101 protein-coding genes and 1 riboswitch (2 of these 102 cut by a window edge) are annotated in these 115,343 nt (G+C 45.2%); of the genes, 25 read left to right on the top strand and 76 right to left on the bottom strand.

What is annotated here, in order from left to right; translation table 11 throughout:
• From cysK (SGLY_RS13725) to SGLY_RS13740, 4 genes are all read right to left on the bottom strand, one after another.
• Window positions 1–521 carry the 5' portion of a cysteine synthase A gene (gene cysK / locus SGLY_RS13725; RefSeq protein WP_013625827.1) on the bottom strand. Its footprint begins 409 nt before the window's first position, so the window shows 521 of its 930 coding nt (coding positions 1–521); its start codon is at window positions 519–521; the stop codon falls past the left edge of the window.
• 203 nt (window positions 522–724) lie between these two features.
• Complete coding sequence (locus SGLY_RS13730; protein ID WP_013625828.1) at window positions 725–1,987, bottom strand: MFS transporter; 1,263 nt, start codon at window positions 1,985–1,987, stop codon at window positions 725–727.
• A gap of 13 nt (window positions 1,988–2,000) precedes the next feature.
• Complete coding sequence (locus SGLY_RS13735) at window positions 2,001–3,176, bottom strand: GNAT family N-acetyltransferase (RefSeq protein ID WP_013625829.1); 1,176 nt, start codon at window positions 3,174–3,176, stop codon at window positions 2,001–2,003.
• A 75-nt stretch (window positions 3,177–3,251) separates the two neighbouring features.
• Window positions 3,252–3,821, bottom strand: coding sequence for a nitroreductase family protein (locus tag SGLY_RS13740; protein ID WP_013625830.1), 570 nt, complete (start codon window positions 3,819–3,821; stop codon window positions 3,252–3,254).
• A gap of 412 nt (window positions 3,822–4,233) precedes the next feature.
• On the opposite strand from SGLY_RS13740, the gene SGLY_RS13745 reads away from it, so the two are divergent.
• Complete coding sequence (locus SGLY_RS13745; protein ID WP_013625831.1) at window positions 4,234–4,800, top strand: pyruvate kinase alpha/beta domain-containing protein; 567 nt, start codon at window positions 4,234–4,236, stop codon at window positions 4,798–4,800.
• A 30-nt stretch (window positions 4,801–4,830) separates the two neighbouring features.
• On the opposite strand, the gene SGLY_RS13750 is transcribed toward SGLY_RS13745, so the two are convergent.
• The 6 genes from SGLY_RS13750 to SGLY_RS13775 all read right to left on the bottom strand — a co-directional run bounded on the left by SGLY_RS13750 (window position 4,831) and on the right by SGLY_RS13775 (window position 11,358).
• Complete coding sequence (locus tag SGLY_RS13750) at window positions 4,831–5,403, bottom strand: GNAT family N-acetyltransferase (RefSeq protein ID WP_013625832.1); 573 nt, start codon at window positions 5,401–5,403, stop codon at window positions 4,831–4,833.
• Between the two features lie 93 nt (window positions 5,404–5,496).
• Window positions 5,497–6,768, bottom strand: coding sequence for an MFS transporter (locus SGLY_RS13755; RefSeq protein ID WP_013625833.1), 1,272 nt, complete (start codon window positions 6,766–6,768; stop codon window positions 5,497–5,499).
• Between the two features lie 99 nt (window positions 6,769–6,867).
• On the bottom strand, window positions 6,868–7,314 hold the full coding sequence (locus SGLY_RS13760; RefSeq protein ID WP_013625834.1) for a GNAT family N-acetyltransferase: 447 nt from the start codon (window positions 7,312–7,314) through the stop codon (window positions 6,868–6,870).
• Between the two features lie 137 nt (window positions 7,315–7,451).
• A complete protein-coding gene (gene cysK, locus SGLY_RS13765; protein WP_013625835.1) occupies window positions 7,452–8,414 on the bottom strand; it encodes a cysteine synthase A in 963 nt (320 codons plus the stop codon).
• 52 nt (window positions 8,415–8,466) lie between these two features.
• Window positions 8,467–9,996, bottom strand: a complete 1,530-nt coding sequence (locus SGLY_RS13770) for a nitrogenase component 1 (protein ID WP_013625836.1) — start codon at window positions 9,994–9,996, stop codon at window positions 8,467–8,469.
• 18 nt (window positions 9,997–10,014) lie between these two features.
• Complete coding sequence (locus SGLY_RS13775) at window positions 10,015–11,358, bottom strand: nitrogenase component 1 (protein WP_013625837.1); 1,344 nt, start codon at window positions 11,356–11,358, stop codon at window positions 10,015–10,017.
• Window positions 11,359–11,677: 319 nt separating this feature from the next.
• On the opposite strand from SGLY_RS13775, the gene SGLY_RS13780 reads away from it, so the two are divergent.
• The 7 genes from SGLY_RS13780 (at window position 11,678) to SGLY_RS13810 (ending at window position 17,071) form a co-directional block, all read left to right on the top strand.
• On the top strand, window positions 11,678–12,244 hold the full coding sequence (locus SGLY_RS13780) for an RNA polymerase sigma factor (RefSeq protein WP_013625838.1): 567 nt from the start codon (window positions 11,678–11,680) through the stop codon (window positions 12,242–12,244).
• Window positions 12,241–13,011, top strand: a complete 771-nt coding sequence (locus tag SGLY_RS13785; RefSeq protein WP_013625839.1) for a DUF4367 domain-containing protein — start codon at window positions 12,241–12,243, stop codon at window positions 13,009–13,011. The genes SGLY_RS13780 and SGLY_RS13785 overlap by 4 nt, the downstream gene beginning before the upstream one ends.
• 91 nt (window positions 13,012–13,102) lie before the next feature.
• On the top strand, window positions 13,103–13,537 hold the full coding sequence (locus SGLY_RS13790) for a hypothetical protein (RefSeq protein ID WP_013625840.1): 435 nt from the start codon (window positions 13,103–13,105) through the stop codon (window positions 13,535–13,537).
• 240 nt (window positions 13,538–13,777) lie between these two features.
• Entirely contained in the window at window positions 13,778–14,539 is a 762-nt protein-coding gene (locus SGLY_RS13795) for a C39 family peptidase (RefSeq protein WP_013625841.1), read from the top strand.
• Window positions 14,533–15,801, top strand: a complete 1,269-nt coding sequence (locus SGLY_RS13800) for a hypothetical protein (protein ID WP_013625842.1) — start codon at window positions 14,533–14,535, stop codon at window positions 15,799–15,801. Before SGLY_RS13795 ends, SGLY_RS13800 begins: the two co-directional genes overlap by 7 nt.
• Before the next feature lie 353 nt (window positions 15,802–16,154).
• On the top strand, window positions 16,155–16,421 hold the full coding sequence (locus SGLY_RS18675) for a VanZ family protein (protein WP_427916599.1): 267 nt from the start codon (window positions 16,155–16,157) through the stop codon (window positions 16,419–16,421).
• On the top strand, window positions 16,418–17,071 hold the full coding sequence (locus SGLY_RS13810) for a C39 family peptidase (protein WP_013625843.1): 654 nt from the start codon (window positions 16,418–16,420) through the stop codon (window positions 17,069–17,071). Before SGLY_RS18675 ends, SGLY_RS13810 begins: the two co-directional genes overlap by 4 nt.
• Before the next feature lie 115 nt (window positions 17,072–17,186).
• Here SGLY_RS13810 and SGLY_RS13815 read toward each other — a convergent pair whose 3' ends face one another.
• The 17 genes from SGLY_RS13815 to SGLY_RS17650 form a co-directional block, all read right to left on the bottom strand.
• A complete protein-coding gene (locus SGLY_RS13815; protein ID WP_013625844.1) occupies window positions 17,187–18,227 on the bottom strand; it encodes an LptM family lipoprotein in 1,041 nt (346 codons plus the stop codon).
• A gap of 137 nt (window positions 18,228–18,364) precedes the next feature.
• Complete coding sequence (locus SGLY_RS13820; RefSeq protein ID WP_013625845.1) at window positions 18,365–19,093, bottom strand: hypothetical protein; 729 nt, start codon at window positions 19,091–19,093, stop codon at window positions 18,365–18,367.
• On the bottom strand, window positions 19,047–19,406 hold the full coding sequence (locus tag SGLY_RS18460) for an LptM family lipoprotein (protein ID WP_242822956.1): 360 nt from the start codon (window positions 19,404–19,406) through the stop codon (window positions 19,047–19,049). The genes SGLY_RS13820 and SGLY_RS18460 overlap by 47 nt, the downstream gene beginning before the upstream one ends.
• Window positions 19,407–19,535: 129 nt before the next feature.
• Entirely contained in the window at window positions 19,536–20,285 is a 750-nt protein-coding gene (locus SGLY_RS13825; RefSeq protein ID WP_013625846.1) for a DUF4367 domain-containing protein, read from the bottom strand.
• Window positions 20,278–20,838, bottom strand: coding sequence for an RNA polymerase sigma factor (locus SGLY_RS13830; protein WP_013625847.1), 561 nt, complete (start codon window positions 20,836–20,838; stop codon window positions 20,278–20,280). Before SGLY_RS13830 ends, SGLY_RS13825 begins: the two co-directional genes overlap by 8 nt.
• 406 nt (window positions 20,839–21,244) lie before the next feature.
• A complete protein-coding gene (locus SGLY_RS13835) occupies window positions 21,245–22,051 on the bottom strand; it encodes a class I SAM-dependent methyltransferase (RefSeq protein WP_013625848.1) in 807 nt (268 codons plus the stop codon).
• Between the two features lie 31 nt (window positions 22,052–22,082).
• Entirely contained in the window at window positions 22,083–23,837 is a 1,755-nt protein-coding gene (locus SGLY_RS13840) for an ABC transporter ATP-binding protein (RefSeq protein WP_041445434.1), read from the bottom strand.
• A gap of 65 nt (window positions 23,838–23,902) precedes the next feature.
• A complete protein-coding gene (locus tag SGLY_RS13845) occupies window positions 23,903–25,645 on the bottom strand; it encodes an ABC transporter ATP-binding protein (RefSeq protein ID WP_013625850.1) in 1,743 nt (580 codons plus the stop codon).
• A gap of 153 nt (window positions 25,646–25,798) precedes the next feature.
• Window positions 25,799–26,407 carry a TetR/AcrR family transcriptional regulator gene (locus tag SGLY_RS13850; protein WP_013625851.1) on the bottom strand — a complete coding sequence of 203 codons (609 nt, stop codon included), beginning with the start codon at window positions 26,405–26,407 and terminating at the stop codon, window positions 25,799–25,801.
• 340 nt (window positions 26,408–26,747) lie between these two features.
• Window positions 26,748–27,767 (bottom strand): ABC transporter substrate-binding protein, encoded by a 1,020-nt coding sequence (locus SGLY_RS13860; RefSeq protein ID WP_013625852.1) that lies wholly within the window; start codon window positions 27,765–27,767, stop codon window positions 26,748–26,750.
• Between the two features lie 33 nt (window positions 27,768–27,800).
• Entirely contained in the window at window positions 27,801–28,580 is a 780-nt protein-coding gene (locus SGLY_RS13865; RefSeq protein WP_041445435.1) for an ABC transporter permease, read from the bottom strand.
• A 58-nt stretch (window positions 28,581–28,638) separates the two neighbouring features.
• Complete coding sequence (locus SGLY_RS13870) at window positions 28,639–29,601, bottom strand: ABC transporter permease (protein ID WP_013625854.1); 963 nt, start codon at window positions 29,599–29,601, stop codon at window positions 28,639–28,641.
• A gap of 103 nt (window positions 29,602–29,704) precedes the next feature.
• The gene (locus tag SGLY_RS13875; RefSeq protein WP_013625855.1) at window positions 29,705–30,793 is read right to left on the bottom strand and encodes an ABC transporter substrate-binding protein; all 1,089 of its coding nucleotides are present in this window, start codon (window positions 30,791–30,793) and stop codon (window positions 29,705–29,707) included.
• A 160-nt stretch (window positions 30,794–30,953) separates the two neighbouring features.
• Entirely contained in the window at window positions 30,954–31,742 is a 789-nt protein-coding gene (locus tag SGLY_RS13880; protein ID WP_013625856.1) for an ABC transporter permease, read from the bottom strand.
• Between the two features lie 50 nt (window positions 31,743–31,792).
• Window positions 31,793–32,575: an ABC transporter permease gene (locus tag SGLY_RS13885; RefSeq protein WP_013625857.1), complete on the bottom strand. Its 783-nt coding sequence runs from the start codon at window positions 32,573–32,575 to the stop codon at window positions 31,793–31,795.
• Between the two features lie 143 nt (window positions 32,576–32,718).
• A complete protein-coding gene (locus tag SGLY_RS13890) occupies window positions 32,719–33,618 on the bottom strand; it encodes an ABC transporter ATP-binding protein (protein ID WP_013625858.1) in 900 nt (299 codons plus the stop codon).
• Between the two features lie 235 nt (window positions 33,619–33,853).
• Entirely contained in the window at window positions 33,854–34,789 is a 936-nt protein-coding gene (locus SGLY_RS17650) for a nitroreductase family protein (protein ID WP_148228147.1), read from the bottom strand.
• A 530-nt stretch (window positions 34,790–35,319) separates the two neighbouring features.
• Here SGLY_RS17650 and SGLY_RS17655 point away from each other — a divergent pair.
• Window positions 35,320–35,721, top strand: coding sequence for a NifB/NifX family molybdenum-iron cluster-binding protein (locus SGLY_RS17655; protein ID WP_013625860.1), 402 nt, complete (start codon window positions 35,320–35,322; stop codon window positions 35,719–35,721).
• Here SGLY_RS17655 and SGLY_RS13910 read toward each other — a convergent pair.
• The 12 genes from SGLY_RS13910 to SGLY_RS13965 form a co-directional block, all read right to left on the bottom strand.
• Window positions 35,718–36,386: an HAD family hydrolase gene (locus SGLY_RS13910; RefSeq protein ID WP_013625861.1), complete on the bottom strand. Its 669-nt coding sequence runs from the start codon at window positions 36,384–36,386 to the stop codon at window positions 35,718–35,720. The genes SGLY_RS17655 and SGLY_RS13910 overlap by 4 nt on opposite strands.
• 65 nt (window positions 36,387–36,451) lie before the next feature.
• Window positions 36,452–36,907, bottom strand: coding sequence for a hypothetical protein (locus SGLY_RS13915; protein WP_013625862.1), 456 nt, complete (start codon window positions 36,905–36,907; stop codon window positions 36,452–36,454).
• 86 nt (window positions 36,908–36,993) lie between these two features.
• Window positions 36,994–38,487, bottom strand: a complete 1,494-nt coding sequence (locus tag SGLY_RS13920) for a nitrogenase component 1 (RefSeq protein WP_013625863.1) — start codon at window positions 38,485–38,487, stop codon at window positions 36,994–36,996.
• A 4-nt stretch (window positions 38,488–38,491) separates the two neighbouring features.
• Window positions 38,492–39,826: a nitrogenase component 1 gene (locus SGLY_RS13925; protein WP_013625864.1), complete on the bottom strand. Its 1,335-nt coding sequence runs from the start codon at window positions 39,824–39,826 to the stop codon at window positions 38,492–38,494.
• Window positions 39,827–40,028: 202 nt separating this feature from the next.
• Window positions 40,029–40,667 (bottom strand): response regulator, encoded by a 639-nt coding sequence (locus SGLY_RS13930; protein WP_013625865.1) that lies wholly within the window; start codon window positions 40,665–40,667, stop codon window positions 40,029–40,031.
• 218 nt (window positions 40,668–40,885) lie between these two features.
• Window positions 40,886–42,367 (bottom strand): nitrogenase component 1, encoded by a 1,482-nt coding sequence (locus tag SGLY_RS13935; RefSeq protein ID WP_013625866.1) that lies wholly within the window; start codon window positions 42,365–42,367, stop codon window positions 40,886–40,888.
• Window positions 42,368–42,393: 26 nt separating this feature from the next.
• Window positions 42,394–43,710, bottom strand: coding sequence for a nitrogenase component 1 (locus SGLY_RS13940; protein ID WP_013625867.1), 1,317 nt, complete (start codon window positions 43,708–43,710; stop codon window positions 42,394–42,396).
• Between the two features lie 69 nt (window positions 43,711–43,779).
• Entirely contained in the window at window positions 43,780–45,114 is a 1,335-nt protein-coding gene (locus SGLY_RS13945) for a nitrogenase component 1 (RefSeq protein ID WP_013625868.1), read from the bottom strand.
• A gap of 6 nt (window positions 45,115–45,120) precedes the next feature.
• Window positions 45,121–46,620, bottom strand: coding sequence for a nitrogenase component 1 (locus SGLY_RS13950; RefSeq protein WP_013625869.1), 1,500 nt, complete (start codon window positions 46,618–46,620; stop codon window positions 45,121–45,123).
• Window positions 46,621–46,821: 201 nt separating this feature from the next.
• Entirely contained in the window at window positions 46,822–48,780 is a 1,959-nt protein-coding gene (locus tag SGLY_RS17660) for an urease accessory protein UreH domain-containing protein (protein WP_013625870.1), read from the bottom strand.
• A 114-nt stretch (window positions 48,781–48,894) separates the two neighbouring features.
• Complete coding sequence (locus SGLY_RS17230; protein WP_013625871.1) at window positions 48,895–50,625, bottom strand: cell wall-binding repeat-containing protein; 1,731 nt, start codon at window positions 50,623–50,625, stop codon at window positions 48,895–48,897.
• Between the two features lie 134 nt (window positions 50,626–50,759).
• Window positions 50,760–51,596 (bottom strand): sensor histidine kinase, encoded by an 837-nt coding sequence (locus SGLY_RS13965; protein WP_013625872.1) that lies wholly within the window; start codon window positions 51,594–51,596, stop codon window positions 50,760–50,762.
• Between the two features lie 409 nt (window positions 51,597–52,005).
• Between SGLY_RS13965 and SGLY_RS13970 the strand changes: the two genes are divergently transcribed.
• The 4 genes from SGLY_RS13970 to SGLY_RS13985 all read left to right on the top strand — a co-directional run bounded on the left by SGLY_RS13970 (window position 52,006) and on the right by SGLY_RS13985 (window position 57,462).
• Window positions 52,006–54,324 (top strand): heavy metal translocating P-type ATPase, encoded by a 2,319-nt coding sequence (locus SGLY_RS13970; protein WP_013625873.1) that lies wholly within the window; start codon window positions 52,006–52,008, stop codon window positions 54,322–54,324.
• An 83-nt stretch (window positions 54,325–54,407) separates the two neighbouring features.
• The gene (locus SGLY_RS13975; RefSeq protein WP_013625874.1) at window positions 54,408–54,764 is read left to right on the top strand and encodes a hypothetical protein; all 357 of its coding nucleotides are present in this window, start codon (window positions 54,408–54,410) and stop codon (window positions 54,762–54,764) included.
• Between the two features lie 192 nt (window positions 54,765–54,956).
• Window positions 54,957–55,058: riboswitch (SAM riboswitch) on the top strand.
• Window positions 55,040–56,263 (top strand): trans-sulfuration enzyme family protein, encoded by a 1,224-nt coding sequence (locus SGLY_RS13980; protein ID WP_013625875.1) that lies wholly within the window; start codon window positions 55,040–55,042, stop codon window positions 56,261–56,263. (Overlaps the previous riboswitch by 19 nt.)
• 50 nt (window positions 56,264–56,313) lie before the next feature.
• Entirely contained in the window at window positions 56,314–57,462 is a 1,149-nt protein-coding gene (locus SGLY_RS13985) for a trans-sulfuration enzyme family protein (RefSeq protein WP_013625876.1), read from the top strand.
• 97 nt (window positions 57,463–57,559) lie between these two features.
• On the opposite strand, the gene SGLY_RS13990 is transcribed toward SGLY_RS13985, so the two are convergent.
• The 9 genes from SGLY_RS13990 to SGLY_RS14030 all read right to left on the bottom strand — a co-directional run bounded on the left by SGLY_RS13990 (window position 57,560) and on the right by SGLY_RS14030 (window position 67,904).
• Complete coding sequence (locus SGLY_RS13990; protein ID WP_013625877.1) at window positions 57,560–58,900, bottom strand: nitrogenase component 1; 1,341 nt, start codon at window positions 58,898–58,900, stop codon at window positions 57,560–57,562.
• Window positions 58,901–60,415 carry a nitrogenase component 1 gene (locus SGLY_RS13995; RefSeq protein ID WP_013625878.1) on the bottom strand — a complete coding sequence of 505 codons (1,515 nt, stop codon included), beginning with the start codon at window positions 60,413–60,415 and terminating at the stop codon, window positions 58,901–58,903.
• A 173-nt stretch (window positions 60,416–60,588) separates the two neighbouring features.
• Window positions 60,589–61,242 (bottom strand): corrinoid protein, encoded by a 654-nt coding sequence (locus SGLY_RS14000; RefSeq protein WP_013625879.1) that lies wholly within the window; start codon window positions 61,240–61,242, stop codon window positions 60,589–60,591.
• A 26-nt stretch (window positions 61,243–61,268) separates the two neighbouring features.
• Window positions 61,269–62,324: a uroporphyrinogen decarboxylase family protein gene (locus SGLY_RS14005; RefSeq protein ID WP_013625880.1), complete on the bottom strand. Its 1,056-nt coding sequence runs from the start codon at window positions 62,322–62,324 to the stop codon at window positions 61,269–61,271.
• A 168-nt stretch (window positions 62,325–62,492) separates the two neighbouring features.
• On the bottom strand, window positions 62,493–63,449 hold the full coding sequence (cysK, locus tag SGLY_RS14010; protein WP_013625881.1) for a cysteine synthase A: 957 nt from the start codon (window positions 63,447–63,449) through the stop codon (window positions 62,493–62,495).
• A 70-nt stretch (window positions 63,450–63,519) separates the two neighbouring features.
• Window positions 63,520–63,813: a DUF2325 domain-containing protein gene (locus SGLY_RS14015; protein ID WP_169312030.1), complete on the bottom strand. Its 294-nt coding sequence runs from the start codon at window positions 63,811–63,813 to the stop codon at window positions 63,520–63,522.
• A 127-nt stretch (window positions 63,814–63,940) separates the two neighbouring features.
• Window positions 63,941–65,239, bottom strand: coding sequence for a nitrogenase component 1 (locus SGLY_RS14020; protein WP_013625883.1), 1,299 nt, complete (start codon window positions 65,237–65,239; stop codon window positions 63,941–63,943).
• 7 nt (window positions 65,240–65,246) lie between these two features.
• The gene (locus tag SGLY_RS14025) at window positions 65,247–66,704 is read right to left on the bottom strand and encodes a nitrogenase component 1 (RefSeq protein WP_013625884.1); all 1,458 of its coding nucleotides are present in this window, start codon (window positions 66,702–66,704) and stop codon (window positions 65,247–65,249) included.
• 42 nt (window positions 66,705–66,746) lie between these two features.
• A complete protein-coding gene (locus SGLY_RS14030) occupies window positions 66,747–67,904 on the bottom strand; it encodes an iron-containing alcohol dehydrogenase family protein (protein WP_013625885.1) in 1,158 nt (385 codons plus the stop codon).
• A 321-nt stretch (window positions 67,905–68,225) separates the two neighbouring features.
• Between SGLY_RS14030 and hisC the strand changes: the two genes are divergently transcribed.
• The 3 genes from hisC to SGLY_RS14050 all read left to right on the top strand — a co-directional run bounded on the left by hisC (window position 68,226) and on the right by SGLY_RS14050 (window position 72,970).
• Window positions 68,226–69,320 carry a histidinol-phosphate transaminase gene (gene hisC / locus SGLY_RS14035; protein WP_013625886.1) on the top strand — a complete coding sequence of 365 codons (1,095 nt, stop codon included), beginning with the start codon at window positions 68,226–68,228 and terminating at the stop codon, window positions 69,318–69,320.
• A 285-nt stretch (window positions 69,321–69,605) separates the two neighbouring features.
• Entirely contained in the window at window positions 69,606–72,026 is a 2,421-nt protein-coding gene (locus tag SGLY_RS17235; protein ID WP_013625887.1) for a cell wall-binding repeat-containing protein, read from the top strand.
• Between the two features lie 317 nt (window positions 72,027–72,343).
• Window positions 72,344–72,970: a VanZ family protein gene (locus tag SGLY_RS14050; protein ID WP_013625888.1), complete on the top strand. Its 627-nt coding sequence runs from the start codon at window positions 72,344–72,346 to the stop codon at window positions 72,968–72,970.
• 37 nt (window positions 72,971–73,007) lie between these two features.
• On the opposite strand, the gene SGLY_RS14055 is transcribed toward SGLY_RS14050, so the two are convergent.
• The 5 genes from SGLY_RS14055 to SGLY_RS14070 all read right to left on the bottom strand — a co-directional run bounded on the left by SGLY_RS14055 (window position 73,008) and on the right by SGLY_RS14070 (window position 79,513).
• Window positions 73,008–74,753, bottom strand: coding sequence for an ABC transporter ATP-binding protein (locus SGLY_RS14055; RefSeq protein WP_013625889.1), 1,746 nt, complete (start codon window positions 74,751–74,753; stop codon window positions 73,008–73,010).
• Between the two features lies 1 nt (window position 74,754).
• On the bottom strand, window positions 74,755–76,500 hold the full coding sequence (locus tag SGLY_RS14060) for an ABC transporter ATP-binding protein (protein ID WP_013625890.1): 1,746 nt from the start codon (window positions 76,498–76,500) through the stop codon (window positions 74,755–74,757).
• 215 nt (window positions 76,501–76,715) lie between these two features.
• Window positions 76,716–77,738 (bottom strand): helix-turn-helix transcriptional regulator, encoded by a 1,023-nt coding sequence (locus SGLY_RS14065; protein WP_013625891.1) that lies wholly within the window; start codon window positions 77,736–77,738, stop codon window positions 76,716–76,718.
• 222 nt (window positions 77,739–77,960) lie between these two features.
• On the bottom strand, window positions 77,961–78,464 hold the full coding sequence (locus SGLY_RS17240) for a hypothetical protein (RefSeq protein WP_052298649.1): 504 nt from the start codon (window positions 78,462–78,464) through the stop codon (window positions 77,961–77,963).
• Window positions 78,461–79,513: a transcriptional regulator gene (locus SGLY_RS14070; RefSeq protein ID WP_052298650.1), complete on the bottom strand. Its 1,053-nt coding sequence runs from the start codon at window positions 79,511–79,513 to the stop codon at window positions 78,461–78,463. The genes SGLY_RS17240 and SGLY_RS14070 overlap by 4 nt, the downstream gene beginning before the upstream one ends.
• Before the next feature lie 288 nt (window positions 79,514–79,801).
• On the opposite strand from SGLY_RS14070, the gene SGLY_RS14075 reads away from it, so the two are divergent.
• Window positions 79,802–80,635, top strand: coding sequence for a methyl-accepting chemotaxis protein (locus SGLY_RS14075; protein ID WP_013625892.1), 834 nt, complete (start codon window positions 79,802–79,804; stop codon window positions 80,633–80,635).
• Window positions 80,636–80,753: 118 nt separating this feature from the next.
• Here SGLY_RS14075 and SGLY_RS14080 read toward each other — a convergent pair whose 3' ends face one another.
• From SGLY_RS14080 to SGLY_RS14155, 17 genes are all read right to left on the bottom strand, one after another.
• Window positions 80,754–81,095 (bottom strand): NifB/NifX family molybdenum-iron cluster-binding protein, encoded by a 342-nt coding sequence (locus SGLY_RS14080; protein ID WP_013625893.1) that lies wholly within the window; start codon window positions 81,093–81,095, stop codon window positions 80,754–80,756.
• A 120-nt stretch (window positions 81,096–81,215) separates the two neighbouring features.
• The gene (nifH, locus tag SGLY_RS14085; protein WP_013625894.1) at window positions 81,216–82,094 is read right to left on the bottom strand and encodes a nitrogenase iron protein; all 879 of its coding nucleotides are present in this window, start codon (window positions 82,092–82,094) and stop codon (window positions 81,216–81,218) included.
• A gap of 232 nt (window positions 82,095–82,326) precedes the next feature.
• The gene (locus SGLY_RS17665; protein ID WP_013625895.1) at window positions 82,327–82,497 is read right to left on the bottom strand and encodes a YezD family protein; all 171 of its coding nucleotides are present in this window, start codon (window positions 82,495–82,497) and stop codon (window positions 82,327–82,329) included.
• Between the two features lie 91 nt (window positions 82,498–82,588).
• Window positions 82,589–82,753: a YezD family protein gene (locus SGLY_RS18465; RefSeq protein ID WP_013625896.1), complete on the bottom strand. Its 165-nt coding sequence runs from the start codon at window positions 82,751–82,753 to the stop codon at window positions 82,589–82,591.
• Between the two features lie 134 nt (window positions 82,754–82,887).
• Window positions 82,888–83,718, bottom strand: a complete 831-nt coding sequence (locus SGLY_RS14095) for a MetQ/NlpA family ABC transporter substrate-binding protein (protein ID WP_013625897.1) — start codon at window positions 83,716–83,718, stop codon at window positions 82,888–82,890.
• Between the two features lie 58 nt (window positions 83,719–83,776).
• Window positions 83,777–84,451 (bottom strand): methionine ABC transporter permease, encoded by a 675-nt coding sequence (locus tag SGLY_RS14100; RefSeq protein WP_013625898.1) that lies wholly within the window; start codon window positions 84,449–84,451, stop codon window positions 83,777–83,779.
• The gene (locus SGLY_RS14105; protein WP_013625899.1) at window positions 84,448–85,227 is read right to left on the bottom strand and encodes a methionine ABC transporter ATP-binding protein; all 780 of its coding nucleotides are present in this window, start codon (window positions 85,225–85,227) and stop codon (window positions 84,448–84,450) included. Before SGLY_RS14105 ends, SGLY_RS14100 begins: the two co-directional genes overlap by 4 nt.
• Before the next feature lie 12 nt (window positions 85,228–85,239).
• Entirely contained in the window at window positions 85,240–86,130 is an 891-nt protein-coding gene (locus tag SGLY_RS14110) for a radical SAM protein (protein WP_013625900.1), read from the bottom strand.
• A 198-nt stretch (window positions 86,131–86,328) separates the two neighbouring features.
• Entirely contained in the window at window positions 86,329–87,462 is a 1,134-nt protein-coding gene (locus SGLY_RS14115) for a trans-sulfuration enzyme family protein (protein ID WP_013625901.1), read from the bottom strand.
• Window positions 87,463–87,618: 156 nt separating this feature from the next.
• Entirely contained in the window at window positions 87,619–89,346 is a 1,728-nt protein-coding gene (locus SGLY_RS18175) for a methyl-accepting chemotaxis protein (RefSeq protein ID WP_013625902.1), read from the bottom strand.
• Between the two features lie 139 nt (window positions 89,347–89,485).
• Window positions 89,486–92,971, bottom strand: coding sequence for a methionine synthase (gene metH / locus SGLY_RS14125; RefSeq protein ID WP_013625903.1), 3,486 nt, complete (start codon window positions 92,969–92,971; stop codon window positions 89,486–89,488).
• 191 nt (window positions 92,972–93,162) lie between these two features.
• Complete coding sequence (cooS, locus tag SGLY_RS14130; RefSeq protein ID WP_013625904.1) at window positions 93,163–95,076, bottom strand: anaerobic carbon-monoxide dehydrogenase catalytic subunit; 1,914 nt, start codon at window positions 95,074–95,076, stop codon at window positions 93,163–93,165.
• 130 nt (window positions 95,077–95,206) lie between these two features.
• On the bottom strand, window positions 95,207–95,509 hold the full coding sequence (locus SGLY_RS14135; protein ID WP_013625905.1) for an MTH1187 family thiamine-binding protein: 303 nt from the start codon (window positions 95,507–95,509) through the stop codon (window positions 95,207–95,209).
• 76 nt (window positions 95,510–95,585) lie between these two features.
• Window positions 95,586–97,460 (bottom strand): molecular chaperone HtpG, encoded by a 1,875-nt coding sequence (gene htpG / locus SGLY_RS14140; RefSeq protein WP_013625906.1) that lies wholly within the window; start codon window positions 97,458–97,460, stop codon window positions 95,586–95,588.
• 24 nt (window positions 97,461–97,484) lie between these two features.
• Window positions 97,485–98,540 carry an HD-GYP domain-containing protein gene (locus SGLY_RS14145; RefSeq protein WP_013625907.1) on the bottom strand — a complete coding sequence of 352 codons (1,056 nt, stop codon included), beginning with the start codon at window positions 98,538–98,540 and terminating at the stop codon, window positions 97,485–97,487.
• Window positions 98,541–98,719: 179 nt separating this feature from the next.
• Window positions 98,720–99,358: a DedA family protein gene (locus tag SGLY_RS14150; protein ID WP_013625908.1), complete on the bottom strand. Its 639-nt coding sequence runs from the start codon at window positions 99,356–99,358 to the stop codon at window positions 98,720–98,722.
• A gap of 150 nt (window positions 99,359–99,508) precedes the next feature.
• Window positions 99,509–99,760, bottom strand: coding sequence for a hypothetical protein (locus SGLY_RS14155; protein ID WP_013625909.1), 252 nt, complete (start codon window positions 99,758–99,760; stop codon window positions 99,509–99,511).
• Window positions 99,761–99,998: 238 nt separating this feature from the next.
• Here SGLY_RS14155 and SGLY_RS14160 point away from each other — a divergent pair, with 238 nt between their 5' ends.
• The 8 genes from SGLY_RS14160 (at window position 99,999) to typA (ending at window position 110,019) form a co-directional block, all read left to right on the top strand.
• Window positions 99,999–101,402 (top strand): M23 family metallopeptidase, encoded by a 1,404-nt coding sequence (locus SGLY_RS14160; protein ID WP_013625910.1) that lies wholly within the window; start codon window positions 99,999–100,001, stop codon window positions 101,400–101,402.
• 674 nt (window positions 101,403–102,076) lie between these two features.
• The gene (locus SGLY_RS14170) at window positions 102,077–102,847 is read left to right on the top strand and encodes an ABC transporter permease (RefSeq protein WP_013625913.1); all 771 of its coding nucleotides are present in this window, start codon (window positions 102,077–102,079) and stop codon (window positions 102,845–102,847) included.
• A gap of 70 nt (window positions 102,848–102,917) precedes the next feature.
• Window positions 102,918–103,694: an ABC transporter permease gene (locus SGLY_RS14175; RefSeq protein WP_013625914.1), complete on the top strand. Its 777-nt coding sequence runs from the start codon at window positions 102,918–102,920 to the stop codon at window positions 103,692–103,694.
• Between the two features lie 59 nt (window positions 103,695–103,753).
• Complete coding sequence (locus SGLY_RS14180; protein ID WP_013625915.1) at window positions 103,754–104,854, top strand: ABC transporter substrate-binding protein; 1,101 nt, start codon at window positions 103,754–103,756, stop codon at window positions 104,852–104,854.
• Window positions 104,855–104,883: 29 nt separating this feature from the next.
• On the top strand, window positions 104,884–105,990 hold the full coding sequence (locus SGLY_RS14185) for an ABC transporter substrate-binding protein (protein WP_013625916.1): 1,107 nt from the start codon (window positions 104,884–104,886) through the stop codon (window positions 105,988–105,990).
• A gap of 110 nt (window positions 105,991–106,100) precedes the next feature.
• Window positions 106,101–107,186, top strand: a complete 1,086-nt coding sequence (locus SGLY_RS14190; RefSeq protein WP_013625917.1) for an ABC transporter permease — start codon at window positions 106,101–106,103, stop codon at window positions 107,184–107,186.
• A gap of 26 nt (window positions 107,187–107,212) precedes the next feature.
• On the top strand, window positions 107,213–107,965 hold the full coding sequence (locus tag SGLY_RS14195; RefSeq protein WP_013625918.1) for an ABC transporter permease: 753 nt from the start codon (window positions 107,213–107,215) through the stop codon (window positions 107,963–107,965).
• Between the two features lie 224 nt (window positions 107,966–108,189).
• Window positions 108,190–110,019 carry a translational GTPase TypA gene (gene typA / locus SGLY_RS14200; RefSeq protein ID WP_013625919.1) on the top strand — a complete coding sequence of 610 codons (1,830 nt, stop codon included), beginning with the start codon at window positions 108,190–108,192 and terminating at the stop codon, window positions 110,017–110,019.
• Between the two features lie 107 nt (window positions 110,020–110,126).
• Here the strand turns inward: typA and queF are convergent, their stop codons facing one another.
• The 6 genes from queF to SGLY_RS14230 all read right to left on the bottom strand — a co-directional run.
• Window positions 110,127–110,597: a preQ(1) synthase gene (gene queF / locus SGLY_RS14205; RefSeq protein WP_013625920.1), complete on the bottom strand. Its 471-nt coding sequence runs from the start codon at window positions 110,595–110,597 to the stop codon at window positions 110,127–110,129.
• A gap of 82 nt (window positions 110,598–110,679) precedes the next feature.
• Complete coding sequence (locus SGLY_RS14210) at window positions 110,680–111,129, bottom strand: RrF2 family transcriptional regulator (RefSeq protein WP_013625921.1); 450 nt, start codon at window positions 111,127–111,129, stop codon at window positions 110,680–110,682.
• A 276-nt stretch (window positions 111,130–111,405) separates the two neighbouring features.
• Entirely contained in the window at window positions 111,406–112,560 is a 1,155-nt protein-coding gene (locus SGLY_RS14215; RefSeq protein WP_013625922.1) for a 2-isopropylmalate synthase, read from the bottom strand.
• Window positions 112,561–112,590: 30 nt separating this feature from the next.
• Window positions 112,591–113,265: a Fe-only nitrogenase accessory AnfO family protein gene (locus tag SGLY_RS14220; protein WP_041444838.1), complete on the bottom strand. Its 675-nt coding sequence runs from the start codon at window positions 113,263–113,265 to the stop codon at window positions 112,591–112,593.
• Between the two features lie 42 nt (window positions 113,266–113,307).
• Window positions 113,308–114,207: a nitrogenase cofactor biosynthesis protein NifB gene (nifB, locus tag SGLY_RS14225; RefSeq protein ID WP_013625924.1), complete on the bottom strand. Its 900-nt coding sequence runs from the start codon at window positions 114,205–114,207 to the stop codon at window positions 113,308–113,310.
• A 50-nt stretch (window positions 114,208–114,257) separates the two neighbouring features.
• Window positions 114,258–115,343, bottom strand: partial view of a nitrogenase component 1 gene (locus SGLY_RS14230; RefSeq protein WP_013625925.1) — the 3' portion only. 288 nt of this gene lie beyond the right edge of the window; 1,086 of the gene's 1,374 nt are visible here — the last part of the coding sequence; its start codon lies beyond the right edge, outside the window — the gene reads right to left on this strand; its stop codon occupies window positions 114,258–114,260.

Here is a 115,343-nt window from a genome sequence, read left to right on the forward strand (position 1 = left end):
AAAATATCCACCTTGCCGCCGGTATCTTCCCAGATTTCTTCACCGGTCGTCGCCCTGTGGATCTCCGGGTTTGCGGGATTTTTAAATTGCTGGGGAATAAATGAGTTGGGGATCTGAGCGGCAAGCTCCTCAGCCTTGCGAATAGCGCCCTTCATCCCTTCGCTCCCCGGAGTCAGCACAAGCTCAGCGCCATAGGCCTTCAACAGGTTGCGCCGTTCAATACTCATGGTTTCAGGCATCGTCAAAATTAAACGGTATTTTTTTGCTGCCGAAACAAAAGCCAGAGCAATACCGGTATTGCCGCTTGTCGGCTCAATAATCACTGTGTCCGATTTAATCAGGCCTCTCTCCTCGGCATCTTTAATCATACTAAAACTGATGCGGTCCTTGACACTTCCTCCAGGGTTAAAAGATTCGAGCTTGACCACTACCTCTGCCTCCAATCCTTCAGCTACGGAATTCAGTCTCAGCAGAGGTGTTTTTCCAATCAGATCAGTCAAGTTGTTGGCAATTCTCGTCATTTTATCAATCCTCCATAGTAGAATTATATCAAAACAAAAAGACCGATTTCCGCTCATAAAGAACCAGAAATCAGCCTCAAGTTTTCAAGTTAGCTAATCCACACTATATATATAGATTTTATGTAATTTATATTACATATTTTACTTTGAGGACAGGTTGTTTGTCAATACCATTTAAAAACTCTCTCTGCTTATTTCCGCGATCATTCTTTATTTTTTGTTTCCGTTAATTTAGATTTTATCATTTTTCTTTTAGAAGTAAACACGCGGACACTATATAAAATAAGAATCATCACGCCACATGCCGCAAAGCCGTTTTTAGGGCCATAATATTGGGTCACAATCCCCGCGAAAATATTCCCGATAGCCAATGACCCGCCATTGACTAATGAATATACGCTCATTGCCCTGCCGCGGTATTTATGGGCGGTATTAATCTGAATAACCGAATTTGCTAAGGAGGTGAAGGTGACAAAGAAAAAACCTATGGCCCCAAAGCAAAGTATTGTGAATATCTTGCTGTTTTGAAGGTCTATCATGATCAGTAACAGAGAAATCATCAAGGGCACAGCTCGAAGCAAAACCTTATTCGGCTCACTCCCGCTGATTGTCGCCACAAAGATCGCTCCGATAAATGAGCCTACCCCGATAAAAGACATCAAGATACCAAATCCGGTTTCTTGCTGATGCAAGACCTGTTGGGCATAAACAGGCAGCAGCACATTAAAATTAAAAGCGAAAGTCCCAATGATCGCTGCGGCCAGCAGGGTATCGGAAAGTATTTTTTGCTTAAAAATATATTGAAGTCCTTCCTTAATCTCCGAGAAAACAGTTCCCCTGATCTCCGTGTCAATCTGAATCACCTTTGGTTCAATAAAAAACAAGCTGACCAAGACAGCCGCAAAACTCAGGGAATTGGCAAAAAAACAGAAGGCTATACCGGCGTAGCCCATAACGATACCCGCCAGGGCAGGCGCAATAATTCTCGCTAAATTAAATATGGAAGAATTCAGAGCAATGGCATTGATCAGATCTTTTTTCTCTACAAGCTCAATGAGAAATGCCTGACGGGCCGGAATGTCCAGCGTATTCACCAGCCCTAAAGCTGCCGCCATAACAAGAATATGCCAATATTGTACCAAATCTGTCCAAACAAGAACGGCCAGAATACTTGTAATCAGGAGGGCTGCTGTCTGAGTCATTATGATCATTTTTTTTCTGGAAAACCGGTCAATTAAGGTTCCGGCAAATAAAGAAAACAGTAATACAGGAGCAAATTGGAGGGTACCAACCAGACTGAGCAAAAGAGGGGATTTTGTCAACATATACGCCAGCCAAGGCTGCGCTATATTTTGCATCCAGGTACCCATTTGAGAGATACACAAGCCAGTCCAATAAATCCTGAATTGTCTATTTTTTAAGGCTGTAAACGGATTGTTAAAATTTTCTCTGGTCGGTAAAATCATGTGCAGCTATCCTTCAGTATATTTCAGACATCCAGGGACGCGGCCCGGCAAAAATCATCGCCGCCAGGCCCATATCTTCTTCTGGCGCCTCAAATAATCCGGTCAGGCGCAGTTCATAAGGTGTCTGAAAACCTGTATAAAGAGCAGCCAATTCACGGATGCCTAAGTTGATGCGGCCCTCACCGCCCGGCTCAACCTGTAATTTGCCATTTTGAAGGCGCAGGATAAAACATCCATTATTCCAGGGTAATATCTCATCCGTTATGCATAAGTGAAGTTCCCCCTGGAGTCCCGAGGCGTAACCCCGGGTCTCCAACGCTGTTTTCACATGGATGATCCGCGTCATCCAGTCTGATTTCCCGGTAATTTTCACCTTTTGCTCCGGGAGAAGATACACAAGCGGATCAAATGGTCCCCCTGCCCACTCCACTCTGGGAATCATCGTCCGGTGATCCGCGAAAAAAGTAAGCAAACGGCGGCCCGCATTCCTCGTCAATACGCAATAGTCCAGGATAAGCATTGGCTCCTGCATTCTCTGGCCGCTCTGGGCAAATAGGACGTATCCTTCTATTCGATTGCCGCATTTGATTAAATATTTATGAATCAGCTGACCTTTTTGTTCCAACCTTCTTCGCCAGATCACCGGGTGCCTTTCCAATAAACCCGCGGACTGCCGGGCTTGTGCCGCAAAAGCATCAAAAATAGCCTGTTCATCCCCCTGTTCAGCCGGCACCATATCCAGAGAACGGTCGGCAACATCAATCACATCGGTATGCAGCTCGTATGAGATCCGGGAGCCTGAACGTCCGTAGCCTACACTGCGGTACAAGCGCAAGGTAGCCGGATATAATCCGGAAATCGGGTATTGCCGCTCATGCAATTCGCGGAGCAAGTTTACCAGAAGGGCTTTGGCTGCGCCCTTCCCCCGGTATTCCGGGGCAACGCCTACATGAGTGATGCCGGCCATTGGCACCTTTGTGCCGCCAAACCATTGCGCCATGGGGTAGATGCCTAAGCCGGCAACGATCCGCTTCCCGTCTTTCATGCAACGAAAGTTTTCCAAACCGATCCCTGAAAATGTCATTTGAATCCGTTCCTCTGGAATATGCAGTGATTGTGAAATGATCGACATCAGGGTATCTTTCTCCGTTTTCCGTACCGGTCCATAAGTAAATTTATCGTTGAACATCACTCAAATTGCTCCTTTCTGCCATTTTAAGCGCAAACATGCTCTTTTGTTTTCTTTCCGGACAAAGATCGTTTATCAATTTAATAGAATGTCTTGCAGTTTCCTCTTTGGTACGTGATGAACTGCTTTTTCATCCCGCCAATATTTTATGTTTTTAGAATCTGTTGCTTCCTCTAAGACCACAATTTCTTTCGGTTTTCCCAAGGCTATGGCTAAAATTATTTCATACCTGTCAGGAATCTTCAGAGCGTTTCTCAAGCCAACTCTATCGACGGAACCGAACATACAGCCTCCCAGGCCTTTTTCGCAGGCTCCTAAAAGAATACTTTGGCAGGCAATCCCGTGGTCCCAGAAATAGTTGCTGCTGATCTCTTTATCGGCTACCATGATCACGTATGCGGAAGGCCTTTCCCCTTCAACCGGCCCATCCCAGTCTGTGAAATACCCTGCCCATTTCAAATAGGGAAATATCAGATCATTTTTATCCTGATCACAGGAAAGGATATATTTCAGCGGTTGCAGATTGCCGCCCGAGGAAGAAAGACGGGCCAGCTCAATCAACTCCTCTAAGATTTCCCTGCTAATCTTTGCATCCTGATCAAATCTTCGAAACGTCCGATTTCTGGCGATAAGATCCTTAATCATCGGCCAAGTCCTCCTTTTTGTTCGTGTTTTTCATGACGCTTTGTTTAACATTATCTCTCAATAAACAGGCATAAAAAAAGACCAGACTATCTTTAAACACAAAAATAGCTAGTCTCCTGTTTATCCGGTCAACTGTCAAAAGAATGTCCTGATTAAGATGATGCGGTCTTAACCCACTATAATATAAATATTATACCACACCAGGCCTGGGCAGTATAGGGGACTTCTCTCCCTATGTCATGATGGAAATGGGTTGAAATCAACCCGGTCAGTAGATATAATGACAATAACAGAAGAAGAATCATTCTTCAACGGTTGACTGGGAAACCGGAGGCTGCGGGGTCTTTCATTTAGACCGCCCAGCCTTTTTTTATGAGATTTTAAGAAATTTATGATTATGGGGTGTTATTTTATGGAAAAAAAGGTTGTGTACTTTGAAACCATCAGTGCTGATAATACGGAGATTACTTTTTCTCTGGTCAAAGACGCATTAAAAGAGACCGGGATCAAAAAAATCGTCCTGGCCTCAACTACGGGCGCGACTGCCCTGAAAGCCGCGGAGTACTTTCGCGGTCAGGATGTTCAACTCATCGTCATTCCGCACCAGTACGATTTTAAAAGACCGCAGAATCCCTTTTCGCAGGAACGGGTTAAAACGCTTCAAGAAGCCGGCCATCAGGTGCATTTTGGCACCATGCTTTTCCACACCAATGAGTTGTACGGATCTACGGCTCCGACAATCATTGCCAACCTGCTGCGCTCTTTCAGCCAGGGGGTAAAGGTGGGCTTTGAAATCGTTCTTATGGCTGCGGATGCCGGTCTGGCCGTTCCAGGAGAGAAAGTTATTGCGATAGCAGGGACGGCACGCGGATCGGATACCGCTCTGATTATGCAGGCGGCTTCTTCCCAGAACCCCAGCAGGCTTCGCGTCAATGAGATCATCTGCAAACCGCTCAATCCATTAAACACAGAGAAATAAAGCCCTTGTTTTCCAAATTACCACTTTGTTTTACCGCTTCATTGCCTCTACTAATCTTGTTTCATCTATTTGATGAATGGAGCAGGGAAATAAAGGGTAAGCTTCATGGGTATTCAAGTGCATTTCCCACCATTGGACATCAATCCATTTTCCAAATTTGTACCCCACTTTAGAAGATATTCCGATTGGTTTAAACCCGAAATACTCATGCAGCGCCGTGCTGGCCTGGTTGGGCAGCGCAATGATTGCATAAGCATTACAAAACCCTTGTAATTTAAGCAGTTTAAAAAATGGTGAATATAAGGATTTGCCTATCCCTCTCCCCACCCGATCTGCTTTTACATAGATGGAGACATCGACTGCCCAGGAATAAGCGGACCGTTCATGGTGGGACGAGGCATAGGCATACCCTAAGATTTCTCCTTCTTGTTCATAGACAAGCCAGAGGTGTTTGTCCATAACCTGACGGATTCTCATTTCCATCTCCGCTGCAGAAGGTCCCGCCGTTTCAAATGAGATCACCGTGTTCTCGACGTATGGGGAATAGATCTGCCGGATTTGTTCCGCATCTTTTGTTGAAGCCAACCGTATGCGCGAGGTCATTCTTTCTCCCTCCAACCAGTTATTTTTACCGGTAAAGATTTGACACCGTTCTCTTTTCTTCCGCTGCACCTTTTGATGATGGCTGCAAGCACTTTATCTGCGAATTAAAATTACGATACCTGAGGCCATCAGACAAAGCAGGCCTGCCGAAATAAATGCCCAATGATAGCTTCCGGCAATCGTATGCAACGCTCCCGCATAAAAAGCTGCCGCAGCTGAACCAACCTGATGAATCGCCATCATCCAGCCAAAAATGACTATGCCTTGTCTGCCAAAAATATTTGCAGCGAGGCGTACTGTCGACGGCAGGGTGGCACTCCAGTCCAAACCATAAAAAACAATAAAAAACACAATGCTCAGGTGATTGGCTTCTAATGTGAAAGGCAGTAAGACCAGAGACACTCCCCGGAGAATATAATACCAGAATAATAACCAGCGGTTATCCAATCTATCGGATAGCCATCCGGCAAACGTTACCCCGAAGATGTTAAAGACTCCCGCGACCGACAGCATACCGGCTGCGTAAATCTCCGTTATCCCATGATCTATACAAGCAGCAATGAAATGTGTTCCAATCAGTCCGCTCGTCGTGGCACCGCAGACAAAAAAACTGGCTGACAACAACCAGAACTCTTTGGAATATACGGCTGTCTTTAAGCCTTTCAATACAACCAGAAAAGGATTTCCTTTGGTCATTGAGTTTGCAAGATCCGCCGTCTCGGAAGCGCCATAAGGCAAAAGCCCGATATCTCCGGGATTATTGCGCATAACGATGATGACCAGAACCATAACGGCCAAAGCCGCCCCGGATAATAACCAAACGACAACTTGCCAGCTGAAGGATTGCAGCAGCTTGGAAAATAAGGGAAGGAAGATCAGTTGGCCGGTCGCCCCGGCAGCACTAAAAATTCCCAGAATCAGGCCGCGGTGTTTGTCAAACCACTTCTGAGCGATCACTGTCCCCAATACTGTCGCTAAAAACCCTGTCCCTATCCCGACGACGATTCCCCAGAGCAACACCATTTGCCAGGGAGCTTTGACCCAGGCGGTCAAACTTGTTCCTGCCGATAAAAGAAGCAGCGCCAACGCAACGACACGTCTTGTCCCGTACAATTCCATCAATGCCGCGGCAAAAGGCCCGCAAAAACCGTACAGCAGAAGGTTAATCGCTACAGCGAGACTGATTTCAGCCCGGCTCCAACCAAAGTAAACCTGAAACGGAACCATAAGCACACTGGGCGTTGAACGAATTCCCGCAGCCAGCACTAATGTGAAAAAGGTTGTTAGTACGATCAGCCAGTGATAGGGGAAAAAAGAAATCTGCTTGTTAAAAAAGCCGGTTTTTTTCTGATTCAAGTGAAACATGTATCCTCCAATTTTTCATTGTCCAAGCCTGTTCAAAGACCTGTTGGGCATAAAAAAAAGACCAAACCGCATTTACATAGATAGTACATGGAATTTACATTATGCACGAAAGAATACCAATTTCAGGGCATGAGCCTCATATCCATTATATTGACCTGTGAACTCTTCAACAACTTTAAACCCTTCACTATAATATAATCTTTTAGCCGGCTCATTATATTTGGCAACATTTAGATATGCCGTCTCTCCTACATCAGTCAATATCCAATTCAGTAATCTTCTACCGATTCCTTGCCTATAGTATTGGGGGGCAACAAATAGCCAAGAGATCAAGGTATTATGATATCCTGCAAATCCAACAACCCTGCCGTCTTCTTCCGCAACAAATATTTTACTTTCATGAAAGGATCTGATCAGTTCTTTATCCGCCTTCAACGGCCTAATTGCTTTTAAATCACATGAGCCACGCATTTCATCGGGTTTTGCTCTGTCGAAGACATGGCATACTTCTTCCCAGTCTTTCTCTGTGTAAGCCCTTATCACCATTGGCTGCTCTCCCACGTTAAGAATCCCAAAATAAAAATGGAAAAAATCATGTCAGATTAGTTTCTCACAACAAATGAGCCGAAGAACATATTCGGAAATTGGTCATTGGCTATCAGAAGCCGAAAGATTTTCTAGATTCAGCGCCAGTATCTGCTTTTTTCGTCCGGCAGGTTTTGAAAAAGAACGGTTGACAGGTATCTTTCCCCGGTATCGGGGAGTAAGGCGACAATCGTTTTACCGGCATTCTCCGGCCGTTTGGCAAGCTGAGCCGCCGCAAAGGCAGCGGCGCCCGAAGAGATGCCCACGAGCAGTCCCTCTGTTCTGGCCAGCACCCGTGAAGTATCAACCGCTTCTTCATTTTTCACTTTAAAAATCTCATCGACAACCTCATACTTAAATACCTTAGGCACAAAGCCCGCTCCGATGCCCTGGATCTGGTGCGGCCCCGGACTGCCCCCTGACAAAACAGGCGAGTCATTGGGCTCGACCGCCACAACCTTGACCTCCGGTTTCCTCGCTTTCAGGACTTCTCCCACTCCTGTAATGGTTCCTCCCGTACCGACACCGGCCACGAAGATGTCTACCTTGCCTCCGGTGTCCCTCCAGATTTCCTCAGCAGTCGTCTCTCGGTGCACCGCCGGATTGGCGGGATTGTTAAACTGCTGCAAAATCACAGAGTCAGCAATCTGAGCGGAGAGTTCTTCCGCCTTGCGGATCGCTCCCTTCATCCCTTCCGCACCGGGTGTCAGGACCAGCTCCGCCCCCAGAGCTTTCAGCAGGGTCCGCCGTTCCAGGCTCATGGTTTCCGGCATGGTCAGGATGATCCGGTAGCCTTTCGCGGCTGCCACAAAAGCCAGACCGACACCGGTATTGCCGCTGGTCGGTTCAATGATCACCGATTCTTTTTTCAGGAGGCCTTTCTTTTCGGCATCCACGACCATGGAATTGGCAATCCTGTCTTTGACACTGCCCAGAGGATTATAATATTCCAGCTTCAACAGCAGTTCCCCGCTTAATTTTGCCAGTTTGGCAAAGGAATTCGGTCGAAACAGCGGAGTGTCACCGATCAGTTCCGTCAAATTATTTACAATTTCCGACATAGAGATTACTCCTTCTATAACTTGATTTACCCTGTGCTATCATTATCCTGATTTAAGCCTGAACCTCCTTGATGTTGTCAAAGGGATTGGTTTCATACCATTCCGGCCGGAACGGCAAGGCGACATTGGCAGCTATTTTTCTGGCAAAGGTTGTATTCTGGAATTTTCGCGCCGCCTTCCGGGCCAGTTCGTAGGCTCCCGAATAGCCCATATAATTAAAGGTCTGGCCGAAAAGAGGGATATTGGGTATGCCCAGCTTGGTCACCCAGCCATTGGCCCCTGTATGCCCGACATAGAGGTCCGGTTTAAGCCTGTTCAGGATCACCATTTCCTCCGCCGGCTGCCCCGGGGCAACATCAATGACGGCCTGCTGATCCGAAATCTCATCAATCAGGGGTACGGCAAAACGGTCAAAGTTATGCGGTTTCAAACCCAGGACATTCATCCCAAGAGACTGGTAAAACTCGGCGGTTGTAAAAATACGCATTTCTCCTCCGCCCACAAATACCCTCTTGCCTTTCAGCACTTTTTTGAACGGCTCCAGGGCCTCTTCCAGTTGGGCCGTCTCTATGGCGATCAGTCTCTCCACCTCATCTTCCAGTTTGAAGAATTTCCCGATTTCCCGCAGCCATTGATTTGTGCTCTTGATCCCTATCGGTAAGGTATCGATGACATACCCGGTACCAAAGCGCTCTTTCAGATGACCGACAAGGTAATCATCATGGGTGGCGCAGATGCTGACATTCAGGGCGGCCTCACCAAAGCGCGAAATTTCCTCCACACTGGAAAACAAAGGCATTACCCGCACATTTAAATCAAGCGCCTTAAGCAGCCTGGACAGTTCCACCTCGTCGCCATAGCTCGTGGAACCGACATTTAACAAATTTACTGTCCTGCTGTTCAAATACTTTTCAGCCGCGTCGCCAACATCATCCGGAATCGTCCTGTCGTATCTCGGGACTGGATCAACCAGTTTTTTTAAGACACCGTGATAGGCAGAGTCATAACCGGTGGCGACAAACTTGCTTTTAAAGCCTTCACAGTGCACAGGCACCACCCGGGCTGAGAGCTGCCTGTCAAGCTCATCCAGCAAAGAGTCGATATCGTCGCCGATAATGCCGGGCACACAGCTGTTGGCAATGATAATGGCATCGGGGCGGTATTCCTGTTCCGCATAGAGAACCGCCTTGCGCAGCTTCTCAATACCTCCGGAAATCACATCATTTTCATCCAGGTTGGTATGCAGCCAAATATTGTCTGTTTTGGGTTTCTGCTTCTGACCGCGCATGGTTTTTCTGGTGCCGGCAAAGCTGAGACTGGTTGAGCCGCAGCCAAGCGGAGCGTGAATGATGATCACAACATTCTGAAAGGTTGCGACGATCCCTAAAGCCAGGGTGAGCTGACAGCCGCCCCCCTGGGCGAATTTCCTGCTGTTGAACTTAGTACAGCTGTTTCCCATCCCTTTTTTAAGACTCCGGCAGGAACCGCCGAAGGCGTTACATGCTTCGATCCGTTCTTCCCTGGTCGGCGCAGCCTCTGCTCCTAAATAATGATAGGTGAGGTTCTCCGTTAATTTAGACATGCTTATACCCTCCTTCGATTAACGATCACTGACGAGCGCTGAAAAGATATCTTCAGCGAGTGTTAAACCGCCTTGGTAGCCGGTATACCCTCTGTCCAGAACCAGCCTGTTGGTAACCGGAAATGCGACCGACAGAAAATTGGCTCCGATTTTTTCCGCCGCGGTGGCTTCAAGGCTGCTGCCGACAACAAAGACCGGGCTGAGCGCATTCTCATATTTGTCATTATGATTGTATTGCCAGCTGTGCCGGATATGGTTGAGAAGCTGCCCCGTCTGCGGTTCAAAGACGACCTTGGGTTTGGTTTCAGAGGTCAGCTGATTGAATTTCGATTCATATTTCTTTTTGCTGAGATCATCATGATCCTGGTCGTTGATCACAACCAGATGCGGAATCCAGCCCAGATCATCGGCCAGGAAGCTTGTCAGCGGAAAGGCATAGCTGCTGTCGGCCGCGACTATGGCATATCTCTGGAAATCGAGATCACTGTAGCTGTCCAGAATTCTTTCCAGGTAGCTGTAATAATACTTTTTTTCCTCCGCGATCAGGGCCTTGACAGCAGACTGCTCAAGTCCCAGCAGGGAGGTGATCTTGTGCAGAAAAGCATCCGTCCTCGTTTCCCCGATAGGGAGATCAGCCGTAATGTAGGGGATATGATGTTTTTCTTCAAAAACCTTAGCGGTCTCAATCCCGTAATTTTCTGAAAAAACAATCGTCAGACCGGCATTTCCGTAATTTTTGATTTTCTCAATGGTTTCCCCGTCGCCGAAAAAGGTGTTGACCTGAACCCCCAGCAGGTTCAGCAGCCTTTTGATTCCCTTGATATTGCCTCGAAAAAAAACATCCTGCCCCGGGACAATGCCCAAAATATTGACTGTTTTTTGGTCTTTCTCCTCTTTCTTTTCAACCAATTCCGCCGCGAGCGTACTCAGGACCGCATCATATCCTTTAAAACTGTTGCCCAAGAAGCCCGGCGTGCTTGCCGCCAGCACAATATCCCTGCCCTCCCGGAACCGGCGCGTCACCCCAAGGACATCATCGCCGATGATTTCAACTTGGCATCCGGTCACCACAAAATAAAGGTCGCCGTCTATGACTTTGATGGTGCTGGAAATTTGTTCCTCCAGGCGTTTTTCACCGCCGAAAACAATATCATTTTCCACGACATTGGAGGTAGGTGTCATTGTTCCCCCGCAATACCCCGCTCCCTTGTAGCCTCCGGCCATGTTATACGTATTGGACAGCATACCTGCGCATCCTCCGGACGCATGTACAATCGGCACGGTCCTATGCAATGCCGATAAGGTCACAATGGCCCCGCCGAGAGCACAGGTGAATTTTGCACGGTCAATAAAATTTGCCACTTAATCGCCTCCCAACATTATAATATCTGACTAAATAAAGGAAGAGGCCAGGCAAACATCCTCGAAAGGTTTGTTTACTTAGCCTCCAGTTCTCCGGTCAAGCATTAAATCCACTATTTCCATGTACTTAATATACTTTCAATTCTATGTTCTTGTCAAGAATTATTTAAATGTTTAAATCTATCATCTTCTAAGGTTTTATCATAACCAACTCTCAGTCTCCTTTGTCAGAGAATCTTTATCCCGCCCCAGAGAGGGTTCAATGTGCGCGGCGGAGAATCTTGCACTCTAAGAAATATTTAACGAAGGAGAAATCGTCATGTTCCCTTTAGTAATATTGGCCATAGAAAATGATGATGACAGAGAATACATCACAGAGCTATATGTACAGTATTATTCCATCATGAAAAAGACAGCTTATCAGATTTTACGGAATTACGACATTGTCGATGACCTGATAAACGAGGCCTTTTTAAAACTGATCGAAAAAATTTCAACTTTAAGGGCATTGGAGTGTTGCAAAAGGACCTCTTACATCGTCTATACGATCAGAAACATTTCAATCGACTACATTAAGCACCGTACTGTTGAGACAAAAATGGTATTTATGGGTATGGAGGATGACCTGATGGATTCAATTCCTGACACGGCCAATACACCGGAAGAAATTTCCGCGGCCAAAGAAACCTATGAAGAATTGGGAGCGGCAATCGAAACATTATCAGAAAGGGACAGGGACTTACTGTACTGTAAATACAATCTTGAGCTGAAAGAAAAAGAAATAGCGGAGGTCATGAATATACCGGTAAATAACATACGCCAATACTTGGTGCGGGCCAGACGCAGAGCATTAAAAACGCTTAATGAAAGGGGGCTGCAAAAATGACTGTCAGCCATAATCCTATGGACAAAAATCAACTTCTCGAAGAGCTTGCAGAAATACAGATAAAGCTCGCAATGACAAGCTATGCTGAACGCGACGGACAACGGCTTCTTCAGGAAAACGAAGAACTGAGGAAAGATCCGTTCTATCAGCCTACAGTTGAAGCAAAACGTAAATTTAAGAGGATGATCAATCAGCACTATTACAAGCAAAAAGCAAAAAATATACTGCAGATATTCTCTAGAAACTTAAATAAGACAGCAGTGGTTTTTTCACTTTTGATCGTCTTGCTCTTGACCTCTGCCTTTACCGTCCAGGCTGTGAGGATAAAAGTATTGAACTTATTTATCAGTATGGAAGACAAGTATACGGAAATACGGCTTGAAGACAAAGGGACTATTGTCGGAAATGATCTGCTCATCAACTGGGAGAATGCTTATGCACCCGCCGTTATTCCAGAGGGTTACTCAATCAGCAACCTGACAAATCACCAAAACCTCAAATCAATTGAGTATACAAGCAAAAACGGAGGAATTATTCTGTTTCAGCAAATCGATAAGAATGGAAGCACAAATGTGGATACGGAGAATGCAGAAAAAGTGGAAAAGGTGACTGTCCAAGGAAGAGAAGGGCTTTTAGTGAATAAAGAAGGCCTGATTACTGTGATCTGGTCTAATGATTCCTATGGATTCATTTTACATGCACAGACTGCTGATTTGGGGAATAAGGATGTTTTTCAAATAGCCGAAAGCGTTACTTGGGTAAAATAAATTTTTATTAGGGTGTTGCAAAATCCATTTTCAATCGTTTGTATAAATGAGAAGAAAATTTTTCCAAATAAAATTGGGGAGGGTTTTATTGATGAAGGGAAAAAAGATTGCCGTAGCAACACTGTTAGTCATGTTAACGACAGGCACACCAGTTTATGCCGAAACCAATGCTTCTATTAGTGCCAGAACTGGACAAATTACTCCATACTATGCATATCTCTCTAGAATTGGAGCAGGTCTTTCGATAGAAGGGAACGGATATGCTATTTGTTCAGGGGATATCGTTCTATTTAAAAATTATGATTCAGAAATAACACTTACTCTGCAGCGTTCTAAAAATGGCGTTAGTTGGTCCAATGTCACGTCATGGTCAAAATCTTTTTCGGGCATTGGTTCCCACAGTTTGGAAAAGGGCTATTATGTCAGTCCAGGTTATACTTATCGCATCTTGAATACATCTAAAATTAAAAGCGGCTCCACAATTTTAGAAACCGCTACCTGCTATTCGTCCATAAAAAAATATTAATCGTTTGTAAGCAGAAACAGATATTTGAATACAACATTCAAATATAAGCACCTTCAGATCAAGCAGTACCCGCTAAGTAACATTTGATCTGAAGGCCGTGCCCCTACACAAAATGGTAGGTAATTTTATATTACCACTTGGGGGATATTTGTGAAGGGAGAAAATTAAAGGAGAGGGAATTATTTTTTCTTATCCCATTATCTAAGAAAGACATGAAACAAAAATTGAGGAGGTTTACTGATGAATTACAAAAATAAAATTAAAGCGTTTGCTTCCATAGTCACCATTTGCACTTTAGTTTTGGGAGGTAATGTCTATGCGGCAAATGTATGGGATGGTCTCAATGAAGCGTATACGAAACCCACCATTGGGCAGCAGAAAGCAGCCGAAGAAAAATCAAAATTAGCCGATGAATATTTAAAACAAAAGATCGAAAAGGCCAAAAAAAATTCTGCTGATGTCGGAATAACTGCCACGGGAGGATCAAAAACCAACAGAGTCGGAACTTACAGGCAATCCAAAGGGTATACCTGCGGGCCGGCTTCAGCACGTAACCTTATCAGAGGGTATAATCTAGCCAATGGTGGATCTACCCCATCGGAAGACACTTTGATAGCAGCCTTGGGGACAAAATCCGACGGAACGGGATTCGATGCCACAAAGTGGCAGAACACTTTAAACCAATATGCCTCGGGCAATAATTACACCTTGCAGCAGGGAACCTCGAGCGGCTGGAATAACAGTGTCAGGGCCAAAGTCATTTATACCATTGATAAAACAAACAATTACAATGTAATCGCCGATTTATACCATGGTTCAACTTCTACACCCGTTAATCCTGTTTATGCCAGCGGAGCAAAACACTATATCTGCGTTTATGGTTATAATGACTCAACTCAAAAATATAACATTGTAGATTCCTATTCCCAAGCCCCTCTGCAGTATCAAACAAGCTATACAAATTTGGCTAACTCTACACAACAAAGAGGTATTGTATGGTAAAGAACTCTGCTGAACAAGCAGGAAGGAGATCGACGTTTACGTTGATCTTCTTCCTGACCTTTCTTATCCTGAATTTAACTGGCTGTAACAGCGTGCCGGCAGCCAGGAATGCAACGCCAGCTGAAAAAGAATCTTGGACAGTCGTGGAAGGGGAACAGGGTGCCGTACAAAAAGCCACTAGACAGGATAGTGATATCTTCGCCGTTCCCGCTCAGACTTTTATCAAGTCCAAATTATCCGACCATCTCTTGCTGGCCGTTAAATCCGATCTCAAGGACATTTACACCTATGATGTTGAAAAGCAATCCCTGACCAAGTTCTTAGCCGTTAAAAACAGTGACAAATTTATCAAAAAGATCGTCAGCAATACGGAATGGATCGTCTGGCTGGAAACGGAAGACTTGGTCCTGGATACAGGCAATAAGTCCTTCCAGTGGCAGATGGTAGGCCACAATGTCCGCAACGGCGAAGAGATCATTCTCGACCAAAGCTCCTTCCGGTCTAATGACTACGATATTCCTTTACCTGTGAACTATACTCCAGATGACATGGCGATTTCCAAAGAAAACAAAGTGGTTTACTGCCGGACAGACATCGAAGACTCCAAAATAATCAGCGAAGTCATCCTCTATGATTTAAATGCCAAGAGTAAAAGCGTTATTGTCAAAGCCGGCGATGTTCATGACGAACTGATTGCTACCTGCGGGATCTACGGTGATTCGATCGTCTGGAACAAGTTTTATGGGCCGGACGGCACGGAACAAAGACTTACCTGGACTCTATACAGCGATCTCTACCTGTACAATCTTAGAACGCAAAAAACAGAGCGTTTGACAGTCAATGATTATTACTATGACCCCTGCCTGTATGAAAACAGAATGGCCGCTATCCATATTCCGCTGAAAGAAGAGGGTATGGATGCCTGTAATACGGAGATCGTCATGGCGAATCTGGAGGATAAGACAATCAAGACCGTTGTAGATGAGAACTCTCCCTGTTATGACGTAGTAGAAAATCAAATGGTCAGGCATCAACCGAGAATAAACAACCGGTATATCAGTTGGTATAATAATGCAGGCAGCGGCAGGTTTATTTTCGATTACCAAAAGAATCAATTTCTCGAAGTCTATGACGGCGCTACCGATACCCCAGACAATACCATGACCATCTGGGAAATGTTTGACAATTACGTAATGATGTATATTAACAATGATGACAAGGAGAAAAGCAAAACGTTAATGATTGATATGCGTGAGATCTGATCTGAAAAGTGTGTTCCTGAACAAAATGGCAGGTACAATAAAACAAAACCCTGTGGGATAGATAAAAATACATCCGGCCAGACTGAAGATTTCTGCGAGAGAGAAAAAAGTTTATGAAAAGAAACATTGTAAAATATTTATTTTTAGCGTATGTTATTCTGGTCGTCGTCATTACGCTATTTCTTATTGTTCCTGTTTTTGTTATCAACTCAGGATCTATCTCCTATAATCTTACACCTTTTTCTTTTTTCATTAACGACGGATTTAACTCGGTCAAATCTATTTTTTTATCGGTATTAGACATCAACGATTAATTTTTGTTATAACTTTTAAAGGCTTTTTTTATAATATCCTTGTTTTGTCCATTGGGTTTCTTATTGCCGGCGTTAGACCGGAAATATAGCTCGCTAAAAAGAACGATAGCCATTAGTTTTCTATTCTCCTTATGTATTGAAACCTTACAGTTGCTCATCATGGTGGTGACACCGACATCATGGAGAGTTTTTGATGTTGACGATATTATAGCAAATACACTCGGGGGAATAACCGGGCTTTTCTTCTACAACAGACTTCTCTCTTTATTCTTGATTAATTGCGTTGGAAAAGGACGGCACAAATGAACTATCCAAAGAAAATAAATGTATTGACCAAAATAATGCTGATTTTGTTTCTGCTCATGATCGGGTTCAATACCGCACTTCAATTCTTCTTAACAATAAAGGGAACGGGCATATCCATTTTAGACATATACGCCCAATCCCTGCCCCAAAAAGATACCAAAGAAATAGAATACACTGATACCTATTTCGTGGAAACGAAGAGCTATTTTGAAAAACAGGAAAGAGGACAATGCGCCGGTTTCTCGTCTGCTTATGTTCTGAGAACCTTTGGGGAAGAAATAAGCGGACGGGAAAATTACCGGCAGCTTAATCATAAGTTTTCCAATGGTTATGTAATGCCGCAAGCACTTATAGAGATTTTTAATCAATACGGCCATCATGCAGAAATGCTGCACGGCGATTTGAAACACCTGAAAACAAGACTAAACGAAGGAAATCCGATTATTGTTCTGATTGGGCATTTTACCAGCTGGCAGCACTATGTAACAGTTGTCGGATATGATGAAGAAAATATTTTTCTCTATGATTCCAACATGGATACAGATCATACCAATGGATATAACAGAACAATGACGAATACGGAGTTTTTATCTCAGTGGGAAAATGAAATCCCGTTGTTTGAACAAATTTATTTTGTTGTTTCAGAGTAAGTTAAGAAACCAAAACTGCTTCGTTGATCGGTTGACTCTCTCCCATCAATCAAGGCACTGTCTTTTCTTGCGGTTAATGTTAGACAAATGATTGTAAATCATATTTGACGGTCGGTTAATTTAAATTGAAGGTATATAACTGGTGCTGGCTTTCACCGCCTTTAAGGAGTGTTGCCAGAAAAACGCTGTTTTGATCGGGTGAAAACCCAGCCGAAACAATAAGCTCGGTTGAGTTATGGATAACATGTCGCTGATCGGTTAAGTAATCATAGCAGATCAGCTTTTCCTCTTTCGATTCATTCTCCTTTACAGCATAGACAATTTGCTGATCCGAGATATCCATCAAGGTAACGTTTCCATTCTCTGAAATAAATTTAGGTTCTTTTTCCCCCGTACTGCTGATGAGTGCAAACGTATCTTTACGCTCGCCGAGGATATGGATAAGAATATCCGTATTATTCGGGAGAAAACGGCAATACAGCAAATCAACCCATCCATCCGGGTACTGGAAGTCTTTCCCTCCGGTCAATGTTTGTTTTTTCATGGAATCTCTGTCTATCATACAAATATCGCTGCGGCCATTGGCAATATACAGTAACTTAGCATTGTCTTTGGACCAGGATAGGCTGGCGTATTGAGAAGACGTATCAATTTTTTTGCTCTCTTTCAATTGATTATTCGCGATATAAAGGCCATCTTTCCGTACTCCCGCTAAATATCCCATATCCGATGAATAACGTATGAAGTTATCTTCCGCTTTTTTTCTATACTCATCAACCAGAGACAAACCGGCTCTGTCATAGAAAAAAGCCCTTTCCCAATTCTGATAGCCAATGATTTTATCATTAATTAAAATTTGATCTTCATAACCTGTAGAAAATTGACCTTCATACAAAACTTTGCTGTTTTTTGTGTCTAAGTTGTAAGAAATGATTTTCGAATGCTCATTTTCTTTATTATCGCCAAAAACAAGTAAAACATTGGTGTCATCATACCATAAGCTTTTAGCCATGGTGAACGATTGTCCAGGGTCAAAAGATATTTTTTTCTCTTTGAAATTCGCCTTATTTTTCCCTTCCATTTCTGCTTGATTTCCGCAAGCAGTTAAACCAAAAATCAGAAAAATTGCCATAAAGCAAACGTATATTTTTTTCATTACATCCCTCTCGAATCATGTTTTTTACGCTTATGTCTTACTTCCCCTCATTGTATACTCAAATAATAGAAAAAAGGAGGGATGATTCCTTAAATTTTTATTAATTTTTTCTAAATTCCAGACCGAAATACGGGAGGTTAATTTAAATTGAAGGTATATAACTGCTCGCTTTCACCGCCTTTAAGGAGTGTTGCCAGAAAAACGCTGTTTTCATCGGGTGAAAACCCAGCCGAAACAATAAGCTCGGTTGAGTTATGGATAACATGTCGTTGATCGGCTAAATAATCATAGCAGATCAGCTTTTCCTCTTTCGATTCATTTTCATTTACAGCATAGACAATTAGATGGTCGGAGATACCCCCCCATGTCGTTATACTGCCATTTTCCGGAAATAATTTAGGCTTTTTGGCTCCTGTGCTGTCAATTATCGCAATCGAATCATTATTCTCACCCAGAATATGCACAAAAATATCGGTATTGTTCGGCAGGAAGTAGCACCACATTAACTCGACCCATCCATCAGGGCACTGGAAGTCCTTCCCTCCGGTCAATGTTTGTTTTTGCAGGGAATCTCTGTCTATAATATTAATATTGCTGCCACTATTTGAAATATACACTAACTTAGCATTGTCTTTGGACCAGGATAGGCTGCTGTATTGAGAGGAAGTATCAATCTTTTTACTCTCTTTTAATTGATTATTCGAGATATAAAGGTCATCTTTCCGTACTTCGGCCAAATATTCCATGTCCGATGAGTAGCGTATGAAGTCAACTTCGGATTTTTTTGTATAGTTATCGGTCAGAGACAAACTGGCTCTGTCATAGAAAAAAGCTTTTTTCCAATTTTGATAGCCAATTGTTTTCATTAACTAAAAGGTGATCTTCAGATCCTGTAAGCAACTGACCTTCAAACAAAACCTTGCTGTTTTTTGTCTCTAAATTGTAAGAAATGATTTTTGAATGCTCATTTTCTTTATTATCGCCAAAAACAAGTAAAACATTGGTGTCATCATACCATAAGCTTTTAGCCATGGTGAACGATTGTCCAGGGTCAAAAGATATCTTTAGGTCCGTATTCCCGTTTTCTTTTGTGTTGCTATTAACTACCTTTTCATTTCCACAGGCAGTTAAACCAAAAGCCAAAAGGATTATAATAAAACAACGATATATTTTTTTCATTTCATACTTCCTTTGCTGAATTGATTTAATAATTATCAAACCCCAAATCTCACCTCCCTTCGTTTATCCCTTCACTCAAATAAACGAAAAAAGGCGACTATTGTTACACTTAGCATGGGAAATTTTTCATTATTTTTTCTTAATACTTTCAGCCATCTTAATCATTTCCGCCTTATCCGCTTCTCCTATCAGGGAAAGCAGATAGTCTTCCTTCCAGACAATACTCACAATCCCTTGTTTTTCGGATAAAAGTGCATTACTACTATGAATCATGATAGTTTGGACAGTTGCACCTTCTGTATCTATTCTCAGGTCTGTATTGCCGCTAAAATATTGATTGAATTCAATAGTATGTCCTTTCTCATTTTTATAGTTAATCGTGCTCACCAGATCGCTTTCTTCAATTTCATCAATTGTAAAACCGGAGGGAACATCATTGGGAACATATCCGTTCCAATCCTGCGGTATGTGCGTGTCAGTTTGTTTTAATCGGTCGTTATTCTCATCCTCCGTCTGAATGCTGGTATATTGATTTTGGATATCGAGAATGATATTTAACGCTTTCACTCTGAAGGCCTGAACACTGGCCACCACGATTGTGAAGCTTCCTAATAAGACCAAAAGAAAAATCGCTGCTTTGGGTACAGACCGGACAATTGTTTTTCTTATTTTGTCCCATCTTTCTTTTCTCTCACAGCAGGCAATGATCTTTTTCATTTTCCGGTTAAATTCGGGCGGAAGGGTAAATTCGGAATCTGCATCATCTTCAGCCGGATATTCGGCCAATATGTTAGCAGCATGACAGGCTGCGGCATATTCGTAAAGCGCTTCCAGCATTTTTTCTTCGGCTTCAGCTTTCGCCGTTTCCTTTTCATCCACGGTTTGTTCCCCCCTCTTCCTGGGCTAATAATTTATTCAAGCTTTTTCTGGCCCGGTGAAGGCGGGTCCTGGTATTCTCCGGGGTAAGATTTAAAAGCCGGGAGATTTCCTCGTTGGTATACTGATAGGAGTATTTCAGAGAAAGAATGTCGGCATAGGGCGGGTACAGTTTCTTCATTTTCTCTGCTACTCCGGTCAAAATTTCATTCCTGATTAAAATCTCTTCCACACTTGGTCCGGGGTCCGATAAATCTTCTTCAGGTGTTTCCGTCAAAATACCGGACTGTTTTTTTCGTTGACGGTAAATATCGATCGCAGTGTTTCTAACAATGATAACGAATAAGACCCTTATTTTGTTACAGTCAATGTTGAAGATCTTATCAACATGATTCAAAATATTGATAAAGGCTTCCTGAACAGCGTCCTGAGCCAGATGTTCATCATTTAAAATTCTCTTTGCCACCTTATACATCAAGGAAACATGTTCTTGATACAAAGCTTCCAGCCTGCTGCGGTCTTCTTTATTTTGGATGGCAGCAAAAATAATCAACATACACTTTTTCACTCTTTCATATTAAAATATGACATTTTATTTATTTCTTCCTGAATTCTTTTTTGGGCAAGTTATTAACCTATTGCCCGGTAAAAAAGAAAAATTTTAGGATTTTTAGATAATTATAGCATATCCTGCTTTTTACAGCTTCCAGCTTGAAAAAGAATTGTTGCTGTAATATGTGTTGCAAAAAGTAATCAATGTTGTCTATATAGTATTGATTTAGCCGAAAAAAGGGAGCGTAACGAAACTTCGTTTCGCCACGCTCCCTGGGCTGATTTTAGTTACCGTCCTGTCTGTCTCGAGTAATCTAGAAGGGAAAAATAGATCTTTGCGGTTAGGTAAGATTATATTTATTTTCTATTGATGAGTAATAGTCGTAACTGTCGCTTTCCATATTGGTTGTTTACCTGGCGGTCTGGATGGTATTGCCTAAAGTGAAAACGGCCAGCCGGTTGTTAAAATTCCGGATGACGGGAACGGAAGCGAACAACCTGCCCCTGAAAGAGTGTTTTTTCATTTCGCAGTTGAAACTCTTTTCTTCAACAAGCTTCAGGCCGGTGCAGAGTTTTTCGACTTCCTTTCCCGACTTCACGCCCCATTGAAAGGTTGCCTGCGTGCTTTTGACCGTATCGTGCATCCTGCTGCTTTTTGCTGAAAAGGGTGGCATCAGCTCCGCCAGCAGAATGACGTCGGCAAAATTGTCCCGGATAATCTGTAAAAGCTGACTGACTGCTTCTTCAGTAAAATACATGAGTACACCTTCAATCACGATGATGGTTTTCCCGTCTTTGTTGATCTCCCGGGGCCAGGAGGGATCCAACGCCGATTTGGCAATCAGATGCACTCTCTCCTGTTTGGGGAAAAATTTCCTGCGGGCGGAGATCACTTCGGGAAAGTCCAAATCATACCAGGTCAGCCTCCCGTTATCTACCCTGGAGAACCGGGCATCAAAACCGCAGCCGATGGAAATGCAAACGGCCTGGGGGTATTTTTTTAAATAGTGCTTGATGGCTTCGTCAAACAGAATGGTCCTGGCCACAACGCCCTCGTGACTCATAAATTTATCATATTTGGCAGTGTCCATGTTCAGTTTCTCCATGATCTCTACAGCCTTGAAATCACGGATCCTGGGTTGGGGCCGTTTGGTTTCGCTGGCCTTGATGGTCAAAGGAATGAGCAGGGTCTCCTGCACTCCGTCCAAAGAAATCATTTACACCTTCCTCCTCTCTTATCATCCGTCGTCACCCGGCGGCCCGGGCGTTCCCATCCAGCTTCCAGCCGATGGATTTTTCCCGCATCCCGATGAAGTCGGCGTACATCCCGCCTTCCGCCATCAGCTGCTCATGTGTTCCCCTCTGAATGATTTTCCCGCCGTCCAGCACCAGGATCTGATCGGCATGCCGCACGGTTTTCAGCCTATGAGCGATCATAATCACGGTCTTGCTGCGGGTCAGCTCGGCAATGGCCGCCTGCAATTGATTTTCATTTTCCGGGTCCACATTGGCGGTCGCTTCATCCAGGATAATAATCGGAGCGTCCTTCAGGATAGCCCGGGCGATAGCGATACGCTGCTTTTCACCGCCAGAGATGGTGGCCCCGCCTTCGCCGATTACAGTGTCATAGCCGTCCGGCAAAAGCATGATAAAGTCGTCGCAGCAGGCTTTTTGAGCCGCAGCACGGATTTCTGCCAGACCGGCGCCAGGTTTGCCGAATTTGATGTTGTTGGCGATGGTGTCGTTAAAAAGATAGACGTTCTGGAACACCATGCTGAAGTTTTGCAGCAGACTGTCCAGCGTATAATCCCGCACATCCCTGCCGCCCAGAGTGATGCTGCCGCGGTCCACATCCCAGAAGCGGGCCATCAGGTTGCACAAGGTTGTTTTGCCCCCGCCGGAGGGGCCGATGACGGCTGTCGTGGTGCCGGCCGGGATGACAAAGCTCACATCGTCGATGATTTTGCGCTCGCCGTAGGAGAAGCTGACCCCGCTGCCCTCAATGCCCCAGCCGGTTGGAACGATGTGCTTCCCCCTTTCATCCATGAGCGGGGTCCGGCGGATTTCCTCCACCCTGTCCATGGACAGGTCAATGACCCGGAGCAAAGCGGACATGCTGCCCGCTGTTTCCAGCTGGCTGTAAATGATGAAGGAAGAAACCACAACCAGCAGGCAGACCGAGAGTTCCATCGCCCCTGCCAGATAAAGCCAGACAGCGGCGGCGACCAGTACCACACTCATCCCTTTGAGGATCAGGCTCTGTAAAAACATAAACGGAATAAAAGCGATCTCCAGACCCACGTTTTGTTTCTCGCACTCGTCAATGGCCCGGTCCATGGTCTTATGGGCATTATCCGCCAGGTTAAACGCGCGCACCACGCTCATCCCCTGGGCATATTCCAGTACGGCCCCCACCAGTGAGGCCTGAGCCGCCACCCGGGCGGGAGATACCCGGCGCGATTTCTTCTGCATCAGGGCATTGACACCGATAAAGAGCAGGATGCCTGCCACCACGATGAACCCGATCCGCCAGTCAAAGAAAATCAGCATCAGGGTAACCACCGCGGCGTAGATATAGCCGTGCACGGTTTTATCCATAACGCGAGGGGCGATGTCCTGCAGATCTTCCATGGTAGAAGTGACGGCTGCCGTGATGGTCCCCAGGCTGTTGTCATTGAAATAACCCATGGGCATGTATTTCATCCGGTCGCCGATTTCCGTCCGCTTGTCGGCACACAGGTAAAAACTGCCCTCCGCTTCCGCCATGGTGGATCTGTGCCGGGTCCAAATACAACCCAGCATGCTCACCAGCATGATGCCGAAAGAGCTCCAGGCTGTAGCGGAGCTCACCTGTCCCTCGACCAGGGCCTTAAGGACGACAAAAATGGCCAAAATCTGCATGGCATGAAAGATGGAATGAATAAAGGCAAAGACGATCCCCAGCTGCATCCTGCCCCGGCGCGGGCCGGCAAATTGAAAAAACTTGCGAATGACTCCCAACATGATATTCCCTCCTTTTGCCGCTCCTTGCCATCCATGGCAGCGCGGCATTTGTCCCTCCTTGAACTTTAGGCCACGTCTTTGGCACTGATATGCGCCTGCCACATCTCCTGATAAAGCGGGCAGTCTGCCAGCAGTTCTTCATGCCGGGCGCAGGCGGCCACCCTGCCCCGGTCAATGACCGCGATCTGGTCGGAATTGGTGATGGTGGAGAGGCGGTGGGCAATGACGATCAGGGTCTTTCCCGCCACCAGCCTGGCGACGGCAGCCTGAATCACCGCCTCATTTTCCGGGTCGGTATAGGCCGTAGCTTCATCCAGAATAACAACGGGAGCATTCTTCAGCATGGCCCGGGCAATGGCAATCCGCTGGCGCTCCCCACCGGAAAGATGCCCGCCGGTGCCGCCCGCAACCGTATCATACCCATGCTCCAGCCCCATGATAAAATCGTGGCAGCCGGAGGACCTGGCGGCGGCCCTGACTTCCTCGTCCGTGGCGGAAGGGCGGCCCAGGCGCAGGTTTTCCAGTACGGACAGGTCGAAGAGGTAGTTGTCCTGGGCCACATAAGCAATCAAGTCCATCAGCTGTCCGGCAGGGATATTTTTGACGTCTGTCCCGCCTATGGCAACAGAGCCTCCACTCACGTCCCAGAAGGAGGCGATCAGCTTGGCAATGGTACTTTTACCGCCGCCGGAGGGACCGACCAGGGCGGTTACCGAACCGGCAGGGATATTCAGGTTCACCCCATGCAGGACTTCCGTGCCGTCATAGCCGAAGAAAACTTCTTTCAGGGCAATATCCGTCCCCTGCAGGGAAGCCCGGGTGGCGGGACGGATTTGCTCCGGCTCATCCAGGACTGCGCCGATATCGTCCATGACGGTACCGATTTTGGCAATATCGTCAGTGTAATACATGGCGGACAAAAGCGGCGCCATAATCCCCAGCGCCAGGATCACGATGGTAATAAAGGTCGGGGCGGGCAGGCTGCCGTTCAGATAGAAAATACAACCGATGGGCAGGACGCCGATAAGGACCGCGGGCCAAATGCCCAAGCCCATGGCAAAATAGGCCTGGCACTGGCGCATCCAGTCCAGACCGTAATTGGCGTTGGCCCTGACCGCATCGGCAAACTTTTGATAAGAAGTCGCGGATTGTCCGAAGGCCTTGATCACTTCGATGCCGCCCACATATTCCACCGCGGTGGCGTTCATGTGCTTGCCCACCGCCATATATTCCCCGAATTTTTTCTCATAGTCCTTCATCATGCCCATATAGCACAGGGCACCGATAGGCAGAGTGATTAAAGAAATCAGCGCCATGCGCCAGTCCAGCACAAACAGATAAAGAATAATGGCGAAAGGAACCAGCAGGTTGGAAGTCATTTCCGGAAGCACATGGGCCAGAGTGGGCTCGATGCTGTCCACTTTTTCCACCATAGTGTTTTTGATTTTGCCTGATGGCGTATTCAGCACATAACCCATGGGCACCCGGGTCAGCTTGGCGGCAATCCGCCGTCTGACCTCGGAAATCACGGCAAAGGTCGCCTTGTGGGAGAGGGCAGTCGAGAGGTTGTGCAGCAGCACCCTGCCCAGAAACCCCAGGGCCGCCACAGCGCACCACAGCAGGAAATAGGAAAAATCCCGTTCTCCCGCGATGAGCCGGATAACAATGCGGGATACCGCAAAATAGGGAATCAGGCCGCAGGCTACGCCCAGCACGGCGAGGACGACCGCGGCGATATAATTTCCCTTGTGCGGTTCGGCAAATTCCGCCAAACGTGCCAGCCCTTTTTTCTTTTTCGGTTTCTCCATGGATAACACTCCTTTCATTTGCGTAAATAAATGACTGATCCCTGAATAAGTGATTGAATTGTTGTGATCTTGGTTTTTGATTTTTGAAGAAACTGAATCTGAACGGCCCCTGTTAGAAATGTCTAACTTTAGGAGGAAAAATTTTTACCGCTGTTAAAGCCCCAAAATTTGAAACCAGCCGGCCGTGTAGAATTCCTTCAGACCGTTGAGATACCCCGCAGCCTTTTCTTTAGGCATATCGTGGACCACAATTTCAAACAACCCGGAAAAAAACGAATTCACCAGAATATGAATCAGCGGCTCCTCTACCTCGCGCACCTGCTTCCCTTCCCGGCGCATAACCTCGACAAAGCGGAAGGTAGACTGCATTTCAATCTCGACCATCTGATCCAGGAAGGCGTTATAATCCGGGCCGGCTGAACGGCAAATCAAAAGCTTGAACGCATCGTAATGACGGTAGATATGCTCCATCATCCAGTCCATCCCTTCATGGGAGGTTTGAATCATTTCCGCCTCCTGCCTTTGGGGCGGAAGGGCGGCGAATCCCTCCTGGATGGCGGCAAACTGATCCAGTATTTCCCGGGCAGGCCCAGATACCAGGGCGTCAAACAGAGCTTTTTTATCGGGAAAATAACCGTAAATCGCGCCGGTCGTCACCCCAGCGGCTTTGGCGATCGCCCGCAGGGAAGCCCCTTCAAACCCTTTTTCCAAAAATTCGTCCCGTCCGCACTCCAGGATATTTTGCCGAGTATCTTCAGCCATTTTATTCTGTCCTCCAAAAATATAACAGCGTTATATAACAATGTTATCTTAGCGCTGTGCTTTTATTTTGTCAAGAACTATTATTGGAAGGCCGATGTAACGTTTATGCTTTCAATTTTTCCCTGCACTTCTTCTCCCCTGATAAATCAAGTTGAGCAAAGTAAACATTACAATCGCAAGAATCATAAAATATTGATGGTCTGTATCCATAGAAAAAGCAAATACAGGGAATGTTTCCACGACCAGGAGTGAGCGAAAAGCCTTATCCCTCAAATTTTCAAGAAAAGTCTTTTGAATAAAATGAACTAACACCAATGGGGACATGATCATCTTTGAGCAACTAACTCCGGCTGAAATCGGGCAAAATTTGAGAACAGATTTGATTTAACCATTCCTTTTCATTCAGATCATTGCTGAGCAGACCCATAGCTTTCTGCTGTTTCAAGTAAGTGGAGATATTCTCCTTGGCATTCCTGACCCCGGGCATCCACATATAATCTTCGGCAGTCTGCACAATCTGATTGGCATCGCCCTCAACATATTTTTTCTCCCTTACCAGCTCTAATGCCTCGCTCTGATTTTCAGACATCCATTGGGCCCCTTTAAGCCAGGCCCGAATCAAAGCAAAGGCCTGCTCAGGCCGTTCATTCAGGAAACCGCCTTCCAGCCCGACAAAGCTGGCATAGAAATGCCGGTAGGCGCCTAAGCTTTGATCATTAGTTTCGCTTGAACTGCCGAACAATACCCGCAGGTCCTTATTTTCTTCTGCTGTTTCCGGATCTGCCTGCTCAGGGATACTGATTGCATCCACTTCTCCTTTGAATAAAGCGTCTTCCAACTGATCACTGCTGTAAATTTTCCACTGAATATCTTTTTTCAGGTCCAAGCCCGCACTTTCTAATACAGAGGATCCAATCACCATCCCTGCGTTGCCCTCGGCATCTGTTCCGATCGTCTTTCCCTTTAAATCTTTTACTGAAGTCAAGCCTGATTTGGCGGCTGAAACAATCTGGACGCATTCGCTGTGCAAGCCCGCCGCGAGCTTAAGATCAAGCCCTTGCTCCAAAGCCTTGAATATTCTGTAATCACAGGTTAGACCGTGAATTTCCCGCCGGGACAACTGCTGTATTGAAGAGGGGAAATCCGCTTTGACCAATTCCACCTCAAGCCCGCTCTCCTTAAAATACCCGTTTTCAGCCGCAACGAACAGAGGAGCCTCATAGACCTCTCCCTGGTAAGCGATCCTGATTTTTTGCCCCGACTCACCGGCTTTCGGAACATTGCACCCGCTCACGAGAAGCATTCCTGCAATCAGGAGAAAGCCGATCAGGAATAACCTGGAATTTTCCAAAAACTTCAAAGCGCTCCACCTCTCATAAGGTCGTTCATTGTCTTAGTATTCACTGTTCAAAAATTCTTCAAATCCAACCCTGATGATCTTTTTTTCCGCCAAGCCCATCAGAAGGTCTACCCCCAGGCCTAACAGGGCAATCACAGTTGCTGAAGCAAATATCCTCAAGATGTCGTAATTCTCCTGGCTGTTGAGGATCAGCCAGCCCAGACCCGAACTGCTGCCCATCATTTCCGCGGCAATCAGCATGAAAAAGGAATAACCCGCACTGAGCCTCAGACCCACGAATATGGCCGGTCCGGCGCTGGGCAGCACGATTTTATAAAAAAGACTCAGTCTGTTTAACCCAAATCCCCTTGCTGCTTTTAACAGGTAAGGGTTAGTATTCTGGATGCCTGAGATCGTACTGAAAATGATCGGCCAGATACATACCCAGGCAATAATGCTTACTTTGGTGGCTTCTCCTATACCCAGAAATAACATGATGAGATGAAAAAGAATAAAAGGATTGGTCTGGGAAAAAAACTCCAGTAAGGGACCCAAAGCAAGCTGCAGCCTTTTAAACCATCCCCCCAGCAGGAAGCCGAGCGGAATCCCAATCACCATAGCAATAAGAAAACCAAGGAAAGCCCGGAAGATACTGATCTCCATATGCTTGAGCAAGACCCCGTCCATCAGCATCTCCCAGGTTTTTCCCAGAACCTTTGTCACCGGCGGGATAAAAAGGGGATTAACCAGTTTTAATCTGCTGACCGTTTCCCAGACCAACAAGAATACCGCGATGGAAATGTATTTAGAAAAAGGCGCCGTTATACGCTTCATCTCTTTTCTCTCCCTTGCACCCGGTTGGTTATCCCTAAATCTGTCCGGAGCATTCATTTTAAAAGCTGCTCCCGCCCCGGTACATTTGCAAATGATCATGATTCTCCACGGAGTTCAGCTCGTCATTAGCTTTTTTAACCTGTTGGGCACCAACCGCCAAAACAGCCAGAACAGCCAGGACCAGTACGGTCGTTTGCATTCTGTTCAAGTGCTTGGGCTTTTTTGTTCCTATATTCAGGTGGAAAACATCATAGGCTTCTTTCCAAAAAAACACCCTGTTCTGCAGAAAATATAAACATCTGTTTAAGATTACCCCCAGAATTACAATACATAAAGATGCCGCATAAATCCTGGGAATATGGTAGTTCATGGCCGAATTGTGCATCAGCCAGCCCAGCCCCGCACTCGCCCCGATCATTTCCGCGGCGATCAGCATAAAAAAGGACATTTCCACACCGACCCTGATCCCGCTAAAAACCGAAGGGGCCGCCGCAGGAAGGAGGACTTTGATCAACAGCTCCTTCCTGGAGGCATTCATGGCCGCAGCAGTCTTGATCAGAACCGGATCGACGGTTTTGACCCCATTAAGAGTATGGAACAGGACAGGCCATACACAAACCCAGGCAATTACGGCAATCTTGGCACTTTCACCGATCCCGAAGAAAAGGATAAAAACAGGCATCAGAGAAAAAGGATTAACCTGGCCCAGCAGCCTGAATAACGGATTCAGAGCTTCCCTCAGGGATGGGAACCATCTTCCCAGTATAAATCCCAAAGGGAGGGCAATCAAAGTCCCCGCGATTAATCCGTTAAGGGTCCTCCAAAGGCTGACCATGATATGGGTAAACAATCCTCCCTTAACCCAAAGTTCCCCCACACTTTGCAATACAACCGAAAGGGACGGGACAAATTGTTGATCAAGCCAGCCGAGAGAAGGGGCAATCTGCCAAAGGAGCAGAAAAATTGCCATCCCAATATATTTATTGAACAGAAAACCTATTTTCTTTTTTGTCAGCTCCATGAAATAACCGCCTTTGCCCGCCAAAAGAGAGGATCGGAGGCTCCCGAAAAATCGGGTTTATCACACTCCCTTTTGCCCATTGCCGTGATGCCATTTAAACTCATTACTTTTTCGTTTCGTTGCCATACTGTTCAAAAACATGAACCACCAGGTCACTGGCTTTTACCTTGCCTACAGGAATGACTTTATTGTCTTCCAACTGTTTAATCCAAGGAATGAGATCATTTTCATCGATCGTTGTATCGTCCGCATACCAGTGATTACCGGTTACAGGAATTCCAATGGCATCCGAGACCCACTGGGCCACCTGATCGGGATGTTCATCGGCATATTTCTGGCCCTTGCTGATGGCCCTGACAAAGCGTTTTACCGTATCAGGATTTTGATTAATAAAATCTTCGGTGAAATAATAGGCGGTCAGTCCGGCCAGCGATCCCAGCCCTGTTTCAAAAGAATCGGCAATCCTTATCGCCCCGGCATCCTCCATGCCCTTATAGAATGGGGGATGGACAGGCGAGACATCGACCAGTCCCTGTTTCAGGGCTTGAATAGCCTGGATATCCGGCATCGTCACCCACTCGATTTTATCTTTTGGAATGCCGTATTTATCAAACAGAGTGTTGGTCAGGAAGTCCGTGCAAGTATTTGTGGTGATGATGGAAAACTTAATCTTGCCCGGGAAATTTTTCAGGTCGGCGATACTTTTGATTTCCGGGTGTTTGGTCGGATTCACAAAAAACCACATGTGGCGGAATTTCGGGTCAACACTCTCATCAGGTTCAATAATTCCCCTGCTGACCCCTTTCAGCTTGGCTCCCCCTGCCACCGCAACGGCCAGCTGATTCGGATGGACCGAAGCGACATCATTGTTGCCGTTGATGATAGACGGAATCTGCTGGTTTGGCTGCAATTCACCGGTAAATACCAGTTTAATCCCTTCTTCTTTAAAATAGCCCAGCTTATCAGTCACCAGCCAGGGAGCAAGCGAACAATCCTTCCTGGTCCAGGTCTTGAGGACCGTTAACCCTTCATCATTTCCCGCTGCCGCCTGACCGCCGCCGACAGTAGCCGTGACTTCAGACGGAGTCTGTTCGATCGTCCTCCCTCTGTAGGCCCCTATGGCGATACCTGCAATAACTACCAAAGAAACCGCTATAATTGCAATCGTTTTCCCTTTTTTTTCGAGCGACATCAATGTTACCCCCTTTAATGGTTTTATCTTTATCTTTTTCTTTCTCTGCAAATCGGTGCCCTGTTTACTCTATTCCCGATAGTTGATCTTAGTTTTCATCCCGTAATCCCCCTTCCCATTGATCATCATCAAAATCTTCAATCGGTTATTTTCGTTTCTTTTAAAAAGAAACAGAATCTTTCCACTTGACGATTTTTCTCTCCAGAAGTCTGAACAATCCGTTAATAACTAAGCCAAGCAAGGATATAACCACCGTAGCCGCATAAAGTACGGGGATCTGGTAATTGGTCTGGGCATTCCAGACCAGCCAGCCTAAGCCTCTGCTGGCCCCGATCATTTCAGCGGCGATCAGCATGAAGAAAGCTATTCCGGAGCTCATCTTAATTCCTGTGAAAATATAGGGAAGGGAAGATGGGAAAACTACTTTACGAAATATGGTCAGCCTCTTGGCACCCATTGACTTGGAAGACTTGATCAGGAGCGGGTCAACCTCTCTAACCCCAGTAATGGTATTGAAAAGAATAGGCCAGAGGGATACCCAGAAAATCATCGTCACCTTAGAAACCTCACCTATTCCCAGAATAAGAATAAATATGGGGAAGAGTGAGAAAGGATTAAACTGCCCCAAAAAGAACAGGACCGGCTTGACAATTCTTTCAAAGGTTTTGAACCCGCCTCCCAGCAAAACACCTAAAGGTATGCCGATGATAATGGCAAACAGGAAACCTAAAACCGTTCTTTCCAGACTGACCAGAATATGCCCGAAAATCAATCCGTCTTCCGCCAAGCCGATAAGGGTGGTGATGATGGTCGAAGGCGCGGCCACAAAATTCTGATTGATCACATTTGTCCGGCACCCTATTTCCCATAAAATCAGAAATGAGATCACTGAATAGCTTTTGGTCAATTGCGCCGGGATTCTGCCTAAGGATATTTTTTTATCTGCCATTTTATCTCCTTTCATTCCAAACAATCATACAAAGCGTAATTTTGCCTAATCTAAATATCCACATCTTCTTTCCAGGTGATGACGGATGATTCGATCAAGGCAATCAAATAATTGATCGCATAGCCAAGCAAGGCAATGACCAGGACCCCTACAAAAAGGCGGGGAATCACATTATTATTGGAGGAGTTATAGATCAGCCACCCCAAGCCGGCGCTCGAACCAAGCATTTCTGCCGCAATAATCATCAGAAAAGAAGTCCTCGCCCCCATCTGCAGCCCCGTGAAAATGGAACGGGCCGCCCCGGGCAAGATTACCTTGGCAAATATGATGAGCTTCCCGGCGCCCATGGATCTTATACTTTTGATTAGGAGAGGATCGACATTTTTTACTCCGGATATGGTATTGAAAAAGACTGGCCAGATCGCGGACCAGAAAATGATGGCCAACTTGGCCGTCTCTCCGATTCCAAAGGCAAGAATAAAGATCGGGAAAAGAGAGAACGCATTAATCTGGCCGAAAATATTCAATAAAGGATGAAGAAAAACCGTTACTTTGGGGAACCACCCACCAAGGATAAAGCCGAGCGGTACCGCTACCCCGATTGCCATTAATAGGCCGACTAAGACTCTGAACAGGCTAGTCGTGGTATGAATGAACAGATCGCCGGTTATGGAAATCTTATAGGCCTCAACCAGGATATCAGAAGGGGGCGGGATAAACTGGGGATCGATCCAGCCCAGGCTGGGTCCTGCCTGCCAGACAGCAAAGAACAGGATAAAACCATAATAATCGATGAACTTTTCATGGATTGCCCGTATCGTATTCTTAATCATAATTTTCCCCTTTTTAAGTGGAATGCCTGAAAATATGGAAAGCCTGAAAATAAAAGAGGTTAAATGCCCTTTTCAATAAAAAACATTTAACCTCCGGTTGATCCAGTCAGTTAAATTTAAGTTTATTTAATTGGTTCTGTTGATTAAAGTACCGTACTTGAAGAAATTTCTTCAGCAAGATCAATGCTGTCTTGTTTTTCATTCTTATTAATCTCAGACTGACCATTGTTTAATGATTCCCAGACCTTATGCCTGATCCAGCTGAATTCCGTAGAAGCTTTTAGATCGCCCACCCGTCTGGGTCTTGGCAGTTTAATCTCGATGATCTCTTTGATTGTGCCCGGATTTACACTCATTACGGCGACTCTGTCGGCAAGGGCTACCGCCTCATCAATGCTATGGGTTACAAAGATAATGGTTTTGCTTGTCTCCTCCCAAATTCTGAGAAGCTCATCCTGTAACGCCTCCCTGGTCTGAGCGTCAACAGCGGCAAATGGTTCATCCATCAGCAACACTTCAGGATCATAAGCTAGGGCCCTGGCAATCGCCACCCTTTGTTTCATCCCCCCCGACAATTCATAAGGGAATCTGTCTTCAAAGCCGCTGAGACCGACAAGATCGATAAACTTGGTGCTAATCTCTTTCCGCTGATTTTTCGGTACCTTCTTGATCTCAAGCCCCATCTCCACATTCTGCCTTACCGTTCTCCACGGCAGGAGAGCATAGCCCTGCAGGACAATGCCGCGATCCAAATCGGGTCCGGTAATCTTTTTATTGTCAATAAAGATGTCCCCTGAGTTTTGCTTGGATAACCCCGCAATAATATCCAGAAGAGTTGATTTCCCGCAGCCGCTGGGACCTACTATCGTAATAAATTCTCCTTTGTTGACTACAAGATTGACATCTTCTATTGCTAAAAACTGATTTTTCCCATCTTCCCTGGTGCTATTAATTTCGTAAACCTTGCTTAAGCTTTGTATGACAATCTTATTCTCCGGATTCCAGCCCTCTGAAACTCCGTTTTCCTGTAATTTGGTGCTCATCAAAATCCAACCTCCTTTTTATCATAAAATAAGGCCGAGAATTTAACATTCCATCTGTTAAAAACTCAGCCTCCAGATCTCCTGGTCAACTATCTTTCAATTTACACTAATCCTATATACTTTATATATATTAGTTTACATTTTAATTCCTTAGAAGATCAAAGTCAATAGTACTTTTTTAATAAGTGCATACTTTGTTTTATTGATATGAATATAGCTAAAAGATGATTCACCGTTACTTTACATAATTTACAACATTCAAGTTTCTGCTGACCGGTTCCTGGTCTGGGTCGGCATCATAACCGACGATCAGACAGGCAATGCTGCGGTATCCTTCCGGAATTCCTATTTCTTGTTTTATCTTTTTTCCGCTATCGGTCTCCAGAAACCTGGTTGGTGAAACAAGATACCGTGAGCCAAGTCCCAAAGAGGTAGCGGCCAATGTCATGTTTTCCACTGCTATGGCAGAGTCCTGTTCAGCAAATTGATAATCTGCGGGGGTAGATACAACAATTAAAGTCGGGGCATTGTACAGGGGAAAACGATTAACCGGTGAAGTTTGAAGGCTGAGCACGCTATCATTAATTTGCCGGAGAATTTCTTCATTCTGAACAACCGTAAAATGCCGGTTCTGAGTATTTCTTGCGGTAGGCCCGGCGATACCGGCGAAAATAATACTCTCCAGATCTTGCCCCTTTACCTGCTCAGTGGTATAGCTTTTTGTGCCCTTTCTTTTGTGAATTGTTTCAATGGTTTGATTCATCTCGTTCTTCTCCTTGTTTATTAATTTATTTATTTTGGGGGTTTCGAGATCCAACTCTGTCTCCATAGCTTCCTGTGCATAGCGTTTGGCCTCATCAAGATCTTGCTTCGACAGCATTGAGTCCCGCAGCTCACTGAATTCTTTACCAATCAGGTCGTTTAAAAGGCGAAAAGTCAGTGACTTTTCCTCCAGCTCGGCTTTCATAAAACGAATGCAGCCATAGCATTCAGGATTACGTACCACATGCTTTCGTACGTCAATACCATGCCACCGGGCCAGAAGACGCATCCCCAAAAGCAAAGGCTCCCGAACCAGCCGGAACCACCAGTGTAATTCATAGCATTTCAGGGCAAGCTGAAGTGCACAATTTTTGCAAATAATACGCGGAGTTTGCTGGTTACTATTCAACAATATTCGGAGACTCTCCTTTCCCGGGCTCAAATAGAAATCTTAACATACTTGAATCCTTTACTTCGCATTCCTTTTATCCTCTACCCTCTCTCACTCTGAAAGAGCAGTCCGAAACAGAAAAAAGAAAACAATCTAATAAAGTAATTTAACAATATGGAAAGGAAAAAGCAAACTAAAATAAAAAGAGACTGAATATCAGTCTCTAGATCTACTAGTCAACTTGCCAAACCCAAGTATTCCTATGTATTTTATGTGTTTGCTTTTTTACATTATCATATCTTTTTTAAGTTGTCAATCGGATTCAGAGACAGCTTCAAAGATAGATATTGTACTTGATTGACATGTCAGATAAATCCATAATATAATAATTAATATTATTATTCATATGATATATCACATGAAGCAAGCTGAAAAAGCGCCATTTTGATCGGCTGAGCTTCGTTACAGTTGACTAGCTGTCTAGAGACTGAACTGCCGGGGAACACCCTGAAGGTTCAGTTTTAATTTTTTATCAGGAGGAAAATAAGATGTTGAAAGTTGCGGTCGCAAGCACTGACGGAATCCATATCAATGAGCATTTTGGCCGGGCAAGTGAGTTTATGATTTATGAGGTGGATGAAGAGGGCAAATACTCTCTGATCGAAAACCGGAAAAACAATCCCCACTGCCCCGGTGACCGCCATGTCACCCATGTAGCCGATACTATAGCGGATCAGCTCTCCGATGTCCAGGTCATTCTCGTCAGCCAGATCGGCCCCGGTGCCGCCAGAACATTGAGCCAGAAGAACATCAGATCCTTTGCGTTGTCGGAAAGCATTGATAAAGCCCTTACTGTGATCGGAAAGAAGCAGAAGCTCCTGGAGAAGCCAACCCAGTTCACTGTCTGCACCAACAATAAACTTTGCGGCTGTGATCAAGATTGCCATTAACCTTTCGTCACTCGCCGCTCTCCTCTCCAATTTTCTTCAACCCAACCATAAAAATGTTTTACTTTTTCAAAAATAAAATCGGGATTCTCTTGCAATACCCGCTTTCGGTCCGCTGTCTCAGCCCAAACCGCTCCAATAGACACCACACCCGTTTCCTTTGCCGAAGCCATGTCATAGGCCATATCCCCGATATAGGCCACCTCCCGGGGAGCAAGCTTCCATAAATCCAGCACTTTTCCGATCTGCTCCGGCTTATCTGCACCGCTTACCGAGCCAGTCTGAACTACCTCGAAATATTTTCCCAGCCCTGAATACCGTAATGAAATGGCCATTGTCCCCGGCCCCTTGCCGGATACGATTCCCAGTCTTAACTTGCGCTCGGTCAATAAAGATAACAATTGCTCTATTCCGGGAAAAGGTTCCGTATATGTTTCATGAATCTTTTCATAGGCATCAAGATAGTGCTGCAAAGCTTCCTGCCAATCCCCGGGAAGAAGTTTTTTCAATACACCCTCTTCTGAAGGACCAAATAAAGATCTGATTTCCTGGTCTGTATATTCCCGTCCGGTATACCTCAGCAAGGTGCTGCGAAATCCCATGTAACATACAGGCAAGGTATTCAGGAGGGTCCCGTCCAGATCAAAAATACAACCTCTGATGTTCATGTTCGCCTGCATCTCCCTTTTGGACTAAGTAATTAAGACTACCGCTGATTTCAAAGACTCATTTTCTATTCGGGCAAGGATGAGTTAAGGATAATCTTGGACTCGAACCAATAGTCCGCAGAGCCCATATTCAGGCTGCCTGCTATCCGGGCATCCAAATTGGAATCAAAGCCTTTTAATACGGCTAAGTCCAATTGACATAACAAATTTCCCCATTTCGGATTCTTTGGGCAGGAACAGGAATCAGCAGCCGGGCAGTGAATAATGCTGTATTGCTCAGCACCGTTTTGAATGATACAGTTTTTTTGCTGACAGGAACGGACAAATCCATAGGTCGCTAAAAATGATTTTAAGTCTGCTTCTATCCCCTGTTCCTCCATGTCGTCCCGAATGGCCCTGCCTAATTTCACCCCATAAGTATGCAGCAATTCTGTTTTTCCCTGTTCTTCCCCTGCCTCTTTCTGAGCTTCCTGCAGTAAACAATCAATAGCCTTCTGAATGTTTTCTATTCTTTGGTTCATCGATGAACACTCCTTTCATGAGCCAATTCATTGTTATTCAGCAATATCATTGAGTGGTTGTTCTTTGGCGGTACATTCAATGGCTGTTATTCAACAATGTAACTGAACGGGTTCTTCGTATACCATTCCTTTTTGAACGGAAGGTTTACATTCTCTTTGAGGCTGCTCTGAAATGCGGTATTTCCCAGAGCTCTTACCGCCCGTCTTGCTACTTCAAAGACACCCCTATAGCCAAAATAATACTGGGCTTGGGCAAAAATAGGAATGGATGGTATCCCCAGCTTGGCTGCCCACACATTACTCCCGCTGTGCCCCAGCAGCAAGTCCGGTTTAGACTTATTCAGCAAATTGACCAGTTCAAAGATCTGGGTCGTGGCAATATTCACGTTTAAATCCGGGTTGTCGGCAATCAATTGAGAAAAAATATCGTCGCCAAAATGGTCATAGTGGTGCCCTCTGATCCCTACCAGCTCACACCCCAGCTCTTTTAACAGCATTCCGGTAACGGCTACCCTGATCTCTCCCCCGCTGACAAATACCTTCTTGCCTTTTAACCTGCCGGCAAAAGGTAAAAGGCCTTTTTGCAAAGCCGCGGTTTCACTCTCAATGATTCTTTGGGCCTGGGCTTCTAAATGAAATTCCCTGGCAATATCCAGAAGCCATTCATTCGTATTTTTAATCCCAATAGGCATATTGCGGATAATATAGGGAATACCAAAGCGCTCCTGTAAATGCTTCAGAAAATAGTCGTCATGAGTGGGGCAAAGACTGACGTTTAAAGCGGCCTTCGCCAATTCCTTGAAGGCCTCGGGATGGACGAAATTGGGATAAAAATTTACCCGGAGATCCAATGAATTCAGAAGTCTCTGCAGCTCCAATTCATCTGTCCGGCCAATGGAAAACGTATTATAAATATTAACTGTCCTGCTTTTTTCGTACTGTTCTCTGAGAAGGTCCAGTTCATCCGCAACAACATTTGTCTCCTCCTCATCTTCCAGATCAAAGCTCCTGGCAATCCCATGGTAAACCGCGTCATATCCTGTCGCCGATATTTTCGTTTTAAATCCTTCACAATGCGTAAGCATGACCCTGGCGGCCACATTTTTTTGAACTCTTGCCACCAATTCGTCAACATCATCCCCGATAATTCCCGGAGCACAGGTTGTCAAGACAATAATGGCCGCAGGCCTATAAAAGGAGTCCACTTCCAAAATCGCTTCTTCTAATTTTTTTTCGCCGCCATTAATAATGTCATTCTCGTCAAGATTGGTCGAAACCCAAAGCAGAGGCTTAGGCTTTATCCCCCGGGCAATCTGTCCGATCCTGAAATGATTGTCATTTTGCTGGTTGCCGCACCCTATGGGCCCGTGCATAATCAGCACCGCATCGGGAATTGTTGTCACCATGGAAAGCGCCAATCCTAATTGACAGTTGAACGTTTGGCAAAAGCTGCGATTTTTGTTGATCAGGCAGCCGCTTCCGGACTCTTTGATCAAATCACTAATCTTTCCCCCGTAAGCATTACTGGCATTTAACCTGTCTTCTCTCTTTGGCACAACCTTCTGATCAATAAGTCCCATCATCCTACCTCCTTGCCAGTAAAACATTGAATAAATCTTCGAACAGGTGCAGCCCGCCTTTGAAACCGGCATATCCTTTGTTCAGCACTGCTCTGTCCACAATGGGAAAACTGATGCTTAACGCTTTGGCTCCCAGATTACCGGCCAGTTCCAGCTCATGGGTACTTCCCAGAACAAATAAAGGGCTGAGTGCGGGTAAATACCTGTCATCACTGTAAAGGCTGCGGCCCTGGGCAAAATGACTTTGAATTTTCCCCGTATCCGTTTCGAAAACCAGTTCCGGGGCTTTGATGTTTGTAAAATCTTTAAAACTCAGGCGAAGAGTCTCTTTCTCCTCATCGGTCAAACTGTCCGTAATCACGGAAAGTTCCGGAAGCCAGCCGATCTCTTCGGCCAGAAAGCGGGTAACCGGATAACAGTAGTTGGCATTTCCGACGACGACAGCATAATTTTGCAAATCTGAATCTAAATAGGAATCTGCGACTCTCTCCATGTAGGAATAATAATTCTTCTTTTCCCGGGCAATCACCCTGTCCACCGATTGTTTATTCAAATTGAGCAATTCCGTGATTTTGTCTAAAAATTCTACCGTTGCCTGCGCTCCGATCGGAATATCTTCAACAATATAAGGTGTCCCGTGCTTTTCCTGAAAACTCTTGGCTGCCTCCAGGCCATAAACTCTGGATAACACAATATTGGCCGAAGCCGAGCCTGCACGGTATAAATTTTCCAGTGATTCATCATAGCTGTAAAATGTATTGACTTGAATTCCCAGCAAGTTCAATAATCTTTTGATTTCCTCCAAATCACCTCTGAAAAAAGGGTCAAGACCGGGAACAACACCCCAAATATTGACCAGGTTCTTCTTTTTGGACTTTGCCTTGGCTACATATTCGCTGAAAAGCGTCTCCAGAACCAGATCGTATCCTTTATAGGAGTTCCCTTTAAATCCTCCGGTATGAACATACAGAATAGGCTTGGCGGGATCTTTAAACTGACTGACCACGATTTTGGGATCATCACCAATGATTTCTGTCATACAGCCGGTAACGACGATATAAATTTCTCCCTCAATCATTTCCAAAGTTGTTGTGATCTGCTCCTTCAGTCTTTCTTCCCCCCCAAAAATGATTTCCTTCTCAGAAACATTAGAACTGGGCATGGAAAGTCCGCCGCAGAAACCTGACCCATAAAGACCGGCCGCCTGTTGCGTACTAAAAAGATTGCCGCCGCAGCCGCTGGCAGCATGAATGATCGGAACGGCGCCCGGCAAGGAGGTTATGGTCTGTAAAGCTCCGCCCAGAGTACAACTGAACCTGGGCCTTTCAATATATGGCATCTCTATACTCCTTTCCAGAAGATAAAATATAACTTCAAAGAAAGACCATCTTTCATGAAAGAAAGTATGGCCTCCAGATTTCTAGTCGGACAAACATCACTATTCCTATAGATTTTATTTTTAATTATACCGGCAAGGCAATTCCCCTGTCAAGCCATAATCCTTGGCGGAATCCTTGCTGTGGACTTCAAATCGTACTGTCTCAGTGGCTTAAATGACCGTTTTTATAGGCAAAGGCAACCAGCTGCACCCGGTTGCGCAGATGAAGTTTGGCTAAAATGTTGCGCAGGTGATTTTTGACGGTGCTTTCCGTGATATGAAGCTTCTCCCCGATATCCTTATTGCTTAGCCCCTGGCTGACCAGCTGAACAACTTCTTTTTCCCGCTCCGATAATTTATTGTCGGAAGAATCATCTTTCTGAATTGAAAATTCCTGGAGGATTTTTGTGGCCAAATTGCGGGAGATCGGTGCTTCTCCCTGCACAATACTCATGATATAATCCAGCCAGTATTCAGGCTCCATATTTTTCAGAAGATAACCCTGGGCCCCATATTTAATGGCCTCAAAAAAATCCTGCACATCATCGGAAACACTGAGAATGATAATTTTCACATAAGGCATTTCTTCTTTAAGCCGGCGGGTTGCCTCAAGTCCGCTGCCGTTGGGCATTCGAATATCCATCAGAATAAGATCAGGGACCAGGCGCCTTGCCTGTTCAACAGCTTCCTGCCCGTTCGTCGCTTCCCCGGCAATCTCAAACATCGGGTGTGCCGAAAGGATGCTGGCAATCCCTTTGCGCGACAATAAGTGATCATCTACAACCAAGACTCTCGTCATCATGCCTATCCCTTTCCTCACTCATTCATCTTCACCAAGCTTCATCAATCTTCACTAAATCTATAGTATTAGTAGATTAGCTAAAATATAATCCCCTCATGCTATTTTGTCAATAAAAATCCGCCTCTGTCATGGTCAGGGAGAAATTTTCCTTCCGGACAATGAGGAGGCGAATTTACTCAAATCATCAAAAACCGGGCTGAATTTGCTTTAACCGGAAATCAGCCGGCAAACTCTTCATCCTCAAGGAACGTGAAAGAGTTCTGTTCAAACCACCAATTACTATAAGGCAGAGTGATTCTCTCCGAAAGATTTCTAGCCAGACTGTTATTGGCCAGAGTATCGATGATCCTGTATCCAAATTCAACCGTCCCTTCATAGCCCAAGGCCGTATACACATCGGCGACCATGAGTGAGGGAATCCCCAGTTTGGTTGACCAGACACTGAGCCCGGGATGCCTGGAAATATAAATATCCGGTTTCAGCTTTTTCAGGAGGTTCAACATTTCAAAGTTTTGCTGATCGGCAATACTTATGGAGATATCATCTCTCCTTGAGGCTAGCTCCAGGGTAGCCTCAGGTATGCTGCCATGGTCATAATGCTGGTCAAAATGCCAGGCCGCAGCCCAGAGAATTTCTATTCCCAATTCCTGCAAAACCCTGACGTAGCTGTGGGAGAAGCTTGGGCCCATACCGATCACAGCTTTTTTCCCCTTTAGTTTTTTTCTTATTTCCTCCAGCTCCGGCTTAATGCGTTCTTTTTCCTCTGCGATATAGGCCTCGATTTCCTTTTCTTTACCGACAATTTTGCCAAGTTCCCGCAACCAGCTGTCCATTCCCGCTATGCCGTGAGGCTGCAAAGCCTTGACAAAAGGTACGCCATAATGCTGTTCGAGCCCATTTCCCAAATACCCGCCCAAAGTGCCGCAAACACTGATCGTGGCCGCGGCCTCCGACAGTCTGGATAACTCTTCAATGGTTTTGTCCGCCAGCACAAATTGAGGAACCAGTCCAAACCGGGTAAAAATTTTGGTGATTGCCGCAAATCCGCCCAAATTGCTGCGGAAAGTAATTAAATTTACAAGCTCGGGCCGTTTCTTTTCGGGCGGCTTAACAATCCGGGTCAGAACGGCGTGATAAGCGGCATCAAACCCCGAAGCCCATACTTTGGAGCGAAAGCCCTCACAAAGGACCGGAATAACAGGAATTGCCAGCTCCTCTTCCAATTCGGCCAGAATACTTTTGACATCATCGCCGATAATCCCGGAAGCACAGGAGGTGGTGACAAATATGGCCTTGGGGCTAAATCTCCTGTAAGCTTCCCTTACTCCCTGCCTCAATTCTTCGGCTCCCCCAAAAACAGTAGAGCTTTCAGTCATATTTGTATTTAAAACCCTAATATTGGTCAGCTTGAGCCCGTTGATTGTCTGGGACATTTGGGTCTGAACATTTGTTCCGATAATTTCAGCTGAACAACCCACTGGTCCATGATTAACCACAGCGGCATCTTTAATGGAAGCCAGCTGTCCCTGAGCGCAGCCCGAGCTGCAATTACTGGTTTGGCTAAAGCATCTCTCTTTGTTTTTCAAACTGCCGCAGCCCACCTGTTCAACAAGATCTTTGATCGATCCCCTGTAACCTGTGATGGCTCCCAGCCTGTTTTCCCTGGTCGGAGCCTCTTCATTTTGGATATTGATCGTCATTTTCAGCCCTCCCTCATGCCCCAATCTTATTGGAAGCTATTTAAAATTACGGAATAAATGTCCTCTGTCAGCCGCAGGGCTCCTTCATAGCCCACATAAGCCCGGCTTAACACCATTCTATCGCTGATCGGCGTAGAAACGGAAAGCTGGTAACCGTTTAATTCCCTGGCAACAACCCTGTCCCAGGCACTGCCCAGAATCAAGGGTCTGCCTCTGAATTTAATTTTCTTCAATTCTTCTCTGACCTCTCCGCCGTCATTGGTAAACGTCACTTCCGCCTTGATCCCGTCCACAAAATGTTCAAACTCTTTTTGGATTCCGGCCCTGTGTTCTTCAGGGGCATTGTCGGTGATAAACTGTTTATTGGGCAATAAGCCCAGGTCATTGACCAAAAACCTGGCAATCCCCAGGGAATAGAAGCTGTCTGTAACCGTGACAAAATGTTTGGGCAGCAATCTGCTTTCCAGAAAGGCATCGGCGGAACGCTCAATATAATAATAATATTTATCTTCCTGCTGTTTAATGACATCCTCCGCCTTCTGGGCGGGAATTCCCGTGGCCTCAGCCAGTTTCCTCAAAAACTTGCCTGTTTCGGTCGGACCGATCGGCAATACCGGATAATGGATATAAGGGGTCCCGAATTTTTCTTTCAGCTGAATTACGTTTTTCAGGCCGACCCAGGGGGACAGCAAAAGATTGTATTGGGCCTTGGGGACCTTATTCAAGGCCTTCAGGCCGTTTCCCGGACCGAAAATCACATTGGGCTTCAATCCCAGCAGGCCCACCAGCCTGCTTAATTCCTCCAGGTTGCCCGCCCAAAAGGTATCCTGGAACGGCACAACCGACCAGATATTAATCAAGCCCTCTTCGATTTCCTCCGCAGGTTCAAGATATTGGCTGATCAAGGCCTCAAGCACCAATTCATGCCCGAAGAGGTTGCTGCCCTTAAACCCTCCCGTTTCCGCGAAGATTACCGGATAGCCCTGATCTCTGAACTCGCCGACGACTTCGCCCACATCATCCCCGACAATATCCGATGTGCAGCCTGTCAACACAACATAAAGATCGGCATCCATGATTTTAAAGGAATTGCTTAAAACCTCCCTTAAGCGGTCCGTGCCGCCGAAAATCACTTCTTTTTCTGTCACGTTCGTGCAAGGTATGGAATGCCCGCCGCTATGTCCCGAACCCTGGCAGCCGTTTTGCAGACCAAGTGTTGTCCAGAGCTTGGCCCCGCAGCCCGGCCCCGCATGGAGCACCGGTACTGCTTTCTCTACTGCCAGTACGGACTGATACCCTCCCAAAGCACAAACATGTCTCAATTGTTCAACATAACTTCCCATTGGTTCCTCCTATTATTGTGTTCACCATCTGTCCCCTCTGAATTAAACAAAGGCATACTTACCCCCGAATCATAACGGCCCTCCGTATTTCACCATCAGATCTTCCATCAGGTTGAGCCCTCCCCGGTATCCGGTGTAGCTCCGGTAGACAATAAGCCTGTCATAGGAAGGAAATCCTACACTGAGGAAAATCGCCCCGCCGAGCTCGCTTTCCGAAATATACTTTTCCAGGGAGCTTGCCAGCACAAGCTGAACGGTGTATTCACGGAGAAGCAGCCTGATTTTGTGGGAATCGACCTCAAATATCACTTTTGGTTTGATCACTGATTCCAGCCTGTCCGTGAGGTCCTTGACAATCTGTTCTCTCTGCTCTTCAGGCGGGTCGTCCGTTATGATGACGATTTCCGGATTAAAGCCAAGCTCATTGGTCGCATAGTTACCGATCCCAATAGCAGTGGAGCTGTCGGCAACCAGAGCATAGTAAGCGTGGGGCAGGGCAATTACGATAATATTGCCGATATATTCGGTAAACCGGTAAGTGATGCGCTCTTCTTCATTGACCACTTTAAGCACAACATCGGCGGGAAGATGAAACTTGTTCCCCACTGTCCTCAGGAATTCGCTGGATTGTTTGGGCCCGACAGGGGCTGAAGGGAATACCACATAAGGAGTCCCGAACTTCTGCTTGAGTTTTTCAGCCGGACTAATCCCCCATACCGAAAATACAAGATTCAGCTCCGCTTCAGGAATCTTTTCCAGCGCTTCCAATCCGTTAATTTCGGTAAAGATGATATTGGCCTTGATTCCTATCTTTTCCAGCAAAGTTTTTATATTCTGCAGGTCCCCTTTCCAAAACAAATGCTGGGTGGGGACAATTCCGAATATATTGACCAGTTTTTCCTGTTTCGGCTTTTCTTCCAGCAATTGATCAATGACCGCCTCAAAGTAAAGCTCATATCCTCTGAAAGAATTGCCGGTAAAACCGGCTGAATTGACATGAATGATTTTAACGTCATTTTTAAATTCGGCGACTACGGCATTGACGTCGTCCCCGATCAGGGCCGGCACACAAGCCGTAATGACCGTGTACAGATCTCCCGGCATTAGGCTGATGGTAGATTTTATCAGTTTTCTGAGTTTATCTTCCCCGCCGAATATCACATGCTCTTCAACAAGAGTGGAGCAAGGCGTACTTGCTCCACCGACAGGACCGGGGGAATTCAACCCTCCGGCAAAGCTTTGTCCGGCATTTTGGGCAAACCCGCAGCCTCCGCCGGAATGCAGGATCGGTATGCTGCCGAAAGTGGCCAGGGCCGCCGAATAGGCCCCGCCTAAAGCGCAGGAATATCTGGGCGCTTCTATGCTGTCACCGTAGTGCTTGATTTGATTTTCTGTTAGAGCCATCGACGCCTATACCTCCTTGGTGAAATAAAGGGGATCCGGTTGATTGTACCACCATTCATTGTAGACATCAGGGGTCTTCTCCAGCATGGTCTGCTGAAATGAACGGTTTCTGGTGGACTGAAGCAGGAAATTACCGCTGGCAATCGCTCCCTTGTAACCGGCCTGGGCACTCCATTCCCGGGCATCGCCCCTGGCCGAATGAATCCTGGTCGCCCCCTTTTCCCGTTTATAGGCATTCCCCTGGAAAGGGCAGGTCAGGGCAATGTCCGGATCGTACCTTCTTGTATGATGGGCAACCTCCGAAGCCTGGAAGGTATTGACCAGGATATCAAAATCTCCCACCTCTTCGATCAGCTTATCGGTTTCATCCACGACGAGGTTATCAAAATCGAGACAGATGGCTGCCGATGTTTTGACGCCAATCTCATTGAAGAAGGGCACCTGGGTAAGCATACGTCCCTGTCCCAGTGAACCCAGAACATCAATTTTCTTGCCGTCCTTCTCCAGCTTCTCAAATTCGTTTCTGATGATTTCCAATTTTGGCAGCCACGTGTCATGCTCTTCGGCAATGAGTTTTTTCACTTCTTTCTCCTTGCCGGTATAATACGCTATATTTTTAAGCCACTCATCCGTATGCTCGACACCGATCGGTGAAGGATAGAGAAAATAAAGCACACCGTATTCCTGTTCCAAACCTCTGGAAAGATAGTCCGTAAAAGAGGAGCAGATCGGTGCCGTCACCGCTGCTTCCGAAAGGATCTCGAACTGTTCGACCGTCGCAAATTCAGGGATAAAATTTGGCCTGAGTCCAAGCTTGCCCAGCAGCCGGGTTATCTCCATCCGGTCCTGCCAAGTATAGGAAAGCATACTGGCCACATTCACAAGATCCTTTTGTTTTTTGGCCGGCTTTTTGACCAGATATTTCAACACCCCATGCCAGAAGGCATCATAGCCCGTCTGGACAAGCTTTGATTTAATCCCTTCGCAATGGATCGGAACAATTTTGGCCTTGACTTCCGGTTGGACCTCACTGACAATGCCCTCAATATCCTCGCCGATAATCCCGGATGTGCAGGAAGCCAAAACAAAGATCGCTTGCGGATCATACCTTTCCTGAGCATCTCTGACAGCCTGCTTGAGCTTATCTCCCGCTCCATAGATGGCATCTCTTTCCTGCAAATTGGTGGTAAGCCAATGGAAATCGTAATTCTCAGGCCTGCCTAATCCGACCGGCACTTTCCGGAAAATTTCCCTGTAGCCGAGCCCCACAACCGAGCATCCGACAGGGCCATGCACAATCATCACCGAATCACGGATGGTCATGATCCGCTGGGTCAGGAAAAAGTTCAAAAGGCACCCTGATGATTGTTGGAAAGAACGTTCCTTGTTTTGCAGTCCTCCCTCTCTCATTTGCTTTGTCAGTTCACTGGCCTTGCCGAAAAATGAGTTTATCCCATTGCCTCGGTCTTCCCTGGTCGGACAGGTATTGGCTTTCAGATTAATCATCTTGCTTCCTCCCCCTCAAATATTCTTAGATTCAAGTGATAAAAGAAAGAGGCCATTTACATCGTAAACGGCCTCTTATTTCTTAAGTTGGACAATCTTCATAATCCCTATCTATTTACTTTGCTTTAATATACAGTAAATATTATTGGTTGTCAATACTCCATTTGCTGCCTTATTCCTATAATAAACATCTCCGGAAAATCAATGTTCAACTAAGGATGATACTCTCAGCACAGGGAAAGTATAACTCCTTCCATTGTCCGCATAAATTTTTTCCGTCCCGGTAAAGGTGCCTGTCACTGTAATGGTAATGTTATTTTGTTTTTTCGTATTTCGAATGAGATTCCAGGCCGTTAATTGTGAACCGGTACCGTCAAATGTTTTGCCATCAGCAAATACGGCAAATTCCCCGTCAAAAAAGCAGAACTTTTTGGAGCCGTCGTTTTGCAGTATGGTTATCCCATAACCACTTTTGGCGCAAGACCTCATGGATAAGCACCCCTTTGTATCCTCAGCGGGGTTTGCAAAAGCAAAGAAGCAGTGCGCATCTTGAATATACCCGGTCAAAGTCTGTTCAATGGGAGCCCCTTTTATCGAAATTGTATACGCTGCTGTTTTCCCTGCGACCGTTATGGTTAATGTTTGCCTGTCTCTGGCGGCTGAACTGTCAAAGCCGGTTACATTTGCCGCTGTTACAGGAATTACCGCTTTCGTCCCGTCCCTGTAAGTTCCTGTTACTTCTATGCCCGTAATAACCAGCTGATCTCCTACCTTATACGTCAGTTTATCGGCCGGTTTTGTTATCGCTATCTTTTCCGGAACAGTTTTAGATTCCTGAATAGCCCCAGGGAGGGATTGTGCTGCTGGTGAAGATTCCTGATCGGTTTGGGCATTACCCTGAGTATTTTCATGATTTGCTGTTCTGTCATGATCACCGCTTCCGGGATCTTGAATCCGCACCTTTTTCAACTCATCAATATTTTCCACAACCGTTATCTTGCTCTTGATCATTCCCATCCAGCAGGTATAGATGAAATCCCCGGTTTCTGCCGGCGTAAACTCAATCAGGTTATCTCCAACATGAAGGCTGGTTTCAATCTTTAATTTCGGAGCCTGCAAAGCCTTATTGCAATCATTCAGATTTTCCTGTTCAACACTCATCGTCCACTTCACCGGGATACCTTTTACGACAGCAATTGCTGGAAAACTGTCGGGCTTTAACTCTGTTCGAAGCGTTTGGCTTTTACCATCAGGATCAACTGCGGCAACAGCATTTTCTCCGTTTGTCATGTTCATCATGCCAAATGATAGTCCGCTTAACGCCAGCCCCCTGCCAATCATTACTATGCCCAAAAACAGGACAAGAACAGCACTGAATTTTATGATGACTTTAGTAAATTTCCTATTTAAAAATGTATTTAGGATTCCGAAGGTAAACAATAAAGGAACTGTACCGAGAGAAAATACAAACATCGATGTTGCTCCATGGATCACACTTCTTGTACTGAGGGCGTAGAGCTGAACCATCTGTAATGGCCCGCAGGGCATAAGGCCGGTTAATATTCCGATTAATAACGGACTGTACTGATTTTCCCGAAATAATTTTTTGGCAAAAAATGAAGGCACTCTGATATTTAATCTTCTTAAAAACGGGAAAATACCCATAAGATTAATCGCCATAATCAGCATAAATATTCCGCCGATTATCGGAACAATTCCTTTCCATACACCGCTAAAGCTGATGATTTGCCCCAGACCCCCGACAATTGCACCGACCAGAGTATAGGAAATCACTCTACCCAGATTATAAAATAATGACGGCAATATGAGTGTATGTGCCTTATTCTTCTCACCCTCGGCTTGCCTTCTTCTAATGGTCTGGGATATGGCAATTCCGCCACACATCCCGATGCAGTGAAATGATGTCAATACACCGAAAATAAACAATAAGCCATAGCTTGCGTTGTTATCCAGCCTGGGAAGATATTTTAACAGAAATAAATCCGAAAAGAATGTTGAACCATCAACATGAAAAATAAATTTCAATCCCGCACTCACCGCAATGATACCGGTCAAAACAATGATCAATATCAACATTTTTTTATTTATCAGCCGTTCTGAATAATAACGATGTATTTTTCTCAATATCGGTTGAATCATATCTCTTTCTCCTTAAAGCAAGCTGGCAGCCTTGTCAAATGTATTCCCTTACAAGGAGAACACCGCCCGCTTAGCGAGTGGTGCTGCTTACCTGTAAATATTTCTTGTTTCAAATCAATTTTCGACCAAAGACGATACCGTTATCACCGGGTAGCTTATCCCGTCACTGGGCGAAACCTTATGATCCCCCTTTAAGGTACCTGTTATTTTGATTGAAACATGATCTTTCTTTAACGTATTCTTTAATAAAGCGGCGGCTTTTTCCTGTCCACCCGAAGCCTGTGGTGCAAATGCGCCGTCCAAATAATAGAATTGATATGCGCCGTCATCTTGCGCAACGGCTATCCCATAACCGCTTGCTGCGCAGGGAGCCATTCTTAAGCAGGTGATTGTATCTGATCCCGGATCATCCGGCATAGCGGCGAAGCAATCTTCGTCAATTATATAACCCGTAAACGCCTGTTCCGTTCCTGCCGCCTCTATTGCGATAATGGAGAATACGTTCAGGACAGGATAATCTTTACCGCCTATAGAGACTCTCTCTCCCGTCAACACACCTTCGGCCTTTATTGCCGGAACCTTTAAGGATGTGGCGTTGGCTACAATATCTTGGGCAAGCTTATGCCCGTTTTCGTCAAATTTGTAATACACATAAGTACCGTCCCCCTGCTTTACAGAAATCCCATATCCGCTGGCCACGCATTTAGGGCATTTCAGGCACTGGTTGCTCATTGCTGTTGGATCGGCCTTTTCGGGACTGCAATCGGAATCACCCAGCCAGCCGCTGAATACCTGCTTCTCCGATGAGGAAGCTGTTTTGCTTAAATTGGCCGCGGTGCTTTCTGAGATGACTCCCCTCCCGCCTAAGATATACAAATTTGTTATTTTGCTGGAATCAAGAAACTCTTTTTGTTTTTCAATGTTGTTGTGATCAAGCAATACTATCGGCGCATTCAGCTTTGCCGCCAGGGCACTTCCGGCTAAAGCGTCGGCAAAATAATACCCGCTGGCAATGACCGCCGAATCGGTATCCTGATTAAAATAATTGTTTATGGCAAGAGATGTCTCAAACCGGTTGGTTCCTGAAATTCTTACTACTGCAGGGGTGTAGGATTTTAATTGATTCTCAATATCGCCGCTGACGACACCTGTCCCGCCAACAATGAAAATCTGATCCGGTTTAATCGAACGAATAGCCTTTAATATCCCTGAATCAATCGTGTTTTGCCCGGTAAGTAATATCGGATAACCGTTCAGTGCCGCTATGGAAGAGATACTCAACGCATCCGGAAAATCATTCTGTGTGACAATCACAACAGGAGTGCCCTCCGTGACATCCAGCTTATCCAGTATTTTCAGATCTGTTTGTATTCTGTCCGAACCGCCCAGCCTGACAAAATTCTGATAACCGAGGGCTTGTATTGAGCTGATGATCTCGTCACTGATTACACTTTGTCCTCCAAGAATGTAGATGTTTCCGCCGGGGTCCAAATGGTTTTCAAGATAATGAAAAACTTGCTCGTTTGCACCGGAGGTATTTCCAATGAATAAAATGGGAGCATCCAATTTTTTGGCCAGCACACTCCCCGCAAGGGCATCAGGAAAGTTGTACGCTGTTGACAATATGACATTTCTCACTGTTCCGGCATTGTATTCGGAAGCAATGGCCAGAGATGTTCCTATCCGCTCTTCTCCGGCTAGTCTTTGATTTGTATAGGATTTTTGTTCTGTTGCAGCCTGAGCCTGATGATCAGCCGAAGTGATAACGAACAGAAAAGAGAATTGAAGGACAACTAAGAAGATTGTAAATACAGAAAACACATTTCTAAGATGTTTTTTGATCATTTCTCGACCCCCTTTTAAAGTACACTAAATTTATAGATTTAATTTATATTTACAATATCATGAAACAGCCCCTTAAGAAATTATCCTTAAGACTTATTTTTAACCATTAGTCTAGTACTTTTGGACAGCGGGCTTTACTTCGAATCAATGTTTACGGACACCACTGTTCCCCGGCCCGGAAAGCTTTCCAGACCAAACCCTGCTCCCAGGGAACGCGATCTTTCCTCAAGGATTTTCAGTCCAAAGGATGTTTTTTTTGTTTGCAGATTAGTGAGATCAAACCCTTGCCCGTTGTCTTTAACCGTCAGGGTATAATGTCCCCCATTTTCCTGCAGATTCACTTGTACCTGATCAGCCCTGGCATGCTTACGGATATTGCACAGGGCTTCCTGCAAAATACTGATTAAATGAGTCTTTTCTTTGCTAAAAAGTTGGGAGTCCAAATCACCCCCGAAATCCAAATCCACTTTGATCCCACTTTGTCTCTCAAAATCATGGACGATTTCCCGGGTTGTTGCAACCAGGTCAATCGTTTCCTGCCGTACCTTCTGCAGATCAAAGATATGCCGGCGAATATCGGTATCTGTAAATTTAATCGCCTCCTGCAGTTCTTTTACCTCTGCCAGCGGTTGACGCTCCTGCCGTAAAGCGGTCTCTATTTCCATGGCCTTAATATTCATGAAAAATAAGGCCTGTGAAATACTATCGTGCAGTTCATGGGCTATACGGTCCCGTTCTTTTAAGATCACTACTTCTTCTTTCTCCTGCTGCAGCTTATGACTGAGGATTTGGAGCCAGGCGATAATTCCCCGGAAATAAAGGAAAAACAATATTCCGGTTAACCCCGCTACCATCAAATTGCCGCTGTCCATAGAAATCATATCCAGGAAATAATGACGCACAAATTCGAATAACCCAACAAATAAAGCCGGAAACAAAGCACCTATCCATTTCATTTTATTTAAATTCATGATTTTACCTCAATCACATCAAATTAACCATTCATAATACTACACTAAATCTATAGTATTAATGGATTAATAAAAAATATATTCTTCCCTTCCGGCTTTGTCAATAGAACGATGAAAAGAAAACGCTGAATCCTTATGAATAGGATCCAGCCAATTTAAGGGGTAACCATTGTTAAGGGGCCTGTTTTGCCCTGTCGCCTTTAACAATTATTCCAAAGATAGCACACTGAGCCGGAAATGAAAATGGCACCGGGGTTTCATCTTCTCCTCTCTTCTAGTCCATTAAGACCATAAATAGTACTTTCGGATAGTAGATTTAAGTACTGGACCGGATTATAATGTCTGGTAATACCATAGGTTAAGTGGATTATTCTGAGTTTTTTCACTTAAGCCGGGGAGGATTTAAAAAATGGTGGAAAATATTTCGCTCAAAATATATGGGATGACTTGTGCCTTATGTTCTCTGACCATTGAATCTTCACTGCAGAGGCTTGACGGCATCAACAAGATCAATGTCAGCTACGCGGTTGAAAAGGCCCTGCTCGAATATGATCCTGACCAGATTCAGCTCCAGGAGATTGAACGGGTGATCAACCGTTTAGGCTTTTCCGTGGAACGAAATGAACACAGTGCCGGTTCAGAAGGAGTGTCTCGCAGCGAGATAGAACAAAACAAACTGAAAAAACAATTGATTTTTTCCGCTATTTTAACTTCCCCTTTAATTTTGGCAATGGTTTTGGGAGGAATCGGCTTTTGTCACGATTATATCGCCCCCGCTTCCGACTCTGTTTTTTCCTTCTATTTGGCCGTTTTAAGGTCTAAAGCCCTTCTTCTTCATGACTGGCGCTTGCAGCTGGCTGTAGCAACCCCCGTCCAGTTTATTATCGGGTTCCGTTTTTACCGCAATACCTTTCACGCTTTGCGGGTGAAAAAAGTGACGATGGATTTATTAGTCGTTCTGGGCACGACTTCCGCCTATTTTTACAGTCTGTACACCGCGCTTTTCGATCCTGATTCTTTGTCTTATGGCATGAAAAATATTTATTTTGAAGCGTCATCCGTCATTATCACTCTGATTTTGTTAGGCCGGTATATGGAATCAATCGCCAGGGGACGGACATCCAGAGCTATGCAAACCCTGATCGGACTCCAGGCAAAAACCGCCAGGATCCTCAGCGAAAACCTGGAGACAGATATTCCTGTTAAAGATGTGCAGGCCGGCGACATCATTATCGTCCGGCCGGGGGAAAAGATCCCTGTCGACGGTATGATCACCGAAGGCTATTCAACTATAGATGAATCGATGCTGACCGGAGAAAGCGTCCCTGTCGAAAAAAGAGAAGGCGACTTCGTGACGGGTGCTTCCCTGAATAAGTTGGGCACATTCAAATTCAGGGCCACCAAGGTCGGAAATCATACCGTACTTGCCAATATCATCAAATTGGTGGAGCAAGCCCAGAGCAGCAAGCCTCCCATTCAAAAAATCGCCGATCGGGTCTGCGGATATTTTATCCCCTTTGTCCTGACCGTTTCTGTTCTGACCTTCCTGATCTGGTACTTTTTGATTTACCACCATCTGACCTTCCTGATTGACCGGGCAATTATCCATGCAGTCTCCGTTCTGGTCGTCTCCTGCCCCTGCGCTTTGGGGCTGGCCACTCCCACAGCAATCATGGTCGGCATGGGTAAAGGCGCGCAAAACGGCATATTAATAAAAAACGGGGAAGCGCTTGAGCTTGCCTGCCGGATCAACACGGTTGTCCTGGATAAGACCGGCACCCTGACCCTGGGCGAGCCGGAATTAACCGACATCATTTTATTGAACCCCGAAAACCTCCCTTATCATGAAGCTGAGCTATTGAGACTTGCCTCCATCGCTGAAAAAAAATCGGAACATCCTCTGGGAGCGGCCATCTATGAGAAAGGAAAAGAAATGTTAAGCTCCGCTCTTTCGGATCCGGAACGGTTTGAAGCCGTTCCGGGCAAGGGAGTTAAGGCTTTGATCGAGCACCGGGAAATCCTCATTGGCACCCCAAAGCTGATGGGTGATCATAACATTTCCTCTCGGGAAGCGGAAACTGTCCTCGACTCTTTTCAAAAGGAAGGAAAAACCGCGGTTCTGGTCGCTGTTGACGGTGTTTTGACCGCCGTTCTGGCCCTTGCCGACAGAGTGAAAGAGAATGCGTACAAAATGGTCTCAACCCTTGAAAAAATGGGAATTGAAGTCTATATGCTTACCGGGGACAACATAGAAACGGCCCTTTCCGTAGCCGGAAAGATCGGGATTCAACAGGTCATTGCCGAGGTATTGCCTCACGAAAAAGCTCAGGAGATTGAGAAACTCAAGGCCCGGGGCAGAATCGTCGCTATGGTCGGAGACGGCATCAATGACGCCCCTGCCCTGGCCACCTCAACTATCGGGTTCGCGATAGGCTCAGGTACGGATGTGGCCTTGGAGACAGGTGATATTGTCCTTTTGCATGATGATCTGATGGCCATACCCGGAGCGATAAAATTATCCCGGTTGACAATGAGAAAAATAAAGCAAAATCTTTTCTGGGCCTTTATTTATAACGCCGTCGGCATTCCCATCGCGGCGACCGGTCATCTGAACCCCATCCTGGCCGCGGCGGCCATGGCTCTCAGCTCAATCTCCGTATTGCTGAATTCTCTCGACCTCAAAAGAATAAAATGGGAAAACATGCAAGGAAAATCGCTGTCCTCATAAAAGCTCAATTTTCTTGGAGAATTTTAAGGGATTGCGGAACCTACCATAATATTCCTTAATATTCTATAGAGGGGTGTTATTCCGTGGATTCTGATAACCTGGCCAAGATAGGCAATGTCTTGCTCTGGATTGGGGACTCGATTATTCTTTTGACCTTTGTTTTGACAAACAACAACTGGCTTAAGCTCAGGGCCGCCGATATTAAATTATTTGCGGGGTTCATTTTTGTGGCGTCTGTATATTTAGAAGGAGAAGAGATCGCCTCCTCCAAAGGAGTCCTTCCGGAGCAGTATACACCGAAAATTACCGGAGTACTCATCAGCCAGCTGGGTGCGGTTATATTAATTTGCGTTCTCTATTATGAGCTGAAAGTAAAGTCCTCAACAGGGAGGACACCGATTACTTCTCCATTTATCGGCCCTATCGGAAACGATGACTAAGACGGATCAGAAATCCTTTTTTACAATAAAGCAGGTCCGCCGCTTAAATGATGCCGGTTCTTACCTTAAAATGATTGGCATTACTTTTTGATAAACATACTGAAGATTTAATTTTGGTATCATTAGGCCTTGACTAGCTTTCCTTCAGTCTTTATAATGGACAATGATACTTACAAACTTTATAGGAATACTATCTTATCAAGAGTGGCGGAGGGACTGGCCCTGTGATGTCCGGCAACCGGCTTTAAGAGTACGGTGCTAAATCCTGGAGGATTATGATCCTAGAGATGAGATTGATCAGCCTCTTTCTTTCTAGGAAGAGGCTTTATTATTTCTTTGGCGGAGGGATTGAAATCGTGAAAGAGCAAAACATATTAACCAAACTCGCCCAAATCGGCAACAGACTTGATCCGACTGGCGCGATCAGTTTCCCGGTCTATCATTCGTCAACTTTTGCCCATCCTGAACTGGGGAAAAGCACAGGCTACGATTATTCCCGTTCTGCAAATCCTACCCGTAAGGTTTTGGAAGATTCTCTTGCCGCCCTGGAAGGCGGATGTAAGGGCTTTGCCTTTTCTTCTGGTTTAGCGGCAATTACAACAATCCTGTCGCTTTTTAAAAGCGGTGACCATTTCATTGTGACTGAAGATCTATATGGAGGGACTTATCGCCTTTTTCAGCAGGTTTTTAACGAATTCGGCATTGAGGCCACTTTTGTCGATACAACGAGACCGGATCAAATAGAAGCCTCCATCTGTCCAAATACCAAAGCTGTCTTTTGTGAGACCCCAAGCAATCCTCTGATGAAAGTGGCCGATATCCGGCAAATCTGCCGGCTTGCCCAGTCTCATCACTTGTTGACCATAGTGGACAATACTTTTTTATCCCCGTATTTACAAAGGCCCTTGCAGCTTGGGGCCGATATCGTCGTTCACAGTGCAAGCAAGTTTATCGGCGGGCACAATGACGTTATTGCGGGACTCGTGGCAGCCAGAGAGGAACATTTAGCTGAACGTCTGGGTTTTTTGCAGAATGCTCTCGGCGCCGTTTTGGGACCTCAGGATTCCTGGCTGTTGATTCGCGGTCTCAAAACCTTAGGGCTTCGTCTGGAATGCCAGCAGAGCAATGCACTCCGCATTGCTCACTGGCTGGAGAATCATCCCCTCGTTGATCAGGTTTTTTATCCCGGTCTTTCTGCCCATCCCGGTTATGACCTGCAATTAAGCCAGTCTTCCGGTTTTGGGGCCATATTGTCTTTTTCCCTGAAAGATCACTGCTCGATCCCGGACATTCTTCAGAAATTCAAAGTGATATCCTTTGCTGAAAGCCTGGGCGGAGTTGAAAGTCTGATCACTTATCCTTATATTCAGACTCATGCCGATATTCCCGAAGAGGTGCGCAAACGTCTGGGCTTAAATGAATATTTATTGCGCATATCCGTAGGAATTGAAGACTGTAATGATCTGATCGACGATCTGAACCAGGCTTTAACCTTCTGATCCTATTTTTAGCCAAACGATAAAAATTTAACTCGGAAAGGAAGCTTAGAATGAAAAATCATGTTTTGGGCCTCAATACACTTTTGCTCCATGCCGCCGGCGACCGTGATCCTGTAACAGGCGCTTTAAGCGCCCCCATCTATCAGGTTTCGACATTTCACCGGGATCATGAAAATCCCTCAAAATATGATTATTCGCGTTCCGGGAATCCCACCCGGGATGTTCTGGAAGAATACATTGCCAAAATTGAGGGCGGCAGCCGCGGCTTTGCCTTTTCTTCCGGTATGGCCGCAATCAGTTCAATTTTCTTTACTTTCTCCCCCGGAGATCATATTATTGCCTGCCGGGATATTTACGGGGGGAGCTACCGGTTTTTTACCCAGGTTCTTAAACAGTGGCATTTGGATATCGAGTTTGTTGACATCACGGATAATGAGGCTGTAGAAAAAGCAATCAAGTCCAATACCAAAGCAATTTTCCTGGAGATTGTCTCCAATCCTTTTCTTCATATCGCCGATTTAAAGGGCATCCTTGATCTTTGCCGGAAATATCATCTGAGTTCTATTGTCGATAATACGTTCTTAACCCCCTATTATTGCCGTCCTCTGGAGCTGGGCGCAGACATCGTCCTGCACAGCGCGACAAAGTTCTTAAATGGACACAGTGATGTCGTGGCCGGACTTGCCGCCGCCAATTCTCCTGAACTGGCCGATAAAATCGGTTTCATGCAAAACGCGCTTGGCACTATTCTGGGGCCCCAGGACTCCTGGCTTCTTCTGCGCGGCTTAAAAACTTTGGGCGTCCGTATGGAAAGGCAATCCAGCAGTGCTTTAAAAATTGCCCAATGGCTTTCTCAGCAAAACTGGATAAGAAAGGTTTACCATACCGCCTTTCCTGCTCATCCCCGCAGAGAAATATTAAACGATCTTTCAAGCGGTCATGGTCCGCTGATCACTTTTGAGGTTAACCATCCGGACATCGCCGATAATCTCAGGAGAAGGCTGTCCATCCCGGCCATAGCCGTAAGCCTGGGCGCTGTTGAAAGCATCCTCACTCATCCGGCGACAATGTCCCATGCCTCGATTCCCGCTGTGGTCAGAGAAGAGCTGGGAATCACCGATAACCTGTTCAGGCTCTCCGTCGGCTTGGAAGACCCGGCCGATATCATCCATGATTTTGATCAGGCGGCAAGCTGTTAATCATCTCACAGGTTTAATGAAGAAATAAAAGCAAGCCTTATTCCTCAGACATCTGGGAAATAAGGCTTGCTTCCTTTGTCTCTTCCTCTTTACCGCATTATCTCATCACGACAGCTGCACTGAGAAGATCCTCAGCCAGCCTCAATCCTCCCCGGTATCCGGTATATCCCCTATCCAATACTGCCCTGTTGGCAACAGGGAAACCTATACTTAAATGGGGCACATTAATGGCCTGAGCCAATTCCCGGTCCAGGGAGCTTCCAACCACAAAAGCCGGGCTGAACCCTTTCATATATTTATTGCTCCCTATTTTGGGATATAAGCGGTTCAGGTGCTCAATCACACGGCTGGTGGTCGTTTCAAATATGACATGAGGCTTTAGTCCTGATTCCAGATGATCGGTAAGACCGGCAAAATATTCTTTGCGGTCCTCCTCGATCTGGTCCGTGTACACAACCAGCTCCGGCAGCCAGCCCAAATCATCGGCCAGAAATCTGGTCAGGGCCGGGGCATAATTAAGATCGCCGATGACAACGGCGTATTTCTGCAAATCCAAATCCGTATAACATTCAATCAATGAGTCTATATATTGATAATAGCGCCGGTTTTCCTCAGTAATGATCTTTTCTGCTTGTTCCGCGTCCAGAGAAAGTACTTTCGCCACGTCCCTGATCAGTTTGTCCGTAGCGGACGGACCAACCGGCAGGCCTGTAACGATATAAGGAATCCCATGAATCTCTTCAAAAGCTTTTGCCGTTTCGATCCCATAGCTTTCGGAAACCACAATGTTCAATTCAGCGTTTGCGGCTTGCGCTAAACTCTCGGAGGTATCATCGGGGGTAAAAAATGTGTTCACTTCTAGCCCCAGTCTGGTCAGTACCTGCCGGATGCCCTCAAGATTACCCCGCCAAAATACGTCCATATAGGGGACGATCCCGAAAATATTTACTTTGCCCTTGCCCTTGGTCTGGCTTGGTTTAATATAATCTCTGGTTAAGGCCTGCATCACAATATCATAGCCGTCATAGGAATTTCCTTTAAATCCGCCTGTTTCTGCGGCAATAATCGGCAATCCCTCCTGCCTGAATTCATTGACTACGGCCTTTACGTCATCTCCGATGATTTCTGTGACACAACCGGTGGTTACGACAAAAAGCTTGCCTTCCATAACATCAAAGGTATTCTTGATCTGTTCCCGCAGCCTGTCGCCGCCCCCAAAAACCACTTCTTTTTCCTGTACATTGGAGCTGGGGACACTCAGCCCGCCGCAATATCCACCTGCCTGCAGCCCGCTGCCTCCATTCTGGGCCCATGTAATGTTTCCCGCACACCCGGAGGCCGCGTGCAAAATCGGTATGGTCCCGGGTAAAGCCGTCAGGGTCAAAAAGGCCCCGCCTAAAGAGCACAGGTATCTGGGCCTTTCAATATAACTCGTCATCTATTCCACCCCCGCGGTTTTGATATATTTGAATGGATCATCGTTATACCATTGATCGGAATACGGCAGTGAGGTATATTGACTGAGCTTCCGGTTGAGAATAGGGTTTTTCAATTGTCTGAATAACCTGCGGGCTATCTCATATACGCCCAGGTACCCGATATAGCTTAACCCGGAGTTATAAATCACATGTGTTGCCACTCCAAGCCTGGATGCCGTTCCGTTCCCATGCCAATGACCCAGGAAAACATCCGGTTTCAACTTTCGCAGTAAATTGGCTTCTTCAAAGGGCTGGACATTGGCGATATTGAACACAAAGTCTTTGGGAGAAGAAGCCGCCAGCTTCTCATATTCCCCAATGGCAAATTCGTCATGATGATAAGACCTTATCCCGACGATTTCAAACCCAAGCTCCTGCAGCAGTCTGGCTGTGGCCAGAGCCCTGAATTCACCCGCTCCCACAAAAACTTTTTTTCCCTGAAAAAGAGGCAGGAATTCTTGCAGCCCGGCCTCCAGTTCAGCTGTTTCCGCCTTGATCAGTTGATCAGCCTGCTCTTCCAGGCCAAAGAAACCGGCCACATCTTTAAGCCATAAATTCGTATTTTCAATGCCGATCGGCATATGATTCAGCAGATAAGGAATACCGTACTGTTCTTTAAGGTGTTTGATAAAATAGTCGTCATGGGTCGGGCAAGTACTGACAGAAAGAGCGGCCTGCGTGACTTTGTACATTTCTTCCGGCCGGGCAAAAATCGGGAAAATGTTCACTTCCAGACCAAGAGAGCCCAGCAATCTGCTCAGCTCCAGTTCATCCACTCTGCCCATTGAAGAAACATTCATCAGGTTGACCGTCCGGCTGCGTACAACCTTTTCTTTTAATTCTGCAAACTCGTCAATGATTAACCGGTTTTCCTCGCCGGGCTCTTCCAGCAATTTTCGGCCAAGCCCGTGGTAAACCGCATCATAGGCGGTGGCCCATATTTTTGTCTTAAATCCTTCACAATGAACGGGAACAAGGATGGCGTTAACTGTGGGCTGAACCTTTTGGATCACCCCGTCAATATCATCCCCGATAATTCCCGGTACACACCCGGAAACAATCGTAATTGTCGTGGGCCTGTAGGTCTTCTCCGCTTCAATGATCGCTTTCTCCAGTTTTTCCTCCCCGCCGCCGATCACGTCCGATTCATTCAGAGCGGTGGAAAGCCAAATGGCGTCTTTGACTTTACCCCAGCGGATATTGCCTCCCGAGCGGGCATTGGCATTTTGGGAATGGGCGCATGATCCGCAGCCGATGGCCCCATGCAAAATGGTCACATTATCCGGCAAGCTGTTAATCATCGCCAGACCGGGCAGCAAAAGACATATCGAGCCTTGGGAAAACCCTCTTTCCCCATCGTTTAAGCAGCAGCTTGCGCCTTTTTTAGCAAGTCCGCAAACTGTTCCGGCATAAGTGATACAGGCCTTCAGCCGGTCTTCTCTTTTCGGTGGTTCTTTTTGGTCAAAATAGCTCAAACAACTAACCTCCTCTTTCTCACTTGTTCGATTATCTGCTTTGCCGATGATGGGCTTGGACAAAGCGAAAACTTAGTCTCCAGTTTTTCCGGTCAACTAAATTTATTTTTATTCCGATCAGGACTATTGTCATTGCTGTGGATACCAACCAGATCAACCCGGTCCAAGAATTTTTATGAAGCCCGCCCGATAAGCCTCCAGGCAAGCCGGACTGCTTCCGCCGCGTTGACGGCATAGCCATCCGCTCCGATTTTGTTGGCAAAACCTTGAGATATAGGACCTCCGCCGATTATGACTTTAAATTGTTTTCTGATTTTCTCGTTTTCCAGGATTTGTATTACACTTTCCATTCCATCCATTGTTGTGGTCATCAGGGTGGATAACGCAATGATCTCCGCACCGGTTTCTTTCGCTTTTTCCACAAATGCCACGGGAGGAATATCCCTGCCAAGGTCAAAAACCTCAAAGCCGGATGTTTCCAGCATGATTTTCACTAAATTCTTACCGATATCATGGGTATCGCCTTCAATAACACCGATCACAACCTTATGCTTCACTTCATGCTCCTGAACAGCAATATGCGGCTTTAAAATTTCAAGACCGCTGTACATCGCATCGGAACACATCAGCAACTCAGGAATAAAGTACTCCTCTTCCTCAAAGAGCTGACCTGCCCTGTCCATTCCATCCGCTAAACCTTTATCAATGGCTTCATAGGCATCGAAACCTTGCCGGATTACCTCATTGGCCAGATCCTCAACTTCCTGTTCTTCCATCTCAACAACAGCATCTGAGAGCTTTTTAAAGATCTCTTCTTTATTCGGCATCGCTATTTCCCCTTTATTAAAATAAATTAGAGACAGAATTGATCTGGCCTTCCGCTCTGCTGATAATTCCAGGCCGTATCCACCATAGAAACAATGTTTTCCAGAGGAACCGCCGGCGGAAGATCACAGCCAGGCATGAGAATATAGCCGGCATCCCAGCCCGCTTGATCAATGCAATCCCGGCAAACTTCCGCCACCTCTTCCGGGGAAGCATTCTGCATAATTGCTACCGGATTCATATTGCCGGAAAATGTTATCTGATCTCCTATTTTTTCTCTTGCCGTTTTGATCTCTACCTTATAGTCAATAGAAAGGTTATTTACACCCGTTTCCGGTATCAGGTCCAGCCTGTCGGTAATATTGCCGCAAATATGGATACTGGAAAGCGCCCCTTTCTCCTTGACTTTCTGGACAACTTTTTTTAAATAGGGCAGGGAGAACTCCTCAAACTGCTTTCTGGAAATCAAATCTCCTGATGATGTCGGATCAGCGACGGAAACAATTTCTACCCCCGCATCGATAAATAACGCCAAATACCGGTAACAAAGTTCTGAGGTAAACTCCAATACGGCCTTTACAGCCTCTTTATCCCTGTAAATGCTTCGCATCAGCTTTTCCACTCCATAGATGTGCCCGGCCAGAGTAAACGGCCCCCACTGGCTTGCACCGATCAGAGTATGTCCGCCAATATTCTCGCTGACAATCGCAGCGGTTTCCACCAGCATATTAATATCTTTATCCTCAGTCAGATGATCAAGGTTTATGGTCTCAATATCATTAATATCTTTAAGCAGGGCTGATTGGACATCCGGCGTACCCTTGGAACGGAATTTGATTTCGCCTCCGATTGCCCGGATTGCCAGATTATGATAGCCCGAGCTTGGCCAGACAATATCCGATTTAGCCAGTTCGTTTGTCTCCGCAATGATTTCGGCGGCCTGCCCGGCTCCGATATTCAATGCTTCTTCCAATGTCAAGCCTTTTCTGTTAAATGTCCAGGCCCCACCGGAAAGAAGAGCCACGGGAACTCTCTCCGTTTTTTCCCTGTTTAACGCTTTGATGATCAATTCTTTTGAACTCATTCAACAACACACCTTTTATTAAATCCCTCTTAAAATAAAAACAAGACAAATTTCCCGTGATGAACAGGAAATTTGCCTCCAGCTTTTCTGGTTAGCTTTTACTTTATCGTATTTTTCATCTGATTCTTTTGTGCTTATTTTAGATAGTACCAATTAGACCCTATCAAGTCAATCATTTTTATAGGGTATTGATTTATTTTGGAACAATTCTGTCGATAAATACCGTTCCCCGGTATCCGGCAAAATAGCAACAATATTTTTCCCTTTATTCTCCGGCCTTTGGGCAATCCGGGTTGCGGCAAAAACCGCCGCTCCCGAAGATACTCCGACCAGCAATCCTTCCAATACCGCCAGCTTTCTTGACGTGGTAAAAGCTTCTTCATTTTTGACTTGATAAATTTCATCTATCACCGTCAAATTGGTTACTTCGGAAATGAAGCCGGGACTGATCCCCTGGATTTTATGGGGCCCTTTTTTCCCGCCTGATAAAACGGCGGAATCATAGGATTCAACCGCAATGATTTTTACGTCTTTCCTGCGCTGTTTTAATACCTCGCCGACACCGGTTATTGTTCCTCCGGTCCCCACTCCGGCCACAAAAATATCTACCTGGCCCTCCGTATCCCGCCAGATTTCTTCGGCTGTCGTTTTTCTGTGAATATCGGGATTGGCCGGATTTTCAAATTGCTGGGGGATAAAGGAATTAGGAGTCTGTTCAGCCAAGTCCAATGCTTTTTTGATCGCCCCGGGCATCCCTTCCCCTCCTGGTGTAAGAACCAGCTCCGCTCCAAGGGCCTTCAGCAGGTTTCTTCTCTCCACACTGAATGTTTCAGGTAGTGTAATGATTAGCCTGTACCCCTTGGCTGCGGCGACAAAAGCCAGGGCGATCCCTGTATTGCCGCTTGTCGGCTCAATAATCACCGTATCCTTATTAATGATCCCTTTTTCCTCAGCTTCTTTGATCATGGCATAACCTATCCTGTCTTTGACACTGCTCGCGGGATTAAACGATTCCAGTTTGGCTATGATTTTCGCTTCCAAGTCAAAACTCCGGTTGTAGTTAACCAGCTCCAGCATGGGAGTATTCCCGATTAAATCTGTTAAGTTTTTAACAATTCCGGCCATTTTTTACCTCCGCAAAAACAATTGATGAAACTGAACTTCATTTTTTATTTCCAGACAACATTTTTTATTTCTAGACAATCAGGCGCTGGTGGGAAATTGCCCGCTTGCTGTAAACAATCGGGATGTCATTCGCTTTTGCCTGCTGCCGAACATTTCTCATGGTATTATGGTCAATGAAATCGCAAAAAATAATGACCTGGGCAACATCGATGGGGATGGATTTTTTCCAAAAGGTTTTGGAGCGGCCGCACCAATGAGTGATCTCCTCAAATCCTCTTTCTCTTAATTTGGAAGTGATATTTCCCATTCGGTCTGCACCGACAATCAGCACACGCATTCCTGCCGCCCTCCATTCCTTAGTCATTTTAAAAAGACTTCCTTGGTCTAAAAGAACTTGTTTCATTTTACATAAAATCTATGTATTTAGTAGTCTTTAAAAGTATGATATTCTTAATTCTCAACTTTGTCAACCTGTTCTGCCGTTAAATTCTTTAGTTAAATCTGGTTAAGACGATCGAATAAATATCTTCAATCAGTTTAAGACCGCCATGATAACCCACGTAGGATGAATTCATAACCAGCCTCTCAATAACCGGCCAGGATACATTAAGATAATGAGCGTTTGTTTCTTTGGCAACCTTTTTCTCCCATGAACTTCCCAGGATCAATGGATAACCGAAATAGTCCGTCCCGCGTATTTCTTCATGAATCTGATAGCCGTCGCTTGAAAAATCAATTTCAGCCCGCAGTCCGTCATTGAGATCCCTGAAGTGGCCGCGCAGTGATTCCCGGTATTGCTCTGGGGGATCATCCGTTATATATTGTTTCCCGGGGATCAAACCCAAATCATTGACTAAAAATTTGGTCAGGGCCAGGGAGGTTTGGGCATCAGATACTGTGACAAATCTCTTTGCCATGACCCGTGTTTCTAAAAAGACATCGGCAAAACGTTCAATGTAATAATAGTACTCTTCCTCATGTTTCATGATGACTTCCTCCACCTTTGCCTGATCAATACCGGCAAATTGGCCCAAAGTGCGCAAGAACTTCGTGGTCTCAAATGCCCCAATCGGTAAAGTAGGATAGTGCAGGTAAGGAGTCCCAAATTTTTCTTCCAGTTTTTTGACGTTATTCAAGCCTACCCAGGGGGAGACAAGCAGGTTGAATTCTGCCGCGGAAAGCTTATCGATGTTTTTTATTCCTCTTCCATGCCCGTAAATGGTGTTGGGAATCAGTCCCAGCTCAGCAACCAGCTTTTCCAGTTCCCTTAAGTTCCCCAGCCAAAACGGATCATGCAGGGGGATTCCCGTCCAGATATTTACTAAGCCTTTTTCTGTACGGTCTGCCGGCTTAAGATACTGCTCAATAATCGCATCCAGAACCCACTCATGCCCAAGGTAGTTATTCCCTTTAAACCCGGGGGTCGAAGCGTAAATCACAGGTTTCTCGGCGTGTTTAAATGAACGCACCACTTCTTCGGCATCGTCCCCAACGATTTCTGAAGTACAACCCGTCAGCACTACATAAAGATCAGCATCAATCACCTTGAGCGCATTCTCGATGGTTTCGCGCAGCCGCTCTTCCCCGCCAAAAATCACTTCTTTTTCACTGACATTGGTGCAGGGAAAAATATGGGGGGAAAAATATCCCGAGCTTCCCGTACTTCCCCCCAGCTTTTCCGCACAACCGGGTCCCGAATGAAGAATAGGCAGTGCTCTGCTGATCCCGTGAACGGTTTGCATTGCCGTCATCGCGCATTTATATCTCGGCTGGTCCAATATCTTGGCCATCTCGGTCTCACTCCTTTAAAAATGTTTGATTGTCCTGCTTATACCACCAATCCGTATAAGGCAGCTTGACTCTGGCGGCCAGATTTTTTTCAAAGCTCCTGTTTTTTATGGTATCCAGAACGGAATAAGCAAAATTCAAGGTACCTTGATAACCGAAAATCATATATTCATCGGCAACATAAAGGGCCGGAACCCCCTGTTTAATTGCCCAGACTGTTGTCCCGGGATGACGGGAAAAATAAATATCCGGCCGATAGGTATTCAAGATGTTCAAAACTTCGTAATTCTGCTGGTCGGCAACACTGATTCTGAAATTGTCCGGAGAATTCTCCCGCAGGTACTCCAGAGACGGAGGAGCCGCTTCATTATCATATTTTTTGTCATAATGCCAGGCTGCTGCCCAGACAACCTCCATATCCAATTCCTGCAAAACCCTGCTGACTTCAAAGGTATAGCCCGGACCCATGCCAATAACCGCCCGCAGGCCTTTTAATTCCCGTTTCGCTTCCTCAATTTTCGGGATGTAAAGTTCCCGCTGTTCGGCAAGATAAGCTTCCACCTTATCTTCTTTCTGAATCGTTTTCCCGATTTGCCTGAGCCATGTTTCAAAGCCGGTGACCCCCATGGGATTGATGGTCCTCACATAAGGAACACCATACCTTTCTTGGAGTCCGTTCCCTAAATAAGTACCCAGAGTTCCGCAAACGCAAACAGTTGCCAGGGACTCGGAAAGTCTGGACAGTTCCTCAACGGTAGAATTCTGATATAAAAACAAAGGTTCAACATCAAACCTGGCAAATAAATCGATAATTTCCAAACGGGCACTTTCATAAAAGTTTTTAAAATTGATCACATTTCTTTTTTGTTGGGGCGGCTTGACTATGCCGGTTAGCACAGCATGGTCGGAGATATCAAAGCCGGAAGCCCAGATCCTCGATTTAAAGCCTTCACAATGGACTGCGGCAATAGGAACGGGAATCTCTTCTTTCAGCTCTTCCACCACATTGTCCACATCTTCACCAATAATACCGGTCACACAGGATGTCCCGATAAAGATTGCTTTGGGATGATAGCGGCGATAGGTTTCCAGTACAATTTCTTTTAGGGTTCCGGTTGCTCCGAAAACGGTGTCCTGTTCATTCATATCCGTCCCGATGAAAACCGTACTGTTCGTGACCCCTCTCTTCGCTGCCAGCTGGGCATTTTGTACCGTCACCCCGGCTGCTGTCGCCGTACAGCCGGAAGGGGCGTGGTTGATGATCGCGATGTCCCTGATCCCTGAAAGCTGAGCCAGGGCGCAGCCGGATAGACAGGTACTGGACTGGCTGAAGCATCTTTCTTTATCCCGCAAGGTTCCGCACCTTGACTGGTGCACTAAATCCCGGAGGTCGCCATGATAACCTGTAATGGAACCCAAACGATTTTCTCTGGTCCCAACAGAACTCTCTTTAAAATTGAACGCCATCTTTTTCCCCTCCTGTAAGTCCATCCGTATCCTCAGGCAAATTCAGACCGCCCTGATCTCCTGTCTCAGGCTTTTGCGGCCGGTTTCATCGGCTTTGATTATGGCTTTCATCAGCAAATCCCGGTTCACCGGGAAATTCAGTTTATCCAGTGAGGTTTCCGTAAAATTGATATGATCTGCCACAAGTGCCGCTTTCTCAGCCAATTCCCCCGCAATCCCCAGCTGCCCTAAGGTAACCGGCAGCTCCAATGTCTGAAGGAACCTGATAAAATGATCAATCTCCTGTGAAGGCTTATCTTGCAGGATTAACTGAACAACTAAACCAAAAGCGACAATTTCTCCGTGCAGGCTCTGGTGTGTTTCCTTTAGCAAGGTAAAATGATTATAAAGAGTATGCGCCAGTGCCGGCCTGCGGGTTCCCTGACTAATACTGCCGATAAGCCCGGCCAGAACAATAATTGCATCAACAACCCAACTCAGTTCATTTGAAGGCACTCTTGCCTCAACATCGCGTTGGGCCTGAGCATAATATTTCCTCAGCAAATCCAGGGCCTGTTCAGCGATTTTAACACCGATAGTCAGAGAGATGTCGCTCTGCCCTTCCGCGGTATGAGGCGCTGTCTCATACCATTTGGCAATCGTATCGCCTATCCCGGCATTTAGATAGCGCACCGGAGCCTGGGCAATTATTCCTAAATCCGTCAATACCAGCCGGGGTGAAGTCTTTAAAAAGCGGTATTCCGCAAATTTTCCCTCTTCATCATAAAGAACAGTTAAGGCTGACCAGGCCGCACAGGTCGCCGCTATTGTCGGCACAGCAACAAGTGGTATTCCGGCGTCTTCAGCAATAGCTTTAACCGAGTCCAGAACCTTGCCTCCGCCTACACCGATCAGAATATCCGCTCTCAGTTCTTGGGCCAAAGCTGAATATTTCCGGATATTTTCAACTGTGCAATTCCCCTGAAATACAAAAGTTTGGCTTGAGATTCCGGCTTTTTCCAAGCTTGCTGTCAGTTCTTGACCGGCAACAGCCAAAGCAGTCTTTCCCCCGATGATCAAAGCATTTTGACCCAACCTGCCGATATGCTCTCCCGCTTTCTTCAGGCTACCCGCTTCATTGATATAGTGATCAGGTGTTTTTATGGTAAGCATGATTTCATTCTTCCTTTCCTTCATCAAAAAACCCGGAGACTGAATCAAAGATTCAGCCTCCAGGTTTTCTGGTCGGCCTATAATCTACACTATTCCTATAGATTTCATTATATAATAGCATGGGAAGGTCCCGCTGTCAAATAAAATCTTTGATCTCATCAGGTACAGCAGGATATGTTCATTGACAAACAAAGTTGATCTAATTTATAATTCTTTTTAGTATTTTTATACGAAAGCAAAAGCTGACTGAACGCCAGAGGCTGAACCGCAAGGGGCTCACTCTGTCGTTTTTCCTTATGAACTAATTGCACTGTTAGAAGGAAGATATGATTAAACACCAAACTTTGGAGAAAGAAAGGAGCAGGATAGATGTCTGATCTTCAGTACAGAAAAGCGCTTGAACACATCTCTCCCTATAAACCGGCCAAAACACTGGTAAAAATCAAAGAAGAGCTTGGTTTGGAGCATATTATCCGTTTGGCGGCCAATGAAAACACCATGGGCTGTTCCCCCCATGTTCAAGAGGCGGTTAATGCCGCCTTAAAAGATATCTATCTTTATCCGGACGGCTTTTGTCATGATTTGCGCGCTCAATTGGCCCAAACCTGTCACTTCGATCCCCATCAACTGATTTTTTCTAACGGCTCTTTTGAATTAATCTCCTTAATTGCCCAAGCCTTCCTGAATCCGGGCGAAGAATCGATTATTCCTGAGCCTTCCTTCGGCTGGTATAAAGTTGTTACTCTGGGCATGGACGGAGTCGTCAACAATGTCCCCTTAAAAAACCACTGTATTGACTTGCAGAGAATTCAGAGGGAAATTAATGACAAAACCCGGATCATCTGGCTGTGCAACCCCAATAATCCAACAGGCACCTTTTTTACTCAAAGTCAGTTGGAATCGTTTATCGCAGATATTCCGCCCCAGATTATTATTGTTCTGGATGAAGCCTATTATGAATTTGTTACCGACAAATCCTATCCCGACAGCGTCTCCCTGATTGAAAAACATCCCAATATCATTGTGCTCAGAACGTTTTCCAAGGTTTATGGTTTAGCCTCTTTTCGCCTTGGCTATGGAATTGCCGGTCAGAATATCATCGGAAACCTCAATAAAATCCGTTTGCCCATTAATGTGAATTATCTGGCCCAAATTGCCGGAATTGCCGCTTTGAGCGATAGGGAGTTTACCAAGGCCGTTCTGGACAATAACGCCCGGGAAAAACAATATTATTATCAGGTTTTTAAGGAAATGAGCCTGGACTATATCCCTTCAGAAACAAATTTTATAATGGTCAATGCGGAAAGAAGCAGTGAAGCTGTTGTGGATGAGATCCTCAAAAAAGGTATCTCTGTCCGGGCGGGCATGGAATTTGGCATGCCGAGCTGGTTAAGGATCACGATCGGACAACCGGAGGAAAACCGTTTACTGGTCACTGCCCTGAAGGAGGCTTTACCCAAATAAGAGAGCATTTACAGCTGACAGGAGCACAAAACAAGTTTCCTGTGGTTTACCATGAAAAGATAAAACAACAAAAGACGCTTCTGGCACTAGGCCAGTAGTGTCTTTTGTTGTTTCAAGCTATTTACTGTGACAACCTCATTTTTGTTCCTGAATTCGTTTAAGGTTTTTGAGTCGAAAAATACGCTTTTTGAGTAGAGTTAGAATTTACTAACTTTTATAATAGAGCAAACATCGCCTGACCATGGGCGCACTATTTTTTAAATGCTAAGGAGGATTTCAAGTAAAATGAGGATTGAACCAACGATCAAGAATTGGCGGATAAGGAGAAAATTTTTTAGTTTGCTGCTGATAGCGGCAATTGCTGTCACCTTTCTGCCGCTCCCTTCTCATGCCGCAGCTCCCTTTGCGGGGGGAGACGGGACCGCAGAATCTCCCTATCAGATCGCCAGTGCAGAGCAGTTAGATGAAGTTCGCTATCACCTCGACAAGCATTTTATCCTGACTGCCGATATTAGCCTTTCTGACTATGGCGATTGGGAGCCTATCGGTGCTTTTCAGTCCCTTTCGGATGCCCCGGAAGATGCGGAGGTTCCCCAACCTGCGGTGGCTTTCACCGGCACCTTTGACGGAAACCATCATACTATTTCAAATATAAACATCAATAAGCCTATGTCTATGGCGGTTGGTCTATTTGGCTGCACGGTCGGTACAGAAGAAAATCCTGGTTCCATCTCCAATCTCAACCTAGAGAATGTCAATGCAGCGGGATATTATCTGATTGGGGGAGCAGTCGGCCTTCAGCATCAAAACTTTATGGTGCAGAACGTGACTTTAACGGGCACGAATGAGATTCAGGGCTTACAAGGAGTAGGCGGCATTATCGGAACCAGCTTTGACACCGTGAAAAACTGTACGGCTATTGCGGATATTGTCGTCACTGGTGATGATGGCGCTTGCGCCGGCGTAGTGGTCGGCGGCACGGACGGAGGCTCTCTCCTCAACTGCACGGCGGCGGGAGGCTCGGTAACGGCAACAGGAAAGAATTGCTGGGCATTGGGCGGAGTGTGTGGCGCACCTTATGCCGCACCGAAAATCACAACCTGCATGGCCGAGAACGTGACCATTACAGCTTCCGGTACAAACAACCGCCTGATAGGCGGGTTGGTGGGCTTTACCGGTACCTACGGCGAAGATGCCCCCACCTCTGTAACAAATTGCACGGTTGCGGGTATCACCATCAATGTATCAGACAGCACGACCTGTGTCGGTGGTCTGGTGGGCGGCAGCACAGCAGGTTCGACTCAGACGATTCCTTCCGTTTTTGCCATTAAAGACAGTTCCACTGCCGGCGCCATTACTGGCGGAACTGCCTCCGTCGGCAGCATTGCGGGCTATGCTTACCATTCCACCGTGGAAAACTGCACAAGCACCATGACTTGGAACAGCGGCATTCTTAACCAAATCGGGGAGAACGTCGCCGTACCTGTAAAATCCCGTGGGGGTAGAAGTAGCGGCGGGAGCTCTTCCTCCCTGCTGACCCCGCCCGCGCTGGCAACGGACAGCAGCGGTAACACCGCAGGCAGTGCCGTGGATATCACGTTTAACGATGATCAGGCCTGGCGGACAGCCATCAGCCGTCTTACGGTTGACGGTAAGGTCCTGACCAACGCACAGTATACAATAACGGCAGGCAGCATCCGTATTATCGCAGGCGTACTGGAAACGCCCGGGAACCATAAGATAGCGGTCATCTCTTCAGGCTACAGCAATGCTGTTATAGCGCAGACAATGACGGAAGCCAGCATCGCTTCGGTGGTGCGGCTGGCGGGGAGTAACCGCTTCGAGACAGCTGTTGCGATTGCCAGGGCCGGCTGGACTGACGGCGCCGACAATGTGGTCTTGGTCTATGCCTTTGATTTTCCCGATGCCCTGGCGGCAGTGCCCTTAGCCAAGAAGCTGAATGCGCCGATTCTTCTTACCTCTAAGACAGAACTTTCAAGTGTAACCTTAGCAGAGATGGAAAGACTGAACGCAAAAAAAATAACGCTCATCGGCAGTGCGGGCGTGATTTCTCAAAATGTGGAGGACAGCCTGATTGCCAGATATGGCCGGAATAATATCGTACGCTATGGCGGCGCCAACCGCTACGCAACGGCGGCAGCGATTGCGGAAGCCATGGGCCAGACCGGCAAAGCCGTGCTTGTTAACGGAGAAACAGCACATTATCCGGATGCTCTGGCCATTTCTCCTTATGCCGCTTATCATGGGATACCCATCCTCTTTACAGAAGCGTCAAGACTTCCCGCAGAGACAGCCCGAGCCCTGACAACCCAAAATGTCGGTGCTGCCATCATCGTCGGCGGTGAGGGAGCCATTTCGGCGGAGGTCTTCAATCAAATACCGGGGGCCAGTCGTTATGGCGGTGATGATCGTTATGGGACAGCCGTGGCAATTATCAAGGGGCTGGCTCATGAATTTAATCAAGTCTATGTCGTAACCGGAGTGAATTTCCCGGATGCCCTGGTGGCAGGCAATTTGGCGGCACATACCCAGTCACCCCTGATCTTGGTGGATAAGCAAATTCCTGAAGCTGTTCAGACATTCTTCACAACAGCAGGACAGGACATTGCCAAAATAACGATAATTGGTGGTGAAGAGATTATTCCCGCCTCTCAGATCAGTGATCTCCTTAAAGCTCTAGAGTAAGGGTTCATCTGGTTTTGCTTACAAGCTGGATTTTTAGCGGGACGAACACTTCTGCGTGTCTAACTTGGAACAGGTTTACCCACTTATGGAGTGGCAGTCGTATTCTGAAGCGGTTAGAAAGAGGCTGTTGCCTGACGGATGATAAAATTCGTTGGCAACAGCCCTTTTCACCGATAGCAGATTCTCAGAAACTTGATCATTAAGGACTCCCCCACAACCCCGACCAGCCGATAAACCCTGATGAAAGAGCCAAACTATGGTAAAATAAAGGCTACAATCAGACACATACAGATAATGAGGTCTGGAAGGAGCAAACCATGAACGATTTCATATTAAAAATCTATGAATTATTGACAATATTATTACCTTTTTTCATTGTTTTCGTCGTAATGAACATCATTTCAAGACGCAAAGGTATAGCCGCGTTAAACAGTTATTTTCTACTGACTTTTGTATTGGCAATTTATCTTTTCGGAACTTTATCTGTTACTGGTGCCGGTACAATTTTCGATCTAAAAATGTATGGCATTGAAATAAGATCTGATCAGATTAATCTATTCCCTTTTTCACAGGATATCGATATTATGGCATATTTGCAAAATATTCTGCTGTTTATTCCATTTAGTTTTCTGCTGGCTTTAATATGGCCTCATTATGCTAAATGGAAATTTGCTGTGTTGTCTGGATGTTTATTTTCCTTATTGATAGAATTAAGTCAACTTCTTAATAACAGGCAAACCGATATTGATGACTTGATACTGAACATCGTTGGGACGGCCTTAGGTTATTTTCTCTACCAGATTTTTATCTCTGTAACAAAATGGAATAATGAGCGGTTGGTTTACTATAGATTTGAACCGGTTGTATATGTATGTGCAATGTTTTTAGGACATTTCTTGTTCTATAACGAGTTTGGTTTAGCGAAAATACTATATGGATTTTAATCTGTGCCTTTATTCAGGTTGATACTCCTAAATCAGATTAAGAGAGGCTCCAACCAGATGTTTTTTCTCTGATGCTTACAAAATCGCGGTATATACCTGCCTGTTCTATTAATTCATTGTGGGTTCCACTTTGGCTGATGCGTCCGTCCGAAATCACTAAAATTTGATTTGCCTCTCTTATTGTATTCAGCCGGTGAGCAATGACCAATAATGTTTTTCCTTTGACCAGTTCAGAAATTGCTTCCTGAATATAGCTTTCATTATCCGTGTCTACGCTTGCCGTCGCTTCATCCAAAATAACAATAGGTGCATCTTTCAAGATGCAGCGGGCAATGGAAATACGCTGTTTTTCACCGCCGGACAGGGTAGCTCCACCTTCGCCTACCATCGTTTGGAACCCCTCCGGTAAATTCATGATAAAGTCGTAACAGCGGGCCTTTTTTGCCGCCTTAAAAACATCTTCCTCCGTAGCATCCGGCTTACCCATGCTGATGTTATTATAAATGGTGTCCTGAAACAAATAGACCCGCTGGAATACCATACTGATCTGCTCCATCAGTTCACCAAGAGGAACATCCCGAATGTCGGTGCCTCGGATAGCCACACTTCCCGATTTCACATCCCAAAGCCTGGCAAGAAGATTCGCAATAGTGGACTTGCCTCCACCAGATGGACCCACCAGTGCCAGCATTGAGTTTTCTTTTAAATTAAAGCAGATATCATTTAGCACCTCTTTGTCTTGATAGGCAAAGGTCACATGATTGAAGCACACTTCCGGCGCATTGGGGGAAACGGCCGGGATATGCTTTTTTCCGGTGGCCGGCAGTTCCTCTTCCTTCAATACAGACTCAATGCGATCCAATGCAGCATCCATCACCGTCAGACGGGTAGCCTCGCCATAAAGTGCCTTAAGTGGTCCAAACAGGTCAAAAACAAAGAGCAGAACGCCCAGCAAATAAGGCAGAGACAGTACGCCGTTCTGCTGAAGAGATATAGACAGTCCAAAAATGGAGGCAATTCCGAACGCATAGAGAATGTTTAGCCCTCGCGTCCACGGAGTCATTTTTTTCTCAAATGTAATGGATGTATCTCTGGACTTTTTAAAATTATCACTTAACTCCTGCGATTTTTCGCCAATCAGATTGTAACTCTTAATCACTCCGATACCTTCGGTAAAGGAAAGCACCGCATCGGTCAAATGTTCGCTCTGTTCCTGCCGCTGGGCGGCCTCACCCAAGGATAATTGGTTCATGCGTCCCGCAATCAAGGATGCAAGCATGATGATGCCTGTGGCAACCAGTCCCAGCCGCCAATCCAGAACAAACATAAAAACAGTCAAGATTAATGAAGAAAACAGATAACTCATCATGTTTGCAATAGTACTCATTGATACTTCTTCAATGAATACCATATCCGTACTTAGAACGGAACTGATTTTACCGATATTGCCTGCGGTAAAATAGCCCATAGGAAGTTTACGGAGATGTCCGCCTAATGCCATACGCTGATCTGCAAACATCATGTATCCGGCTCCACTTTGCAGACGGTCGCTCAAAAAATGAACCACGGCTTGGAGCACGACTACCGCCAAGAGGCCAAGACCAATATACAGGCAGCGTCTCGCATTCAAGGTATTCTCATAAAAGCCAGCCAGCACGATAAATGCAAAAAACAGCGGCATTTTTGAAAGAACGGACTCCAAAAACGAGCAGACAGAGGCCGCTCCGATTCTCCCTTTGTATTTGCCGGAAAGTTGTAGAATTCTTTTGAACAGTTTCAGCATCTTAATTCCCCCCTTTTGCAGTAGCCACTTTCCACTCCGAACTATTTTGGGAAGCGTTCCACAGTTTATGATATTCCTCACAAGAGGACAGCAATTCATCGTGCTTACCCGCAGCCAGGAGGGAGCCATGTGCCATGACACAGATTTGGTCTGCGTTCATCATGGCAGACAGCTTATGGGCGATAACAAATAGGGTCTTGCCCTTAACCAGCTCCGCAATAGCCGCCTCCACCTTTTCCTCGTTTTCCGGGTCAATGTAAGCGGTGGCCTCGTCAAGAACCACGATAGGGGCGCTCTTCAAAATCGCTCTTGCCAGAGAGATACGCTGACGCTGTCCGCCGGAAAGCATTTTACCTGCATCCCCAGCCGCTGAATGGATACCTCGGGGTAATTCTTCGATATACTCCATACACTGTGCTTTACGGGCAGCTTCTACCACTTCCTCATCGGTGGCATCCAAACGCCCCATCCGAATGTTTTCCAGCAGAGAAGTGTTAAAAAGATACTGATCCTGCGCCACATAAGAAATCTGGCTGTTCAAAGCATTCAGACTCATTTCACTGACACTCTGTCCGCCAACGGTAATTGTTCCCTGCTGTGGGTCATAATAGTGGATCAACAGCTTTGCCAACGTACTTTTCCCAGAACCGGACTCGCCCACGAGAGCCGTTTTTTGCCCGGCTTTCGCGGTCAGGCTGACATCGTGAACGACTGTCTGATCTCCGTAAGCAAAGCTTACACCCTCAAAACAGATTGTATGATCTTTGCCACCGAAACCATCTTCGGTCTGATGGAGGGGTTCGGCTTCTAACACCTGTTCCAGTGCAGAGATTTTATAATTGAGCTGAGGCATGGCAGGCAGGAATCCAAGGGCTTTGAGCAAGGGAATACCAATGCTCAACGCCAGACACAGCACTAAAATCAGACTTGGCAAGGTAGAAAAGCCCCTCAGCACGAACCAGGCGCCTAAAGGCAGCGTCAGAATGATGGTACAAGGCAGCAAACTGTTATAAATCGCCATCCACGGCCAGCAAGCCTTATACCAGTTCAACGTATAGTCACGGTAATTGGTAACATCCTTTCGGAACCGTTCATAAGACTCGCCATCTTTGTTGAATACTTTGACTACTTCCATCCCGTTGATGTACTCAATAATGGTATTATTCATTTTCTGCCCTGCCTGATAATAAGGCCCCATTTGCTTCATGCCAACAGAATACATCATCATCATTGCAACCAAGCTGATGGGCAGGGAGGCCAAAGACAGCAATGCCAGTTTCCAATCAATAAAGAACATGGCGATATAGACCGCAAGCGGAACCATTAAATTTGCAATACCCTCCGGCAGCGAATGAGCCATCAGAAGTTCCAGACTGTCTACGTCGTCTACGAACAGCTTTTTAACGGTACCGATGCCTTTGTCCTGAATGATGCCCAAGGGCAGATTTTCTAACTTTTTCTGTAATGCAATACGCAGGCGCATCAGCGTATTATAGGCGGTTTTATGGGATAAATCCAATCCCCATCCATAAAGAACCGCCTGCAAAACCAGGCAAACCAGTACGCCAATGACACGTACTGTAATCTCGGCCAGGGCAACGCTTCCACCGGTGACCAATGGAGCAATAATCTGATAGGCCAGAACAAAGGGAAGGACACCCATCAGGACACTCACCAGGAATATGAGGGTCGCTGCATAGATGCCTTTTTTATACGGACCGGCGTATTCAAAAATTTTATTGAACATCTTGTTCCCTCCTCTTGGTTAAACTACTGTTCTGAAAACCGGCGCAATATATCCTGTGCGAGGTTTTGGCCGCTATCTGACCTGAATTTTACAGCTTACTGTGCTCTAACTCTACTCAAAAAGAGTATTCCGTTACTCAAAATCCATCAATCCTTGACTGAATAAAAAAAGCCGCCGGATCTCCCCGACAGCAGTTCAGCAGCCTTGCTCAATTCTTATTTGACTGTACTTTTTACATATTCACTGGGATTAATCCCGTATTTCTTCTTAAAGGCTTTCGAAAAATGGCTCATATTTCCGTATCCCACCAGGCCGGCTACGCTGCCGATCCGCTCTTCACCGTTTTCAAAAAGGAAAAGTGCCGTTTCAAGCCGCTTTTCAATCACATAACGATGTACTGTTGTCCCCAGAAACACCTTAAATCCTCTTACTAATTTGGATTCACTCAGATAGACCATCCGTGCAAGATTTGCGCAAGAGGGCGGATTAAAGATGTTCTTATCTAAAATTTCCTTTGCTTTTAGGAGGCTTTCCCGATCTGTACGAGATAGTTCAATGAAATCCGTTTTCTGACCCCTCTGCATTATCACTTCACTAAAATAAACCGACAGCAGTTCCAGCAACTTTCCCTCAATATACATTTCAAGCATGGTATTTTGGTAGGGACAACTCAGTATTTGCTGAAGGATGACCCTGACGGACGGAGTAATCCTGTGTTTTGCAAAATGACCGACTGATTTTTCAATGGCAACCTCGTCGGAAGCATCCGCATACTCTCGTACAATTTCCCGAAAGCGGAAGATTGGAATTTTAATACCAATAAAGTTAAACTGGCAGTCCTGATGATAACAAGTGTGCTCTAATCCATGCCTGTTATTGGAAATAAAAGTTTCACCTTTATTGATTTGCAGTTGTTTTCGTTCCTCCTTGGACTCCCATGTCATGCCCTCTTCAAGACAAAAACAAAGATCAATATTGGCTGGATTTGTTGTTCCCAGCACATCCATATTATATTTAAAGCACATCCGGAATTCCGAAATGATCATGTTTTTGCGGGTACTTATCTGCCGGAAACCACCGCAACCAATTTTATCGGGAATAGAGAATTCGTATTTTCGGGCGGCAACTTGTGTAACCTTAGAGAAAGCTTCACAAATATACCTGCTTGCCGGCAATAGCTCACTATACAGGTTCACTGGACTTTGATCTGATTTTATTTCTTTATTCACTGATTGCATTGGGTGTCCCTCCGGCTTTATGTGACAAACTTCCGACTTTCGATTTATCGCAGTAGAATCAGCCCTTTTTATCCTAATTCAATATTAATAGTTAGATAAAACTAACTCTACTCAGAAAGCATATTTTACTGCTCAAAAACAGTATATTTCTTTATCATAAATCTGTCTATCCTGGGGTGTGCTCTCTGCCATTTACCTACTAAATGATATCTCCGTCTCATGTTATTTTTTCAGTAAATTGATCTGACTTTGCAGCCATTGGATAAGCTCTTGTTTATTTTTATTTACAGGAGCAATCTGTTCCCAAATTTCTTTAAAATACTCATGGAAAGCTTTGACCAGCATGGGTTCCGTTACGGACAGCCGTACTCCCGGCTTTGCTTCTGAGAGTTCCGCTATTTCAAGTAATGCAGCCTGCCTTTCTTTAACTACGCAATAATAGGCGCAATTAATCTTACCCTCTATCTCCTCATTCCGGGTTACAAAAGCAATATTGTAGTTATTATACGTTTCAAGAAGAATGATGATATTCTGCAAAAGCTCAATGACATCCTGAGTTTCTAAATCAATTCGCTCAAGTCCTGAATAGCGGTAAAGATAATACCACCGGTGTTTAATCAGGTCTTTTATTGAATCTGCCGAGCAGATATCATAGTATTGATAAACCTGGATGTTTGATAAAAACGCAGATAATCGTTTCCGGTAAAAGGTCAGTTCTGTTCTCATCTCATCATTTGAGAGCGCTTTTTTTTTAGGAGTTTGACATATAACTGTTCCGGCAAGGTTAATGGACTGGCACAATAATTGTATTGAAACCGGTTGCCGATATTCTCTTCACTTTTGATTAAACAGTGATTAAAGCTGGGCCTATCCTCAGGCGGATAATAGTGTATGAGGGGTCGGGCATAATTGGGCAGAAGGGTCTGATAGTAGTTCTGAAAAATTTCAATAGCAACCTTATTTTTTAGATAAAATGCACAGTTGATTTCCGAGCTCGGCTTAGTTGAAAAGCAGGATAACACTCCGATCTCCGGGACCGTAAAGTTCTCTCTGCCTATAGCTGAGGCATCGTATTGATTAATATAATAGGGGGCAAATTTACCGGTTCTGATCAGAGGTTTGGCAAACTTGATCAGTTCGATTGTTCGATCAATATTATGATTTAACCGCAGTAATAATATGATATTCCACCCATGATTTATCGCTTTCAATATGGCCTCTCTTAAACCATCAATCAAGTTCTGATTTTCTATGCCCCGATCGTTATGATAAGTGATATAAATTGTATTGTGATTTCCGCACTTTTGGTGTATCGCTGTTTCCAGCAAGGAGATAGCGGCGGAAAAAATTTTTTCCTTTCTAAAGATGATTTGATCCTCGTCTGATAAGGCTACTGAGTGGGTAAGCTCATTCACATCAAATAAATTCTTCTTATTAATAAGATTTTTTCTTTTGCATTCAATAGAATACCCTTGTGCCTCCAATAACAGCTTGAATATTTTTTCTTTTTGATTACTTGCGGACCCATGACTTCCGCATACCCTCGCGAATAGTTCATTCAATCTCTGCGCTTGAATGGAATTTAAGATATTTTTCGCAAAGTAGTCGGCAATCGTTTGAATATGTATTGAGTCATATCCCGGAATCCTTTTTCCGTTAACCCAACGGTTAACAAGTGAGCTATCCACATTGATCGCTTTGGATAGCCTGTTGGCACTTATATCCAAAATAGACAGTAACGAAGTCAAACATTCGCTGAATTTTATATAAGACAAATATACCCTGCCCCCTAAAAATTGATACTTTTACAATACCCTTATATATGCCGGGAGGGAATATCCCTTTAAATGCTTTGTCATAACCGTGGTTATGACAAATACTTGAAAATAGTACAAATCATGAGATTCATCCTCTATGATAAAACAATAGGTTACATAAAGTTACATAAATCGAGCAAATACAGCAGGTCATGAATTCTTAGAAGGCATATCGGAGATAGATCACCAGCTTGTTTTGTTGCTCAATATCGAAAAGGCAGTCTAAAAATATGGAGGTAGCGGATCTTGGAGAAATTCACCGGCAGAGAGACCTTGGAGTTTTTTATCAGGATAGCCCCAATCTTAAACAGGTTATTCCTCATGGATGTTTTCGTCGCAGTCAGTGATAGGGAAACGATTTTGTCCTATCGGGCAGCGAAGACTTTTGATATCGGAGTTAAATCCGGCGACCGGATTAAAGAAGGAACTTCGCTGGCCAAAGCGATGAAGGAAAGAAAAGAAGAAATATTAGAAGTCGGCAAAGAAGTTTTAGGGGTTGCCTATAAAACCATTACAGAGCCTATTTTTGATGAGAATGACCAAGTCATAGGGGCAATCAGTGTAGGAACAAGCCTCCAAAACCAAAATAAGCTAAGAGAAGTGATTGAGCAGTTTAGCGCCTCTTTTCAGGAAATCAACAGCAGTGTTCAGGAAATTGCTTCAGGTGCCGAAAATCTGGCAAAGATTGGTGAAGAATTGTCGCAAACAGCAGTGAACACCAAAGAGGATGTGAGAAAAACTGATGATATTATCCAAATGATCAGGGAAATTGCTGATCAAACAAAGCTGCTTGGTTTAAATGCCGCGATTGAGGCGGCCAGGGCCGGCGAGAATGGGAGGGGTTTTGCGGTAGTGGCTGATGAGATCCGCAGTCTTTCCGCGGAAAGCAACAACTCGGCTAAAGAGGTCAACACCATATTAAGAGCAATTGCAGAATCCAGTAATTCGATCAGCAGTGATATCCAGGAATTGAGTGCTGTAAGTGAGGAACAATCAGCGGCAATGGAGCAGATTTCCGCATCTGTGCAACAGCTTGTTGGTCAATTGGATTCTCTGGGCGAATTTACTAAAATTATCTGAAAAAGCAATTGCACGTTACTTTGTTCTCTAATCACAAAGGGAGTATTGCTAACTATGGAAAAATAGTTTTGCAATACTCCCTTCTGTATCTCAAGGGGGGGAACTTTTTATTTCTTCATCATTTTCCGGTTGTCTCCGCTTTAATCAATTTGGGTAAAGCATCCTCAATAAAATCAGGAATCGTTAAGGCCTTTACTCCCTTTGCCTCCAAGAGCTGTTCGGCGCTTCTGCCGATCCGGCTGACCAGTACATACCTGCAGTCGGCAAGCAGATTCACCGATTTCTCCATGGTATTCTCTCCATGTTCTCCCGAGTTGCAGGCGGGAGTATTCTGGCGAAGTTCCAGAAAATGATATTCGTCCTTGTCGTCCACTTCAAAAATATAAAACTGACGGCTCCTGCCAAAATGGTCATTGATAAATTTCCCGTCCGAGCTTGCTGCAGCAACCTTATAACCCATAATATTTTACCTCCTTTGACTTTTCCTGAATGAATGAACAAAATTATTTTTTATTAATTTATATCATAAATCAAAACAGATAAAATACAATTCTTTTCGCAAGAATCGCCAGGAGGTTTCTTAGATATTTCCGACCGCCTCGGTGCGGACTTCCCCGGTTTCAAGCGCCAGCAGGTAATCGCCCCATTTTGCGGCCCATTCTCTTAATTCACTGATTTCCAAAGGTGTCGGAACCCTGGACTCGGTATGATGATCAATCTTTTCGGCAAGGCTTTTGTAGATAGCGGCTTGTTTGGAATCCGGCAGGGCTTCAATTGTTGTTTTTCCCTGCAGCTCGCTCTGGGTAACAGTTACGGAACGGGGCACATATTCCACTACCTGGGTGCCTGTTTGTTCAACAAAATCATCAATGATCTCTTTCGCATAAGGGGCATTGATCGAGTTGGCAATTACTCCGCCCAATAATGCTCCACCGGAGTTGGAATATTTCTTGATCCCTTTCATCAGGTTGTTTGCCGCATAGATGGCCATAAAATCCGCTGAAGATACGGTAAACACATGTTCGGCAATCCCTTCACGCACCGGGACCGCAAATCCACCGCAAACGACATCGCCCAGGACATCATAAATGACATAATCCAAATCAAGCTCTTCAAAAACTTTTTGTTGTTTAAAAAGCTGAACTGCCGTAATGATTCCCCGGCCCGCACAACCAACACCCGGAGCAGGCCCGCCGGCTTCCACACAATAAATCCCATTAAAGCCTTCAAAGATTACTTCATGAGCTTTGACTGAGCTTTTTTCTCTCAGGGTATCAAGAACTGTCGGGATATATTTTCCTCCCCTGAGAGTATTCGTGGAATCGCTTTTGGGATCACAGCCAAACTGCATGACCTTGTATCCTGCTATTGAAAGCGCGGCACTAAGATTAGATGTGGTTGTTGACTTGCCAATACCACCCTTTCCATAAATTGCAATTTGTTTAATTTTCTTTGCCATTTCTCAATTCACTCCTAAAAATTTTATTCAACGAATACTACATGCCAAAAACAAGAGACCAAGCTCCTATCCTTATTTTGGCTAAGAACTTAGCCTCCATGTTTATGGTCAGCCAAGAACGATTTTATAGAATCCTGTTAGAAAAAGAAGACAATCGCCTTTAGCTTTCTAATCGAGCATAAACAAGGATCTCTAAGCGATATCATTGTTTGATTTATTCTCCTTCATTATCTTACTTTATTCTCATTTTCTCATTTTTCTCCAGCTGGACGACTTCGCCATTTTGGATGATCAAAGTAATTGAACCAAATTTAATAGTCTTTAGGAGGGTGACAAGCTTTTCAATATACTCATCTGAAATAGGATTTTGAGAACTATCACCGCTTTTCTTGTTATCTACCATCCTCTTCTCCTCCTGTTTGCATTAATTTTCTTGGTTGCTTTAACCCCAAGCCGGTAGATTTTTTCCATGAACTTTTCTTTTCTAAAACGGGTTATTTCAGCTTTATCTTTTCGTATTTATTTACCTGAATTAATATTCCGTCTTGAATAATTAAGTTCAGGGAGCCAAAATGAATTTCTTTGATCATTTTCATAATTCGATAGAGTTCTTTATTCTTTGACAGATCGTTTATTTTGTTATTATCCAGGGTAATCAAAATATCCCCTCCTCGAATTATCTATAATATCTATGGGTTTAGTGGTCTTTAGAAAAAGAATATTAGAATTTACCTCTTTTGTCAATATATTAATTTTTTTAATGAACCGATCAACCTCCCCATGCTGATTCTTACTAAAATGCAGGAACAACGGCAACACCGTATTTATCCTTGAGAAACTTTTTTACATCTTCAGAATTCAATACAGCAATCAATTTTTTAATTTCAGGACGGTTCTCTTCTCCTGTTCTGACCGCAATGATGTTAGCATACGGAGAATTGGCGTCTTCCCGGAACAAGGCAGTGTTGGGATCAATTTTTGCTTCCAACACAAAATTTGTATTGATCACCGCCCCGTCAACATCAGGCAAACTACGGGTAAGCTGTGCCGCATCGACTTCGGCGAACTTCAATTTTTTGGGATTATCTACGATATCTTTGGGGGTAGCGGAATAATTGCTGATTCCTTCTTTCAGCTTGATCAGGCCTTTGCTCTCCAGCAGGACCAAAGCGCGGTATTCATTGGACGGATTATTGGGAATTCCTATTGTCGCTCCATCCTTTAACTGATCGAGAGCAGTAATTTTATTGGAATAAAAGCCGATCGGCTCAACATGGACCTTGCCCGCGACGGTAAGCGCATATCCTTTTTCTTTGGTGACAGAATCCAGATAAGGCACATGCTGAAAATAGTTGGCATCGATTTGTTTATCGGCGAGAGCCGGATTTAACTGAGCTTCGTCATCCAGAACGATGATATTGAGATCAATCCCCTGCTCTGCCAATTTAGGCTTGACATAGTCCAGGATTTCAGCATGCGGTACCGCTGCTGCCCCGACTTTCAGTACGACAGGTGAAGCGGCGCTTGAAGGCTGGTCAGTCGGACTCTCGGCCTTATTGCATCCTGTCAATACTCCAAAAACAAGGCTGATCACCAATAAAAATTTTAAACTCTGTGCTTTCATTTTTTACCCCTCTTTTTCTTTATCAGATTATTTCACAGCTTCCATTGGGCTTCATTCATCAATCAGCCCCGATCTTCGTCCTTCTTTTCTCAATATACTTTGCAACGGAATCACCGCCCCATTGAACAGCTTGAACAAAGAAAACCAGGATCAGAACTGTCGCCACCATGACATCATCACGGAACCGCATGTAGCCGTAACGGATAGCCAGACTTCCCAGGCCGCCGGCACCGATAGCTCCTGCCACAGCCGTAAAGCCGGTTATGGTGATAACAGCCAAAGTAATTCCCCTGATCAGGGACGGCAGTGCCTCAGGGATCAATACTCTGGCAATAATCGCAACAGGATTGGCCCCTACCGCCAGAGCGGCCTCTATTTTTCCTTTGCCGACTTCTTTCAGGCTGTTTTCAATAATCCTGGCTACAAAAGGAGAAGCTCCTATAGAAAGGGGAACGATGGCCGCTGTCGACCCTAACGTTGTTCCCACAATAAATCGGGAAAGAGGCAGCAACACGACGATCAAAATAATAAAAGGAAATGACCGTACAATATTAATCACCGTCCCGAATATTTTATTGATTCTTGGCGCTTCACTGATATGATGTTTATCTGTTGTAACTAAAATAATTCCAAAGGGCAATCCTAAAAGCAGCGCAAAGAATGTTGAAAGGGCCACCATGTATATTGTTTCTCCAAAACCTGTGAAAAGAAGACCGGGCAGATCTTCACTCAAATACCATCACCTCCCGCATAAAATTTTTTCTCCTGAAAGCTTTGGATTATCCTCACAAAATTCTTGGCGGTATCACTCTCAGGATTTAAAAAGAATTTTTCCGTAGGCCCCTGTTCAACAATCTTTCCCTGCTCCAATACGGCCATATGGTCGCAAATGTGTTTCAGGACATCTAATTCATGGGTGATTAAAACAATCGTCAACTGAAGTTTTTCATTGATATTTTTCAGCAGCTCCAAAATAGAATACGTGGTCTGAGGGTCTAAAGCAGAGGTCGCTTCGTCACAGAGAAGGACCTCCGGCTTATTGGCCAGTGCCCGCGCGATTCCTACCCTTTGTTTTTGACCGCCACTGAGGTGAGACGGATAAGCATTCAGCTTATCTGTGAGATAAACCAATTGAAGGATTTCATGAACCCGGCCTTTAATTTGGTTCTTGGGGTATCCGGCGACCTGTAAGGGAAATGCAACATTTTCATAAACAGTCATGGAATCAAATAGATTAAATTGCTGAAAAATCATGCCTATTTTCCTTCTGGCCAACCTCAAATTTTTCTGATCCAGATTCGTAATTTCCTGTCCTTCAATAAAAACACTTCCCGAATCCGGTTCTTCCAAACGGTTAAGGCAGCGAACCAGGGTTGATTTCCCGGCGCCGCTGAAACCGATAATTCCAAATATGCTTCCTTTTTCAATTTGCAGGTCAATATTATCTAAGGCCTTTACCTCCAGATGTTCTGTCCGGTAAGTTTTGCTCAGGTTTTTGATGGCAATCATATCGTACGATCCTTAACCATGAGAGAAGGACTGCAGGGGCTCGGGATAAAGGTTTTGAGCAAAATCCTTCTCCGCACCGGGAATCCCGCACGCATCGGCCCGGCACTGGCGACAATGTCTGAATACCCCTAAATACCTTTCGGCAGCTTCTCTCTCCACATTCAATTCTTCACAATTGGGCACCCTGAAGTCGCTCATTTCATTTTGGGGGATAAGCGGGATAATATTGATCGTTGACGCCCCGGCCGCTGATGTCACCCTGGCCACTTCCCCGACATGGCCGTTGTTGATCTCCGGGATCAGCACAGTGTTTATTTTTACAACGATACCTCGTTCACTGATTTTTTTGATCCCTGCCAGTTGAGCTTCCAACAGCCACAAGGCCGCCTCCTTGCCATTGATCAACTGGCCATTGTAAAAGATATAGGAGCAGATGTTCTTTAAAATCTCCGGATCTACAGCATTAACGGTAACGGTAACCGTCTTTACTCCCGCTTTGACAATTCTGTTCACATTTTCCCTTAATAAGAGACCGTTCGTACTGAGGCACTTGATCAAGTCGGGATACTTTTCGTGGACCAACTGAAATGTATCCAGAGCATGAGGAGTCGCCAAGGTATCACCGGGCCCTGCAATACCGACCACTGTAATTTCCGGACAAAGCTCCAATGCTTTATCGACAACCTCCAGGGCTTTCTCCGGAGTTAAAATAGAACCTGCAACTCCAGGCCTGTTTTCAAACTTATTTAAACTGCGCTTACAGAATTTGCACTGAATATTGCACCTGGGACTTACCGGCAAGTGGATCCGCCCATATTTATGATGGGCTTCACCATTAAAGCAAGGATGCTTCTTGACTAAATGTTGATAACTCTGTTTTTCCGCCTTATTGTCTCTTTCCAATCAAAACACCTCTCCCTCAAAAACAAAAAAAGCTAAATAATCCGACATTTCAAAGTCAGACATCTAGCCTCCAGATCACTGGTCAACCAAAACTTTCTCCATAATCCCTATATATTTACTGTATTTTAATTGATTGCAGGCAAATTGTCAAGTGTATTTTTTCAGTTTTCACTTGCCACAGCAAATAATTTCCCTCAGCTACCCTAAAGCCTGCTCGAAATCCTCGATTAGATCCTCAATATCTTCCAATCCAACTGAAACACGAATTAAGTTTTCTGTAATCCCCATTCTTTCCCTTTCCTGTCTGGGCATACCGGCATGAGACATTTTTACCGGATAGGAGATAATGGTCTCCACCCCGCCCAGGCTGACAGCCACAGCAGCATTTTTTACTCTCTCCATAAAATCTTTGCCTGTATTTCCTTCCCGAATTTCAAAGGAAAGAACTGCCCCGGCTCCTGCAGCCTGGCCGAAATGGATCGCTCTCCCCCCATGGTCCCGCAGTCCCGGATAGTAAACTTTTTTGACCTTAGGGTGATCGGCAAGCCACCCGGCAAGGATTTGAGCATTTTTTTGCTGGTAATCCAGGCGGACTTTCAACGTTTTTAATCCTCTTAACAACAACCAGGAATCCATCGGGCCCAGTACTGCCCCAAAATTATATTGAACAGCCTGGATACGTTTGGCCAGTTCTTTCGTCTTTACGACCACTAATCCGGCCACCACATCACTATGTCCGCCAATGAATTTCGTCGCACTATGAATCACAATGTCAATACCTAATTCAATCGGCCTTTGCAGATACGGGGTCATAAACGTATTATCAATTAAAGTGGTCAGTCCGTGTTTTTGAGCTATTCTCACAATTTCCCGGATGTCGGTTATTTTCAGCAAGGGATTTGAAGGACTCTCGATAAAGATTGCCTTGGTATTGTGTTTTACAGACTTCTCAACACTCTCCGCTTCCGTAGCATTGATGAAGGTAATGTCGACATCGAATCGCCGGAAAAAGCTCTGACTGGCTTGATAGGTGCCCCCATAGACATCTTCACATATAATCAGATGATCACCTGCCGAAAAAATGGAAAGAGCGGAGGAAATGGCCGCCATCCCTGATGAAAACGCGAACCCTCTGTACCCTCCCTCCAGAACAGCGATTGTTCCCTCGAGGGCTCTTCTTGTCGGGTTCGCTCCCCTGGAGTATTGGTACTCCTTCGGTGCGTCAATATCCCTTTGATGGAATGTTGAAGTTTGATATATCGGTATACTTAAAGCTCCTGTGCTTTGATCCATTTCATAGCCATTATGGATCAGCCTTGTTCCAAATTTCATATTACTCACTCATCTTTCACCAACAAGTAGTTTTTCATAATATACACTAATTACATAGTTTTAGTCAAGTTTGATACAAAAGAAAAAAGTGGTTTTCCCACTTCTTTCCTGAACGGCTTGATGCATTTCATTACAGATCACAGAAATTCCGGATATTTATAGCATAAATCTCTTCATGGAATCATCAAGATCCCCCGCCAATGCTTTCATCTGTTCTGAGGCTTCTTTTAAATCCTCAAACAGGGCGGTGATTTCACCGGTTGCGTTGGATATTTCCTGTGATCCGCTTGAACTCTCCGTAATTGTTGCGGCAATCGAGTCCATTGACTGGTTGACTTCACTGACCCCCTGAAGAATTCTCATGCTGGTTTCACTGACCTGGTCGGACACCGTATAGAAATCCTCCGCATCAAGCTTATACTGCCGGCCGACTTCCACAAATGAAGTATAATCTCCTTCTACGGCTTTTCTGATAAAATCCATCAGAGTATCCGTATTTTCTACAAGCTCTTTGATCGATTCTTCCACTTTTCCGGTCAGTTCCCGGATATCGGTCACTGTAGCGGAAGATTCTTCGGCAAGTTTTCGGACCTCATCGGCCACGACTGAAAATCCTCTGCCGTGCTCGCCGGCCCTTGCCGCTTCAATTGCCGCATTCAGAGCAAGCAGATTCGTTTGATTGGCAATTAATGAAACAGAGTCTGTCAGGAGAGAGATATTTTTAATCACTTCAGCCTTTTCAACCGCGACCGCGACCTTTTCTTTAATCTCGGAATAGACGGTTGATGATACCTGACGGGCATCTTCGGCTTTCTCACTCAGAGCAACCGCCCTTTGCTCAATCTCACCGGATTTTAAATTGGCTTCTTTGGCCTGTGATGAAAGTCCCGAAAGCTTCGCTTTGATTTGCTCACTGGAGGCCGCTATTTCTTGAACAGAAGCGGACATCGTTTCCATTCCTGCCGACATCTCTTCAGTCGATGCCGAAATTTCCTGGATGTTTTCAGAAGCGGACTGGGTCTTATCACTTAGATTTTTGCTGGAAAAAGCCAGTTTATTGGACGCATTTTGAATGTCCAGAATCATCGAACGGAATGAATTCCGCATTTGTTCTAAGCCTACAGCAATTTGACCGAATTCATTACTGGTTTTATATTTTTCTTCCACTGCCGTACTTAAATCACCCTGAGAAATTTTGGCCATTGTTAACAATGTATATCTTATTGGCTTTGAGATAGAAATACTGATGAGGTAAAAAAACAGGATACTGATGATCAGAATCGTTAAAATCAGGCTGATCATTTGGAAAATGCCGGAACGGATGACCGATTTCAATTCTGCCTGTGAAGCTTCTGTTTTCCTGTTTGTCAGGTCAACAATCTGATCTATTACGCCCCGCTGCTTATCATAGGCATCCTTCATTTCAATCAGATATTGTTCCGCCTTGTCCCTTTGTCCGCTCAATAGCGCAGGCAGCAGTTTTTTGTCTCTGATGTCGTAGAACTCAGTTGCATATCGGTGGGCCTCTACTACCATCAGCTCTCTGATCTGTCCCTCAGGCAATGTGTTCACCCAATATTCATGTCTGACCTGATACTCATTTTCCAATTGTTCACCGTGTTTGATGAATTGCTCAATTTTATTGTTATCCTTTTCAACTGTGATTTGAAGTACAGTTAAGTAAGACTCGATAATATATTCGGGCGGCGGCAAAATATCCGCCACCAAGTCTTTATCTAACATGATGTCATTATAGATTTGGCCGTCAACCTTTGTTTTATTGAATAAATTAGAAAAGAACAGACTGATCACTAGAATTCCGGATAAAAAGATGATCATTAAAGCCAATAGTTTTGTTTTGATTTTTAGATTGGCAAACAGCATGTAAAATTTCCACCTTCTCAATATTTCATATATCGCAACAGAAGTATTATATCTATCTTAGCAATGTTTTTCAATCTCTTTAAACTTTGCAAAGATCACCGGATATTCACTTTCTCAGCAGTAAAATAGGGCATTTGTCCTATAAAGAAAATATTCTGGCTTCAGGATGAGCAAAAACCAGAGCGGAAACTGATGCTTCCGGGTCCATCATCAGACTTTCGGTTAGGGTGATTCCAATGTCCTCCGGTTGAAGCAACTTGAATATCTGCCTCTGAGCTTCCAAATCCGGACAAAGGGGATAGCCCGGGGACAGCCGTATTCCCTGGTATCTTCTGCGGTTTTTTTCTTTATTTCCGGAAACCTCCCGCTCCGGAAGCCCCCATTCTTTCCGCATGATTTCATGGACTTTTTCCGCCATGGCTTCAGCCATTTTGAGAGAGATGACCTGGAGAAGGTATGATTTGAGATATTGGCCCCCGTCCTTTAACGCCTGAGCTTTTTCTCTGAGGCCGACACCGGTGGTCACTGTAAAAAGGCCGAGATAATCGGTCTTTCCGTTTATGGGGTTTTGAATATAATCAGCAGGGCTTAAAAAAGGCTCCGCAGTTTGTCTGGGGAATAAAAATTCCGCCTGGATTTCCTCATGATTTTCCGGGTTGAGTATTCTGACCAGATTTCCGGCGGAACGGGCCGGCAGAAAACGATATACCCCCCTGGCCTTAATCATTTTTTGATCAACAATTTCATTAAACAATTGCTGAATGGTATGGGCAAGTTCTTCTTCCCGGGTATCCCTGACGAAGCCGCTCCCCATTTCCTGCAAGGTATCAGGCTTCTTCTTGCCTATACCCAGATAAAATTTCATTAAAGATTTTACATCGATATCCCGAATGATTTCCTGCAAGGGAAAATCAAGCAGGACATGCCTTTGCAGGTCACTGGGCACATAAATCGGTCCGGGAAGAGGACGTGCAATCTGATCCGTTTGGCTTCTCAGCAGTCCGGTTTCATTGAGCGGGTGGGTATCCCGTGATTCCTGGGCAAAAGTTTTTCGTTTCCGGGCTTCTTCATCCCTCCGGTCTATCCCCTTGTCCTGATTGGCTTTGATCACCGTGTCTTTATGGGCATACAGGTATTCCTGCAGAACTTTCAGACCTTCCATGGCATCTTGGCAATAAAAGGCCGGTGCGTCATAAGCCGGGGCTATTTTTTCCTCGGTAAACTTTCGGGAAAGAGCAGCGCCGCCCAGGATCAGAGGAACTTTTATGTTTTCGGCGCGCATCTCCTGAGCTGTAACCAGCATCTGTTGCACAGATTTCACTAAAAGACCGGAAAGTCCGACCGCATCCGGCTTGTGCTCCCTGCAAGCCTTGATGATCTCTTCAGGCGACACTTTTACTCCCAGATTAATCACCTGATAGCCGTTATTGGAAAGAATGATTTCCACAAGGTTCTTTCCGATATCGTGAACATCTCCTTTAACTGTCGCCAGGATCAGCTTTCCTTTAATCGCCTCTTCTGTTTTATCCATATGTTTCTCCAGAATACCCACAGCCGCTTTCATCACTTCGGCACTTTGGAGGACTTCAGCCACAATCAGCATATTCCGGTTAAACAGGCGTCCGACCTCATCCATTCCTTTCAGTAAAGGCCCATTGATCAATTCTAAAGGGGTATGCGTTTTCAGGCCTTCGCTCAGATCGGCCTCCAGCCCTTCTTTAGATCCGTCAACAATATTTCTGGCCAGCCTTTGATCCCAGGAAAGCTGCTCCTGGACATGAACCGGCACAGCTTTTTTATCCCGGTAGAAATCTGTAAAGTTCTTTAAGGTCCGGTCATTGGTCTGAAAGAGAAGGTCCTCAGCTAATTTACGCTCTTCCTCAGGAATATCCGCATAGGATTTGTGCTTTTCCGCATTCACAATAGCATAATCCAGTCCGGCCAAAGTATTGTGATGGACAAAAACAGCATTAAGCACTTCTCTGCCCACGGTCGGCAGACCAAAAGATACATTGCTTACCCCGAGAATGGTTTTACAAGCGGGAATTTTTTCTTTGATCAAGCGCAGGCCCTCAATCGTCTCTTTGGCAGAACCCAGATATTTGGGATCACCGGTGCCGACCGGAAAGGTAAGCGGATCAAAAATGATATCACCTGGCTGTAGTGCATACCGTTCGGTAAGCAATTGGCAGGAACGCTCCGCTACTCTGAGCTTGTCCTCTCTGGACAGGGCCATCCCTTGTTCGTCAATCAGTCCGACAACGATTGCCGCACCGTATTTGTGAATTAAAGGAACAATTTGTTCAAATCTCTCCAAGCCGTTTTCCAAATTAATTGAATTGATGATGGCCTTGCCCTGGATCATTTTCAGCCCGGCTTCCACTACCTGGGCATCTGTGGAATCCAGCATTAGAGGAACTTTAACTTTTTTGACGACATAGGAGAGAAAGTTCACCATATCATGGTATTCGTCCCGGTCAGGATTAGCCACACAGATATCAACAACATGGGCGCCTTTTTTCACCTGGCCTCTGGCGACCTCAGAACCTTCTTCATAATGTTCCCCCACGATTAAATCCCGGAAAAGACGGGAGCCAATGACATTGGAACGCTCCCCGACCAGAATCGGCCTTCCCGTTTTTTCCAGCCACAGCGGTTCTATCCCGGAAACCGCGCTCTCTGCTTTTTGTTTGCCGGCTCTTGGCCGACAGTCCCTGAGTTCTTCCGCCAAGGCTTTAATATGCTCCGGTGTCGTTCCGCAGCAGCCGCCGGCAATATTCAACCAGCCGTTTCGCGCGAATTCAGCCTGTTTAGCGGCAAAGGCCCGCGGCTGTTCCAAATAATTCCCTTCTTCATCCGGCAGCCCCGCATTAGCGTGACAACTGACCGCGCAAGAAGCAATTCCGGCCAAAGTCCGTACATGTTCCCTCATTCCATCGGCCCCTGTCCCGCAGTTTAGCCCGATTACCGCAGGGTTCAGGTGCTTAACCGAAAGATAGAAAGCCTGAATGTTCTGCCCGGCAAGCATCGTTCCCGAAGGTTCTATTGTACAGGAAATCATGATAGGGATTTCTTTGCCCAATCCGTGGAAAGCCCTTCCGATTCCAATTCCGGCTGCCTTCACATTCAAAGTATCCTGACAGGTCTCGACCAGCAAAAGATCCGCTCCACCTTTTATTAATCCTAAGGCCTGACGATAATAGGCTTCTTCCAATTCTTCAAAGGTAATCCCCGCGGATAATGTCAGCATTCTGATGGTCGGTCCCATAGATCCGGCAACGAATCTGGGCCATGCTTTTGTGGACCTTGCATCCGCGGCTTCCCGGGCCAGACGGGCGGAAATTTCATTCAGCTCAATATCCCGGTCCGCCAACCCATATTCCTCCAGGACAACATTTGTCGCCCCGAAGGAATTGGTTTCTATGATATCCGCACCGGCATCCAAATAAGCCTCATGTATTGCCTTGATCAGGTCCGGTTGAGATAAATTCAGGATTTCGTTACAGCCATCATATTCCGGCTGACCAAAATCATCCGGTTTTAACTGGTGACGCTGAAGCATGGTTCCCATAGCGCCGTCGAGAATCAGTATCTTTTTCTCCAGCTGTGTCTTGAATAAGTCCATCGATCTTTTTTGCCCCTCTGAACTTGGTATTTTTTCTTTCATCCAAAGTATTGCTTCATATTTTATCACAAACTTTTTTTCCGCAAAAGGAAAAGGGACTTGTCCAGCCAAATATATGACAAACTTCTATTCTCATTATGTTCCGCCAAACTGAGCCGGTGTTATTGCGGGCTAAGACAAAAGCGGCTGAATTAGCTTAGACCTAAGGCTTTTCTTTTCTCTACAATATGAGCCTCGATTCCGTCGGCCGCCTCTTGAGGGTCATCACCAAGTCCGACTTTACCCCCGGTCAATTTTTCAACTTCTTCTGTCAGGAGTTTCACCAGTTTTGGGGCGCCCGTCATAAACGGTACCGGCGAAAGATGTGTATACGTCCCATAAGCAACCGCAAATATCCCGTCAATTGTCGCTTTCTGCTCCATCCACTCCGGTGCTGTTACGGCAATCGGAAGCTGGGGAATATCTACTTCCAGGTGATTTGCCAAAGCCGTGACCAGCATGGATATTCTTCCGGTATCCGTACATGTTCCAAAGCTCAAAACAGGGGGGACACCCAAAAGATTGCAGACTTGCCGCAACCCTTCCCCAGCCATTTGTACCGCCTCTTTACTGCATAGCCCGGCCACTTCCAAGCCGTGGTTTCCACAGCCCGCACTAACAACCAGAATATCCCGGCGAATAAGCTCTTTGGTAAGATTGATTGTATTCCAATCATGAGGGCCGTTACGCAGAGTCGAACAATTCACCAGGGCAACTACGCCTTTGATCTTTCCCTCCATGATAACCTTCACCAGTGGATCAAGATTGTTACCAAGGGCTTGTAATACCGCTTCCGTCGAAAAACCGGCCACTGCCTTTTGAATATTCTTTGGAACCTTAGGTTTGATTACCCCAGTTCTTTTTTTGAAATTTTCGATGCCCAATTCTATCAGCCGGTCTGCCGTAGCATTGACTTGTCCCGGCTCATAGATCAAATTGTGCTTCAGTCCGGGAATACCAATAATATTGCTCACACTGACTAAGGTAATCTGATACTTTTCAGCATAATGATCAATCGCCGGCGGGGAACAATTTTCTTCCATCGCCAGAACATCAACAGTTCCTGTCGCCAATAACGGTTCTATGGCCAGCCAGTTTCCGGTTAACCCACAGAATACATCATCAACCTCATATCTTTGTAAAAGCTCCTGTCCTGTCTCAATTGATCCAACGATACGAAGTCCTTTAGCCCCGGCCTCTTTAGCCCTGTTCTGAATCTCCGGCAGTTTGGCTTTTAATAAAGTGGCGACTCCGGCCCAAGGCTGATGGCCGTTAAAGACGATATTGACATAATCGGGGTCCATTATCCCCAAGTCAACCTGAACTTCATGCGGTTTTGGGGTTCCAAACAGAATATCCTGAACCATTTCCAGGCCAATTTGGGCGGTATAAATTGTAGCCAGACCAAGTCTCATTGCTTTTTTCGCCAGGGAAACATAGTCGCCGTCAACATTGGTCAAGCAGCTGGCGATCGCGTTCTGTTCTTCATGAACCACCCCGGAGGGATAAATCCCGAGGTCTCTCCAGACCGCTTTTCTCTTTTGGGGCGCAAAGACTTCTACCATTACACTGGGTTCTTCGGGATCTTTACCCATTTCCGCTTCTAAAAAATCTGCCAGTTGGACCGCCATTGCGTTCAACTCCTGATGGATATTGATCCCTAATTGCTCACACATCCAGCGCAGCTTATTTTCATCAGCTATCCCAAATGGGGTTTGGCCGTTTCCGGTTGCCTTAAGGGTTCTGAAAGCTTCATAAGCATGATGGCTATATGTAGCGGCTCCCATAATGTTATGGATCAGGAAATTACGCATCGCCATCGCATCAGGACCAATACCGCAGACCCCTCTATCCTGACCGGTTCTTTCGGAAATCCGGCAAGGTCCCTGAGAACAAAGCTGGCAGCTCAATCCTTCCAAACAAAACTTACAGCGGATCTTTTCCTGAGCTGCCCATCTGTCAAAGACATTTGACATGTTATCCTCTCTGAGGCGCTCTAACATTTCCCGTACGGATGCATGATAACTGACCAGCCCTTCTGTTTTTTCCAGGATCGTCTCAGTCATTAAAAAATCCCTCCTATTAGCAAAACTTATGATTAAAGTTTGCGCTTAACAGGAGGGGCTTATTCTATTTTGTTTTATGATTTGATCTCTGATTGATCAATCTGTTTATTCTTTAATCCTATTCAATTTATTATTCTGCCAGTTTGGCATTGACAGAAGCCAATTTTTCCTGCATCGTGGCCTTTTTATCCCGGCGGTCGTCAATTTTAATCGTTGTGATGACCCGGTCAACACCTGTTTCAAATACGGCTTCCTGCATTTCTCTGATGGCCTGGATAATTTCATCCAGGTCCCCTTCCAGGGTTGTAAACATTGGTCCAAGCTCTCTCTTAATCCCAGGCCGGTTCACGATCACTTTTTCTGCGGCAGCAACATATTTACTGACGCTTGGTCCCATGCCAAGCGGAACCATATTGATTGCAACAATTGCCATAAAGCATCACCCTTCTTTTAGAAATATCCTCTGATCATTCTATTCTAATATTACTCCAAACAAAGGATTTACTCAACTATTGGACTGCTCTTTCCAAAATGCTGTAGAGCCTGTTCACCATACCTCTGGGATCAACAATCAATCCTGCGGCAATCTGGGCAGTCTCCAAAATCTGGTCAGCGGCGACCGCTGCGAAGCTATCGTTCTTTTTACGCAATTCATTGAGACCTTTAATAATAGAATGCTTCGTATTCACTTCGAGGATTCCCGGAGCAGGTGCAGCGAATTCCTTATTCATCATCTGCATCATTCTCTGCATACTGTGCGTACTATAAGAACTGAGCAGAATTGCCGGACTGTCGGACAGCCTTTTGGATACTCTGACTTCTGTAACCTTGTTCCCCAATGCCTCTTTCAGCCATTCGCTCAAAGCAGCGGCTTCTTCTTCGGATAATCTGTCCGGACCGGCCGTCTCTGAGCCTTCATCAACCGAAGGCAGGTCAGAATGATCTTGTTCCGCTGCGATAACCGGCTTGCCTTCAAACTCGTTCAACCGGTCAAAAATATAATCATCGATTGGTTCATAGCAATATAAAACTTCGATTTCCTTACCTTTAAATGCTTCCAGATAAGGGCTTCCTTCTACTGTTTGCCTGTTCGGTCCGCTGACATAATAAATGCCCTTTTGATCATCTTTCATTTTGCCCACATAGTCAGCAAGTGAAATCAGTTCCCCAGGCTCCTGCAAGTTTGATTCGAAACGCAGCAGCTTAACCAGTCCGTCCTGATGGGTAAAATCTGTCGCCGCTCCTTCTTTGATAAACATCCCGAATTTTCCCCAAAATTCCTTATATGTTTCCGGATCTTCCTGAGCCTGTTCCTCCAGGAATCTCAGGAAACGACCGGTTACCACTTTATTTAATTTGGCGATAAGTGCGCTGTCCTGCAATGTTTCCCTGGAAATATTGAGAGGCAATTCTTCACTGTCAATCACTCCGCGTACAAAGCGCATCCATTCAGGGGCAATATTCTCCGACTTCTCTTGAATAAGGACCTTCTTACAAAACAGGTTTAATCCTCTCTCCATTCTGCTGATCCCATACCGTTCGAAATTTTCTCCCGGTACAAAGAGCAGGGCATGGAGAGCTAATGGGGCATCCGAAGAAAAATGCAGAGTATATGCCGGTTCATCATAGGCATTGGCGAGGAATTTATAAAATTCCGCATATTCTTCAGGGTTGATTTCTTTTTTATTCTTCATCCAGAGCGCTTCAACCGTATTGACTTTTTCCCCGTCAACCAGGATAGGATAAGGCACGAAGCTGGAATACTGTTTAATGATTTTTTTGATCTTTTCAGCCTTTCCGAATTCAAAAGCGCTCTCTTTCAATTCCAGGGTTATGCTTGTCCCTCTCTGTTTTTCCTCTGTTTCTTCCAGTGTATATGTTCCGCTGCCGTCGGACGACCAGCTCCAGCTTGGCTCATCGGGCTGATATGACCTCGTCTTCAGAACAACCTTATCAGCCACCATAAATGCGGCATAGAATCCTACGCCGAACTGTCCGATCAGGTTGAGGTCAGATCCTTCTTCTGAATTTTTATCAGGCTGCTTGTTCTGGAGCAAATGCTGGATAAATTGTTTGGAGCCTGAATGGGCAATCGTTCCTAAATTTTCGATCAGTTCATCTTTGGTCATACCCACCCCATTATCCGTAATGGTTAAGGTGTGGGCCTGATCATTCACTTCAATCCCGATTTCCAAATTTAAATCAGGGCCGGCAATCTGCTCGCCTGTAAGCTGTAAATATCTCAATTTTCCACTGGCATCAGCCGCATTGGAGATCAATTCACGTAAAAAAATTTCCTTATCGGTATAGAGTGAGTTAATGACAATATCCAATAATTGTCTGATTTCTGTCTGAAACTCTCTTGTCTCCGTCTGCCTGTTCATGATCTATAAACCTCCCTACAAATATTAAATCATTTCCTCTATATCATAATGTTCATATCCGGCAAGATCAAGAATTTGATCATCAAGCTTAATTGTCGGTCTTGAAGGATTATACGGGTTGATGTAGATTACCTCGGCGATCTGTCCGGTATTTAGCCTGACCTTCACCCCAAGATAATAATTATAGATATTGGTCATAAACGTCAACATCACCTTTGGATCAAATTGTTCAAACCCGATTTTCTCAAACTCTTTAAAGGTTTCAAACGGAGTCTTCTTTTTCTTATAGGCCCTTTCTGAGGTCAAGGCATCATAAACATCGGCAACTGCTATGATTTTTGAATAGATGTTGATCTTCTGCCCACTGACTCCGAAAGGATACCCGTTCCCGTTCGCTCTTTCATGATGCAGCAGGATAGCCCGCCTGACTTCATCTTTGATCCCGGGAATCGCTTTGGAAAGGTCGAATCCTATTGTCGTATGTTTCTTGACCAGCTCAAACTCTTCATTGAGAAGCCTGCCTCTTTTATTCAGCAGATCAGGGGAAATCTTACATTTCCCTAGATCATGCAAAATGCCGGCCTCCACAATATCCTTAGCCTGAGAATCGCCAAGCTTCAGCCATTTTGCCAGAAGAAGTGAATAAATGGCGACATTGAGACTATGTGTATAGGTGTATTCATCGACATCACGAAGCTGATTCAGGCTGCTCAGAATAGAACCGAAACGGTTTATTTTAGAGTAGATCATCATGCTGACTTCATCGATCTTACTCTTATCTGTCGTCTTACCTTTGGCAATATCATTGAGCAGGAGCTTGATTTCCCTAACATTATGAACATAGCTTTGTTTAATCAAAGCAAGAGAATGTTCATCCCGGACTGTTTTGCCATCCTCTTTTTCCGCATGATCATAAATAGGAATTCTTTGAATGTCAAACTCAGCTAACCTTTTAAGGATACATTTATTAATGACGGTATGTTGAGGAATGATTTTCGCACCTTGATCATTATAGATATCATGGGCTATTTTTTCCCCCAATGCATGCCTTGTCAGCAATATATACTTTACCCCTGCCATCATCTTCACCTTATTTCGAAAATCAAAAAAATATTAAAGATAAAGTTTTAACCACAACATTTGTGGTTAATCTGTCTCGGGAACAATATTGCTATATTCCAGGGAGTAATTGTTTATTTTTTCTTTTTTGAATTTGTCCCGTCTCAGGAAAGACCCCAATAATCATTGCCTTTATTCTTTTAATCATTGGTCCCCGGCATCTTATTCATCTCCGTTGGTTCATTTGTCATTTGTTTTTTTCTCAATTTGATAAAATAAAAACCTATCATTGCAATGACAATAATTATCCCAATATAGAGAAGGTTTTTATGCAAAATTATTGCAAATTTACGCCAGTGCTCTCCCAGCAGTTTTCCCAGGGTAATAAAAAACGTGGACCATAGGACAGCCCCTAAAGCGACCAATAACAGATAACGTTTATAGCAATACCTGCTCATCCCTGAGAAATAAGCGGTAAAGTGCCTCAATCCCGGAAAAAAATACCCAATAACGATCAGCCTCTCCCCATACTTGTTAAACCAGTATTCCGCTGTTTTTAGCCCATTCTTAATCTTAGGGCTATTCAGGCGGTGAGATAACATCTTGTCCAACTGTGTTCCAATAAAATAACTTACATTCATTCCGATGAAACTTCCAATGGAAGAGGCGACTATTGCTTTGAAAAAGCCCAGTATCCCCAATGTAGACATAAAACCGCTGGAAATCATAAGAACTTCGTCGGGAAGAGGAATTCCGGCCAATCCTAAAGACAAGAGCAAAACCAGAGCAAAATATTTATATTGATATATCAAGCTTAACGCCAGTTGTTCAATCCCCATTATATGCTAGACACCTTTTTAATTGATATGAACATGCTCCATCTCTGATTATATGTTATTATACAGCTAAAGTATATTTTTAATAAAAATAAAATAAAAAAAAGAGCCTGATAAGCTCTTTTCTAAAGTTTTTTTGTATTGATAAGATATTTAATAATAATATGGCCTGTAAGGTCTCGATCCGAAAGCATAGCCTAAACCAAAAGCCAAAGGAGCGGTCAGGGCAAAAGCTGTTATTGCTGCAAACGGCAAGAATAGAAAGCCGGGATTGGAAGAATGAAATAGAACTCCCTCGTGTCTGACTTCTACAATCTGGCCATGCATCTCGTGTCCGTCCCAGAGACGAAGATTGGCATACTGTCCTCTATAAGGAGCAATTGTATCATAAGTTATATCATACATAAGCTTCCCTCCTTTACATATATTTCCATTCATCTTATGTTTGTTTTGTTCTATTTGGCATAAAACCTGAAAATTTTTTATTTGCACCCATTAAATTCTTCAATTTTTGGGGTGATTTCATCAGCTTTAAAATTCGCCCGTTTTATCCCGTTTTCTTTTATTTTTTTATGATTTGATCAAACATCAGATCATAAAACAGATTTTCCCCTACCATTTCAAGAAATAAGTGGTATAATATATGGTGCAGTTGATTTTGCTTTTGCATACAGAGGAGGGGAACTTTATTCGTATCAAGGAGTTATTGGGAAGACAGCTTAAGAAATCCGGCAAAACGATTTTTAATATATCACAAGAGTCTTTGGCTACCTTTAGAGAACAATTTCACAACCATTTTCAAAAAGAATTTTTAATTCGACAATCCCATCAGATGAAAAGGAATTTCATCTCCGGAATCAGACGGATTAGTTTCAAATCACCACAAACCATGTTTTGCGCCGGACTGATTATTACCTGCACTCTTGTCGGTGCGGTATTCATAAAAGGCCCTGCAAATACCGGTAATTTAAACGTTAATACTGCTTTTGCGGATGGGAATGCTTGTGCTCTGACCGTAAATGATAAAATTTTAGCAATCATGGCCAGTCCCGGGGAGGTTGACCAGGTCTTAGCAAAATATCTCAATACGAAAACCCAGCCATCCGAAGAGAATCTTGTTAAATCCGCCGCTTTTGTCGATAGGATTGATAAGATCAGCATTACCGCTCAGCCCGAGGAAATAAAAAGTGCGGACGAAGTTTTGTCTCTCTTGACTCAGGGGAATGAGATCGTTACAAATTATACCATTAAAGAAAATGACAGTTTATGGTTGATTGCCCGTAACAATGATATGCTGACCAAGGAAGTATTGTCGGCAAATTCCAGTCTCACTGAGGATTCTACACTTCAACCCGGTCAAGTGATTAAGCTAGCCAAAACGCTTCCATACATCTCAATAAAGTTCGAAGGCGAAAAAACGGTTGCTCAGGTTGTCCCCTTTGATGTCCAGTCAACAATAGACAGAACCCTGAATGCAGGTGCAACCGTTATTAAACAGGAAGGCAAGGACGGTTCTAAGACTGTTACATATTCTTATGCCCAGACAAACGATAAAATAACGGAAAAAAAGGTGATTAAAGAAGAGATCACCGCTCAGCCGGTCAAGCAAATTGTTGCTATGGGTCCTTCGAGAGTTGCCATCGCGACCATTGCTTATGAGGCCTCCCGTGGATCTGGAAGTGCCTCCGGGTTATCAAGCCCTCTTCAGGGACCAATCAATTCTTACTATGGTTATCGCTGGGGTGGTTTTCATAACGGAGTGGATATCGGTGGTGATACCGGCCAGCCATATGCTGCCGCTGCTTCCGGAAAAGTCATTTCAGCAGGTTGGTCCGGCGGATACGGTTATATGATTTTGATCGATCATGGTGACGGTGTCGAGACAAGATACGCCCATTCCAGCAAACTGGCTGTATCAGCCGGTCAAAGTGTTAAAAAAGGTCAAGTGATCGGCTATGTTGGACGAACAGGAAATGCGACAGGTCCCCACCTTCATTTTGAAGTGATTATCAACGGTGGGACCGTAAACCCATTGAAATATATTTAGGCAGCGGAAAATTCTATTGCCGGTCATTGAGACAACAGGAATAATAATCCACCTGTTGTCTTAATATTTATCTTCCATGACAGATATTGGTCAGTCCGCCAGAGTAAATGCTCCGTATACATGATGCTGTAGTGCTTGAACTATGGCTTCATTTTTTTACCTGATGAAGGCCGGTCGTTATCCGCCGGACCAGTAATTTTTTTCTTAAAATCAGGTTGACAAAAGGTATAACATACTGTATATTGAATCCATATAAAACCTATGATAATAGGGGAGTAAGAAGAGAGAACGTTATTGTTTGTTGACCAGATGTCTGGAGGCCACGCAACCTGATGAGGGTTGTTGGCCTCCTTTTATGCTTTACTGGCTGTGCTTATCACCATTGGAACCTAAAAAAATACGAATTGACCAGAGATCTGGAGATCATATTATTTCTTAAAGAATATATGGTCTTGTTTTTTTTAGGGAAACCATTTAAGAGGTGATGCTGGAGAAAGAGAGCCGCTTAACGACAATGACGGTGTCTTTTCTGAAACGATCAAAAGACATCGTAGATCACAGAGGGGAGGTATTCAAACGGTCTGAGAAAAAAATTTATCACAATCAACGGTATCACAGCAAGGAGCTACGGAAGGCATTGGGTTTCCAAGATTTAAGATTGAAGGGAGTAATTCATGAAAGAAATCATAACGGGAGTTCATAACAAGCTTTTAAGTTTCTATTTATTTTTTCTGGTTTTAATTTTGTGGGAGATCGTACCGCGGTTAGGCTGGACCAGCGATGTCTTTCTACCTCCGTTTTCCCGGATTATACAGACAGGGATAGATTTGGGCTTATTCAATGTCCTGATTTATGTTGCGATTAGCTTAAAGAGAGTATTTGTAGGCTTTTTACTAGGTACCTTTCTGTCTCTGCCTCTTGGCTTTATTTTAGCGGGGGCATTGCCCTGGCTGTCCAGATTTCTCAGGCCTCTGACAGTTTTTCTGTCCAGCATCCCGCCGTTTATCCTGTTCCCGATTTTTGTCATCATTTCTGGAATTGGCGAAGGCGGCATTTATACAGTCATTTTCTGGTCGTCCTTCTGGCCTATCCTGTTTACGACAATTGTGGGTATAGAAAATGTGGATCCTCTGCTTGTGCGAGCCGCCAAGTCCATGAATGCCAGTAAGCTACAGATATTTTACAAAGTCGTGCTGCCCGGCGCCTCTCCTACCATCATTACAGGCGTTCGGACGGGTCTGACAATGAGTTTCTTTATGCTGATCGGCGCTGAGAGCATGGGGGCTGATTCCGGATTAGGCTGGGTCATTCATAATGCCCAAAACATGGGATTCGTGGAACGCATCTACTTGGGTGCGATATTGGTTGCCGGTGTCGGTCTCCTCCTGAATTATGCACTTGAATATTTGGAGAAAACCGTTCTCTATTGGCGGGAAGCTCCGTGAGGAAGAGAAGGCACTGCCGCCTGAAAATCAGGGCAAGTCTAAAATTACACAGGGGGAGGTTATCCGTTAAATGAAACCTTTGACACCTAACCTGAAAAAGCTGATCCTGGGCATTATACCGATTCTTTTGTTCTTAATTTTTTGGGAGATCGGAGCGGGAATAATCCCCGAAGGAGTTATTTCCCCTGCCTCCGACGCTATAGCAGCCGTGTTCGAATCGGCGGCTTCCGGATTGTTGTGGACACAGACATTAATTAGTTTGGAACGGGTTATCCTGGGATTTCTTCTTTCTTTGCTGCTTGGTGTCCCGCTCGGTTTTTTGCTGGGAACTTTTTTCAAATCAACCGAGAAAGTCCTGCTGCCTTTTATGCGAGCATGTGAAAAATTAAATCCCTTTGCGATTATTCCTATTTTTATGATCTTTTTTGGAATCGGTACCGCTGAAAAAGTGGTCGTCATATTTTGGTCGACATTGTGGCCCGTTCTTTTCAATACGATGGCCGGAGCGCGCAATATTGACCAAAATTTGTTAAGGATGGTTCGTTCTATGGGGGCAACCCGCTGGGAATTGTTAAGGAAGGTAATCTTTCCGTACACATTGCCCAATATCTTTATCGGAATTGAGTTTGCGGCCCAAGTTGCTTTCTTCATGATTATCGCTTCGGAGGTTATTGGGGCCAGCACAGGGCTTGGCTGGTACTATACCAGTTCCGCTACCAAATACGATCTTCCCTTAATGTACGGTATCGTTCTCTATATTACCGTACTGGGAATTGGGGTCAATGTTATTTTCGCCCGGCTGAAAAAACATTTCCTGGTCTGGAAACAGGCTTCGGAACTCAACTAGGCCTCATGAGCAGCAGGCCTGGAGCTGCCGGGTTAAACAAAAAAGAAGGGGTAAAAAATATGACCGGTGAAAATCAAAAAAAGAAATTTATTATTATTGGGGTCGTAGCAGCAATTCTTGTGGCAGGAATCGGAGTTGGAAGCTATTTTGGGCAAACGAAGAAGGGAATCACAACCGGAACTGAAATTCAGGGCGCGGCAGGTTTAAAGGATTTAAAAAGTGAAGGTTATGATCCGGCCGCTTCCGGCAAGGAAGTTCTTACGATTAAGACCGATACCAAGAAAAACTGCTCGTCCACACCCTGGGTCATTGCCGAGAAAAAAGGTTTTTTTGCCGAGGAAGGCTTGAATCTTGAATATACAGGGGAATTGACCATACCCCAACAATTACCGGCCGTGTTAAACGGCACCAATAATGTTACAACAGCGCATATCAATGCTGTGGCTACCTATATCGCCGGCGGAGCCAAGATCAAAGGGGTTACTATAGGGGGCGTTGATCCGACCCCTGATGTGGATCCCAAATACCGGCATATGCGTTTTTATGCCAATCCCAAACTGGGTGTCACTACGCTGGCGGAATTGATCAAACTGAAAAACGGCCAGCCGATTAAGATCAACGGTACGGAGCCTAATTGTACGACCTTTATCGCGGACAATGCTTTTGATCATTCAGGCTTTAACCGGGATCAGATTCAATATGTGGTCTTTGACACGGATACGGCGGCTCTGCAGGCTGCTCAGCAGGGCAATATCGATATTGTCGGCGTGCATCCTCCCTTCTACAAACTGGCTGCCGATTCTAAGCTACCGCAGATCTTTGACACGGCCGACACCGGCCTGGGGGAAGCCGCGGGCACTACGGTTTATTACTTTACCGAACAATTTATTGCGGAAAACCCGGAGGCCATAGCCCGCTTCGTCAGAGCGATCAAGAAAGCTCACCAGTATATCGCCAACCCGGAACATGAAGAAGAAGCCATTAAATTGACCGGAGATTATATCGGGCAGCCAGTCAACGCCGTTCACTATTACTATACCGGCAAAGGCTTCAGAGACGAACTGCTTCAGCCCTGGATTGACGATCTTGTCAGAAACGGTTTTCTGAAAAAAGATCAGCTGACTGTAGATGATTTGATTACAAGAGAGTTTGACAACTAGATCAGGACAAAGTGAGGAGGTAAAAAGAGATGGCCAGCGGAATTCAAAAAAAGAAATTTATTATTATTGGGGTCGTAGCAGTAATTCTTGTGGCAGGGATCGGGGTTGGAAGCTATTTGGGGCAAACGAAGAAGGGGATCACAACTGGAACTGAGATCCAAGGCGCGGCAGGTTTAAAGGATTTAAAAAGTGAAGGTTATGATCCGGCCACTTCCGGCAAGGAAGTGATTACGCTAAAGACGGATACCAAGAAAAATTGTGGTTCCACACCCTGGGTCATTGCTGAGAAGAAAGGGTTCTTTGCAGAGGAAGGGTTAAATATTGAATATACAGGCGAACTGACTATACCTCAACGCTTGCCCGCCGTGTTAAATGGAACAAACGATATTGGAGGGGCGCATATCAACGCACTCGCTACCTATATCGCCGGTGGAGCAAAGATCAAGGGGGTCACTTTAGGCGACGTTGATCCTGATCCCAATTCAGATGTGGATCCCAAATACCGTCATATGCGTTTTTATGCCAATCCCAAACTGGGTGTCACTACGCTGGCGGAATTGATCAAACTGAAAAACGGCCAGCCGATTAAGATTAACGGTACGGAGCCTAATTGTACGACCTTTATCGCGGATAATGCTTTTGATCATTTAGGCTTTAACCGGGATCAGATTCAATATGTGGTCTTTGACACAGATACGGCGGCTCTGCAAGCTGCCCAGCAGGGCAATATCGATATTGTCGGCGTGCATCCTCCCTTCTACAAGCTGGCTGCGGATTCCAAACTGCCGCAAATCTTCGACACAGCCGACACTGGTCTGGGGGCTGCAGCGGGAAGTCTGGCTTATTACTTTAGAGAAGATTTCATTAAAGAAAACCCAGAGGGAGTGGCCCGCTTCGTCAGAGCGATCAAGAAAGCGCAGGCCTGGAGCGTAAAACCGGAAAATGCAGAGGAAGCAATTCGATTGACTGCGGATTATATCGGGCAGCCGGTCAATGCCGTCCACTATTACTATTCCGGCAAAGGCTTTCCGGATGAACTGATTCAACCCTGGATTGACGATCTTGAAAGAAACGGTTTTCTGAAAAAAGGGCAGCTGACTGTAAATGATCTGATTACAAAGGAGTTTGACAACTAGATCAGAACCAATCCGACAGTACGTCCGGGGAACGAACGTCATCGTTCTCCAGACACTGTCTCTATACTGCCGTGCTTGCGGGCCAGGATGAGAGGAGGCGGGATAAACCCGTGAAATTAAAAGAATATCCGGTCATTTTTCGAATGATGTTGCGTTTGTCTGGCATTTTTCTTGTGGCGGTGCTTTGGGAGCTGCTCCCGCGCATAGGAATTGTAAACCATACCTTTTTGCCTCCCTTGTCTGTGGTATTGCAAGAGGTGGCGCATCTGATTCTGACTCAGCACTTGTTAGGTCATGTCCTCGCTACTTTATGGCGGCTGATGGTGGGGATTGTCCTGGCTGTTTTGCTGGCCGTTCCGCTGGGAGCGGTCCTTGGCTATTGGCTGCCCGGGGCAGCGGTTGCCCTGAATCCCCTTTTTCGGATTTTGGGACAAATTAACCCCTTTTCCCTGATGACTGTCTTCTTCCTGTTTTTGGGGGTGGGAGAGAAAGCCAAATTGGTTGTCGTTACTTGGGTTGCCTTTTGGCCTTTGATCCACCATACGATTACGGGCATCCAGACGGTTGAGCCTGATTTGATCAAAGCCGCCAGAAGCATGGGGATGTCCAGGGGGCGTTTATTTCTAAATGTGCTGCTCCCGGGAACCGTCCCGGCGATCCTGCTTGGAATACGTTCTTCCGCCGTCCTGCTGCTGGCCATCCTGGTGGCGGGCGAAATGCTGGGAGGATTGGCAGGGCTTGGCTGGCTTCTGCATTGGGCAGGCAGTTACTATGTATATCCTTATGCAACCGCGCCTATATTCGCCGTGGGTTTGTGCATCTCCCTGGTCGGCGTGGGCCTGGGCGTATCCCTCCGTCAAATAGAGAAGGGACTGCTTTTCTGGAAACCCTCCGCTTCTATATGGAATGGAAAAGCGCCGGATAAAGGGAAAGTACGCGTTCCGAGCCGCGGTTTTCCTGTAGCCGTGGCGGCAGCAATGCTCGGGATTTTTCTGATAGGAAGCGTAGAGATTAGCCGGCTGCGTCACTTGAACAACAGTTTTGCCGGGGAAGAAGATATTCCGGCAATAACCGACCACAGCGAGCATATGCAGCAGGAAGACGCAGAAAGAAAATCCGGCAGCGATTCCGGAAGTGATCATGAGAAACATTCTGTCCATCAAAATCATTCCGGTCACTCCCCTAAAACAGATTGATCCGTACCGGACAAGGAGGGAAATCAATGAGTGTAGGCATCTCTTTAGCTAAACGATATGGTTCCGTACTAGCCTTTCTGGCTGTTTGGGAGCTCAGCTGCCGGCTGGGCTGGGTTGACGCGCAATTTATCCCCGCTTTTTCCCAGGTAGTGATATTCATTGGAGGCCAGATTGCGGAAGGACAGTTATTTACACATTTGGGAATCAGTCTGGGGCGTGCTGTCACAGGGTTTATCATTGCCGTACTTGTCTCCATACCCCTAGGTGTGCTATTGGCAGGCTGGTCGGAGCAGGTACGCCTGGCCGTTGAACCTGTAACGGAATGGCTGGCCTATATTAACCCGTTTGTTGTCTTCCACATTATTATTGTATTCATGGGGGCAGGGGAAGCGACCAAGGTAACCATTATCGCCTGGGCCTGCATCTGGCCCATTATGTTCAGCACCTTATCCGGCATCCTTCATGCCGACCAGGATATTGTAAAGTCTGCGCGCTCCCTGGGCTTAAGCCGTTTTCAACTGACTATAAAGGTGCTGCTTCCTTACGCTTTCCCTGCCATTTTGACAGGAATACGCCTTTCTCTGGGCTACGCTCTTCTATTCCTGATCGCCGCTGAAATGATGGGGGCAAGCTCCGGACTTGGCTGGATGATCTACCGGGCACAACGCAATTATCAAATTGTAGAAATGTTTTCTGCTGTAACCGTTATTGCCGCCCTGGCCGTAAGCATAGACGGAATCATATCCTCCATCGGCAAACGCTTATCTTACCGGCTGTAACCGGATATCAGAACCGCCATTTTTTCGCTCTGTACTCTTTTATCTTACCGCCGATTACTCTAATTTATTGCACATATTATGTAGAAGCCTTTTTTGTTCACCCGGAAAACCCAAGAATTAATTTGAATCCTGTTGACAAACAGTTTATAATATTCTAGGTATGTTTCTGAACAGCCGTGCCAAACGGCTGTTTTCATTGCCTATTGAGAATTGGAGAGGAATATATGCGAGCGGAAAACTTACGGAATGTCGCGATCATCGCCCACGTCGATCACGGCAAAACAAGTCTGGTTGATGTCATGCTGAAACAGAGCGGTGTTTTCAGGGCAAATGAACAAATCGAAGAAAGAATTATGGATTCCAATGACCTGGAAAAGGAACGCGGCATTACCATATTATCCAAAAACACAGCCGTACACTGGCAGGATATTAAGATTAATATTGTTGATACCCCGGGCCATGCCGACTTTGGCGGCGAAGTTGAACGTGTTCTTAAAATGGTTGACGGGGTATTATTGGTTGTCGATGCTTTTGAAGGCCCTATGCCCCAAACGAAATTTGTGCTGCGTAAGGCCCTGGAAATCAATCTTAAGCCGATTGTGGTGATTAATAAAATTGACCGGCCGGAAGCCCGTCCTTATGAAGTCGTCGATGAAGTATTGGATCTGTTTCTTCAGCTGGGTGCTTCAGATGAGCAGCTGGAATTTCCGGTTGTCTATGCCTCAGCCAGAGAAGGCCGTGCCGGTTATGAGCCTGATTCCATCGGCAATGACCTCGGGCCTTTATTTGATATCATCATAAAAAACATTCCCGCTCCGGAATCCGATATCGACGGTTCCCTGCAGATGCTTGTCACTACCTTGGATTATGATGATTACCTTGGCAAGATCGCCTTAGGCCGGATATTCCGGGGAAAGCTGAATGCCAATTCTCAGGTTGCTGTCATCAAACGCGACTCATCCCTGGAAAAAGTCAAGATCGCAAAATTATTTACCTTTAACGGCTTGAAACGGGCTGATGTCTCCGAAGCCGCCGCCGGGGAAATTGTGGCCATCAGCGGGATTCCCAACATCAACATCGGAGAAACCATCACCTCCGCTTTGGAACCGGAAGCCCTGCCGACAATTGAGATTGATGAACCTACTTTAAACATGACTTTTATGATCAATACAAGCCCTTTTGCCGGGACGGAAGGAACCCATGTTACATCGCGCAAGTTAAGGGAGCGGCTCTTTAAAGAAATCGAAACAAATGTCAGCCTGAGAGTGGAAGAGACCGTAAATACTGATTCTTTCCAGGTTTCGGGCCGGGGCGAGCTCCATCTTTCTATCCTGATTGAAAATATGCGACGTGAAGGCTTTGAGCTTCAGGTATCCAAGCCGGAAGTCATTGTTAAAGAAATAGATGGTGTGAAGTGCGAGCCTTATGAGCATCTGACCTGCGATGTCCCTGATACCGCAATGGGAAAAATCATTGAGCTCTTAGGTTCCCGAAGAGCGGATATGCAAAATATGATTACGTTAACCGGGGGGATCACCAGATTGGAATTTTTGGTGCCGGCCCGAGGTCTGATTGGTTTTCGCGGTGAGTTCCTGACAGAGACCCGTGGTGAAGGTATAATGTCCCATGTCTTTCATTCCTACCAACCATATAAAGGGGATATTCAGGGACGCAAACGCGGCGTCCTGGTCGCTTCAGATCCCGGAGAAGCAACGGCATATGCCCTGTATCAGCTGCAGGACCGCGGACTGATGTTCATCGAACCGGGCACTAAAGTCTATGAAGGCATGATCGTAGGCGAAGGTAACCGTGAGCAGGACATTGATGTTAATGTCAGCCGCAAAAAACAGTTGACAAACATGCGTTCAAGCGGAGCCGACGATTCCCTGCGCTTGGAACCCCCCAGGATCATGACTTTGGAAGAGGCCCTGGAATACATTAATGATGATGAGTATGTTGAGATTACTCCTTTAAGCATTCGTTTGAGAAAAAAATATCTGGACAAAAATTCCCGAACAAAATTTGAAAAGAAACGGGCTTTAGGACTATCTTAATGCCTGAGATTCAAATGCCACCTGCTAAAAATTAAGCAGGTGGCATAATGATTGAGACCATTTTTAGATGGGACGCCTCAGCTCAGCGCGATTTGTTGGCCGGCGAATTATTTCCGGTACAGGCTGTATTCAAAAAATCTTTTTTCAGCAAATTCTACCCATTTTGTCTCAGGTTTGCCGTAATTGGCAAAAGGATAAATGGAAATGCCCCCTCTGGGCGCAAATTCGCCTATGACTTCAAGATATTTGGGATCAAGCAGTGCCGTCAGATCTTTTCTGATCACATTTACAACATCCTCATGAAAATCCCCGTGATCGCGGAAACTGAAAAGATACATCTTCAATGACTTGCTCTCAACCAGCTTTTGCTCCGGTACATAATGAATATAGATGACAGCAAAATCCGGTTGTCCGGTAATTGGGCAGAGACTGGTAAACTCCGGACAATTAAAACGGACAAAATAATCTGTATCAGGATGCTTATTTTCAAATGCTTCCAGGATTTCGGAGCTGTATGCAAAAACGTACTGATGATCAGACCCTAATCTGGTCAATCCTTCCGTATTTTTGTCCCTCATTTTTCATCCGCCTAACTTTTAATATTGCCTTTCATCCTTTTTAACGTCGCATTGACAGCGCAAGCATAAAGGAATGAATGCTTTATATACAGTAATTGTCAACATGAATACTCCGTACCTTCTCTTCTTCCTCCATCAAATCCCTGAGAGAATAGGAGTCCAGAACTTTTGTGATTGATTGTTTGAGATCCTCCCAAACTATTTTTGTCACACAGTAATTCGAACGGCTGCATTGTTCGGTATCATCATCGTTAACACAGTCTACCGGCGCTATGGGGCCTTCCAATGCCCTGATGACATCCCCTACCGAAATCTCCCGGGGCTCCTTATTGAGCAGATACCCCCCCTGAAAACCCCGTATGCTTTTAATCAGACCTCTCTGCTTCATGACGATTAATAATTGTTCCAAATATCGTTCGGATATTTCCTGCCTTTTGGCAATACTATTGATGGTCACCGGACCTTCCTTCTCATTTAAGGCCACATCAAGAATAGCTCTGAGACCATATCTTCCTTTTGTAGAAATTTTCATAATCGGTTTCACTTCTTTCTGACTTTATTTTAAACCTGTTTTTAATCTTTATCTAACCGCATTTCATCTATTTTAAACTATCCGGCCAGTAAATTTTTATATTGTTTTGGATTGATGCTGCCCATATCGATACACATTATAACATAGCCCATAATAATAATATATCCTAATTTATATGTATTTACTAGACATTAATACAAATTTATGCCGCTCTTTCACTTGAGCGGCATAAATTTTCTCTTTTTTATCGTCCTTTAAACCTGAGGAAAACAGGCCCTATCTTTCTCTTTTATCGTTGAGCAGTTCATTAAATTCTTCATCGGTAACGATACTCTTCTCATCCGCATAACGCAGAAACAGATGATAAATATTTTCAATTTCTTTACGGTCATAGCTATGGCCTAATTTTTGCAGCTTATATCTGACCGCACTTCTTCCTGATCTGGCATTCAAGACAATTTTGCTCTCCGGAGCTCCAATGATGCCGGGATCAAATAATTGATAAGTCTGCGCCTCTTTAATCATTCCGTCCTGATGAATTCCCGCTGCGTGCCAAAAGGCGTTTGAACCCACAACAGGCTTATACCTTGAGATGGGAACACCTGTTATCATCGAAATAAGTTTGCTTGTCTTAAATATTTCCTTCATATTAATACTGACATCAATGGAATACAATTCTTTTTGGACATAGAGGGCCATAATGACTTCTTCCAGGGAAGCATTCCCTGCCCTTTCACCGATACCGGTTATTGTCCCTTCAATCTGATCAGCTCCGGCCAGGATGCCGGCCAAGGAATTGGCCGTCGCCATTCCCAGATCATTATGACAATGAATACTCAGTTTAGCCCGATCTATATTAATGACTGTGTTTTTGAGCCTGGCCACCAACTCCCCCAATTGCCAGGGCGTTGCAATCCCGACTGTATCTGAAATCGTAACTGTTGTCGCACCCGCATTAATTACCTGTTCCAGGATCTTAACCAGAAAGTCAAATTCACTGCGCAAAGCGTCTTCGGCATAAAATTGCACCTCTCCAATGGATTTCCTGGCATATTTTACGGACTGAACAGCTTTGTCCATAGCCTGCGCGGACGTCAGTTTTAACTTTTTTTCCATATGGATGGGGGAGACAGCCAGGCCGAGATTAATGCGGGGATTCTCGGCCCCGGACAAGGCCCTGACGCAGCAATCGATATCTTCCTGTACACACCTGGACAACCCGCAGATTGAAACCCCTTTGACCTCTTCGCTGATTTTTTGCACGGCGGCGAAATCTCCGGGAGAAGAAGCGGGGAATCCGGCTTCGATCACATTAACCCCCAGTTTGGCAATACGCTTGGCCAGCTCTAATTTCTGACAGGCATTGAGCGTTTTTTCCAGAGATTGTTCTCCGTCCCTTAACGTTGTATCAAATATATCCAGCTTGCGCAAATTAATCCCCCCCGATAAAGGTTCCCGGCTTTACGATCCATGGGCCTGTTCTTTCGAAATCATTACTTTTACTTTGTTTGCTTCCAGCTCAGAAACTTTAAGCATCAGACTATTTAGGGTTGCCTCACCTTCCAGCCATTTAGGCAGATGGTTGCAGACCATTTCTATTGAATTAAACTTTCCCCTGCGGATAAAAGGCAAAAGCACCTGTTTTGTTGTCACCTGGGTACTGCTCTCCTGAATTTCTTTAAGAAAAATACTGTAGTTTCCCGGAGTTATTTCCACAAAACAAGGCTTTTGAATATCCTTTGATTTCATATTATCCTTGTTTTTTGAGATATCTGCCTTAGGCGTCGCCTGTTTTTGCAGGTAAGACTCTTCCTCTTTTTGCAGAATATAATCAAGAAACTCAAAAGGTTTCCCTTCCCATTCCCAGATACTACATTTGGCCTTATCCAAAATAAAATAGGGGATACCGCTTATTGCAAACCCTACAAACACCTTGCAATCACCCAGAAAATCCAATAATTCCTCCATTTTCAGGCGGAAATCTATCATTCCGTGGATTTGTTTCAGGGTGAATTCTTTCTCCCGGGCAATGTGCCATTTTCCTCTCTTTCTGACAAAAACAACGATTTTCCCACGGTCTGTTAATTTGGTCGTGTTCCCTTCTCTATCGACAAATACTGCAATTTCAGCGGGCATCGAGCAAACCTCCCCTCCAGTCATTTTTTGAAGCCTCCTTCTTTATCCGGCTTCTCTCTTACAGCTGCATTTCTTTCTTCCTTCAATAAATTCTTCCGAACAATCTTTCCCGAGCATTCCGATGGCATCGGCCCTGCATTGCTTGCAATGGGTCATCTGCCTCATATTCTCACCACATTTTTTTCTGGTTTCCGTAATTCTCTGCATACTTGTAGGCGGATGATCCTCAAACACACTGCCTTGTACCGGAATCAAAGGCATGATATTGCTTGTAAAAGCGCCAAGCTCCTTCATCTCATGAATGATTTCCGGAATGTGGTCATCATTGATGCCTTCCATCATCACAGTGTTTATTTTAACCAATACACCCTTTTCGGTTAAAAGCTTAATTCCCTGAAGCTGGTTGTCAATGAGTATTTTTGCCCCTGCACTACCACTGTAGGTTTTCCCCTGATAACTGACATTCTTATAAATCAGGGCCCCAATTCGAGGATCAATACAATTGACTGTAACTGTTACATGATCAATTCCAAACTCTCTCATTTCATCAACATGATCAGGCAATACAAGTCCATTTGTCGATAAACAAAAAGTAATGTTCTCATCTTCTTCTCTGATCAGCTTTAAGGTCTTTTGAGTCTCGCTCCAGTTGGCCAGAGCATCACCCGGGCCGGCAATCCCTACAACGGACAGATTTCCTAATCTTTCCCTGACCAGACAAAACCTTTCCAGTGCTTTTTCCGGTGTTAAGATTTCACTGGTCACACCCGGTCTGCTTTCATTGACGCAGTCAAATTTTCTGTTGCAGTAATTACAGCTGATATTACATTTTGGCGCCACAGGCAGGTGCAATCTGGCATATTTATGATGAGCCTCATAGGAATAGCAGGGATGTTTCGCTGTTTTTTCCTCCATGGACAGGTTCAGCTGTTTTGTTGTCATTTTTTCCACCTACCTTTTTATTTATTGAATTATTCTTTGCCGGGCTGTCTCTAATTGGCCTGCCGGAAATAGTTATTGTAGATATTGGTGCGATAATGTTCATACTTATTTTCCAGCAAAGTATTGGTTATACGGTCCAAAAAAGCCAGGCTGCCTGAGTAACCAACTGAACGTATTCTTTGCCCGCCTACTCTGTCTGTGATAGGGAATCCCCATCTCACCAGCGGAATGTTGCTTTTTTCCTTCAGAATTTTCCCTTCAGAATGACCTATAGCGATATTCACCTTTAATCTTTGAGACTCTGTCAGAATATGAGCAAAGTCATTATCTTCCAGAATCACACACTCCTCATCCAATTGCCCCAGCTTCACCTCCAAGAGCTGCGTCAGCTTCCTGGTCTTACTTCCGGTTGCGATCACTTTAGGGGTAACTCCGTTTTCCAGACAGAGGTTGGCTGCGGCGTGAACAAACTCCGGTTCCCCAAAGATAGCCGCCCGCCCCTGAAAATTGTGTTTATGGGCGTCAATCATGGCATCAAGCAGCCTGCCCCGTTCTTTACTGATTTCCTCGGGAATGGGCCGGCCCGTAATTTGCCGCAATGTTTCCAGAAATTCATCTGTCGCCCGGACTCCGACAGGCAACGGGAGTTTGTATAAAGGGACGCCGTATTTTTGAGCCAGGAATTTACCGGGAGAATGGGCCTCGTCAACAGTTAACCCAAATTCAATTGTCGCCCTGGCTCCGCTCATTGCCTCAATATCCTCAAGCTTTGTCCCACCCGGCATAATCTTTTGATAGACTTCCAAATATGGTGCATCTAAGGTCTCGGTATGATCAGGCAAAAGAGTATACTCGATTGCCATCATTTGCAGGATACGCTTGAGTTCCCTGAGGTCCGCCGTACTGATATGAGGGACAATCAGATTGATTTTGTTATGGCGGGCCGTTTCTTTCGCTAAAAGCATCACTACCCTTTTCAGAGTTACGAAATAGCCTTCCGTTTGTGTCCCGCCATAGCCCGGTGTTGAGACCGCTACAATCGGAAACTCAGGAATATTCTTTTCCGCCAAATAAGCTGTTTTAATCCTTTCGATATCTTCACCAATTGTTTCGGCGAGACAAGTTGTTAAAACACC

The sequence above is a fragment of the Syntrophobotulus glycolicus DSM 8271 genome (assembly GCF_000190635.1).
Lineage (GTDB): Bacteria > Bacillota > Desulfitobacteriia > Desulfitobacteriales > Syntrophobotulaceae > Syntrophobotulus > Syntrophobotulus glycolicus.

Bases quoted from the DNA above. Each gene is read 5' to 3' on its own strand.
- SGLY_RS13730 (WP_013625828.1), bottom strand. From the start codon at position 1,987: ATGATTTTACCGACCAGAGAAAATTTTAACAATCCGTTTACAGCCTTA.
- SGLY_RS13735 (WP_013625829.1), bottom strand. From the start codon at position 3,176: ATGTTCAACGATAAATTTACTTATGGACCGGTACGGAAAACGGAGAAA.
- SGLY_RS13740 (WP_013625830.1), bottom strand. From the start codon at position 3,821: ATGATTAAGGATCTTATCGCCAGAAATCGGACGTTTCGAAGATTTGAT.
- SGLY_RS13745 (WP_013625831.1), top strand. From the start codon at position 4,234: ATGGAAAAAAAGGTTGTGTACTTTGAAACCATCAGTGCTGATAATACG.
- SGLY_RS13750 (WP_013625832.1), bottom strand. From the start codon at position 5,403: ATGACCTCGCGCATACGGTTGGCTTCAACAAAAGATGCGGAACAAATC.
- SGLY_RS13755 (WP_013625833.1), bottom strand. From the start codon at position 6,768: ATGTTTCACTTGAATCAGAAAAAAACCGGCTTTTTTAACAAGCAGATT.
- SGLY_RS13760 (WP_013625834.1), bottom strand. From the start codon at position 7,314: ATGGTGATAAGGGCTTACACAGAGAAAGACTGGGAAGAAGTATGCCAT.
- cysK (WP_013625835.1), bottom strand. From the start codon at position 8,414: ATGTCGGAAATTGTAAATAATTTGACGGAACTGATCGGTGACACTCCG.
- SGLY_RS13770 (WP_013625836.1), bottom strand. From the start codon at position 9,996: ATGTCTAAATTAACGGAGAACCTCACCTATCATTATTTAGGAGCAGAG.
- SGLY_RS13780 (WP_013625838.1), top strand. From the start codon at position 11,678: ATGTTCCCTTTAGTAATATTGGCCATAGAAAATGATGATGACAGAGAA.
- SGLY_RS13785 (WP_013625839.1), top strand. From the start codon at position 12,241: ATGACTGTCAGCCATAATCCTATGGACAAAAATCAACTTCTCGAAGAG.
- SGLY_RS13790 (WP_013625840.1), top strand. From the start codon at position 13,103: ATGAAGGGAAAAAAGATTGCCGTAGCAACACTGTTAGTCATGTTAACG.
- SGLY_RS13795 (WP_013625841.1), top strand. From the start codon at position 13,778: ATGAATTACAAAAATAAAATTAAAGCGTTTGCTTCCATAGTCACCATT.
- SGLY_RS13800 (WP_013625842.1), top strand. From the start codon at position 14,533: ATGGTAAAGAACTCTGCTGAACAAGCAGGAAGGAGATCGACGTTTACG.
- SGLY_RS13810 (WP_013625843.1), top strand. From the start codon at position 16,418: ATGAACTATCCAAAGAAAATAAATGTATTGACCAAAATAATGCTGATT.
- SGLY_RS13815 (WP_013625844.1), bottom strand. From the start codon at position 18,227: ATGAAAAAAATATACGTTTGCTTTATGGCAATTTTTCTGATTTTTGGT.
- SGLY_RS13820 (WP_013625845.1), bottom strand. From the start codon at position 19,093: ATGAAAACAATTGGCTATCAAAATTGGAAAAAAGCTTTTTTCTATGAC.
- SGLY_RS18460 (WP_242822956.1), bottom strand. From the start codon at position 19,406: ATGAAAAAAATATATCGTTGTTTTATTATAATCCTTTTGGCTTTTGGT.
- SGLY_RS13830 (WP_013625847.1), bottom strand. From the start codon at position 20,838: ATGTTGATTATTTTTGCTGCCATCCAAAATAAAGAAGACCGCAGCAGG.
- SGLY_RS13835 (WP_013625848.1), bottom strand. From the start codon at position 22,051: ATGATTTCTTTGGACGGAGTGCAGGAGACCCTGCTCATTCCTTTGACC.
- SGLY_RS13840 (WP_041445434.1), bottom strand. From the start codon at position 23,837: ATGTTGGGAGTCATTCGCAAGTTTTTTCAATTTGCCGGCCCGCGCCGG.
- SGLY_RS13845 (WP_013625850.1), bottom strand. From the start codon at position 25,645: ATGGAGAAACCGAAAAAGAAAAAAGGGCTGGCACGTTTGGCGGAATTT.
- SGLY_RS13850 (WP_013625851.1), bottom strand. From the start codon at position 26,407: ATGGCTGAAGATACTCGGCAAAATATCCTGGAGTGCGGACGGGACGAA.
- SGLY_RS13865 (WP_041445435.1), bottom strand. From the start codon at position 28,580: ATGAAGCGTATAACGGCGCCTTTTTCTAAATACATTTCCATCGCGGTA.
- SGLY_RS13870 (WP_013625854.1), bottom strand. From the start codon at position 29,601: ATGGAGCTGACAAAAAAGAAAATAGGTTTTCTGTTCAATAAATATATT.
- SGLY_RS13875 (WP_013625855.1), bottom strand. From the start codon at position 30,793: ATGTCGCTCGAAAAAAAAGGGAAAACGATTGCAATTATAGCGGTTTCT.
- SGLY_RS13880 (WP_013625856.1), bottom strand. From the start codon at position 31,742: ATGGCAGATAAAAAAATATCCTTAGGCAGAATCCCGGCGCAATTGACC.
- SGLY_RS13885 (WP_013625857.1), bottom strand. From the start codon at position 32,575: ATGATTAAGAATACGATACGGGCAATCCATGAAAAGTTCATCGATTAT.
- SGLY_RS13890 (WP_013625858.1), bottom strand. From the start codon at position 33,618: ATGAGCACCAAATTACAGGAAAACGGAGTTTCAGAGGGCTGGAATCCG.
- SGLY_RS17655 (WP_013625860.1), top strand. From the start codon at position 35,320: ATGTTGAAAGTTGCGGTCGCAAGCACTGACGGAATCCATATCAATGAG.
- SGLY_RS13910 (WP_013625861.1), bottom strand. From the start codon at position 36,386: ATGAACATCAGAGGTTGTATTTTTGATCTGGACGGGACCCTCCTGAAT.
- SGLY_RS13915 (WP_013625862.1), bottom strand. From the start codon at position 36,907: ATGAACCAAAGAATAGAAAACATTCAGAAGGCTATTGATTGTTTACTG.
- SGLY_RS13920 (WP_013625863.1), bottom strand. From the start codon at position 38,487: ATGGGACTTATTGATCAGAAGGTTGTGCCAAAGAGAGAAGACAGGTTA.
- SGLY_RS13925 (WP_013625864.1), bottom strand. From the start codon at position 39,826: ATGCCATATATTGAAAGGCCCAGGTTCAGTTGTACTCTGGGCGGAGCT.
- SGLY_RS13930 (WP_013625865.1), bottom strand. From the start codon at position 40,667: ATGATGACGAGAGTCTTGGTTGTAGATGATCACTTATTGTCGCGCAAA.
- SGLY_RS13935 (WP_013625866.1), bottom strand. From the start codon at position 42,367: ATGACGATCAATATCCAAAATGAAGAGGCTCCGACCAGGGAAAACAGG.
- SGLY_RS13940 (WP_013625867.1), bottom strand. From the start codon at position 43,710: ATGGGAAGTTATGTTGAACAATTGAGACATGTTTGTGCTTTGGGAGGG.
- SGLY_RS13945 (WP_013625868.1), bottom strand. From the start codon at position 45,114: ATGGCTCTAACAGAAAATCAAATCAAGCACTACGGTGACAGCATAGAA.
- SGLY_RS13950 (WP_013625869.1), bottom strand. From the start codon at position 46,620: ATGATTAATCTGAAAGCCAATACCTGTCCGACCAGGGAAGACCGAGGC.
- SGLY_RS17660 (WP_013625870.1), bottom strand. From the start codon at position 48,780: ATGATTCAACCGATATTGAGAAAAATACATCGTTATTATTCAGAACGG.
- SGLY_RS17230 (WP_013625871.1), bottom strand. From the start codon at position 50,625: ATGATCAAAAAACATCTTAGAAATGTGTTTTCTGTATTTACAATCTTC.
- SGLY_RS13965 (WP_013625872.1), bottom strand. From the start codon at position 51,596: ATGAATTTAAATAAAATGAAATGGATAGGTGCTTTGTTTCCGGCTTTA.
- SGLY_RS13970 (WP_013625873.1), top strand. From the start codon at position 52,006: ATGGTGGAAAATATTTCGCTCAAAATATATGGGATGACTTGTGCCTTA.
- SGLY_RS13980 (WP_013625875.1), top strand. From the start codon at position 55,040: ATGATCCTAGAGATGAGATTGATCAGCCTCTTTCTTTCTAGGAAGAGG.
- SGLY_RS13985 (WP_013625876.1), top strand. From the start codon at position 56,314: ATGAAAAATCATGTTTTGGGCCTCAATACACTTTTGCTCCATGCCGCC.
- SGLY_RS13990 (WP_013625877.1), bottom strand. From the start codon at position 58,900: ATGACGAGTTATATTGAAAGGCCCAGATACCTGTGCTCTTTAGGCGGG.
- SGLY_RS14000 (WP_013625879.1), bottom strand. From the start codon at position 61,242: ATGCCGAATAAAGAAGAGATCTTTAAAAAGCTCTCAGATGCTGTTGTT.
- SGLY_RS14005 (WP_013625880.1), bottom strand. From the start codon at position 62,324: ATGAGTTCAAAAGAATTGATCATCAAAGCGTTAAACAGGGAAAAAACG.
- cysK (WP_013625881.1), bottom strand. From the start codon at position 63,449: ATGGCCGGAATTGTTAAAAACTTAACAGATTTAATCGGGAATACTCCC.
- SGLY_RS14015 (WP_169312030.1), bottom strand. From the start codon at position 63,813: ATGACTAAGGAATGGAGGGCGGCAGGAATGCGTGTGCTGATTGTCGGT.
- SGLY_RS14020 (WP_013625883.1), bottom strand. From the start codon at position 65,239: ATGGCCAAGATATTGGACCAGCCGAGATATAAATGCGCGATGACGGCA.
- SGLY_RS14025 (WP_013625884.1), bottom strand. From the start codon at position 66,704: ATGGCGTTCAATTTTAAAGAGAGTTCTGTTGGGACCAGAGAAAATCGT.
- hisC (WP_013625886.1), top strand. From the start codon at position 68,226: ATGTCTGATCTTCAGTACAGAAAAGCGCTTGAACACATCTCTCCCTAT.
- SGLY_RS17235 (WP_013625887.1), top strand. From the start codon at position 69,606: ATGAGGATTGAACCAACGATCAAGAATTGGCGGATAAGGAGAAAATTT.
- SGLY_RS14050 (WP_013625888.1), top strand. From the start codon at position 72,344: ATGAACGATTTCATATTAAAAATCTATGAATTATTGACAATATTATTA.
- SGLY_RS14055 (WP_013625889.1), bottom strand. From the start codon at position 74,753: ATGCTGAAACTGTTCAAAAGAATTCTACAACTTTCCGGCAAATACAAA.
- SGLY_RS14060 (WP_013625890.1), bottom strand. From the start codon at position 76,500: ATGTTCAATAAAATTTTTGAATACGCCGGTCCGTATAAAAAAGGCATC.
- SGLY_RS14065 (WP_013625891.1), bottom strand. From the start codon at position 77,738: ATGCAATCAGTGAATAAAGAAATAAAATCAGATCAAAGTCCAGTGAAC.
- SGLY_RS17240 (WP_052298649.1), bottom strand. From the start codon at position 78,464: ATGAGAACAGAACTGACCTTTTACCGGAAACGATTATCTGCGTTTTTA.
- SGLY_RS14080 (WP_013625893.1), bottom strand. From the start codon at position 81,095: ATGGGTTATAAGGTTGCTGCAGCAAGCTCGGACGGGAAATTTATCAAT.
- nifH (WP_013625894.1), bottom strand. From the start codon at position 82,094: ATGGCAAAGAAAATTAAACAAATTGCAATTTATGGAAAGGGTGGTATT.
- SGLY_RS17665 (WP_013625895.1), bottom strand. From the start codon at position 82,497: ATGGTAGATAACAAGAAAAGCGGTGATAGTTCTCAAAATCCTATTTCA.
- SGLY_RS14095 (WP_013625897.1), bottom strand. From the start codon at position 83,718: ATGAAAGCACAGAGTTTAAAATTTTTATTGGTGATCAGCCTTGTTTTT.
- SGLY_RS14105 (WP_013625899.1), bottom strand. From the start codon at position 85,227: ATGATTGCCATCAAAAACCTGAGCAAAACTTACCGGACAGAACATCTG.
- SGLY_RS14115 (WP_013625901.1), bottom strand. From the start codon at position 87,462: ATGAAATTTGGAACAAGGCTGATCCATAATGGCTATGAAATGGATCAA.
- SGLY_RS18175 (WP_013625902.1), bottom strand. From the start codon at position 89,346: ATGCTGTTTGCCAATCTAAAAATCAAAACAAAACTATTGGCTTTAATG.
- metH (WP_013625903.1), bottom strand. From the start codon at position 92,971: ATGGACTTATTCAAGACACAGCTGGAGAAAAAGATACTGATTCTCGAC.
- cooS (WP_013625904.1), bottom strand. From the start codon at position 95,076: ATGACTGAGACGATCCTGGAAAAAACAGAAGGGCTGGTCAGTTATCAT.
- SGLY_RS14135 (WP_013625905.1), bottom strand. From the start codon at position 95,509: ATGGCAATTGTTGCAATCAATATGGTTCCGCTTGGCATGGGACCAAGC.
- htpG (WP_013625906.1), bottom strand. From the start codon at position 97,460: ATGAACAGGCAGACGGAGACAAGAGAGTTTCAGACAGAAATCAGACAA.
- SGLY_RS14145 (WP_013625907.1), bottom strand. From the start codon at position 98,540: ATGGCAGGGGTAAAGTATATATTGCTGACAAGGCATGCATTGGGGGAA.
- SGLY_RS14150 (WP_013625908.1), bottom strand. From the start codon at position 99,358: ATGGGGATTGAACAACTGGCGTTAAGCTTGATATATCAATATAAATAT.
- SGLY_RS14155 (WP_013625909.1), bottom strand. From the start codon at position 99,760: ATGTATGATATAACTTATGATACAATTGCTCCTTATAGAGGACAGTAT.
- SGLY_RS14160 (WP_013625910.1), top strand. From the start codon at position 99,999: ATGGTGCAGTTGATTTTGCTTTTGCATACAGAGGAGGGGAACTTTATT.
- SGLY_RS14170 (WP_013625913.1), top strand. From the start codon at position 102,077: ATGAAAGAAATCATAACGGGAGTTCATAACAAGCTTTTAAGTTTCTAT.
- SGLY_RS14175 (WP_013625914.1), top strand. From the start codon at position 102,918: ATGAAACCTTTGACACCTAACCTGAAAAAGCTGATCCTGGGCATTATA.
- SGLY_RS14180 (WP_013625915.1), top strand. From the start codon at position 103,754: ATGACCGGTGAAAATCAAAAAAAGAAATTTATTATTATTGGGGTCGTA.
- SGLY_RS14185 (WP_013625916.1), top strand. From the start codon at position 104,884: ATGGCCAGCGGAATTCAAAAAAAGAAATTTATTATTATTGGGGTCGTA.
- SGLY_RS14195 (WP_013625918.1), top strand. From the start codon at position 107,213: ATGAGTGTAGGCATCTCTTTAGCTAAACGATATGGTTCCGTACTAGCC.
- typA (WP_013625919.1), top strand. From the start codon at position 108,190: ATGCGAGCGGAAAACTTACGGAATGTCGCGATCATCGCCCACGTCGAT.
- queF (WP_013625920.1), bottom strand. From the start codon at position 110,597: ATGAGGGACAAAAATACGGAAGGATTGACCAGATTAGGGTCTGATCAT.
- SGLY_RS14210 (WP_013625921.1), bottom strand. From the start codon at position 111,129: ATGAAAATTTCTACAAAAGGAAGATATGGTCTCAGAGCTATTCTTGAT.
- SGLY_RS14220 (WP_041444838.1), bottom strand. From the start codon at position 113,265: ATGCCCGCTGAAATTGCAGTATTTGTCGATAGAGAAGGGAACACGACC.
- nifB (WP_013625924.1), bottom strand. From the start codon at position 114,207: ATGACAACAAAACAGCTGAACCTGTCCATGGAGGAAAAAACAGCGAAA.